Consider the following 115343-nt stretch of genomic DNA (forward strand, 5'->3'; position numbering starts at 1 on the left):
ATCTAAGTACAACAGTGTATCGGGATTTGGTTTGAGACTAATGGTTACCCAGCAACACTTTTGAGTTCTTCCATGCACATGTAACCAAGCTCTTAATTCTTCTCTTGATGTAACAGCCAAATAATTATTGATTTCCATAGTTTATTCTATCATCTAAGCTGTAGCAGGCTTCGTATACCAGAAGAGGCTGTAGTCATTCATAATAGAGGCATGACCTAACTGACGCAGCATTGTAGAAATATTCCCTCGGTGGTACGTTCCGTGATTAATCAGGTGAAAGATGATCTCCGTAAGGCTGGTATTTCGAATTCCCGCGAATGGATTATCCAGCAGAATCGTGTGTTCCAGATCGATGTGATCTTGAAACCACGCTGTAAATTGTTGTGATAATTCTGCAAATCGCTTGCTATAGTCCTCTATAGAATCGTATATCTCTTCATTGCGTGGCATGCACATTTGTAGAGCTTCGGGCATACTGACACCTGTTAGTACCAGATACCACATTTGATCAACAGCATACATATGACTTAGTGCATGAGCGAGGGTGGGGAATGAACTATTCACCTCCTGATGTAATACGCTGTTTGGTAATTCTTGAATTCTCCCTAGAATGGTGTGTGTAGCCCATGTGTGATACTTGTACATTTCTTGCGGATGGTTCATGCGATCATCTCCTTAGAATTAGCGGTAAGGTGCAACTAACTTACTGAGATGATTATAAAAAAAGAAGTATGACAACAGCGTGTCATACTTCTTCAATGTGTTTTTTTGTACGGCTTAAGTGCGTTCTGAAGCTCTTCCTTCAGGATATCTCGCAGTTCGGCGGGTTCAAGTACTTCAGCGCCACTACCTAAACTTAACAGGAACGAGCATAACCAACGGGCTTTCAATGGCTGATGAACTGCGATTCGCATCGTCATGCTTCCATCATCATGAAATTGTTTATCCGCTTGTTGAAAGTGATCCATGGCTTCCGCGAGGGCTTCCGGATTAACCTTGAACACCACTTCTGTGGTCTGGTTTTGCGGGGAGTCATCCCGCTTAATCGTTGGTTCAATACTGTCCGAATGCGGTTGGAAAGTGTCAGAGCTTAAGCTCACGTTCATCATCCGAGAGAGTCGGAACTCCCGATAATCTTGACGTGTCAGGCAGAATCCATATACGTACCAATTGCGATATTTGAAGTGCAGTTTTACGGGTTCCATTCGACGGGTTGTTCGTTCATTCTTGGTATTAATGTAATCGAATTGAATAATCCGATATTCGGTGATTCCTGCTCGGAGATATGGCAGGGCATCAGGTTCCGTTCGACGTGTCTCCAGATCGATGGATAAACTGGAGATCTGATGCTTCGGACCAATCGTTTGCAGTCGCTCAATCGTTCCTTGTACTCGTCCATCATCAAAGACAGTGGAGAGACTGCTGAGTACTGTAATAAGGGAATTTACATCGTATGAGCCGAGTAAGCTTTTGTCCATTTTATATCCATCAATAATGCCATACCCGCCTTTAAGTCCTTGATGAGAGACGACGGGGAAACCGGCTGCACAGATGACATCAATGTCTCGATAGATGGTTCTTGGAGAAACCTGAAACTCTTCCGCTAATGTCGAAGCCGACAACACTTCATGGTTCAAGAGCTTGAATATGATCGATATTAAACGTTCCAATTTCATCATGTATCCCCGCCCAGTATTCCATTTTGTTATTGCAGGCCATATTATATCACAGTGTTATGAACGAGAAGAGATCTGTCTTCTCATGACTTCAAGGTAAGTCACTAATTGCTGATGCGCATGCTTAACTTAGCTACAACGTGAGATGAAAATAACAAAAAAAGAGTGCAGATACGCACTCTTTATAAACCGCCAAATGTTTATGCTTAGCAGGATAAGCAGTGAAGCCAAGTCATGATGTTAAGTAGTAAATTCAGGCTGTAAAGCCCAGCACTGATATGAAGAAATTTTGGTGATCTTCTTACTCATTGTAAGGTAAGATTGTACTAATCTTCTTGTACATTGTAGAGCACACGGGCGAGTAGACCTTGGCCATAATTGCCGAAATGTTTGCCAAAAATCGTGAGTCCCCGTTTGTTGACAGGTTCTTCTGTTACCGCAATCCGGAAGAGGATATCGCTTTTGTAGTCCAGCCCAATATCATCTAACGTAACATCCGAAATGCGACAACCGTCGATATAGCTACCTTCCTGCGTGATACGGATCAGTTTCAGCATACCGTACTGATTGAGATGAGGCGGCCACCAGTCTGGATTGAACGTTCCACGTGTATTACCAAAATCACCTGGACTCGTCCAGCAGCCAATCTCGATACCGTTGATGTAAAAGTAAATATCCGAAGGGTAGTTATCGCAATAGCCAGGTGCCTCTGAACCGAGTTCCATGGAGAGCTGAATCTCACTGAATGACTGATTCGGCTTCAGATAATTAGGAACGCGATACTCCAAATAGCCTTCCGCAAGCCAGATCATCTCCGCATCAATTCGTAATGGATCTGCAAAATAACGCGGGTCATCGAATTCCCCAACGATACTGTCCCGAGTCGCAAGTCCACATGTAGGAGCAGCATGGTAGTCACTATAATGTCCCACTTGAATCTCTACTTCATAACGGTTGCTAATCTCTTGCGAGCGCAGATCTACCATGAGCTTTTCCTCATTGAGATAGCAAATTTTCTGTATTCCGTGCTTGCCGACAGCGGTGTTTATTTCGATAAGACCGCTCTCCTCCAGCTTTTTGATATGCATCGTAATTGCTCCATTGCTAAGTCCGAGCTTGGTCGCAAGATCATTGAGATTAAGGCTCTGGTTCTTCGCCAGTAGTTCAATGATCTGTATCCGAATCTCCGAACTGAGGGCCTTGAAGATGTTCACACCCGACATCAGATCCTTAATATAAATCATATGTGTTGGTCCTTTCCCCGTTCACTGTTAGATAGGTTATTCTCTCGGTACTGAAAACCATCCTTTTTGAACACGTACTGTTAGATAGGTTAGTGCACATTTCTATATTTTATTTTAGATAAGTATAAATGATTATAAGATAGATGGGAAGGGCAGAGACAGGAAGCCTTTCTTCTTTATTATCGTACGATTCATTATCAAAATGAAGGTGCGTTTCTCAATTTAGTGTTACATAAAACATTTGAATTGTTTCATTAATCTTTGAAATAAACCATTGAAAAGTATTGTAACCGCTTTTATAATCTTATTATATCTAAAATAGTTTAGAACTTCATGAATCAAATGAACCATTTGATTAACAAAACTTCGAAGATACCCTCTATCACCTCCCCGGTATCGAAATTTTAAATGATTATAATCATAGGTAAATCAACGGTTATGAACTCTAAATAATACTCCCAAACATATTTTATTTTATAAAAATGTAAAATGTTTTAATAAAGTATTGACTAAAGTGAATAGTATTTGATAAATTTAACAACAGAAATCTTATTTCACGCAATTGAATACGGTTACAAATTCAGATCAGGAGGGGTTCAGATGGTAAAGAAAAAGAGTTGGGTCACGTTTATGCTTCTTATGCTGGTTACTGCACTTGTCTTAGCAGGTTGCGGTGGAGATAGCGGTGGGGCGAGTGGTAACAAAGAACTGACATTTATGTTCCGAGGCGGTACAGATGAACAGAAGGCTTATCAAGCGGTCGTCAAAAAGTTTGAAGAAGAAAATCCTGGCATCAAAGTTAAGTTGATTGTAACGGCTGCGGATCAATATGCTACCAAGCTGAGAGCGGCGATCACGGGCAATAGCCTACCAGATATTTTTTATTTTAACCCTGGTGACGTGAAAGCGTATGTGAACAGCAACGTACTGATGAATCTGACTCCTTATGTTGAAAATAACCCGGATGTGGATCTGAATAATATTTGGAAATATGGTGTGGATTTATATCGTTACGATGGCCAAATGGCAGGACAAGGAGACCTTTACGGTATGCCGAAAGATCTTGGTCCATTCGCACTTGGTTATAACAAAACGCTGTTTGAAAAAGAAGGCATTCCACTTCCAGACAAAGACAAGCCATATACGTGGGATGAGTTCATTCAAGTGAATCAGCAAGCAACGAAAGATACGAACGGAGACGGCAAACCGGATGTATTTGGTACAGGCTTCAACGTAAACTGGGCGCTTCAATCCTTCGTATGGAGTAATGGTGCTGACTGGTTGGATGAGACCAAAACAAAAGTAACGATTGATGATCCGAAATTTGCGGAAGCGCTACAATTTTTCGCAGACATGCAGAATAAATACAAAATCACACCGTCTATTGAAGAAGCACAAACACTGGATACGTACCAACGTTGGATGAAAGGGGAAATGGCATTCTTCCCTGTAGGTCCGTGGGATATGAGTACGTTTGAAGGACTGCCATTCGAATATGATCTGTTGCCATTCCCAGCTGGTTCTAGTGGTAAGTCCGCAACGTGGATTGGTTCCCTGGGTATCGGTGTTTCCGCCAAAACGAAATACCCTGAAGAAGCAGCTAAACTGGTGAATTACCTTACAGCTTCTAAGGATGCAATGCAGCAGCTTGTCGATGCCAAAGTACAGATTCCAAACCTGCTCGACATGGCTGATGAATGGGCCAAAGATACATCAACGAAGCCAGCGAATAAACAGGAATTCCTTGATATCGTTGAGGACTATGGTCGCTCTCTTCCAGGGAACTACACGTATAACGCAGAGTGGTACGATCTGTTCTTCACAGACGTTCAGCCTGTGCTGGATGGCAAAATTACAGCCGCAGAGTATGTGAAGCAGCAACAGCCGAAAATGCAGAAGCTGTTGGACAAAGCGGTAGAGCAAGAGAAGAAATCACAGAAATAAGTTAATAAGATAAGCAACGAGAGTATGTCGGAAGCTCCGAACAAGAAGCGAGGAAGCGACTTGCACAAAGTGGATCAGAGTTAAGTTGGTAGTTTCGTGTTGCATAGAAAAGCGATGCCAGCAGCCTGCTATCACGCTGCTGGCATCATTTTTGGATTCCATACTTGATATTAGAAACAGGGGTGAGCGCAGTGAATACAAAGTCTAGCTTGTATCGCAAAGAGAGGCTGTACGGATATTTGTTTATTACACCTCCAATTCTCGGTCTGCTGATCTTTGTTCTGTTCCCTTTCTTATATTCGTTGTACGGTTCGTTCACGGATTGGGATGGCTTGGGACAGATGAACTTTATCGGTTTAGCCAATTTTAAGGATTTGCTCACAGATGATCTGTTTTACAAAGCGATGTTTAACACCTTTTATCTGATGCTGGGGATTCCGATTGGATTGTTACTTGCACTCTTGCTCGCAATGGGCTTGAATCGCAAAATTCCTGGTACAACGACGTTCCGCGTGATCTATTATATTCCCGTTATCTCTTCTCTTGCAGCCGTGTCCATCATGTGGAACTGGGCTTATAACGGAGATTATGGACTGGTTAACCAGTTCCTTGCGCTCTTCGGTATTGAAGGGCCTAACTGGCTGGCTAACAAAGATACAGTCAAACCAGCTCTCATTATTATGACGGTGTGGAAAGGTCTGGGGTACACGATGTTGCTGTATCTGGCTGCCCTACAAAGCGTATCACGTACATACTACGAGGCAGCTGAGCTGGACGGAGCGAACGGGTTCCAGATTTTCCGTAACATCACCTGGCCGATGGTGAAGCCAGTGACCTTTTTCCTCGTGGTTACCAATATTATTGGTGGCTCCCAGATCTTTACCGAGATGAACATTATGACCCCTACAGGCGGTCCTGAGTATTCATCGGCGTCGATCGTTTTCTACATCTGGCAAAAAGCGTTCAGCAACCTGCAAATGGGTTATGCCTCAGCAATGGCCATGATTCTTGGTGTTTTCATCTTTGTCATTACTTTGGTGCAATTCAAATTAAACGAAAGATCAGCCTATGATGGGGATTGATGGTCAAGGGAAAGGAGTGAACCGGAGATGTCTTACAGTCAAAGAAGGAAAGTAACGAACTCGATTATTTTTATCGTACTCGCGATTGGTGCTATAGCAATGGTTGCCCCATTGATCTGGATGCTGTCCACGTCGTTGAAGGAGAAACAGGATGTATTTGCACTTCCTCCTGTGTGGATTCCAGAAGTATTCCAATTTGAAAAGTATAAAGAAATCTGGGAAGCTGGCCCGTTACTCAGCGGGATCAAAAACAGCTTGATCATTGCATTGAGTGTTACTGTGGTGGGTACGTTTACGTCCAGTATCGCCGCTTTTGCTTTTGCCAAATTGAGATTTCCACATAAAAACAAACTGTTTCTAGCTCTACTTGCATCCATGATGATTCCTTATCCAACTGTCATGATTCCACAATTCATGATGTTCTCTAAGTTGGGCTGGGTAGATACATTACTGCCGCTGATTGTACCCGGATTGTTCGGTAACGTCATTATGATCTTCTTCCTGCGGCAATATCTGCTTAGTGTTCCAGATGCAATTATAGAAGCAGCCAAAATTGATGGAAGCTCTTATTTCCGGCTCTATTCCAGCATTACCTTCCCATTGATCAAACCTGCGATTGCAGCACAGTTAATTCTGTGGTTCATGGGAATCTGGAATGATTATCTGGCTCCAATTATCTACCTGAACTCACCGGAGAAGCAGACCTTACAGCTTGTTATCGCAAACTTTAATGCGACCTATGCGATACAGACGGATTATCCGCTCATTATGGCTGCGTCCATCGTTGCTTTGCTCCCAGTACTCATTGTCTTCTTAGTCTTCCAGAAGCAAATTATTGAATCTGTTGCGATCTCTGGAGTAAAAGGATGATCTCGTTGAGAAAGCGTGGCTGGAACATAAACAAGAGAGGAGTGTTTGCTTCAATGCTGTTGATTATGTTGATTGGTGCGACGGGTTGTTCTGGAGAGGGGGCGGGGGCAGAGGTGCCTCGCCCGACCTTCCCTGAGGAACCACAAGATACCTTGCTGTATGATACTTCCATATTGGATGATGAGTCTCGTTGGACAGTAAATAATGCCCACGACCCAGCGATTATCAAAACAGATCAGGGTTACTATGTATATTCCACGGACGTTCGTGTTGCCGGAGAACCTAAGCCTGGCGTGATGGTGCGAAAATCGCAGGATCTCATCAACTGGACGTGGGTAGGTCAAGCCCTGCCAGGCATTCCGCAGGAAGCATTGGACTGGACAGGAGCCGTGAATTTATGGGCACCGGATGTTACGAAGGTAGGGGATACGTACCGCATGTATTACTCGGCTTCTACTTTTGGCAGCACGCGGTCAGCCATTGGTTTGCAGACATCCACTTCTCCAGAAGGGCCTTGGAAAGACGAAGGACTTGTAGTGAGCACATTGGAGAACGAACAGGATAAACTAAATGCCATTGATGCGAATCCTGTGTTGGATGCCGACGGCAATCCGTGGATGGTGTACGGCTCATTCTTCGATGGTATTTATATTGCGCCACTCGATCCAGACACGGGCAAGTTTAAGGAAGAGGGTTATGGTACTCGCATTGCCGCACGTGATCGGGCAACCGAAGAGGGGGCAGTAGAAGGACCGTACATCGTATACCATCCTGAGTTCAAAAAATACTATCTATTTGTCTCGTATGATTCCTTGTTCGAGGATTACAACGTAAGGGTCGCGCGTGCTGATTCAATTACAGGCCCGTACACGGATATAAACGGCATGAACATGCTTGATACAGAGCATCTACCACAATACGAGATTGGAACCAAGGTGGTAGGTGGTTATCGCTTTACAGAGGGTGAGGGCTGGGTTGCTCCCGGTCATAATTCTGTATTGCAAGACGGTGACGATTATTACATCGTGCATCATGCCAGAGGGGAGACGGATAAAAACTGGCCGTACCTGCATGTGCGCAAGATGTTATGGACGAAGGATGGCTGGCCAGTCGTCTCCCCCGAACGTTATGCTGGCGAGACAGTACAGGATATTCCTAAGTCGATGATTGCTGGGGAATGGGAAGGTATGGAGCTTGATCCGTCTGTTGACGGACAGGTTCAAGCATCTCCGTTCACCTTGCAGCGTAACGGCAAAGTCACAAGCGAAAACGATTCAGGTACGTGGACATTCGATGGTAAACATACACTCACGATTGAGTGGAAGGAACGTAATTCAAACGGAGCATCCACAGAGGAGCTGCAAGTGATCCCGTCGTGGGACTGGGAACTGAGCAAGCCAGCTCTTGTGGTCACAGGTCTGAATAACCGTGGCATCGCCGTATGGGGGAAACAACTGAGCGAAGAGGTTCGATGAGAACCTTATAGAGCGCGTATGAATAAGCGCAAAGCTTCGCCTTGAAGGGGCATCAAGCAGTGAAGGGGAAGGAAGGAGCCGAAGGGGCGTGTTTGTCATCTGATTTCAACTGCTGAAGAGCAGATGGAAGGAAATCAGAGGACAAGAAAGCGACGCAGGCCCATCCTACCCCGGAACGTCCGCGCTGCCCCTCTCTTGCTCAGGTGCAGTCGACAGGAAGGTAGTCGACTGTCCACAACTTATCGAGCCACAACAATGGTTCGATGAGAACTTATAGAAGCGCGCATGAATAAGCGCAAAGCTTCGCCTTGAAGGGGCATCAAGCAGTGAAGGGGAAGGAAGGAGCTGAAGGAGCGTGTTTGTCCTCGGATTTCAACTGCTGAAGAGCAGATGGAAGGAAATCCGAGGACAAGAAAGCGACGCTGGCCCATCCTACCCCGGCACGTCCGCGCTGCCCCTCTCTTGCTCAGGTGCAGTCGACAGGAAGGTAGTCGAATGTCCACAACTTATCGAGCCACAACAATGGTTCGATGAGAACTTATAGAAGCGCGCATGAATAAGCGCAAAGCTTCGCCTTGAAGGGGCATCAAGCAGTGAAGGGGAAGGAAGGAGCCGAAGGAGCGTGTTTGTCCTCGGATTTCAACTGCTGAAGAGCAGATGGAAGGAAATCCGAGGACAAGAAAGCGACGCAGGCCCATCCTACCTCGGAACGTCCGCGATGCCCCTCACGCCCAGGTTTGCTCGTTTTCTCCAGCTTATATCGTTCTCTTCAAACCAATGCCAAATAGAAAGGAAGCAATCTTATGACACAATCCATTACATTTACCAATCCTATTCTGGAACAGCGTGCCGATCCGTGGGTGTATCGCCATACGGATGGTTACTATTATTTTTCCGCTTCTGTGCCTGCATTCGACCGGATCGAAATCCGTCGTGCGCGCACAATTGAGGAGCTCAAGGATGCGGAGCCGGTGACGGCATGGCACAAACGCGACACTGGGCCGATGAGCGCCAATATCTGGGCACCTGAGATTCATTTTATCGACGGAAAGTGGTATATCTATTTTGCCGCAGCACATACCAGTGAGACGAATGAAGGTTTGTTTGATCACCGGATGTACGTACTGGAAAATGAATCTGCGAACCCACTGGAGGGTGAGTGGGTGGAGAAAGGGCAGACGTTGACGCGCTGGGAGAGCTTTGCTTTGGACGCTACGACGTTTGAGCATCGGGGCATCCGCTATCTCGTCTGGGCACAGAAAGACCCGGATATTCCAGGTAACTCTAACCTGTATATTTCCGAGATGGAAAATCCGTGGACACTGCGCGGAGAACAGGTCATGATCTCCACACCTGAATATGATTGGGAGATCATCGGTTTCAAAGTCAATGAAGGTGCAGCTGTTTTGCACCGGAATGGACGCATTTTCATTGGTTATTCAGCCAGCGCGACAGATTATAACTATTGCATGGGATTACTCACAGCGGATGAGAATGCCAATCTGCTCGATCCAGCAAGCTGGGTGAAGTCACCTGAACCGGTATTCCAGACATGTGAAGCGAACGGCCAGTATGGCCCAGGCCACAACAGCTTTACCGTAACGCCAGATGGGCAGACGGATATCCTCATTTATCATGCTCGTAACTACAAAGAGATTGAGGGGGATCCGCTCTATGATCCTAATCGTCATGCTCGTGCTCAAGTAATCCGCTGGAGAGAGGACGGTACACCTGATTTTGGTGTTCCTGTTCCAGATGGTAAAGCTGTAGCTGGAGTGGAACAATAATTTGATAGTTGATAAAATGTAAACAATAGAAGTAGCCCTTGGTCAGTATAATATCTGATTAAGGGCTTCTTTTGTTATTGTAAAAAGGTTTGAACTAACATAAGGCATGAATTGAATCCGTTCTTGCACCTTTCACGTATACAACCTATAAATGAAGTTGATATATAGATAGACTACAGATTTTTAGTTCATGTATATCATGCTGGGAGGACAATATATGGAATCACGCGAGACGTTGGATCAGGAGTTAGAGCAGATATATAAATGGGAGAAAGAGCAGAAGGACTTGTTCATTTGGGACAAAATCGGTCGTCTGCCATTTGCTATGTTAGACAAAGTTATGCCTAAGGCATTGAAAGATAAGATTGGAAACTCGCTTAATGAAGTAGGACAGTATGTACAGCATGGTGGTAAATTTCTCGTTCAGAAGAAGAAGGTGGCGAAGCTGCTGCAGGAGGAAGCTCAGCGGTCAGGTCATTCGATGTTAGGTCATACGGATCGTCTTGAACGGGAAGCTGAGGAAGAGGACACAGCGAAAATTCACAGTGTGGAGAACCTGCCTCTTGAAGTGTTGGATCGCGTAGCGGATAACATTGCTGAGAGTCGTACCAAGTTTGCGGCAGCACAAGGAGCGGCAACAGGCATTGGTGGCATCGTGACGATTGCAGCGGATATTCCAATGGTGATGGGGCTTTCTTTGAAAGTATTGCAGGAGATGGCGTTATGTTATGGTTATGATCCAGATGAGCCACAGGAGCGTATTTTCATCGTGAAGTGTCTGCAATTTACATCGGCGGATATCGTAGGTAAGAAGGCAATCATCGATGAACTGACGGATTACGAGAATCCTGATAAACAGGTTGAGGTCATGTCGCAAATGCAAGGGTGGCGGGAGGTATTTGAATCCTATCGTGAATCCTTTGGATGGAAAAAGCTATTTCAACTCATTCCGATTGCCGGCATGATCTTTGGTTCGGTGAGCAATAAAAACACGATTCGAGATGTAGCCGAGACGGGCAAAATGCTCTACAAAAAACGGCTAATTCTTCAACGATTAAAATGAGATTTTAATAAGGTCTGCCTGAAAGAGAGGAACAAACATGTTAGACAAACAAGGTTTCTACCACTTATTAGATAGTAATAATATAGAATACGAAAGTATTGAACACCCAGCAGTATATACGATGGAGGAAATATTCTCTTATCAAATTCCACATACAGAGCATATCGTGAAAAATCTATTTCTACGTGATGACAAAAAACGAAACTATTATCTGGTGACTATAGCCGGAACGAAGTCCGTTGATTTGAGAAGTTTAAGCGAAACGATCCCTAGTCGCAAACTAAGCTTTGCTAGTGAGAAGGATTTGTTGGAACTCCTCAGACTGGAAAAAGGACATGTGAATCCGATGGGAGTTCTCAATAATGTTCAGCAAAACGTAACCGTAGTCTTTGACAAGGATCTAGTCGGTCAAAAAATCGGAATTCATCCCATGGAAAATACAGCGACTGTATTCCTTGAATTTGAAGATGTTAAGGCATTGATTACAGCTCATGGCAGTAGCATCGTCATGTGTGACATTGAATAAAACGTGTGAAGTATGAGGTATGAAGGAAGTTAAGTACACGGTATCCTGTCCCGCGAAAAGGGTGGTTAGGTGGTCAGGTTGCCACCAATCAACCAACCAACTCAAACAAAAAAATGTAAGAAAAGGGTTCCTACCGCTCTGTATGTACAGATTGGCAGGAACCCTTTGCTAATGGTATTACTAACTAACTAGTTACCTATCTATCTATGAATTCTAACGAATCCAATAGACGCTAATTGGCGATATTTTACTCAATAGTATTTCTAACGAATCTCAGAAGCTTCATTTTCCATATTTAGCCTCGTTATGAAGGATTATCTACTCGATATTTGGAAATAACGATGCTCAGGTTCGTTAGATCGGGAAATCAGCGGTAATTGTGAATATAAGAGTTGTCAGGTTCGTTAGAACACGGACAGACGGATTTAGAGACGATTAATGTGGTTGACCATTGTCGAACGTAATGTCGAACGTAATCTAGTAACGATCAAACCCGCTAAGTAAGGTCGAGCGCAGTTCAGAACCACAGCGAACCACAAAGAACCGCTCAGAGCCGTCCAGATCCGACAGATCCGTACAGAACCATAGAGATCCAAAGAGAACGTCCAGAGCCGTCCAGATCGAATGCTCTAGTACGGCTCAGGTACTGTTACCAAGTTCAAGTGAGTTCCAGAACGCTCAGACTCTTTCATTTGAGTTTAAGTAAGCACTGGTACGTCCAGGCATCGTCACACAGTCCAAGCACGTACCAGCCCGCGCTTGCTCATCTATCTTTCTTTACTCTTCGCTACCGTTCTCATCTGACCAACGCTTCAGCAATTGATCTGAAGGAAGCAGGAAGGTCAATATTCCGAGCAGTGGCAAGAAGCTACACACCTGCATAACTGGTGATACGCCGAATACATCAATCCAGTTGCCCAGTACGAGTGCACCTAGACCGCCCATACCGAAGGCTAGACCTGTGATCAGACCCGAGACGGTACCGATTTTGCCCGGGATCAGCATTTGTGCGTACACGACAGTAACCGAGAAACTCGATAACATGATGAACCCGATGATGGTTAGCAGTACGCCTGTCCAGAACAGATTAGCGTACGGCAGTAACAGCGTTAATGGAGCAGCACACGCCATAGATAGGAAAATAAGATTGCGTTTGCCGAATCGGTCGGCAAGTGGTCCTCCGAAGAAGGTACCCAGTGCTCCTGCTGCTAGGAATAGGAAAATGTAAATTTGTGCGTCAGGTGTAGAAAGGTTAAAACTTTCTATAAGATTAAAAGTATAGAAACTGCCAATCGCTGCGATATATAGGGAGCGGACAAAAACGAGCAAGATCAGAATCGTAATCGCTGCAGCGATTTTCTTACGTAATGCCCGGTTAGGAACTCGGCGTGCTGCTGCTTGTTTTCGCAAGTAACTGCCTGATTTCAGCATCCGTCCATACCAACGTGCAATGTAGATCTGTACGGCAATACCTGCTGCTGCAATACCTGTAAATCCAATAGCACCGAAGAGACCAAACGGAATGAAGATCCAACGCGTTAGCAGTGGAGCCAAAGATTGTCCTGCATTGCCTCCAACTTGAAAGATCGATTGTGCCAAACCACGACGTGCGCCAGCGGCCATATGAGATACTCTAGAGCCTTCGGGATGGAAGGCGGCGGAGCCGAGCCCGACAAAAATAACAGAAATGAGAACGGCCATATAGTTATCAGCAAAGGCCAACAGGAGCATCCCTGTAAACGTGAAGCCCATACCGATCGGTAGAATGGAAGGGGTTGGCTTCTTATCGGCAAACCATCCAACGACAGGCTGCATGATGGAGGCCGTGAAATTAATAGCGAAGGAAATCCAGCCAATCTGCGTGTAGGTGAGATGCATCGAATCCTTCAGAATCGGGAAGATTGCCGGAATAACCGACTGAATGGAATCGTTGAACAGATGCACCAGACTGATGGCAATTAATATCCGGTATACGGTGCGTTGAGCATCCAATCCGGAGGGTGCCTGAGATCGAGCTGTTGCGTCTTTGGGTAAAGAGGTTTGCATGGACATGTTCATGTTCTCCTTTGGTCGCGGTCACGAGGGATCAGCGCCTTTTGATGTGATTTAAGCATATTGTTACATAATAGGATAGATTTAATAGGTGGGCAAGGGGAACAGGGAAATCGTTTAGGCCGTTTCTATCTTTATTCTCGAAAAGGGTGAAGGATTGAAATATGGGGTTGGTAAGAAAAATTAATATCGAATTTTGCAATGCCTTGTGGTGGGGGCAAGATGCTTAACTGTTATTGATTACCTTACCTTCTATAGTGAACGGCTTCATATATAGTAGAAAAGTACCCTTTTGTCATATGTACCTTCCAAAAGCGGATGGCTTCATGTAACGTAAAGTAGTCGAGTGTAACGCGAATCCAACGGCACTATTCCAAAATGCTGGGAGGGATAAGTCGATATGAAGCAGCTGAGCCCCTATGTTCTTGCCAGGCGAAATGTAGTGATGACTATTATCTATATGGCCGTGGCCACTTTTTTTGCGATATATGTGGCACCTAAATCTTTGACTTTTGCGATCGTACTTTTTGTCACTTATCAAATGTTTAATATCTTTATGTTACGGCACTATATTCGGAAGATGAAACATTTGAAGGAAGAATGAGCGATCCGAATGGGGAGTAACTACTTGTGCACGTAGACGTGGCGACTGAACAAGATACTGGATAGACCGAGAAAAGGGGAAATCTTTATAATCAAAAAAACCAAACCATCCTCTACATGTCTCAAAAAGCCAAAAAAGCCGAGCTCCTCCATCATTGAAGGGCTCGGCTTCCGGTGCGTTATCGATTAACGATTATCAATCGTCTCTGGATACATATCATGGTTCATCATACGGTGGTCAGCCATTTGCTCATATTTTGTTCCCGGTTTACCGTAGTTGGTGTACGGGTCAATGGAAATGCCGCCGCGCGGTGTGAATTTACCCCACACTTCAATGTAACGTGGATCCATCAGCTTGATCAGATCGTTCATGATGATGTTCACACAATCTTCGTGGAAATCTCCATGATTGCGGAAGCTGAACAGATACAGCTTGAGGGATTTGCTCTCGACCATTTTGATATCAGGAATGTAGCTGATATAGATTGTCGCAAAATCCGGTTGACCCGTGATGGGACACAGGCTAGTGAACTCCGGGCAGTTGAATTTAACAAAATAATCGCGGTACGGATGCTTGTTATCGAAGTTTTCCAGAATTCCCGGATCGTATTCAAAGGTATATTTTACGTTCTGGTTACCCAGTAACGTGATATCTTGCATTTCATCAGGTTGTCTCATTGGTTTATAACGCTCCTTATTTCATTATATATCTCAGACGCCGCGCTTGTTCCCCCATACCAATGTATGAAGCTGAGGAAGCACACGGACGTTATTTAGATCGTCAGCTGCACTGACTTGGTCGATCAGCCACTCATAACGAGTGAGCAGAGAAGCCGCAAGATCAGGCGTATCCATTGATGTCACATTCGGATTACCTGTCTGCAAAAATAAATCGGTTCCCGGATAACGTGCATGCACACGCCGGGCATAGTTCAGGTCTGTCTCGTCGAAGATGACGATTTTCAGACTATGACTTCGCTCTGGTGAACCTGCGGCGAGCCTTGCGATCACATCATCCAGCACGTTCCAATCCGTATCCATGCCAGAGCTTGGCGGCTTAGGCGAGACGGTGACTTCGTCGATGTCTGCCAGCCATGGCTGCCAGCGAGAACCTTGTGTCTCTACAGCTGTACGGATGTGATGCTCACGCAATAGCTTAACTAAGCCATCCAGCGAAGCGAGCAGGGCAGGATTACCACCAGAGATGGTGACATGGGAGAAGCGTGATCCGCCAACGCGGCGCAATTCCTCCCATACCTGCTCAGGTGCCATCTTCTGAATCTGGTCTTTGCCGCTGCCGTCCCAGGTAAAAGCAGAGTCACACCAGGAGCAACGGTAATCGCAGCCGGCAGTGCGGACAAACATCGTTTTCTGCCCGATGACCATACCTTCCCCCTGAACGGTAGGGCCGAATATTTCCATTACAGGAATGCGCGTAGCTTGACTGGAGCTGCTACTCATCGATCATCCACTCCCGTCTCGCTTCGGCATAGCTGGTAGGTGTCTCATAAAGTCTTACGAACTCCGTACGTCCGCCTTCAGTGAGTGCCGCATATGGCTCCGTCTGAAGCGCGTGTTCCATCTGTTCGAACAGCCATACGACCATATTTTCCGCCGTTGTGTTCATTAGGGGCAGTGTTTCATTGAGGTACTGGTGATCCAGATAACCTTCGATTTGTGTTTTCCATATATCTTTAATATGTCCAAAATCAACCGTCAGCCCGGTTTCACCCGGATAACCGCTGATGCCGAAAATAACTTTATACGTATGACCGTGCAGGTTTTTGCACTTGCCTTCATAACAATGCAGATGATGTGCCGCGTCAAAAGTAAACTCCTTACTGACCAGTACACGTTTGCGATGATATCTTAGCTGTGTAGGCAGGATGTCCTCGTCAATCCGCTGCAACCGCTCAACAATACGGAATGTTCCGGGCTCTCTCATCGCACATCCGCTCCCGTGTGTCCTGTTGCTGTACGTTGCTGCAAGTACTGATCCAATCCAGCTTTGCGCAATTTACAAGCAGGGCATTCTCCGCAGCCATCTCCAATGACACCGTTATAACAAGTAAGTGTACGCTCGCGTACATATTCAAAGGCACCGAGATCATCTGCCATCTTCCAAGTTTGGGCTTTGTCCAGCCACATCAAGGGCGTATGAATCACGAACGGATAATCCATCGACAGGTTAAGAGTGACATTCATTGATTTAACAAATGAGTCTCGGCAATCTGGATATCCACTAAAGTCGGTTTCACATACACCTGTGACGAGATGACGTGCGCCTTTTTGTTTGGCAAGAATAGCAGCGAAGCTAAGGAACAGCAGGTTACGTCCATCCACAAAAGTACTAGGCAGCTCGCCTTCATTATGTGTAATTTCCACATCATCACGAGTTAACGCGTTAGGGGCAAGCTGATTGAGCAGGCTCATATCGAGCACGGTCTGTTGCACACCGAGATCTTTAGCAATAGCTGAGGCACATTCAATCTCGAGCTTATGGCGCTGTCCGTAATCAAACGTAACCACCTCAACCTCAGCAAATTGCTGTTTGGCCCAGAATAAACAAGTTGTACTGTCCTGACCGCCGCTGAAAACAACGACTGCTTTTTCTTCGTTCAACATAAAAAAACCTCTCCATCTTCTTAAGATCACGCCATGCACTTAGGCATAGGGTGTCGGAAGAACAGAGAAGTCCATGAACTAACATCCATCAAAAAACACACCTTCTTGCAAATCGCTTCAAAAAAGCGGATTTCCAATCCAGTGTCCTTAGTTTTTTACGTACATACTTGTTTGTGTCATCAACACAAAAGCATTGAACTGCTGTACAACAAGTGCATAACACGGTGTCCACATGTTCAATCATGTACGCAAGACTGTACTGACCCATTGGATCAAGTCTTGTAGAGGGAGTTCGCGAACCTCTCCCATGCCTAGTGGCATGGATTTTCTTCTTCAAATGTCTGATCTATTATAACACGAAACCGCTTGGTGGCTACCTCACTGCAATAAAGTGGTTACACTTTCCAATTCGATGACAGAATAAACGTCTGATCGCGGTTATCCCCAGATTTTTTCGTTGGTGAAATGCATTATTTAATTAGAACGTTCCCGAAAGGGATCACTTCTTTTAGGATTCGCTTGAACAGACCTTCATCGTTCACATCCCGTTCCAATCTACTATTCTCACGTCCTGCTTGAAATAGAACTGAGCCGTGTCCGGTCATCTTCCAATGATAGTTCATATGCTGGCTCGCCAGATGGTTCCCGTATACGGTCAGTTCCAAGTGTGCATTCTCGGGATAAGCGATAATACTGCCTGCGTCGACATAGAGCGGAGCGGTAGGATGCAGCTCTTGTTGGCATACTTGGCCTTGAGTTAACAATCCAATCTTGCCTTTTCCTGAGAACTTCATTTTGACCGCATCTTGGGTGATAAGCATATTTTTAATTTTCTGAATTTTGGTATGCATGGTGACGCCATCGGAGTAAAAAAAGAGATGTCGGAAGTCGTACAGCAGATCACTCTCTACATCCAGTTCGACCTCTTTCATCGTAAAACCGGGAGGGAGCGCAGCGACAAACTGGCAGGGACCAGAGATTTCCGATTTAATTAGCTTCTTCTTGCGGACAATGCCTGAAATGTTCATAAATTTATCATTACGGCTATGGCTGGAGCCGCGGAATGCAACGATTTGCTGTGGATGCAGAATATGAAGCCGGTCGTCCTGAACAAGCGAGAATGTAACGACTTGTCCAGCGCCACCAGCTTCAACGGTATTGAGGTGTATGTGCATGCGGCTGCTCCTGTTCTCGTTTTAGATTCGGCCTGAGCGACGACGCATTCCCAAACGCATGAGACGAATCAAGATAAAGTAACCCAGTATAAGAGCAACGATTGTAATAATCATCGTCTGTATTCGTTTGGCGGTAGCATTTTTGGCGTTTTGATCGTCCTGCAATTGGCTGACCATTTCGGTCAGTTTTTGGTTTTGCGCGATTAACTGATCATTCTGGGCCTTGAAGGCTTCGACGTTGGCCTGGGCTTGTCCCAACTGTGCTGATGTTTCATTAAGCTTGTTTAAGGTTTCTTGATAACTTTGCTGTAGGGCATTCACTTCCCCTGGAAGTTCGGCTACCCGTTCCCATCCGCTGTATATATCTGAAAATATATTGGCACTTGCTGCATGTACTGTAGAAGTTAACGAGGCAGTAAATAAAATGCATGTGGTGAGTAACACCCGAATTAGAGCATGATGAATCGATTTTGGCATTCATAACACCTTCTTTCGATGTTGTAGGTTCAATTGACGAATCATTGAAATTAAATGAAAACATGGCTATTACATTATACGACAAAAGTAACGCATTGGGTTCAGGGTATCATCATTTTTTGCAGAAAAATCAATTCGTTTCGTTTACAAAGTGTCAGGGTAATAGAACGATAAGGGAGCACACGGACAGTCTTACTTATCAATATTACCTCAGTTCCGGGTGCTTGCTCTTCACAAAGACGAAAAACTTAATGAAGATAATATATCCGATTTCGGAAGAAGATCGTAAACTAAAGGAGCAGAACAATATGCAATCTACAGAACGAGGAACACCAACCAAAACCATTATGATTACAGTCAATGGCGAGCCAATCGGACGCAAGCTAATTATTGATAGTGTCACGTATGCACCGATTGTAGAAACAGAATGGAATCAGTCGATACCTCAAATTTTAAATAATTCATCTGCAATGTGAGTTAGGTCTTGCCACAAATAATACTTCAAAAAGCATGGTCATTAGCCAGGCTTTTTTGTCGTTTAGTGTCGTAATTAGAGAGATATAGAAGGAATAAATCGTATCTAATTATTTTTGTGTAATTTTTATATGCGAACATACGTTCCGTGACAATATAGTGTCCATTCACCCTGATAACTTAGAAGATAATACATAAAAATCGGGGGGGAGACGACGTAGTGAACTCAGTCTTTGAAGTTTGTTATTCGTGGAACAAAGAAGCCATACCGACGGGAGGAGCTGACCCCGTGTATATGATGATTGAATGGCGCAACGGTTCCCCTGCCAAAAGACTCAGGAAGTTAGCACCTAAAATTGTGTCTAGAGACTTGGAATTATTGCTCAAACCGGAATATGGAATCGAGCTTAAGGGCATTTACGGATGCCGATCCAAAGAAACAGATATCGGTTGGGTGCTACGGCTTGGAGATGTCTATAAAGGCGAGAGTAAACAGATCTTACTCGAATTTGCGATGGGTTCCAGGTTATCAGGCAAAGCTTCTGTATGTTCAGCCTACTGGAGTACGCGCAAACTGAAACAGAGCCAGCGAGTTTTGCTCCGAAGAGAGCAGTTGTACATTCAATATACGAGTCATTTGGGTATGCTGAGGCAACCTGAGGATCCTAAGGTCGAGAAGACCATTAAGCTTAGTGAGACAGTGCCGTTGATTAAACAGGCTCTACGAGCTTATGAAAGAGGGCGTGTACAAGAAGGAAGTAATCTGCTGCGTCGACATGCGGATGCCCTGCTAATTGAAGCAGCCCGCAAACAGGATTTGGATTATTATGAAGAGGCCGAAATAGTGGAGAAACTGCGCTATCATTATGGAATTACGTATGCTAATCCTTACCAGGTTCGCGGAAAAACGATGTTAGGTGAGTAGGGATATAGAACCATTCATAACGTGATGCCAATAACTGTTTCTACATAGATTTTAAAGGTGAAGTCAAGAAATAAGTCGAATTAACTATGAACATGATAATGGATATTGCAAAAAAACAGAAATGGTAAATAAGTTCAAACATGCAATGTCCTTCATCATGAAAAATGGATGGAGTTGTAACAAATTTATTGAAACAACATCGTGGAGGATCCGGCAAAATGACAGACCGACTGATCCGATTAATGCGCATTATCACGCTTGTGCAGGCCAAACCTGGAATTCTGGCTCGTGAGTTAGCTGAGCGGTGTGAGACAACGGAAAGGACGATATACCGCGATATGGAGGCTCTCAGTGCAATGCATATTCCGATTGCGAATATGGGGCACGGCAGAGGGTATATGTTTATCAGCCAGTTTGCGATGTATCCCTTGAACTGGTCAGATGATGAAGCGGCAGCTTTTTTACATTTGGCTGAGGTTATGGAGCATATCCGCCCGTTGTTGAAGCCAGCTTTTGAGAGTGCATATGAGAAGGTCATCGCTTCAAGTCAAAAAAATAAGACGGAGCGGGTGGAATGGTCGGAGCACATTAGTGGGTTGTTTAAAGTTGGGCTACCCGTCTGGCAAAATGAAAATTCTGATATGATGAATAGTACGCTGGTTACCCTTCTTGAAGCTAGTATTTCTCAGAACACGATTGAAGCAGAGTACCTCACCGAGGGGAAAAAGATCGTCATGCAAATTGATCCTTATAGTCTAATTCCTCGAGAGTACAGATTTGATCTGCTCGCATATTGCCATCAATCGGCAAAGCTGAGGAGATTTCAAGTGGGTCGTTTACAGAACATACGGATTTTGCCTCGCACATTCCGCAAAGATGACTTCCTGTTACAGAACTATTTCCGAACCCCAAGGGATGGTAAAGCTACCGAGTGGATTGCGTTTAAAATTCGATTTTTTCCAAATGCCGTGGAGCATGTTATGCAGCAGCAATATATCGTACGTCCTCTGCTGACGAGCGAGCCTGGGGGCACGCTATTATTTGAAGTAATTCTGAGTGATGATCGGGAGTTACTAACATGGTTGACCCAGTATGGTCCCAATGCAGAGATTCTTGAACCCAAGGAATATCGAAACCGAATGAAGGAATGCCTAGAACGTTGGCAGCAAGTTTATAAACAAGCTCCTACCTAATAAGCATTCCTTGCGTTGGTCAGGCGAGTATAAACTATTCTTTGCTCTTAAAGAGATGAGCCAAGTTTCCAAAAGGTGATTCGTGATCATCATCCTCATTACTGGAATAGACCACCTTGGATGTGATGCCTTCATCATCTGCGGCGCAATTCGTCTCAAGATTAAAACTCTCAAATTGATGGATGAATACTTTGGCTGTATTGACTGCATCATCAAGTGCGCGGTGCTGTGTACCATCGAATTCAATTCCGCATAGTTCAAGCGCTTGAGCGAGTCCGAGCTGGCGGAACTTACCTTCTTTGCGCACAGTGCGTGACCATTGCTTCTGTATATCGTTGTGATTCATGATCCAAGCCACATCGAGCTGATGTGTCCGGCAATGGGAGATTAATTTACTGCGGTCATCTGGCCCCCATGAGCACATGTAGTATGGGTCGTTACCCATCCATGCAATGAATTGTCGTATCGCATCTGGAAAGAGTGGAGCCGCATCAATGTCTTTTTGGGTAATACCTGTGAACTGAATTGTATCGGTAGAGAGTACTGATTTGTTAGAAGGACGAACATAAGTATGGAATGTGTCGGAAACCAACAAGCCGTTCTCGCCTTCTATAACCTTTACTGCACCGATATCAATTATTTCGGAAGAGTAGCGAGCATTGCGACTTACGGTAAATTCCAGATCATAAATAATATATGGCATGGGATGAACTCCTTTGTGAAATGTACATGTATAATATAGCGTGACAACGAACTGATTGTTATCTCTCTATATTACAGGGAAGAATCCAACATGTCAGCCACCATGGCACATTTCATAGCAGGAAGAAGAAGGGGCTAGAGAGCACAATACGAAGCGCAATAGACGATTCATTTGAGGGCGCAAGACCCTTTACATTGAAAAATGTGAACTTTATAATGGGTAAAGTTAGGGGAAAGTTCCAAGTTTTTGTTATGAGCATGTTCGAATGGGTAGATCGTTTGAACACAAGAGATCAATGTATAATTTAACATTTCCTGACATGGCCAAGGTCATTGGGAAGTGTTTTTTTTATGACATTAGATTACATATGGGGGTTAGGTTAGGTGGGGAAACGTAAAAAAAGTAGAATAGCTCTAATCGCAGCGGTTGTATTTATCGTTGTATGTAGTGCTGCTTATGGGGCCTTCTATATCTGGAACAAAAACTATAAGTTCAACAATAATTATGTGTGGCAGCCGTTGGAGGCTGTACAATCGACGACCGAGCTAGCTGAATCCTATGATGTTATTGTTGCTGGAACCGACCCGGAAGGCATCACTGCGGCATTGTCGGCTGCTCGAAACGGAATGACTGTATTGCTCACAGAAGCGCGTGACCGTAATATGCTTGGGGGATTAATGACAGAGGGTGGGCTGAATACGCTGGATTTGAATTACTCTCCTGATCAGCCACAATGGTTAAGCAGCTTGCGGCAGGCTGACTTTTTGAACAAAGGTATTTTTCAAGAATGGTTTGATCAGATCGAGGGAAGTTCATTTGATACAAATACCGCTGCGAACGTTTTTTACCAAATGATTCGTTCTGAACCCAACATTGATCTGTTGATGCATGTGAAGCATATGGAACCTGTAACCGAATCTGCTTCGGGTGACCAGAAGACCATCACTGGAATGAACATTACGACGGAGGATGGGACGACTGTACGTATTGCAACGCGTTCGATCATCGATGCGACCCAAGATGCAGATATTGCCGCAGTAGCTGGGGCGCCTTATTCTATAGGCAGGCAGGACATTGGAGACGGCAAGTCTAAGATGGTATCCACCCTTGTCTTCAAGCTAAGTGGTGTTACAGATGAGGTGTGGCAGAAGTTCAGGGACAGAGAAGGAACAGGTGTGGATAAAATGAGTGCCTGGGGTTACGGAGATGCGCGAAACTATGAATCAACCGATCCAGAGCGTGTGAAAATTCGTAGCCTGAACATAGGCAGACAGAATGATGACACCATTTTGATTAACACGATGCAGATCTTTGGAGTCGATCCGTTAGATCCAGCCTCTGTGCAGGAGGGGTTACGGATAGGTAGGGAAGAGGCTCCGCGAATTGTAGACTATTTGCAAAAAAATTACCCTGAGTTCGCCAGTCTTCAGTATGAGGGGACTGCCGATGAACTTTATGTGAGAGAATCACGCCATATCTACGGCGAATATCGATTGACGCTCGCTGACCTCTTGGAAAACCGGGATCATTGGGATGCTATCGCCTATGGCTCTTACGATATTGATATCCAAAGCACAAGTGCCGGGCTTCCAGGTACGATTATGATGAGTCCAATTCAATATGGCGTGCCTTTTCGTGCCTTGGTGCCTTTGAACGTAGATGGTCTGTTGGTTGTTGGACGAGCAGCGAGTTATGACACCATTCCTCACGGAAGCGCAAGAGTTGTGCCGCTAGGAATGGCGACAGGAGAAGCTGCGGGAGCAGCGGTCAAGCTGGCATATCTCCACCAGGAAACGTTTCGCGAGCTATCTGCTTCACAAGAACGGGCAACCGAACTACGTACCATGCTGGAGAAGCAGGGAATGGATTTATCCATGCAACCGTTTGAGCAACCAGACTATATGAAGCATAAGGATTACCGAGGTTTAGTAGCTGCTGCAAGTATGTACATGACCTCTGGTAACTATAATAATGATGGATGGGACTTGGATGTTGCCATGAATCCAGAGCGCTTCCTCAGTAAATTGAAGAGGATGCAGGCAATGTTCCCGAGCAGTTACACTGGGCAAGCTACTGAAGCTATCGCAAACATAACTAATCCAGCTTCCATGCCGCTATCACTCGATCAGGCTGCATACATGATCTGGCTAATGATCGAGCCTGATGGAGCATCCATATCGCTTGAACAAGCTTTAGCTGAATTGCAGCGGGACAATCTGATCAGCGATGCTACGCTAGATGGGATTGCAGACAAAAACCAGCTCACGAATGGAGATGCATACATGCTGCTCCGTGATGTGGTCGAATATCATTCAGGTAAGGTGTTTGAATAAGCTATAAGACACATCTAGTTGACAATTATGGAGTAATGAACTAATGTGATCAAAAATGGTAACAGCGATCAACAAGGACATGATTACGACGGTTGGCTTCAACAGAGAGAGAACCATGGGTGTGAGGTTTTCGTTGCTGCTTCGTAATTCCCGCCTTGCTAGCTGCGGAGGAGAAGGTCAATGACTGCAACTTCCGCCGGATGAGCCCGTTATGCTCTAGAGGATTGCATGACTGCTACTTGCTCTTTAGTGCGAGCGGCGTTGGCTTATTCAGTGCGCTCAAGTTCAAGAGAACATTAGCGGATGATTAAGCTGAATCCATGCAGTTAAATAAGGGTGGTACCACGACACATTCGTCCCTTGACGGATGTGTCTTTTTGCTGTTTATCCAATGATTTTAGTGTACATCAGATGACAAAAAGAAGAGGTGTAGCCAAATGCGACAAAGTGAAATTCTAATCCCTACATTACGGGAAGCACCAGCAGAGGCAGATGCAGCAGGACATCGTTGGTTGCTGCGCTCCGGGATGATCCGTCAATTAGCATCAGGGATCTATAGCTATCTGCCTTTGGGGAGACGTGTTCTGTTAAATGTCGAACGTATCGTCCGCGAAGAGATGGATCGTGCGGGATGTCAGGAAGTATTGTTGCCGATTATGCAGCCTGCCGAGCTCTGGGAAGAGTCTGGAAGATACAACCAATATGGGCCGGAGCTTATGCGCTTGAAGGATCGTCATGCACGTGAGTTTGCGCTTGGGCCAACTCATGAAGAAGTGGTGACTGCACTGGTGCGCGATGAGGTCAACTCCTACCGGAAGCTGCCATTCACGTTATATCAGATCGGAACGAAATTCAGAGATGAACGCAGACCAAGGTTTGGTTTGTTGCGTGGTCGGGAGTTTGTGATGAAGGATGCATACTCCTTCGCTTCTAATTGGGAAGAGTTAGACCAGACGTACCAAGCAATGAACACGGCGTATTCACGCATTCTGGAACGCTGTGGCTTGAATTATATGCGCGTTGAAGCGGATGCAGGAACGATTGGCGGGCAAGGGGCGACGCATGAGTTTATGGCGCTTGCCGATGTGGGTGAGGATACCATTGTCTCCTGTGAGAAGTGTGGGTATGCAGCCAATCTGGAGAAGGCCGGGTACCAAGCTTCCAGTTCGAATTCTTCGAGTGAAAAAGGTACAGCGAGTCTTCCTGATTCCGAATGGAATCCGGATATTCAGCCTGATGCTAACTCAGATGCAACGTGGACTCGAATAGAAACACCGGGCATTCGTACGATAGATGAATTAAGCTCTTTCTTGAACGTTGGAGCGGAAGTTATCATCAAAACATTGGTGTATCAGGCGGATGGCAAATTAGTTGCGGTACTTGTTCGTGGAGATCATGAAGTTAACGATATTGCATTGAAGCAAGTATTAGGTGTGGAAGAGCTGAACTTGGCTGATGAAGCTGCGCTCGCAGGTCATTCTGAATTGACCGTAGGTTTCCTGGGCCCTATCGGATTGAGCATCCCCCTGATCGTGGATCGGGATGTAGCTGAGATGGTAGCAGCGATTACGGGAGGCAATGAGGCAGATATCCATCTTTCAGGAGTGCGTCCGGGTAGAGATTTCCCTGTAAGCCGTGTCGAATCTGTTCGTTTTGCAACAGAAGGTGATGGTTGTCCTTCATGCGGAGAGTCACTTTTGTTTACGAAGGGGATCGAAGTGGGGCATATTTTCAAATTAGGAACGAAGTACAGTGATGCCATGGGCGCGTCCTTCCTTGATCGTAATGGGCGTCAATGCGCACCTGTCATGGGATGTTACGGTATCGGTGTATCACGTTTAATGGCAGCGGTAGCTGAACGATATGCAGGTGAGGATGGTATACAGTGGCCTGCGTCTCTTGCTCCTTACGATGTACATCTCATCACGCTGAGCTGGAAAGATGAACAACAGCAGAAGTTGACGCTTGAGCTGGAGCAGCAGCTCATTGAGGCGGGATACAGCGTATTATTGGATGATCGAGATGAACGGCCTGGCGTCAAATTCAAGGATGCAGAGCTGATTGGATTGCCTGTGCAGATCGTCATTGGAAGAGGGGCGGCAGAGGGACAGGTTGAATTGGGATCACATGTGTTTACGATAGCTGGGGATTCTAAACGAACCAGTATGGCTGTGCAAGAGGCTATAAAACTTGTGAAGGAACATCTGTAATTTGGAGCCGATGTGCTGAGTAGATATAGGTCCAGTTATTATGCGATAAGGTTAAAATCAGTTATGATGACATCCATAAGCCGGAAAAAGAGGGCTAGAGTCATAGAAAATAATTTCAAATTTTGCATATCGTCATCCTTAACCACTATATTGTTGTATGTTGTATTCTGTATACAACAGGTTTACATTTAAGGGAGCGAATTGCGTAGCCTTTTCTAGGAATGATTGTGCAAATACGCAACATTCAAATGCTAAAATGGACGATTCAAAATACATTGAAGCCTATCATAATGGTAATTTTAGGGATATCGGCTATAGTTCGCTGCAGTAAATGAAGAAGGAGCTTTTTGTCCAGAGCAGTACGGAAGATGTGTTTTTCGCGCGGAGTCTGGAAAATGAAGCAGGTAGAACCGCAGCAAGGCTGTTAAAGTAAGAAGGTCAGCGTGGTAAGTTCTAGTGAAGCCTTTAAATGGCCGATACGCTTCGTATACTAATTCAGGAGTCTAGCAAAATAATAACGAAGAAAGGGTGTTCCATCAGCCGTTAGCGGCTCTGAGGAACACCCTTTCTTCGTTAAAACTATCGTTCAATTCACTAGTTTAGGCTGCACTCACATGCAACGCTAATCTTCCGCACACGCTCTTGCTTTGGAATGAAGCTTAAGAAGCCGTTGGCAGTTTCAGTGATTGACCTGGATAAATCCAGTGTGGATTTTTGATTTTGTTGAGCTTTTGCAATGCCTGCCATGTTGTACCGTATTGCTTGGAGATGGAGTACAGGGTATCTCCTGATTTAACAACATGCACTTTAGCTGGTGCTGGCTTGCTTGGTGTAGGTTTGGAAGGTGTTTCTGGTTTCGGTGTTTCTGGTTTTGGCGTTTCTGGCTTCGGTGTAACCGGAGCTGGTGTTTCTGTTACTGGAGCTTCTGGTTCAGCTGCAGGCAACGCAGCTTCTTTAATACGACCGTCTGTTTTGATATCTACAGCACCGAGTTGTTGCATGTATTCAATCAATGCTTCATCCAGTGCACCGTACATGCCAGTTGTTGGATATTTCGCGAACATCGTGTATTCGTCTCCACCAACAGCTGTGAAGTCATTCGTAGCCAGTGTATACGTAGCTTCTGGATCCAGCGCTTGATCTCCAACCTTCACGGAATGCACGCGGCTTCCTTTGTCTTGGGAAGGATCAATGCTGAATGTGATTCCGGATACTTGCGGGAAACCACCACTTGGTTCAGGGTAGGAGCCTACGCCATTTTCAAGAGCAGCTACAACATCGGAACCTTTCACATCAATTGTTACGACCTGGTTACCAAAAGGAAGAACGGTAATAACGTCACCTTTAGTTACTACTCCTGCTTCAATGGAAGCACGAATGCCGCCACCGTTCGTCAGCGCAATATCTGCACCACTTACGTTACGAATAGCGTCTGCAAGCAGGTCGCCAAGGTTTGTTTCTCCTGCACGAACCTGTTCGCGCTTACCGTCCAGCAGAACAGCTGTGTTAGCTACTCCTTCTTTCAGGATGGGTTCTTGTTCTTTCTGAATAGAGTTCACCAAAGTGGCTACTTTCTCATTGGGTTTAATATCTTTTGCTTCTGTTTCATCAATCAATGTAGCTTGTTTTTTCGTTACTTTACCAGCATCTACCCACAGGTCAATAACCCCTACGAAATTCGTGTATTCTCCAGCACTAGCGATCAGTGTTCCGTTATCGGAAACCAGACCATCTTGCAGCACAGTGTGGCTATGACCATCAATGAATACATCAATGCCAGGCACTTCTTTAACGACTTTGAAGCTAGTATCTGTACTGGATGCATCTTGTCCAAGGTGTCCCAATACAACAACAACATCTACTTTGCTGCGGATTTCATTCACAAGCAGTTTAGCTTCCGCAGTTGGATCTGTAATATCAAGGCCTTCTACGTTTTTCGGATTCGTTTTGTACATTGTTTCCGGTGTAGTCAGAGCGATGATACCGATTTTTACGCCATCTACTTCTTTGATCAGGTAAGGTTCAAAAAGACGAGTACCGTCTTTCTTCTTCACGTTAGCGCTAAGCATTGGGAAATTCATCATGTCCGCAAGCTCAACGAGGCGATCAGAGCCATAATTGAATTCGTGGTTACCAGGTACGATGGCTTGGTAGCCCATTTCGTTCATGACTTTGACGATGCTCTCACCGTTAACCAGTGTGGCAAACGTAGTGCCGTGTACAGCATCTCCAGCATCAAGCAGGAGAGTATTCGGGTTTTCGCTACGGTATTTGTCCGCAATTCCAGCTACTTTAGCAAAACCCATCGCAGGTGAGGATTCAACTGCGCGTGCATGTGTATCATTCGTATGTAGAATGGTAATGTGCTTGCCTGTGCCCGGTGTGGTATCCGCAGCCGCAGCCATGCCTACACTGCCAAACAGCAAACAGACCGTTAGCAGAAGTGAAACGTAATTCTTCCAGATTTTCATATGAATCCGAAACCTCCCAAAATAGTAATCTACTTGAGCGTGTATAGCTCATTTGCTATTTTAGCAGACTACGATTAGGAAATCTCGCGATTTACGTAAAAATAGGTAACCTACAAGTGACATCATATTGTATAGATACAAAAAAGAAAATAAATTTTAACAATAAAGGAACGTATGTTCTTAGTTGGAGTAAAAAAAATGCTGCACTTCACGAGGCAGTCCTGTACGTAAGCAATATTTTTCAAGTGATTCATCGGGCTCTGGAGTTACCCCTGAGGTTAAGAGCTGAATGGCAAAACGATTTGCCTGTCTTTCCAGCTTGCCAGGTGCAAAATAGGAGTGCTCCTCTAAAAAGAAACGGTTGATGCCTTTATGCAATCGGTCATGCCCCAGTTCGTGAGCACATACAAAACGCTGCCATTCTGGAGCCAGGTCATTGTGGATCACAATAAATCTGCGTCGCAGCTTACGAAAATACAAACCTTTGGTGGACTTTCCGAGATTGGTGAATCGGATGTGTATCCCAAGGGCTCTCGCAATGCTGAAAGGGCAGTTTGTCCGGTGCTTCCGAATCAGCTTTGTTACAATCTCATCCATATCATCTCACCCGCTGCTTCAATTTGGTTCTCCCTATAATGCTTCATTGATTCTCATCTGGATCGGTTGTTTTCTTGCGTTTGTTCATCTGTTTAGCTTCCCAGAATAGCCCTGTAAGAACGTCCTTAATACGCTTCTTGTCCTCGTCATCCAGCGGTATGCCATCAAACATGAGATCATCCTCATCCTCCAGCATTTTCTTAAAGTCTCGTCGATCCTTATAGGTTGCCCATTCAGGTGTGACCAGAGTATCTGTTGCTGTATTCATTTCTTCCATGTATCCAGCCTGCTTCATCATCTCTGCATAAGGAACGGAGAGGGCGTCTGCCAATTTGCGAATGGTTGCTGGTTTGGGAACACCGCGCACCCCATTCTCGATGCGTGAAATCTGTGAGTTACTAATTCCTGCGGAATCTGCTAGCTGATTGATACTATAGCCTTGCAACTCTCGCAGTTGTTTGAGGTAAGATCCAAAAGCATGCTCCACAATTCATGCCACTCCTTCAATTAGTATATCGTATTCAACATCAATATAAGTTCAACTAATGAATATTTACACTTGCCACTCCGATGACAGAATAACCTTCCGATCGCTGTTATCCCCAGATTTTTTTGATTCCCTTCTTTAAAGGGAAAATCCGGCGATAAAGGCGAGCGCTTCGCTTCTTCACGTTATTTCTGTCTTCTCCGTTCTCGTGTAAAAAGTTTAGTTGAACTTATAAAATTCGTAGAAGACGACTTGGATGGAACTCGTTCATTATCTGTACTATATCGTATATATACCATTAGGTAAAGATATTTGAAACAATTATGCCAAAAGGTAAAGAGAATGAGAGAGTGAGTTTTATTATTCGCACAAAATGACCCAAAATGAAGGTTTACTCCAATCTCCAGAAAGTGGTATCCTCGAATAGAAATACGAACACTATACGAACAAAACATTAAGTAGTGAGAGCTGATGGGGTTGAAATATATTATAGATTTTCGCGTTCATAGCTCTCGAAAGTGATTCCAAAAGGCAACAAGTAATTCGGAAATAATTGTAATGGACGGCTATTGTATCATCGGAATGCTAGACAGTAAAAGTTTTTTATTTGAACCTATACTATATATAACAAACATGAATATAAGGAGGAGAATGATGATGGAATTATTGTTACCCGAATTGGATCGCCGAAAAACACAGACTGCGGTTGAGGCAGCTCTGGAGAAGTACCGTATCTACAAAACCATTGCGTTTGAAGAACGAGAAGTGATGGTGACGGCGAGCTATGCCGAACGCTTCCATGGTGCAACGAACGTAACTGGAGATTCTACGGCTCGAACAGCGATCTATAATGTGGATATTCAGAGAGCACGCCAAGCCTATTGTGATACGATTGATTTTATTGTCTCTCGCTTAAGCGAGAAAGAGCGACTGCTTGTGTGTGAACGATATTTGAAAGATGAAGATGTGTTCGATTATAAAGTGTATAACCACGTATTCGACCCTCCTGTGAGCAAGGATACGTATACGAAGATTCGAACGCGTGCCTTCTATAAGCTGGCACTTGCTCTATCCGATCGGGGCTTGATCAATGTAGAGCCGTTATCTGCAACACGCAAGGAGCGTAAGAAGCTGGGGTAAGCGCCGCGAATCTTCATCCTTTAATATCCATGCTTGATTGGATACAATAATGAACAATACAAGGTTTAGTTAAAGTGTGTGTTCAAAAGGATCAGTCGGGCTTTTTGGACAACCTCTTAAAAGGAGAGAAACTGCATGTCTGAAGAAGTTAGGATGCAGGAAATGTACACCCTGAAGACGATTGCGGAGACGCTGAATACCTCGAATGATCTGAGCACGATGCTGGATACCGTTATAGGTAAGTTATTAAGTCTTACGGGACTGACAACAGGATGGTTATTTCTGATTGGTGAACGAGCAGAATATTCGTTTATTGCAGATTATAATTTGCCTCCTGCACTACAGCGTGAAGAGAAGCAACCAATGCGATGTGGCACGTGTTGGTGTCTGAATCGCTTCTGGGATGGACGACTAGACAATGCCGTGAATGTTCTTAACTGCAAACGACTTGAGCATGCGCGTGAATATCAATGGGGAGATACCTATGATATCACTCATCATGCAACGGTACCTCTGCGATCTGGTGAGAAGATGTTAGGACTGCTCAATGTAGCTGCCCCGAACAAGGAGCACTTTAGTGAAAGTGAACTGGCACTATTACAGGCGGTAGCTTATCAGATCGGCAGTGCGATTGAGCGGATGCGGTTATATCGTGCAGAGCAGAGGCGAGCAGATCTATTTGCGAAGCTAGGCGGATTCAGCAGTGCGTTAGGACTCGCGGTGAATGAATGTGAGCATGCGGATTCGCTGGCCGAGACAACGGTTAGTCTATTAGGGCAACATTATGATTGGCCATTTGCGGCAATATTGAAACTCAGAGAGGATCGTTTGGTTGTACAGGCTGCACATGTTGTGGGAGCCTTGCAGCAACGATCATTATATGAAGATTTTTCTTCGGATGGGCTGAACGGTCTGCATCGTGCTATTGAACTTCATCGCGTTACGAAATTATCCGCCTCAGAGGTTCAAGAGATAGCTACAAGCAGTGCACGGTCGTTAACTGTACCTGTTCTATCTTCAGGTCTCGCCGTCCCCATTCTGAATATTATTCCGGGAGAGGCAGGCGTATTGGTCGTTGGTTATGCTGAGTCTAGCATTCTCCCTCAGGCGGATCATGAAGTACTTGAGGCGATTGCTGAACATATCACGGCGTCGTGGGAAAGCTTGAAGCTTGCTGAACAACGGCGGGAGTTGGCTCGATTGGAAGAACGGAATCGCTTGGCTCGCGATCTGCATGATTCGGTCAACCAGATTCTATTTTCCTTGTCCCTGACGGCGAAGGGAGCTGAGAGCATGATGTTGGGCTCGGCACAGCTTGAGCCTGTTAGAGAGGCAATGAAGGACGTTCGTTCTCTCTCACAGGAAGCGCTGAAAGAAATGCGAGCGCTGATTATGCAGCTGCGACCGGCCGGCTTAGAAAAGGGGCTTATGAATGCATTACAGGAATATGGTGATGGACAAGGACTGCAGGTCGTTGTCCATCGTTCTGGTATGGGAAGTCTGCCCCGAAGTGTTGAAGACGGGCTATGGCGAATCGGACAAGAAGCCCTTAATAATGTACGTAAGCATGCGGGTGTGAACGCGGCCGAGATCATCCTACATTTGAGTGATCGTGAGGTAACATTAAGCGTAACCGATCGTGGGAAAGGTGGAGCCAAACGGCGCGGAGTTTTGTCTACTCGTTCTCTCGGATTATCGATTATGAAGGAGCGTGCTCAGGCGTTGGGAGGTCGATTGGATCTTGTGAGCTCTGCTCGCAAAGGAACAACGGTAACGGTGATCGTCCCGCTTCTGTCCGAAACGGTAGAGAATTAAGGAGGAGAAGAGATGCCGATTAGAATTTTGCTTGCGGATGACCATGCGATGGTCAGGCGTGGGCTTCATGTTTTTCTATCCACACAGTCCGATATGGTTGTCGTTGGCGAGGCATCTAATGGTAAGGAAGCGTTGCAACAAGCGGAAGAACTTGAGCCGGACGTGGTGTTAATGGATCTGCATATGCCTGTACTCGATGGAATAGAAACAGCCAGACAGCTTCGAGTGCTTACGCCCAGTATTCGGATCATTGTACTCACATCGTTCTCAGACCAGGATCATGTTGTGCCTGCCGTGCGTGCCGGGGTCAAAGGATATTTGTTAAAAGACATCGAACCAGAGGATCTGGCGGTGGCGATCCGCAATGTACATGCAGGTCAGGTGGAGCTTCATCCGGCGGCGGCCGGTCAACTCATGCATGTTATGGCTTCTGCTGAACTATCTATGAATGAACAGCAGTTATCGTTGAAGCGGACAGAGCAACAGCCTGTACAAGAGCAACGCCAGGATAAGGAAAAGGATAAGGAAGCCCAAGCATCCGCACCGGAACTTGATACGCTGACCCGTCGTGAACGGGAGGTGCTGGGGCTTATCGCTCAGGGGTTGAGTAATAAAGAAATTGCAGCCCAGCTAGTCATTACTGAGAAAACAGTAAAAACACATGTTAGTCATCTATTGGACAAATTAGGGCTATCTGATCGTACCCAAGCTGCGATCTATGCGGTTCGCAAAGGATGGGTGGTCTAAGAATTATGACCACGCCTCAGTCCAAAGTCGTAGAAACTCAGCCGAAAGGTTGAGTTTTTTGGTGCTGGAAGTTAAGCCTTTCTGCTGACGCATCTAAGGGTGAAGAAGGATATGCTAGTAATACATAATACGAGAACATGAAATGAAATAAAAGGAGCGTGACCCAATGAAGTTTATTGTTGTGGCAGGAAGTAACCGTAAAAATGCGACTAGTACACGTCTGGGAGAATATGTGATTCAAGCTATTCACGGTCAAGGACATGAAGCGAGCCTGTTCGATTTGTATCAAACACCGGTTCCTTTCTACGCCGCGGATGAGAAACTCGACGATGATCTACATTTGGCTGATCTGAAGTCCCGCGTGCTCGCGGCAGACGCTATTATTTTAGCTACGCCAGAGTATCATGGAAGTATAAGCGGTGTGCTCAAAAACGCACTGGATCACCTGGGTCAATCCTATTTCAGCGGGAAGCCGGTGTTGTCCATTAGTTCATCGGGAGGTGCTGTAGGTGTAAGTGCACTACTACAGTTGCAAGCGATTGTGCGTAATATGCATGGAATCAATGCATCGGAGTGGATTTCCATTGGCGGTGCGCAGCGTAGAAGGTTCGAAGCAACATACGATGGATACGAGGAATATAAGGGCAGTCAGGATATTGAAGAACGGATTCAACGTGTGCTTGGTTCGTTTTTGCATCTAGCAGAAGCCATCACGTCAGCGCGTAAATAATAAATAACACTTGATAGAGAGGGGGGTGCCATATGATTAAAGGCATATTTGAGACCCATCTGAATGTAACAGATCTGGAGAGATCTCATCATTTTTACGAACAGGTCTTAGGTCTGGAACATGCATATGGACAGCCAGAGCGTGGGAACTCCTTTTACTGGGTCGGTGGTAGAGGAAACGCAATGTTAGGCATTTGGCAAAAGGAACCTGATAAAGTTCAGCGGCAACATTTTGCTTTTCATGTGTCCTTAGAGGATATGAAACAAGCGGTTTCTTATCTAGAGGGGAAAGGCATTACGACGCATAATTTCTTGGATGATGATATTGGGGAATTGTATGTCTTCGGCTGGATGCCTGCCGTATCGGTGTATTTCACTGATCCAGACGGGCACTCGCTTGAGTTCATATCTATGCTGCCAGACGAAGCGAAGCCTGAGCTTGGCATGGTACCGTGGAGTACGTGGGAACGCATGCATGGACGTGGGTAATGGTAAAAAGATCGGGTCTGGTTCTTCTCAGAGCAAAAAGCACAGGCACATGCCCTTGAGGTCGTTGTCCAAGAGATAGGCAAGCTTCAAATGTAGTAAAACGCAAGCACGTGAAGTAAAAATGGAACCGTTCAACAAGGGTGTGCATATCTTCACGAATTGGCTCATTTAATAGAAGTATCCGCAATGTAAGCGGTATATAAAATGAAAACACTTATTCGATGAAGGAGGGATGAATTATGGATCGACGTTTGTTGGAAGAGGGTCTAATGATCATCGTTTCGAGTCGGGAGCACACAGGGGATCTGTGGCATGCCCATTATGGGGCAGCAGCGATTGCGGCTTACTTCTGGGTGAGGGAAAACCGTCTAACCTCCCTGGCTGCTGGAAGTGTTACCGCTGAAGCCAAGGCAATGCTCCGTAAACATGGCGTACACTCGGGAGAACCTTCTTTGCGAGGTGAAGTGTTGCCGGTGGAAGAAGCGGAAGCACTTATTACCCAGGCACTGGATCGTACCATTGGTGAACTTCACTGGGTTGGGCATCAAGCCATCTATGGGGCACTTAGCTTAAAGGCCATTCGTGAGCTGGAGGGATGGGGGACTGCCCGCGATATACAGCAGCTAGTGGAGCTGATTGATTCATTTGAGCGGACTGTGCCTGGAAGATCGTGGATCAATACGACGGTTAAAGAAATACGCACGCTGCGTGTAGATGAATCTGACGGGTTCCCGCATATTGAACGTCCGGAGGATCTGTCTCGTCTCATTCTGGATGAGCTTGGGGCATTTGATACCATCTATCAGGCAGAGGCCCATCATGATCTCATCGGACATATGTTAACGTATGGACATGCACTTAATATGTTGTATGAATTAGGTTATCCAAGCTTGTTCTACCAAGGGCTGACGCCGTTCTTAACGATGGTAAAAGCGTTGCGACTGAGCCGTAACGTGGATCATGAACTAGGCAGGCTGACATTACAGTCTCCTGTGGATCAACTACCGTTGGTACGTGCTGAACGTTCGATTGCACTTCCGCATGAACTTGAATACTGGCTGACAGATCGACGCTCACAAGATTGGAACAGCGGACATGTGTTTAAATTCCCATTCAGCTTCTATCATCACGCAAGAAACAGCAATTCGGTTCCAGAGAGCTGGGAGAACTTCCGGTATATTATTGCTTAACGAGGCTACGAAAGAAACATTCAGTCCATGCGTGGATTGAGTGATTAGATATATAGAATTAATGGACATATGTAAGGAACGAGGAAATAAAATGAGAAGAGCACAGCCTGTGAAGTATAGAGGCATGTGCTCTTTTTGGGTATGCGGAGGTAAGCTGATCCTTTGATCTAACGGACGCCTATGCAAATGATGAAAAGAATGAATGTGACTCGCGATAACAATAAAAAGAGGGGTTTCGTCGATGGATTACGTACGACCCAAACTCCCCAAGAACAGGTCAGGGCTGTGCTCATCCAAAAAACAAGTAAAGGCAAGCCCTCTGCTGTGAATGGAAACGTAATTGGAGGTAGAACGGAAAGGCCAGCGCCAAGGAACAACCAAGCTGTCATATAAACGGTAAGGAAGGATGCTAATACAAACATAAGCGTCTGAGACCAGAAACGATATAAACCGACTAGACGAAGAATAAGTATAGAAAGCAGATACAGCAGCATCACACTCGTTGAATACATCACCGCAGTCCATCCAATTAACGAGCCAGTTACTACGTCAGCCTCTCTATATAGAAGAAATAGGGTCATCAAATGCATAACGTAACCTGTCGTATACCCACTTATGACCACCCAGAGGTAGAACCAATCTGATCTTTGCATGTAACTCACTCCTTTTGATCCTATAAATCTTCCATTTGTAGTATAAACGTTAGCAAGATTAAGAAAGTTAAGTAATATCATCTAAACTAATTGCGCTCGCAAGAAACCGACCATGAGTCGACGTATTAGCTTCCACAATCGGTCTTAATTCAGGCGGTTAACCGTCAGCGTAGACGTTTAAAAGAGGTAAGATGGTATTATCAGATCAGAAGGAAAGCAACTATATGGATATCATCTATGAATCTACTGGCTAAAGGCCAGTTTTTTTAATAGAGGCTAATCGTTCTGATCAGATGCTGAAGAAAAATCTCATTCTCGGAGCAGGAGGTAGCATGATATGAAAAAAGTATTGTATGTCCCACTCGATGATCGTCCAGCCAATCTGGATGACGTCATTGTACAAGGTAAGGCAGCCGGTCTCCATATCGTTACACCGAACCAGAAGGACATCCGAAATCGCTTGGATTCGGAGAAAACGGTAGATGGCACCACATTACTTGGTACATCTACACCTCAGTATGGCAAGCCGTCCAATATTCACGATTTTATTCTGGAGCAAGCTGCTGAAGTTGAAGGTTTCATTATTTCAAGCGATATGCTTGCTTATGGTGGCCTGATTGGTAGCCGCGAGCTTCGTGAGAACGGAGGCGGTGACTATCCAAACTATGATCAGGAGACGACGCGGTTGCTGGATGTGATCCGCGTTATTAAAGAGAAATATCCATGTAAACCCGTTTACGTGATGGACACGATCATGCGACTTGCGACCACATCATTAGCAGATGGGCTTGCACTTGATGCCTATAATGAATCGCGAGCATTGATGCAACAACCTCGTCAGACGTTTACTGCTTTTGAAGATATTATTCAGGGGTACAACTTGTCTCCTGATTCTACAGAGTATGGTGAGACGACCTATTTTGACAAAGAACAGTATTACAATACGAGACAGCATAAATTCAAAACGAATCTGTATATCCTCGATCAACTGGCACGTAAGGGATACATTGATTTTCTCGCTGTTGGTGTGGATGATGCCAATACACAAGGCGTACAGATTAACGAGATCCGTTATGTGGAGAATCGAATTAACGAATGGCTTGGTGGGGTAGCTGGACAGAATCCAGACCGTGCGATTATTCTTCCCGATGCTGATGGTTTGGGACACTCGCTATTAGCTCGGATGGCGAATCAATTGCTTCGTGATGGCGCAAAAACACGTTATGCGGTTACCTATTTCGGTCCACATGGTAATACCATCGTGAACACCTATGAATATATGAATGTACATGAAAATGTAGCCCGCCATATTGATATCGTGGGTGGTGTGCTTGTTGCTGATTCTGCATATCCAGTTCCAGAGACGGACACTGATCTTGTCAAAGGCGAGAACGTTAGGCAGGATGGCGTTGCGCCTCAAGCTGCAACGTTTGATGTTGCCTCCGAACTCGATCGAATGACCAGCCATTCTCACAAAAACAAATCAGAGCCTAACTTAGAAATTGTGGCGATTACGGCATTGGAAGAGGTAGAGGCTGCTGTTGAGCGAATTAACGCCAATAGTGAACAAGGTGTGCCAACGGTTGTGATTGATTTTGTAGGTAAAGGTCCGGCGAATGTAGATGTAGCTGAGGCGCTATTGAGTAGCTCGCACACCGGTCGTGCTCTAGGTTATAGTGCGTGGAATACACCGGGAAATAAGATCGGGATTGCGGTTGGCATGGGACAATCTCGCTATGCCTTTATTACGAAGGAAACGAATGCTTCTGCTCTAAAGGAAGCGATGAATGCTCAAGGGTCACTATTATTTAAACGTTTCCTGAAGGATTATTACTACAAAGCGGTTGCGATTGCAGATGTTCGCACGTATTCCCGAGCTCATGCCCTGTATACCAACGTGGCTACGCTCGCGGATCAGAATATGCTTTTGTTCAATTCCAGTGAGGATTACGAACACCTCCAATCGTTGTTGCGAGATCTGATGCAGACCTACACAACGACACTTGCGGCTAAACCTGCATTTGCCCAAGGTAACGATGCGGTGGTTCAGTTGGAAGATGGGGAAAGCTCCTACGCTAAGTATCAAAATGCAAAGCTGGAGTATACCAATCCGGACTTTATCTGGGGGCGCGCGTTCGAAATTACGTTGAACCCCCGAGTTACATTGGTGTCTATTTAACTTATATAATATAACGTCGTCTTTTTTCCACCCAAGATACACTCTTAATCGCACCGAAGTCATGCCAATCACCATCCGCGTTAGCGATCAACAGGTGTAAGATTGTATTATCGGATCAATCGCACAGGGACACACCGAAAGCACATACGCTAATGTACAGCAGACCGGCCAATGAGCCGGTCATTTTTATGCGGTGATGTTGTCTAGTTTGGTTCGATCATAGATTGTGATGCAGACGGAATGTTAAAGGGGGAGTTTCATGACTGCTGCATTGCCGCTGCACAATGGGGGCAGATCATACATTTGCAGCCGAAGGGGGCGAAATAAATGTGTCTATAACAAATGAAGAAAATTCTACAGCCGGCATGGGCAGGATGAGCACGCTCATGAAACAGACATTAAAGCAGAAGCTTGCTGAATTTGTTCCAGCGTGGCAGGGTCAGGTACGAGGTGCTCTTGCACCGGGTGAGTTGGTAAATGAGCCTTGTGCTGTCGTTGCTTTTGCCGAAGAAGTACCTAAGTCTAGCTGGGCAGGATACCGCCGAATCATTCGTATTGCTCCATATGTGGGACTCACTGAGGGTGGAACAGAACAGTTGGAAGTCTTGTCTAGCAAGCTGATGGAGGGATTACATCAGGTTCGACTTCAGGATACGGAGGGAAATGCCTTCACCTGTATCTACCTCGGATCTTCTGATTGTGATCGAATAGACTCCAGTGCAAGCTTCATTACACGTAGTCTGCGATTCGGAGTATATGTACCTGAGTTCTTTGAACAAGATCTTGCCATCGAAACGCAGGACTATTCGCTGTGTGCACTTCAGAATTGGACACAAACAGAGCTTGGTTCAACCTGGTCTGTCTATTGTGATACGTGGCCTGGAGGGTACGAGTCCCCTTCTGTCTTGTGGCGACTGGCGAGTTACGATATCGCCGAGGCGGGTGCTTCTACACTGGAGATTCGCAAGCAGTTCGTGGGACATGTCATGACTAGAAATCCAGTGGCGACACGTAACACTGTAATTAGGCTTGTGGAACAGCTAGGGATACAAGCACGAATTGCAATTACTGATGCGGGGAGCGAAGAAACTAGCGAGAGCAGGCGATATGTCACGGTCGATGACGTCTCTGCTGATTTACAGGCTGACGCCTACCTGAATGGACAGATCCGTCTGACCGTACAGGAGCGTATTCGTCGCCCAGGAATAGATGTACCTTTCATTCGTCAGGTGCATCATAGCAGAGGAATAGAATAAGCCTGAATCACAATAAATTTATTAATAATGCGTGTTGAACTTATATCCAAATGAGGTGAGATGGCGTTGACAAGCTCAATCGAACATACCCAACAAGGCGACGCGAAGTACACGCGAGCCGAGCTAATCAATCATGCAGAAGCCCTCTTTGCCGTTAAGGCTGAGGTGCTGTATGGGGCGCTGAGTGAAGCAGCGGCGCAGACGTTTTCCATTGCGGAAGCACAAGAACGAATTAACCAATTTATGAAAGCGAAGGTGAAGGGCTAATGGCAGGCGGATCATGGGAGCAGACGAATCGTCCGGTACTTCCGGGCTTATATATGAATTTTCAGGCGGCGGCAGCATCGTCTATTCAGGCAGGAAATCGCGGAACTGTTGTAGTACCAGTGAAGGCAAACTGGGGGCCGGCGGGGACTTTTGTAGAAGTGGGCAGCGAATCAGCGATTGAACGGTCTTTCTCAGCGGGTGCACAGGACAATGGGACAGCATATACTTCTCTGAAGCTTGCGCTACTCGGTGGGCCGAAGAAGTTATTAGCCTATCGGATCGTGGGAGAAACGGCGAAGGCGGGAAGTCTTACGCTCAAGAATCGGAACGACGAAGATGTGCTGCAATTGGACGCCAAGTATGTAGGGGATCGGAGTAATGATTTCTACGTCACGATTCAACCTGGCATCATCGATAATACGAAGCATGAAGTGCGTCTCTTCGAAGGCAATCGCATGTTGTATGCGCTGGTGACAGCAGATATCACAGGTGCAGCTCTGGCAGAACAGATCAATGCGGATGAGAGCAACGTATGGGTAACAGCCGTAGCGATTGGAGATGGTACGGGCGAGGTGGCAACCGTTGCTGGTGCATCATTCAGAGGCGGTGTGAGTGGTAACGACAGTCTGACCAATGCGGATTACATTGCAGTACAAGAGGCACTCGAAGGTGAACAATTCGATGTATTGGCTCTGGATCAGGCTGCGGATGCACCTCTACTTGCAAGCTTTGGCGCATGGGTCAAGCGTGTACGTAATGAGGGTAAACCGGTTATCGCCGTATTTGGCGGCTCCGCAGCAGATGATACATCAGCGAGTGCTGCTCAGAAGGCATCGGCTCGTTCAGCGCAGTTGAACCATGAGGGTGTTGTTAACGTGGGTACGGGTGTGCGTTTGGGGGACACCTTCTATAGCTCGGCAGAGACCTCTGCGTATGTTGCAGGTCTGATCGCAGGTCAGCGGTTGAATGAATCTACCACGTATGCACCTACCCCGTTCGATGATGTGACACGTCGCTGGACACGAGCTGAACAGGAGCAGGCTGTGCAGAATGGTGTATTTATTTTCTTCCACGATGGTCGTCAGGTGAAAGCGCTGCGTGGTGTGAATACGCTGGTTGCACCCGTGGCCGGGCAGAATAATGCATGGAAAAAAATCCGTTCCATCCGTGTGATGGATGCTATTAACGTAGACCTACAGCGTTCTGCTGAGGACACGTACATCGGTAAAGTGAATAACACGGAGGAAGGTCGCCAGGCATTGATTGGGGCGATGAAAGCCTATCTGGCACTGCTCGCGCAGAGCAATGTGATTGAGGCGTCAGGATACGATGTCGTTCTCGATCCGGCGTATTATGGAACAGCTCCGATTCTGAAGCCGGAAGCAGATCAGGTGTACTTGCAATGGAATGTGAAATTGACGGATGTGATGGAGCAATTATTTGGTACTTTTTATGTGCAATAAGTTTTGTTAAGAGGGCGATTTCTAGTTCGTGTATAGAGTGTGCTGTTTCAAGATAAACGAGTTTAGCTGGCTGTGGAAGTAAGCGAATGAGGCAAAGTTTAATCATATCCATAAATAAAAATATGTGAACGAATGGTTTACGCGAATCGATACGTTCAATGATCCCAAGGAGGAATATTCATGTTAGATGCATCAAGAGTTATTCTCGGTACCCATGGTCAACTGCATATTGATGGTACGTGGCAGACCAATATTAACAAGCTGGAAGCAAGTGTAGAGATTGAGAAGCGTGAGCTGAATCTGGTCGGCAACGACTGGAAGGTGCACAAGAATGGAGCGAAAAAAGGAACAGGTACGATGACAGGGTACAAAGTTACCTCGGATATGATTACACGTGGCTTCACTAAATTCCAGATTATCTCCAAGCTGGATGATCCAGAGTCCTATGGACATGAGAGTGTGTTGTTGAAAGGCTGCATGGTGGACAAAATTCAACTAGCCAACTGGACAGCTGGCGAAGAAGTGCCGGAGGAAACGGGCTTTACCTTCGAAGGATTTGAGCTGCTCAATCCGATTGTAGTGAACTAAGATTCGTAGGTTAGCAAGACGAAGGACGGTAGAGGAATAGGTAAAGCAATCAAGGCAACAGCAAGGATAAGGCGAAATTACAGCAAAGAACAAGCAAAGGTAAGGCAGAGAAAAGAAACAAGCAGACTGAGGGGAACTCGGTCTGCTTCTTATGTTTGTGCGGATTCTTTGTAATGCGAGTACATTTTAGGAAGCCTAAAGGAGACATGCCTCGATGAGTATGAATGAAAAGCTGTCAGAAGAGCAAATTTTGGACCAGCTATTTGAAGCGGCAGAGCGATTGCCAGAGGAAAATGTGCGCATTCAGCGGTTGGATCTGCTGCTTACGTTGCGTGGACTGACATCCTCCAAAGTCGATCAGATTCGTGAACGTTGTACCGTTCGCAAAACGGTCAAGGGTCGCACCGAGGAAAAGGTGGATACCGAGACGTTTAATGCGTTGCTTATTTCCGAAGCGACCGTGAAGTTGCAAGTGCGCAGCCTGGAATTATCCGGCTGGGGCGACAACCGCATTACTGGGCGCATGAAGTTGTCGGGTGGGGAACAAGCGGTTCGTCGCATGCTGCTTGCTGGTGAGCTGGATGCGGTGGGTGACAAAGTGCTGGAGCTATCCGGGTTCGGCGTGGAGATTGAAGACCTAAAAAACTAATTCACTCCGGCGGGATGACAACGTTCCTCTATCACATGTGGGTGCGTCATCATCTAAGACCCGGAGAGTTCTGGTCTCTACCCCGAGGCGAACGCTCGTTGTTGCTTGCTTTCTCGGAAGAGGAAATGGATGCAATCACGAAGCAAAACAATCGGTAAGGTAGAGGAATCCATATTGAATGACAGGAGGTGAATTAGATGGCTGAAATGATTGTAGGTCTAAGTAAGTCCAATGCGGAGATGCGGACAACCCTTCGTTATCTGGATCAGATTCAGCGTTCAACCGAACGGCTGGGCAGGGTGCGATATCAAAGTCTAATCAAGACCAACAATGAGCTGCGAACAACCGGGCGCAGACTGGAGCATGTGTACAGTACCGCGATTCGATTGAGCAGATTGCGCATCATACCAACGATTGGACTGAACGATCAGCTAAGTCCTGCGTTGGATCGGATCTTGGCAAAGCTGAACCGAGTTCAGGGACAGATCGTTAAGGCATCGGGAACGGTATCTGTCGAGGTGCGCCAGAAGGTTGAAGTGGCGATGGGCAAGATGAATCCGGCGAGCGGATCTTCAATGTCAGTTACTATTGGAAGTCATAATACTACAGTCAATAATTTGGCTAAAGAAGATGAAAGCATGTTAGATAAAATAATTAATATGGTTGATTTCGCCAATAATTTGACCGATTTATTCGGAAAAGGTAAGGGAGCTTGGGATAAAAAGTTTAAAAAAGAAAAGAGCCCCAAAGGTAAAAGTCAAACTCGTACTACTTCAAGGACTGGAAACGCCAATCCGACAAGTGTACCTTCCCGAAAAGTGTCAGGAGGACGTCGCGGTAGAAGCTACCAAAACTCTACTCCAACCCCCGCTTCAACTAGTCCTAAAATTCATAAAGACGTATCACCGAAAGGGATTCGCGAAGCTCTGTCTACTAACAAGCTTTATAAAATGATGCGAGGTGGAGGGAAATCCGGTTTTAGCTCAGGCACCCTGTCAGGTTCACCTATGGGCATGTCCAATCTGTTTTCGGGTAACGGCATGTTTAGTAAATTAAGCGGTGGTTTAGCCAAGGGAGCAGGAAAATTGCTGGGACCGATCAGCATGTTGGCAGACGTAGCGAATGTGGCTTCTGCTCCAGCTGGGGAGCGTGGGCGAGCCGTAGGCTCCATGATTGGCGGAACTGCGGGTACCGCGATTGGTAGCGCCATTGGGAGTGTGATTTTACCTGGGATTGGCACGTATGTGGGTGGTGCAATTGGCGGCTGGGCAGGAAGTGCTGCGGGCGAATGGATTGGCGGCAAAGCGAAGGATATTGGCAATTTCATGTCGAGCGCAACCGAGAGCGTGGGCAATGCTGTATCTGGTGCGGTAGACTATGTCGCAGAAAAAACGAAAAACATCACGAGCGGCATCTCCAATTTCTTCGGGTTTGGCTCGAAGGAAGAAGAGAAGGTTCCTCCTGCACCTGTGCCTCCAGCCCCTTCAGTACAACCTGCATTAGCTCCGCCTTATATTCCTTCCGCGCTCTTGACCACAGGCCCGTGGGCGTATTCAACATCGATGGGGGTTCAACCCACTTCGGCAGCATTTCAAGGTTCGAGCATGATGCAGATGCAGGCAATGAATGCGGGCAATGGATCGCAGTCCACAGCAGGAACTAATGGCAAATCATCCCCGATGACCGTACAGATCTCGGAAGATCAGATGAGTAGTTTGTCGAGTTACCTCAAGGATTTCAAAACCGAGACAACAAACCAGATTGCTGTAAATGTTCCCGTAGGTGCGGTGCAAGTTACCGTTCGTGAGAATGCCATTGACTATGATGGGCTTGCCCGTCAGGTCGGACAGCGTGTGGTAAGTGAGGTACGACGAGCGATGGAGAACCGCAAAACGATCATGGCCTAGGATGAAAGGAGGTCAGGTATGAGTGTAATTGAAGATAAAGTGAAAGGGATTGAGATGGAGTTCACGTTAAAAGACGGAACAACATTATTTCAATTTCCCGTAAATCCGGAAGAACTGAATATTTCCCGTACCAAAGGGTATGAGACGATTCAGATGCTGGAGCATGGTGAGTTTGATTTTGCACAGGGAGAGAAGGTGAAGGAGATCACCTTCTCTTCTTTTTTTCCCAAAGAATACGATGCATCCTACTGCACGTATGCAGATATCCCCGATCCACGTGTAGCGATGAACATACTGAATACATTTCTAGTATCGAAGAAACCGCTGCGCTTCATTATTACGAACACAGGTGTGAATGTGCCTGTCTATCTTGTGTCCCACAATACGACCTTTCGGGGTGGGGAGAGTGGGGATATTTATTTTGACCTCACCATGCGTACTTGGCGGGACTCGAAGGTAGAGAAGACGAGTACGAAGACAGCAGGCCAGCCAGGCAAGACAAATACTCGCACAGATCTGAAAAAGACAAACAAGACGTACGTTGTTAAATCTGGGGATTCGCTGTCCAAAATAGCCAAGCTGGAGCTTGGGAGCAGTTCCAAATGGAACGAGATCTACAAGCTCAATACCAAGACCATCGGCAGTGATCCGAACCGAATCAAGCCAGGCCAGAAGCTGGTGATGCCGTGACCTATCAAGTCATCATTGATGATCAATACGACGTGACCAAACTGGTGGAGACGATTACGCTGAAGGATTCGCTCGAACAGATTGCCTATCAGGCCAACATCCGGCTGGCGGTGTCTGCATATTCGGGTCTACCTTCGATATCACCGGGGATGCCGGTGCGGATCAGCGGGGTTCCTTTTGGCGAAAAATCGAAGGTTCCTTTAGTGCATCCTGCTGTCATCTGGGAGGTCGAAAGCTCCAATAGTGGCACGAAGCGATTGTCTCTTACGGTGTACGATCGAATGATCTATCTGGAGAAGTCAGAGGATGAGTTCCTGTTACCGAAGGATCAGACCGCGACGCAGCGGCTCAAAACGTACGCTAAGGAATGGAAAATTCCCTGTGCCACGCTGCCAGATACGAAAACCAAGCTTGGTAAGGCGGTGTATCGGGCGCAGACGATTTTCTCGATGGTGTTTGCCGATCTGAAGGAAACCGCGAAGTCAGGTGGGGACATGTACCATCCTCGAATGACGTCTGGCGGGTTGCAGCTATATAAGGTGGGCAGTAACACGAAGGTGCACGAGCTGGATCGGCTCATTGATCTGACGCAGATGCGGACGCTCGAAGGTGCTGTTACAAAGGTAAAAGTCATGGCGGCTTCAGAGTCGGGGAGCGGGAAAGAGGTTCCCTCCAAAGTGCTCGCCATTGAGCAGGATGGTGTAGCTGAACTCGGTACATTGCAGAAGCTGATCGAGGACGACCAGGTGAAAACAGCCGCCGCCGCTAAGAAACTGGCGAAGAGTCGTCTGGCTGGGATTCAGGAGACGTTTACCGTAACTGCCCCAGATATCAACACCATTCGTGCCGGGGATGCCGTGTTATTGAAAGGACTAAAGCTGATCGTCATGTCGGTGAGCCGTGATCTGGCTGGAGCTGGAACGATGACGTTGGAACTAGCTACGGCGGAGATGGTGAGAAGGAGGGTTTACCTTGAATAACGATGATCCATATGGACAGTTTGCCGATGTGATGCGTGGTGCGATGAGCAATCATTCTCGCCAAGCCGTTAGTGGGATGGGTGCTGTGTTGGGCACGGTGACGTCGTCGGGTGTGAAGCTGGATGATTTCAAGCATGAGGTGCAGGATTACCTTGTTGCTGAGTTTCCCGGAACATTGACGCTGCCGGAGCGTGAGGTTGTTGGCGCAATCTCAGGGATCGGTGATGTGGCGAATGGCGGGACGACGAGCGTAGGACGGTTTCTTTTGCAGGAGAGTGAAGCAGAAGAAGCCAATTGGTCGCTGGGAAAAGGCTTGAAACCTGGGGATCGTGTACTTGCCATGCGCGTGAATAGTGGAAACGACATTGTAGTGTTGTGTAAGGTGGTGAGTGCGAATGCCTAGTCTGTTTCCTGAAAGAGGTGTGGTCTGGGGCGATGAGGAGGATCTGTCGGGTACGGCTTCGGAAGAGGTGACGTTTGGACGGAGCTGGCGATTCGACTATGATACGGGGGATTTTGTGCTGACTCCGAGTGGGAAGGTCGCTGTGGCAGATGCTCATGAGGCCTGGGTGCAGTGGTGCATCAAAGCGGTCAAAACACCTCGGTACCGGCATGTGATCTATTCTCGGAACTATGGCTCCGAGCTAGAGGATCTGATCGGGCAGGGGGATCGCCGGGGTGTGATGGAAAGTGAGATCGCTCGTATGGTGAGTGAGACGTTGCTGGCAGATCCGCGCACTGAATCGGTAGATCAGTTCACATTCAACTGGAACCTTGAGCAATGTATGTTTTCTTGTCGGGTGGCGAGTGTGCAGGAAGAGATGTTTATTTTGGAAAGTGAGGTGATCTGACGGGATGGCTGAGATGCCGCGTTATTTGGAGGATCAGACGGAGGAACAGATTATGCAGCGCATGCTGGATCGTCTGCCCGCGGATCTGGATAAGTCAGAGGGTTCTTTCTTGTGGGATGCAGAGGCACCGGTAGCGTTCATGTTATCTGAGGCAGCGCTCTGGGCACAGGAATTATTACGGCGTGGATTCGCAAGTACCGCTGCGAGCAGTGATCCAAATTTCCGTTCGGAGGAGCTGGATTTACGTACTGGGGAGCATGGCATTGTTCGGCGGGCTGCAGTGGTGGCACAAGGTGTAGTGAGATTCGTGGGTACGCCGGGGAAAGTGGTGCCAGCAGGCACCGTAGTGGCAACACTCGCAGATGAAGTATCGGGCGAAGCCTCGTTAGAATATGAAACGGTTGGCCGTGTGGAGCTAGATGAAGATGGTTCTGGCATGGTCGGTGTACGAGCACTCGTTGCGGGAAAAGAGAGCAATGTGCCAGCAGGCACGGTAACCGTGCTGTCTACACCAATGAGCGGTGTGACTTCCGTTACAAACGTGGATGTAATCAAGGGTGGTGCGGATATCGAAGCAGATACCGCTCTACTGGAGCGCTTCTATGCCAAAGTCCGCAATCAGGGAACCAGTGGAAACAAAGCTCAATATGTACAGTGGGCAAGCGAAGTTCCGGGAGTTGGAGCAACGCGAGTTATTCCGCTCTGGCAGGGGCCAGGCAGCGTGGGGCTGTATTTGCTGGATACAGAAAAACGAGCTGCGGGCAGTGATCTGGTGACAACCGTGCAGAAATACGTAGATCCAACACAGGATGGACAAGGGGAAGGTGTTGCACCCGCAGGGCCTGTGGTAACCGTCATGCCGGCAGAGGAAGTGCCGATGAACATTCAGGTGAAGCTGACACTGGCGAGTGATGCCACGCTAGCCGATGTGCAGGAGTTAATCGAACGCGGGGTGACCGCGTATCTGAAGCAGCTTGCTTTTGCCGATCCGCTCGTTCGCTACACACGTATTGCTGCCATCCTGCTCGACATTCCGCCGATCATCGACTATTCGGAGCTTACCGTGAATGGTGTAAGTGACCAGAATATTGAGATGACGGCAAGTCAGGTGGCGGTGTTAGGAACGGTGGATGTGCATGAATAAAGTTGTTCAGGTGGTGGGAGCAATCAGCGAATGCGGAGACCGAGGCAGTGAGGGATATGAAGGGCATTTAAAAGGTTCAGGCTCGGTTGGGAGTGGAGAACATGGTGAGCAAGAGGTGTGTTTGAGTGAAGCTGCCAAGGTTGGAGCGAAAGGAAGGGAGGATGCTGGACATGAGTGCTCCTTCTGCTGCACATGTTGGACCGACGAGTGATAAGGGGCGCGAGTTGTTCTCATATTTGCCGGGTTATTATGAGACTTCGCGGGTGATACGAGCGGATATGCAGGCCAAAGGTACTGAGATGGATCTGCTGTATCAGGCACTGGATGAGACGTTGGATCAATTTTTTGTTCGTACGGCAACATGGGGATTAGGCTACTGGGAGCAGGAGCTGGGTATCGAAACAGATCGTCTCAAACCTGTTGAACAACGGCGTGCTGTCGTGGAATCCAAGCTAAGAGGAGCTGGGAAGTTCTCGGGTAGGCTTGTTGCCAATGTGGCTGAGGCGTATGCCGGAGGTAAGGTGGATGTTTCTTTTCAGCCGGAAGCATGGAGCTTTACCGTGAGTTTTGTTGATACGATGGGCATTCCGCCCAATATTGATGATCTCAAACGGGCAATCGATGAGCTGAAGCCAGCACATATGGCTGTGGAGTACGAGTATCGCTATCTGATCTGGGACGATCTGGACAACAAACAGGTCACCTGGGATGAACTAGATGCCGCGTCCCTGACGTGGAACGAACTGGAGGTATGGGCATAATGCCAAAAGAAACCGATCGACTGAAGTTACCTTTGCCCCTTGGGAATGAGAGTGTAACCCGGGAGAGTATTAATGGGATTTTTGAAAAGATTGATGCGGGTGTGGCAACGCGCGAGGATTTGGATACGCTTCGTGAAGCAGTGAGTCAGATGGATATTCCTGATGCGTCTTTGACGCAGAAGGGGAAGGTGCAGTTGTCCAATAAAACGAATGGCACGTCTGAGGCGTTGGTAGCTACAGAAAAAGCTTTAGGTCTGGTCATGACTGAGGCTTTAGCGGCAAAGGAACTTGGAGTTGAGACTAAGGTCAATGTGGTTGCCGCTCTCAACTCCATAGGCGTTTCGGCATCCACAAACGATTCATGGGCACAACTCATTACTAAGATGGCTGGGGTAATCCGAGCCACGGGTAATGCAACGTCAGCACAGGTGTTGTCTGGGGCAACGTTTAGTAATGCATCAGCAAATGGACTTACAGGGACAATGCCAAACCGTGGAGCTGGTGGGGTGGTTACACCAGGAACAAGCACACGAACCTTGCTAGCTGGGTATTACAACACCGCAATCACGGTTCCTGGGGAGACTAACCTAGTGCCTGAAAACATTCGCATAGGCAAGTCCATGTACAACGTACCCGGATCGTTAGACCCTATGACATACACAAGGCTGACATCAACCATAGAGAGAGTAGGGCAAACACCAGGAACCGATGATCTGTTTACAGATCTGATAGAGCTACCCAAAGACAAGACCACCCTAATCTATGACTATGACGGTATGATTCTAGGGATGGCGACACCTTGGGCTGACCAAACCACAATGGCGGGTTTTATATTCCGTAACCCTGGTGTCACTAACTTTAACTTTATCCATCAGATTGTCGGGTACTATGTCGATTACTACTCACGCACCGCCGAGTATAAATACAGTTCTTGGGAAATTGACATGCTGAACAAACGATTCCGTTATGTTGAAAATGGTGTTCCAAGAGCTTGGACAACGATAACTAGAGTCGATTTTACAAAACCGATATACCTGAGTTCGCGCTTTAGAATCGGGTCAGGTACTGGTTCGAACGCGGGTCGTGCCTATGTAACATTCCAAAACTCAACCGTCATTTCATACTAAGGAGGTTCAACCATGATTTTAGTTAAGCACACAGGCGAAGGCTCTACACCTGTAGTCACCGCCCTGATCTACAACGCCGATCCTGACCAGGCGACCACACATGATATCTGGATTGACAAGCAAGTCCCTGTCTCAGAGGATATCCCTGGAATGACAGCACAGCTGCACATTCGCTTAGAGGACAATGCCTTGTTTTACAACTACAGCAAGCCCATGACCTGGCAGGACTACATTGCTGAGCTAAGAAAACAGCAGGAAGTCATCAAGGCAGCTATGGATGATCTGATTATGGGAGGTGGGTTGTAATGGCTATTTACATGGGTATGCGGATCATCGAAGGAGCTTTCACATATGAGTACGTATGTGAGAGGAGACCAGATTTAAGAGATGGAATCGATGCATATCTTGTGCAGCAAGGAAGAGAAGAACTGATTAATAAGGATAACGTCAAGTAATGCGTGCCCCAGTGGTGCGCTATTTGGTATTATCAGGTTAACCAATCTTTGTTGGTTGGCTTTTTTTATGCCTTTCGAACAACCGGAGGGCTTTTTCTAACCAATGAAACGAGGTGCAGTCATGCCTTTAATAAATAATTTCTTGATTAAAAACAGCTTGATTGATGGATTTTCACAGAATGCCGTTTTAATATTAACTGTTTCGGGAACTTCAGTAAGCCACAATGCTAATAAATACTCTCATGTATCGTTTAATTCCGAAGGAGAAGGATACGGATTGTGGGCTCCTTAACTATCAACGATAATTCTTATGCTTCAGCTTTTCGTAATAATTTACCTAAAGTAATAACTATTTATCGAAATTCAATGTTATTAGGGAGTTATGTAAGAGACATAAAGAATTACAATAATCATTTCGTTTTCTTTTTTAATAGAGCGTTCTTTGCAATTCTCGATTCAGCTGGAAGTTATGTCAATAATACTACATGCATGTTCCCTGTTCCTGAATTAAGTACGTCGTACGTTTGGAGAGTTTATGCATAATTAGTTTATGAAAAACATTAAGTTACATTTTCTGGAGCGGTCAGGGAGCATTTTATATTGAATGCAGGGGGAAGTGAGATGGAAACAGTAGGTAAATGGCTTGTGGCTGTTTGGAGCACGACAGCCTCATACTTCTTTGGTGGTTGGTCTGGTGTACTGGGTGTATTGCTGGTGTTTGTAGCATTGGATTATATGACAGGATTTGCAGCGGCAGCTATGACAGGCACGCTTAAGAGCAACACAGGATTGTTCGGCATTGCACGTAAGGTATTCATTTTCGCAATGGTATCGGTGGCTCATCTGGTGGACGGTGTTCTGGGAGACGGACATTTGTTCAGGGATGCGGTCGCCTTTTTTTATATCGCGAATGAGTTGTTGTCTATTATTGAAAATGGTGGCAAGCTGGGCGCGCCCATTCCGCCTGCGATTCGGCAGGCCATTGAAGTGCTCAAGGGTAAGGGAGGAGCCGGGGATCACCCCGGTAACCTCCCTTTTAAGTCTAATGAGTTTTTTACTCAAACGGATGATGATAGTGACGTACAAAAGAAAAAAGATAAAAAGTAATTGCAGCTTTACATTGTTCATCTACCGCACAAAAAACAAATCTACTAGCAATTCAAATAGTGTGTAGAAAGCAAACCTATAGCAAATCGAATAGGACTAGCCTCGAAGAATATTTTAGAATCATTTAGCTAATAAACTAGGAATAGAGTAGATCCAACAGTTTTACTTATCACTAAAATGATTAATCTTACCCACGAATTAGGAATCCAAAATTTATGGAAAACAACAATTGAAGAGATCTCTGTCATTTTAGTGATTGGTACCTAACCGATAACGAGTTTTGTTTTATAACACACCACCACACGAACCCTAACCAATCCAGCAACCACTAAACCTAATCCAACAACATTTCCTCCTAAACTCCTCAAAACTTCCAAAACATCAGGACATGCACACAGGCAAACTACCTTGTCCTGACATCTACTATATACAAACGGCAAACTTGCCGCGTAAAGGGTGTGAGAACCATGCAAACGAGAACGCCAGGCAACACACAGGGCATTGACGTCTCCCGTTACCAGGGCACGATTGATTGGGCCAAAGTCAAGGCAAGTGGCATGACATTTGTGTTCATCAAGGCAACGGAGGGACGAACGTATACCGATCCAAATTTTCAGCAAAATGTGGCTGGCGCACTTGCGGCTGGCATGCTGGTGGGAACGTATCATTTTTTCCGTGGAACCTCTACAGAGATCGCCAAAGCAGAAGCAGCGCATTATGCGAACACTTTACAGAAGGTCGGGGGTGCGAAGGCTTTACAATTACCTCCGGTCATGGACTACGAGAATAACCCCGGTAATTTGAGCAGAGCGCAGATGAACACTGTAGCCAAAGCCTTTTTAACCGAATTAGAACGTCTTACTGGCATAAAACCAATTATATATACGGGCAATTCATTTGCTGGAAACTTTGATGCCTCGCTCGGTACGTATGATCTATGGATCGCGCGTTACAGCAACACACGGGTACCGGATGATCAGCCTGCTTGGAAGCGTTGGACATTCTGGCAGTATACGGATTCAGGTAAGGTGAACGGCATTGCGGGCAACGTCGACATGAATGAGTTTGAAGGGACGGCAGCGCAGCTACGAGCCAGATATGCACCTGCAACGACACCTCCAAATCCACCTAAACCGACAGAACCAACGAATCCGCCGAACCCAACCGAACCACCGAAAGGGGGCGAACCGATGACAACCGAAGAGAAAGCAGCGTTTGATGCGTTGAAGGCACAGGTGGAGAGACTACAGGCACGCCAGCAAATGGAGGTTCCGATATGGGCCAAAGCAGCTGTAGAAGCTGCACTAGCCTATGATCCGAAGAACCCGTTGTTTAGCATTGATAACGGAGCGAGTTACGATTTTTATCGTTTTATCACGGTTATGTACCGTAGAGGTTTGTTTAAAAAGTAATACCAAAGACGCCAATCTCTAATGAGATGGCGTCTTTCATTGTTTAGAGCCAAAAATAAAACTTCGCTACACCAAAGGCAGCTGAACTATCTATATATATCTTTCTAATCGGAACCTTAGATGACCTTTACTCTGAGATTAACTTTTCGAATCAATTATCCTATTGGTTTAGCTTACTGATCAGTGTGTAGTAGTAGATCAGTTGACCGAGGTACTCATCTTCTTTCGTAAGACTAGCCCGGTATGCCGCTGAGGATGTTTCGAGATGTTTTCTTTTGGCTTGCAGTGTTGCTATCAGCCCTTTGATTTTTTTAATTTGTTTGTTGTAGTAAGCCATTTTTTCTTGATATGTACTTTCTTTCTTTTTGGTGGCAGCTTCAACGCTTGGCTGAATGATAACAGCTGAAGTCGCTGAAAGTAAGACGGTTAAGCTAAGTACGGCAGTTAATAGCTTTTTCAATGTTTTTCCCTCCTAAGAATGATTGCTATGATTAAATAATGGTCATCATGTCCTGGGTAGTCTAACATACGATGCCTGATTTTGCTACATATATTCAGAGTTATACGAGAGTAGGGAAAATGGGTGCAAACTGAAGTGAGGTGATCAACTTTATTTTCTAAATTCACAATAACTTGAAGGTAATGAAACCTAAAAAAACTAAGTCACATCGACCTTCAAGGCTTTTCTATCATCGGAATTGCATGCGCAACCAACCCTTAATTCTGTTTCTCCAACAAAGGCACAAAATACGAATCATAGTACCGCTGAAATGCTTCTTTGGTGCGATCATCTTCTAATGCCCTTTTGGATAGAATCATCGCTTGTAAATCAGAAACGTGTAGATAGTAGTGCTTCTCATCCTCCCGTACAACGACAAACTGATCCCATGCCAAGAAATTTTGATTGTTCTTCGTCGTTCGCGTGATGCCTTGCTCATCTAACAACATCGTATTAGGGCCAAGAACGCCATTTAAATTCTGTTTTTTCATCATCCGAACTATGGAGAAGAGTGTTAATTTTTTGTATAGGCTAGGGAAAACGATGATCCATAGTAGAATGGTTCCAATAATCACAAGTGAAACGGGTCGCTGAAAAATGAGATTTAAAAATAACAAAGAAATAGGAAACGCAGAGAGTAAAATATATTTTACCTTACGATGATGCTTGGATTTTGAGATCACATTTTTCTGTAGGTCGATTAGATCGTCAAAGGATAGGTTGAACTGCAGCTTCACAATGAATCGCCTCCATTCATATCTTCTAAATTTGTCGATCTATGTTCTATTTTTGTGCTTTATGTAACTTAAAATAACATAGATCATAAAGTTGATGATCGTTGTATGTAAATCTCTTGTCTAAATGATTAATGTGATGTAAAGTAAGTTACACAAAATGGTTTTTTGCCACAGTTTACGAGCATAATCCTCCCATCATGACAAGACTATAACACTCAAAGTTATTGTAATGTCTCCCTGTTGTATATTCCAACACCCTTGAATACCACTCCAATGTTAGTTTCTATCTGATCGATCCCTATGATAATGAGTATATGTGCATACCCAAAACAAGTGACCAAGCTTTTACTCTTTTCAATTGACCTTTGTTTAATTGTTTGATTTCTCTCTTTCTCTCTCTCTCTCAATTTGTCTTCTATTCCCAACGTGATTTGCTCAAATTTATTAAAGGTATCATGGGCATGTTAAGCCCTTAATAGATACAGATAGTATGTGATACACGCCTCAACGGTTTCTTGGATCAGCATTTTGCATGTTGTACGTAACAATCTTGAAAGCAAAATGACTGATCGTGTATCCACTATCCATCCATCGGAATCATTGTTTTGGCACGCCAGCATCACACACATTTTGAGACAGGGAAGGGTGTTGTACGTATGCGAATGAGAAAAAAATGGTTGTCCGGTTTGATGGTTATGGCAATGAGTACGGTTTTGGTTTTATCAGGTTGCTCTACCAAAGAGGGGACGAACACGCCTGCTCCAGCAGAAGGTAACGACCCACCAACGGAGGAAGCAGCAGCGCAGGATACGATGATTATGGGACGAGGTGGAGACTCCGTTGCCCTAGATCCGGCCATTGTAACTGATGGTGAATCCCTCAAGATTGGACATCAGGTATTTGATTCATTGCTTGATTATAAGGAAGGTGGAACAGAGGTAATCCCTGGACTTGCGGAGAGCTGGGAGATTTCGGCGGATGGACTTAAGTACGAGTTCAAGCTGAAGTCTGGTGTGAAATTCCATGACGGTACCGACTTCAACGCCGAGGCTGTTGTATTCAACTTCAATCGTTGGAGTGATCCTGCGAGTGAGTATAAATTCGAAGGTGATTCCTTCGATTATTACGATTCCATGTTTGGCCCAGAGGATGGACGCGTGATTAAGGAAGTGAAGGCGATTGACGAGACTACGGTGGAGTTCACATTGAACCAACCACAAGCGCCATTCCTGCAAAATATCGCGATGACGCCATTCGGCATTGCCAGCCCAACCGCCATTCAGGAGAAAAAGGAAAACTTCAAAACCGATCCTGTAGGCACCGGTCCTTTTGTATTCAAAGAGTGGAAGCGGAATGACTCCATTACACTTGAGAAAAATCCAACCTACTGGAAAGAAGGATTGCCGAAGCTGAACAAAGTTATTGTTCGCTCCATTCCAGATAATACAGCTCGTTTCAATGCCTTGCAGAATGGCGAAATTGACGTGATGGAGGATCTGAATCCGGATGATCTGTCGATCCTGGAGTCGAATGCTGACCTGCAGAAGATTGAACGTCCACCATTCAACGTGGCGTATATCGGCTTTAACTTTAAGAAGAAACCTTTCGATGATGTAAAAGTGAGACAGGCGCTGAACCATGCGGTGAACAAACAAGGCATTATTGATGCGTTCTTTGCTGGACAAGCTCAGCCTGCGGTCAACCCGATGCCACCAACATTATGGGGATACAACGACAGTATTGAGGATTATCCGTATGACTTGGAGAAAGCAAAAGCATTGCTTGCCGAAGCAGGCTTCCCTGACGGATTGCCAGATCCGGTAACCTTCTATGCGATGCCAGTATCCCGTCCGTACATGCCTGATGGTAGAAAAGTTGCCGAAGCGATCCAAGCGGATTTTGAGAAAATTGGAGTAAAGACAAACATTGAATCTCCCGAGTGGGCGACGTATCTAGATGATGCCAAAGCCGGGGAGAAGGACGATATCTATATGCTCGGTTGGACGGGTGATAACGGTGACCCTGATAACTTCTTGTACACGTTGCTGGATAAAGATGCAATTCCAGGTAACAACCGTAGCTTCTATGTTAACGAGGAGCTGCATGTGTTGCTGACGGATGCGCAGAAGGAGACCGATCAGGATAAACGGGCTGAGTTGTATGAGCAGGCACAGGTCATTATTAAGGAAGACGCACCATGGATTCCGCTTGTGCATACCACGCCAATTCTTGCGGGTAGTGCGAAGTTGAAAGGCTTTGTTCCTTCGCCGCTAGGTAGCGAATCCTATGCAGGTGCCTATTTTGAGGAATAGGTAGAGGTTGTAAACTGTGATCCATGTCTGAATTTTAAAGCGTTGGCGCACACGTAATGCTTAGCAGAACCATCATCCGGACGTAATCATCTCGCAGCATACGTGTCCGCTAGCGTTTTTTATTTTACCTATTCGGTTGTTTAAAAGGCGGGTGATTGAGGATTGAATAGTTACATCGTCAAACGAGTATTGGTACTGTTGCCTGTTCTGTTAGGCATGACGTTAATCGTCTTTTCCATCATCCATGCCATTCCCGGTGACCCGGCGGAAACCATTCTGGGACAGAAGGCAACTGAACAATCCAAACAGGCTCTCCGAGACCAACTTGGCTTGGATAAGCCTTGGTTTCAGCAGTACTTTGCATATCTCGGTGATCTGGTCAAAGGCGACCTAGGAACTTCTATCCGCACCAAGGTTCCGATTGCCCAGGAAATAGGACCGTATCTAACTGCAACGTTTGAATTAACGATGGCAAGTATGCTGTTCGCCATTATCGTTGGTGTCAATGCAGGGATTGTCAGTGCGTGGAAGCATAACTCCTGGTTTGATTACTGCTGCATGGTCATTGCGCTGGTTGGAGTTTCGATGCCAATCTTCTGGCTTGGCTTGATGGAGCAATGGCTGTTCGCTAACAAACTTCAGTGGCTGCCATCCATTGGCAGGATGAATCCGCGTGATCCAATTGAGGCAGTAACCGGTCTGTACGTACTGGATACGATGATTGCTGGACGCTGGGATCAGCTATGGACGGTGACGAAGCATTTGTTGCTGCCAAGTATTGCGCTGGGTACGATTCCGATGGCAGTCATTGCACGCATGACCCGTTCCAGTATGCTTGAGGTGATGAGTTCAGATTATATCCGTACTGCAAAAGCCAAGGGACTGGGTCCATTTTTTGTCGTGTATGGACATGCGCTGAAAAATGCATTCATTCCCGTGCTTACCGTGATCGGCATTCAGACCGGATCACTGCTCGGGGGAGCGGTGCTGACCGAAACCATCTTTGCATGGCCGGGCGTGGGACGCTATATATATGAAGCAATTAGTTCAAGAGATTATCCGGTGATTCAGAGCGGAATCCTGATTGTTGCTTTTTTCTTCGTGGTCATCAACCTGATTGTGGACTTACTTTACGCCGTATTTGATCCAAGAATCAGCTACAAATAGGAATCCATCATTTGGTTTGATGGATGATTCTTAGATATAAAATATACGAGTTATCTAAATTTCTACTTGCGAACGGAGAGGACAGGGAAAACCTGGAGAAGCTTAGCTGCAAGCTTTCTGCAAGAAAGCCACATCGGAAGCATAAACATCGCCTTTATAACCGGATTCCTTCCTTTAGAAAAAAGGATAAAGGGAATCAGGGGATAACAGCGATCGGAAGGTTGCTCTGTCAGCGGAGTGACATGTAGTAAATATTTTACGTTGAACTCGTATATTTTATATTTCATTCAAATCCAAGAAGGGGATGCCGCATGGCCAAATTATCGACGAATACGGGCGCTTCCGTGGATGTTGCAACCAAATCGACTTCAGGCCCATGGCGGGAGGCTTGGAGAACGTTTCGTAAAAATCGGCTAGCGCTTGCCGGGCTGGTCATCATTGTATTTTTCATCCTAATGGCTTTCATTGCACCTTATATTTCACCTTATGACTACAAAGAGCAGGTACTTACAGATCGACTGCAAGCTCCATCGGCAGAGCATTGGTTTGGCACGGATGATCTCGGACGGGATGTGTTCTCCCGCGTGTTGCATGGGGCAAGAATTTCGTTATGGGTCGGTTTTTTCTCCGTCATCGGTTCAATAATTGCTGGTGCATTGTTAGGGCTGGTTGCCGGATTTTATGGCAAATGGGTGGATATGTTTATCTCACGTCTGTTTGATATCTTGCTTGCCTTTCCAGGCATTCTCCTCGCGATTGCGATTGTCGCTATACTGGGGCCGTCTCTGCAAAATGCCTTGCTCGCCATTGCCATCGTCAACATTCCGACCTATGGCAGACTGGTGCGGTCGAGGGTACTTAGCTTGAGGCAGGAGGAGTTTGTCACGTCGGCACGCACGCTTGGGGCGGGTAATGCACGAATCTTGTTCAGGCATATCTTGCCGAATAGTCTTACACCTCTGATTGTACAGGGCACGCTTGGCATCGGTACGGCGATTATTGAAGCGGCTGCGCTCGGATTTTTAGGAATGGGTGCACAGCCACCTGATCCAGAGTGGGGCAAAATGCTGTCGGATTCCCGCCAGTTCATCCAAAAAGCTCCTTGGACGCTTATTTTCCCGGGGCTTTCCATTATGCTTACCGTGCTTGGCTTTAATCTGCTTGGGGATGGGTTGCGAGACACGCTTGATCCTAAAATGGCGAAAAAGTAGACTAATATGCGATGAGCGCACATGGTTAATAAGGTAATGATCTATTTATTCCTATTACATTCCTAAAAGTCGGTTCGAACCTTGGTTTGAGCCGGCTTTTGTGTTGTCTAATGAAATACGCTAAAATTGTTGGGGGATACGCTCAATTTCGAGCGATAATCAATCATTTTGTTAAAATATCCGCCATCATGTTGACACCCAATTTTCCCATATGTTATATAAAAGGTAGGGTTTAGCACTCTAACGACTTGAGTGCTAATACAGGATGCTGTTCAATACACGACTACATATGGAATGATTTTGTTTTTAATATTAAATTGTTGAATTTGAATAGAACACGAGTGTGGCTGAATAGAAAATATTCGGTACGTCGTAGCGTGTCTTCCTGAATGTTCTAATCTAGAAAAAGACTCATAATTTCATTAGGTTCTTGGCTAGTAGCCTCAGAAGTGGAGGGTGCGGAATCGATTCTGAAGAAGCGGTAGCGTTCGCCTTTGTCTCCTTATTTTCACCTATTTAATATAATTCACAAAAATTTGGAGACAACAGCGATCGAAAGAACGATCCGTAACCGGAACGGTCACTGGAGGAGAGCCTTCGACGATAGTGATCTTAATGAGTCTTGAATATGCATTAGATTAGTTCAGGGATTAGCGACAGAAGATTTTCGTCCATGTGATGCTCTATGTGGAGATTCTAATTTTACTATTAATATTTAACTCAATCATTCGATATCCAATTTGAGAGGAGACACCCATTCATGGCTAAGAAAGAATTCCAAGCAGAATCCAAGCGTTTGCTAGATATGATGATCAACTCCATTTACACGCAAAGAGAAATCTTTTTGAGAGAGCTGATCTCTAACTCCAGTGACGCGATTGACAAAATATATTACAAAGCCCTCACCGATGACTCACTCGTGTTCAACAAAGAGGACTACTACATTAAGCTGACGATCGACAAAGAAAATCGCACGCTCACCCTGACCGATACCGGTATTGGTATGACTCAGGAAGAGCTGGAGAACAACCTTGGTGTTATCGCTAAGAGTGGTTCCCTTGCGTTCAAGAAGGAAAATGAAGCCAAAGATGGACATAATATTATCGGACAATTCGGGGTTGGTTTCTACTCCGCATTTATGGTGGCAGACAAGCTGACCGTGACAAGTAAAACACTGGGCAGTGATGAAGCATGGAGATGGGAATCCGAAGGTGCGGATGGATATACGATTACACCAGCAGAGAAGGATTCTGTAGGAACCGAGATCGTTCTGACGATCAAGCAAAATACCGAAGAAGATTCATATGACGAGTTCCTGGAAGAGTACCGCCTGAGATCCATCATCAAGAAATACTCTGACTTCATTCGTTACCCAATCAAGATGGATGTGACGGGACAACGTCCGAAGGAAGGTACAGAGAACGAATTCGAGGAATACCAAGAAGAACAAACCGTCAACAGCATGGTGCCGATCTGGCGTAAAAATAAAAGCGAGCTGACCGAAGAAGATTACACGAACTTCTATATGGAGAAGCGCTACGGTTTTGACAAACCGCTGAAGCACCTGCACATTAGCGCGGATGGCGCAGTGGTATACAATGCAATCTTGTTTATCCCAGAGAACACGCCGTTTGATTATTACACGAAAGAGTATGAAAAAGGCCTTGAGCTATACTCCAACGGTGTATTGATTATGGACAAGTGCGGCGACTTGCTACCGGATTACTTCGGTTTTGTTAAAGGTATGGTGGATTCGGAGGATCTGTCTCTGAACATCTCTCGTGAGATGCTGCAACATGACCGTCAGCTCAGCCTGATTGCAAAAAATATCAAAAACAAAATTAAGAGCCAACTGCAAAGCTTGCTCAAGGACGAGCGTGAAAACTACGAGAAGTTCTACCAAGCATTTGGACGTCAGTTGAAATATGGCGTATATAGCGACTATGGTGTGAACAAAGATACTTTGCAGGATCTGCTGCTGTTCTCTTCTTCGAAAGAGAAGAAGCTGGTTAGCTTGGATGAGTATGTCTCCAGAATGCCAGAAGATCAGAAGTATATCTACTATGCATCTGGTGAATCAATCGAACGGATCGAGAAGCTGCCACAGATTGAGGGTGTACTCGACAAAGGCTATGAAGTGCTCTACTTCACGGACGATATCGATGAATTTGCGATCAAGATGATCACGAACTACAAAGAAAAAGAATTCAAATCCATCTCCAGCGGTGACCTTGGCATCGAGGACAGTGCGGACAAAGAAGAAACAGAAGCACAGGACAACGATAACAAAGAGTTGTTTGAAGCGATGCAAGCACAGCTCGTAGGCAAAGTAAAAGCGGTTAAAGCTTCGAAACGTCTGAGAAGCCACCCGGTATGTCTATCCACTGAGGGCGAGCTTACCATTGAGATGGAGAAAATCTTGAAAGCTATGCCTAACAGTGAAAATGTACAGGCAGATAAAGTGCTGGAAATCAACGTGAACCACGATGTCTTCAAATCGTTGAAAGATGCATTTGCACAAGATAAAGAAAAACTGAGCTTGTACACAAGCCTGTTATACCACCAAGCCCTGCTGATTGAAGGTTTGCCAATTCAAGATCCAGTTGAATTTACAAATGATATCTGCAAAGTGATGGTGTAAAACGACAATTTAACATGTTTAAAACGAGAGGCGGGACATCAATGTCCTGTCTTTTTTATGTGCCGACCGGTATACCTCATAGGATAAGCTTGCCAACCAAACGATGTCCAAAGAACTCCACGGATTAGTTAATCTAGACGATGGGTGTGTGGATAGAAAGTGAGCTATCGCCATATTAACATGAGTAGTTGGCGACTCCATTAATCAAGCAGTCTCATACCTAATTTTGATGTAAAGTGGAAAATTGCCTATTCCTTTTCAAAACATACTTGACAGGTAGGGATAAGGGGGTTATATTGGTTTCAATAATACTTCACTACTAATTAAATGAACAGTGAAATAATTTCTGAGCTCATTGGATCACCAAAGGCTCCAGTACATCATCCCCGTGGGGAAGGTGTGCCGGAGCCTTTTTTTATTGCCTCCACATGAGGAAAGAGGCCGAGTTCACAGAAGGGAAGGCTGCATAATGGATAAAGAGACATGGGAGCAACTAACGATTGTAGATGACTTATACCGCAAAATGGTACGCAGATTTGTGAAAGAACGGGATCGCGTTAGCGTTGAGGGAGTAACGTTGCCTGCCATGCTCATTCTACAAAAGATCATTCGTGATGGTGAGCAGCGACTTGGCGATCTGGCAGAACAGATGGATTTTACCTCAGGTGCAATCACTGCACTGAGTGACAAGCTAGAAAGCGCCGGGTATACAGTTCGCCGCCGTAAGGAGGATGATCGCCGCACGGTATTGTTGGATATTACCGCCAAAGGGCGGGAGATGGTAGCGCGCAACAACAACATCGGTGATCGATGTATTACGCTTCTGTTTCAAGGGTTCACGGTAGAGGAGCTGGAACAGCAGAGCCGTTTCTATGAACGGATATTTGCCAATCTGGAGGGATTCTCCGAAACATTGCTGGGGCTGGCAGAACAGAATGCGGAGGCTCCATCACCTGTGGATCAGGAACAGAAGCCGGCGCGAAACAGTGAGAAAAATTATTTGAGTTATTAATTAGAGAGTTTTCAGACACGACCTAGTTCTATATACCACTACGAAGGAGCGAATTACAATGGGACACTCAACTATTTATCCGACAGGGGCAACGGTATTTCAACCAGACAAAGCATGGAGTGGGTATACAATCTTTCAGGCAGGGGATGAAGGTGTTGTTTTGATCGACATGAACGGTAGAGAAGTGCGTCTGTGGAAAGGATTGATCGGTTTTCCGGCCAAATTATTCCCGGGTGGCTACGTGCTTGGAAGCACTGGACGCAGAGATCCGAAGTTTGGTATTCAGGATAACCTGGATCTGGTACAGGTGGATTGGGACGGTAACATCGTCTGGAGATACGACGGATATGAACACATTGAAGACCCTGGTTATGAGCCGCTCTGGTATGCAAGACAGCATCATGACTATCAGCGGGAAGGTAATCCGGTGGGTTATTATGCCCCAGGTTTGGTACCGAAGATCGGTAGTGGTACCACGCTGATTCTGTCTCACAAAAACGTGAATAATCCGAACATATCGGATAAGCCGTTGCTAGATGATACGATCCTCGAAGTGGATTGGCAGGGCAATATCATATGGGAATGGGCGGCAAACGAGCATTTCGAGGAACTGGGCTTCGACGAAGCGGCACGCAATGTGTTATTCCGTGATCCCAACTCTCGATCCTTCGGTCATCTGGGAGGGGGCGTGGGAGACTGGCTGCATATCAACTCCGCTTCGTATGTTGGGCCAAACCGCTTCTATGATGCCGGGGACGAACGTTTCCATCCGGACAACATTATCTGGGATGCACGCGAAGCCAATATTATTGCAATTACCGACAAACGCACAGGTAACATCGTCTGGCAGCTTGGGCCAGATTACTCCCGACCAGAGGTGAAGCATATCGGATGGATCATCGGTCAGCACCATGCCCATATTATCCCGAAAGGTCTTCCTGGTGAAGGTAACCTGCTTGTGTTCGACAACGGCGGTTGGGCTGGATATGGTCTGCCGAACCCGGCTTCTCCGATTGGATTGAAATCAGCGGTGCGTGATCATTCCCGGGTACTGGAGATTGATCCAGTCACGTTGGAGATCATCTGGCAGTATACCCCGGCAGAAGCAGGCTTCTCGGTGCCAACGGATTCATATAAATTTTATAGTCCATATATCAGCTCTGCTCAACGACTTGCGAACGGTAATACACTTATCACGGAAGGTTCGAATGGACGTCTGTTCGAGGTAACGCGTGAGCATGAACTAGTTTGGGAATATATCTCGCCGTATTGGAATGGTCGGAACACCAACATGGTGTATCGTTCTTACCGTGTTCCTTATAGCTGGGTTCCGCAGTTAGACAGACCAGAAGAAACAGCGATTGAGCAGATTGATATCGAGAATTATCGTGTCCCGGGAGCTGCGCCAAAAGGGGCTGAATCCGTCGTCAGTGTTATAGCGACACTGCCATTCGTCGAAGAAGCCGCTTGCGTGACGACCTCACATGATCTGATATCTGATAAAGACAACCATACGAATGACTAGGATAAACATTAATTATACGCAGGGGTGATTTCCGTGAAAAGATCATTGATCCATTCATCCATTATGCTTTTGGTTACGACTATGCTTATACTTTCCGGTTGTGCATCGGGAGGGGAGAGCGGGGCACAGACCGGAAATGCTAGTGCTGAAGGGAAGAAAGTAAAAATCAGGATTGCCGATACGGCAAGTAATCCGACGTTTCGTATTGCGATCGAGAAAGGATTTTTTGCGGAGCAGGGCATTGACGCTGAAAGTATGATTTTCGGAACGCCTGCTGAAGGGGTGAACGCCTTGTTCATCAACCAGATCGATGTTGCCTATGGTGCGGACTTCCCGGTCTTAAACGCTCTCTCCAAAGGTGACTATTCCGTCATCGCTTCGGCTGGGCAAGCAACGGATTATGCGGCGGAGTCATGGAAGTTGTATGTGAGTAACGACATTCAATCCGCTGCCGATCTAAAAGGGAAAAAGGTGAGCTTTCTGAGAGGTACCTTCATTCCATACCTATGGGATGAGTACCTGAAGGAGAACGGTGTGGCATTGCAGGATGTAACGCAAGTGGGACAGGGTTCTTTTGACGAGACATATATTGCACTCAAACAAGGTGATCTGGATGCTGCCTGGGTTGTAGGATCGGCGTTGACCGACAAATTCGATGCGCTGGACAACGTGCATCAGCTATCCGATATGTCGAAAACCTCAGTGCGACTAGGTATGGGACTTGTTGCGAGCGATGCATTCATTTCGGAGAATCCTGAAATAATTGGCAGGTTCCTGAAGGCACTCAATCAAGCTTCAGAGTATGTGCAGGCTCACCCAGAAGAAGTGGCTGACTTGCAGTACAAGTTAACGAAACAGCCAAAAGAAGCGACATTGAAGGATATCCCGATTAATCCTTGGGTTGTTGGATTCACTCAAGCGGCCTATGACAGCCTTGCCAAGCAAAAGCAGTATATGGTCGATAATGGAATCATTCAGCAGGATTTCGAGCTTACAAGTAAATTGAAGTTGGAGCCGTTAAGCAAGGTGCTGCCGGATCAGGTCACTTTTGGGAAGTAGATACATCAGTACAGAGGAGGGGCTTACATGTCAACATCTGCGACAGTATCGGCAATTGAGATCGAACAGCTTCGTAAAAGCTATAACGATGGTACAGCTGGCGATGTTCATTACATTATCAAAGACGTGAATCTGGTTATCAGGGGAGGCGAATTCTTTGTCCTGCTGGGACCGAGTGGTTGCGGCAAATCAACGTTGCTCAACATGGTAGCAGGTTTTATTTCCAAATCAAGCGGACAACTGAAAGTTAATGCGAGTGAAATCGTGAAGCCGGGTAAAGACCGAGCTATGGTGTTTCAACAGGCAGATTCTTCGCTGTTTCCATGGTTAACTGTGAGGCAGAATGTGGAGTTCGGGCTGCGTATGGCACATGTACCTAAGGTGGATCGGAAGGCGATCTCAGATCGGTTTATTGCGATGGTTGGTTTGAATGGTCACGAATCCAAATTCCCCAAGGAACTTTCAGGCGGCATGAAACAACGGGTTCAGCTCGCACGGGTGCTTGCTAACGATCCGGCGATTCTGTTGATGGATGAACCATTTGGAGCGCTCGACGCGATGACGCGCAGGACGATGCAGAAGGAATTGGTCAATATCTGGCGGGAGACGAACAAAACGGTTATTTTCGTGACCCATGACATTCAGGAAGCGTTGCTGCTCGGTGAGCGGATCGGCATCATGTCAGTGGGACCATCCTCCAACATTACGGACATCTATGACGTGAATTTGCCCTACCCGCGCAATATCGCCTCAGAGGAACTGGGAGTCCTATACGAGCGGATTGGCAGCCATTTTGAGAAATAGGAGGTGGACGTTATGACATGGTTGGAGCGTAAATGGATTACAGTTCCAATATTATGGTTGGTTGTTATTGGTATTTGGCAGATCGGTGCGTTGATCTACGGAGCAGACGTTGTTCCAGGGCCATGGGCGACATTACTTGGAGCCAAGGAGTTAATAGCCGATGGTACGTTAGTGCAGTATATTGGCATCAGCTTTCAGCGCGTGTTGATTGGATGGGTTCTCGGCAGCCTGATTGCTATTCCGATTGGTCTGCTGATCGGTCAGGTACATATCATCCGTGTGTTTGCAGAGCCATTCCTGAATTTTATCCGCTTCATTCCACCTATCGCGTTCATTACATTGTTTCTGGTCTGGTTCGGAATCGGAGAACAATCGAAGATTGCCCTGATTATGTATGCAACCTTTTTTATTGTAATTCTCAATACATTAACTGGTGTGCTTGCTGTAGAAGAAGATAAAATCCGTTCAGCCCGCAGCATGGGGGCGAGTGAATGGCAGATATTGCTGCACGTGGTTGTGCCGGCAACGACGCCGTACATTTTTACCGGAGTAAGGCTAGCTATGGGGACGTCCTACATGGCGATCATCGGAGCGGAAATGATTGCTTCCAATGAAGGTGTCGGTTACCTGATCTGGAATTCGCGTTTATTCTTTCGCACAGACTGGATCTTTGTCGGCTTAATATGCCTGGGGTTCATGGGATTTACTACCGACAGATTGTTCAACTTATTTGGGCGCAAGGTGTTAGGTAGGTACGGTATATCGAATGCACCAGCGTGGAAAAGGTAAACTGTGAAGATCGGTATGAATGAGCACATGAGCGATTCGCAAACGTAACATTTTGCGAGGTCGCTTTTTTCATTTATATGGACTCTATTTTGAGGAGAATGCGCCCATGTATAGGTTGAGAGGTTGCACGAACGATCATTGGTCAGGGTATAATGAGATATAAAGGACTGAGCATAACAAGTTGATGTGAGAAGATATAACAATGACAGATAGGTTTTGCTTTTCGAAACCGCTGATTATGTGTATAATCACTCAAAATAGAGACAGTCGGCTAGGAGTGATCAAGATGCAATGGAACGATCTGAGAGAACATAGACAATACCCTGAATTAACGAAGCTGGATGGGGCTCGTGCAGCCTATGAACGGGATTATTCGAGACTTATCCACTCACCGACCTTCCGTCGGTTGCAAGGCAAATCCCAGGTGTTTGGGGCAGGGACGGGCGACTATTATCGCACACGTTTGACTCATTCGCTAGAGGTAGCACAGATTGCACGAGAGGCAGCCAGAAGCCTGCTACGTCGTTTTCCCGAGGTGGATTGGAATCAGGCTGATAGCCCTGGGCTCATTATCGATTCGGAAGTGGTGGAATGTGCCGCGATTGCGCATGATTTTGGTCATCCACCGTTTGGACATAAAGGGGAAGAGGTGTTAGACGGTATTCTGGATGATCTCATCAACACCGAAGTGAAGAAGATCATGAAGAAGAGCCGCAGTGCGAAGACACCTAGACCGGAAGCGGAAGTTCGTGCTGAGCTGAAGCGTAAATATGAACATTTTGAAGGCAATGCACATAACTTCCGGCTCATCATGTATTTGGAGAAACGGGAGGATATCGATGGACTTAATCTGTCCGATGCGGTGCTGCTGGGGATTAATAAGTACCCTTATCCGGGTACAGAGAGCAAGAAGGGCATGTATCATCATGAGTGGCAGTATATTCGCGAGATTCGTGATCGTTGGAACATCCCGGCAGGCAAGAAGACACTTGAAGCGCAGTTAATGGATCTCTGTGACGACATCGCCTACTCCGCGCATGATCTGGAGGATGGCATCAAAGCAGGCAAAATTGAGGTGCATGAGCATTTCCTGCAAGACCCTCATATCAATCGACTTATCGTCGATAAAATTACGACGCTTGAGGATCTGTTCTGGAACGGTTGGACGCGGGAAGCTATTGGACAAAAGGTAGAAGAGGTACTTGCTTCATTCCTGCGTGTATGGAATGAGAAAATGCCGTTCTGCGAGCATGATTACTCACGGACTCGCCGTGAGGTCAAGGCGTACTGGGTTAGTCTGTTTGTAGGCAGTTTAGGCGTAATTGACGACGGGAACTGGAAGAAGGTTACGTTTGTTCGGGAAGGCAAGGAAGATCTCGATATGCTGCGCACGGTGAGTGTGCTGAAAAGCTTCGCTTGGGTGACCATGATTCGTGACCTGCGTGTGCAGCGCCTGCAAAAGCGTAGTGAATGGATGATTAAACGCCTATGGGATGCATTCCTAGATCCAGAGACATCCAAGTCGATTATCCCGTCGGACTGGCTGCAACGGTATGAGAAGGATCAGGCGAAGTCGAATCCGATCTGGACCTGGGAGCATATGGTGATTGATTACATTGCTGGTATGACGGATGCTTTTGCCGAGAAAATCTATAATGAACTATATGGCTTGAAGGTTGGCTCCATCTACGATCTCGATTAGTTATAAGTTGTTTTCTTGGTACTGAAAACCGAACTTTTTGAACATTCATTATAAGATTAAAAGTATACAAGGATAGGGAGATGAGACGCTTGGATATTCGCGCAAGTCATCCAACCCATCTGGGCGTGCTTGACTTAGTTCCAAGGTTAAACGGAGTTTCAGCAGAGCATGCATTGCAACAAGCGGTAACGCTCGCTCAACATGCTGAAGAATGGGGATATTTGCGTTACTGGACTTCGGAGCATCATGATATGGAAGAACTCGCTTCAGCATCACCAGAGGTGCTCCTTGCTCATGTTGGAGCAAGAACATCCTCAATTCGGCTGGGATCGGGTGCAGTGCTTCTGCCACATTATAGCGCACTCAAGGTAGCTGAGTCGTTCCGCTTGCTTGCATCACTTTATCCTGGACGGGTAGAGCTGGGCCTGGGAAGGGCGCCTGGTGGTGGGCCTCATGTTACGATGGCACTGAGTGGTAACTATCTGCAGCATGTATCCAAGCTGCCTGATAAGCTGGAAGCACTCACTGCACTCCTTGAGGATCGCTATACCTATGAGGAGCATGAGGTACAAGCGCGACCTGTTCCAGAGCATCCGTTATCGCTGTGGATGCTCGGCACGAATGTGAAGAGTGCTGAGTTTGCTGCCCGTTTTGGTATGGGATATGTATTTGGTCAATTCATGAGTGAGGCAGATGGAACAGAGGCTGTGCGGCGATACCGGGAAGGCTTTGTGCCGAGTGTCCATCGAACCGAGCCGGAAGTGATGGTGGCTGTGAGTGTTCTATGTGCGGAGGATGAGGAGCAAGCGCGAAGCTGGAGTCGTCAGATGGAAGAGCGACGCAGGGCTAGTAGAGCAGGTAATTCTTCACAGAGTAACGGTGATGAGAGCACTCCTAATCCAGATGCAGAATCATCAGAACGGCATATCGCCGGGACACCTGAGCAAGTGTGGGAGCAGATGCACCGAGTGAGCGAACGCTTGGGTGCGGATCAGTTGCTCATTGTTACGGCAGGGCCTGACTATGAACGGAGATTGGAATCCTACAAACTTCTCGCGGAATATCAGAAAAGGTTCAACCTATAAGATGTCAGGATTAGCTGCGGTTCACGAATGTTGGTGTACTGCAGCTTTTTATTATGATTTTATAGGTAGAAAGGTTGGGGAATTAGGATTATACTTCATGAAGATGAAAGTCTATCGCAAATCCTATGCAGCAATCACAAGATTTTACAAAACAAAGTATCTTAATAACAAAAGAATGTTATAATACTTTACGTCTGTTTTGCCACAGATATAATATAGAAAAGGATATTTTGCAAGATGCCAAAAGAAGGTTGATTAGCAGACAAAAGTCCTAAAAATCCATTTATGAACACGCACTATTAAGCCGATCAGGCACGAGGGGGAAATCGTATGTTCAGCAGATTCAAGATCAAGAGTATTGGTCTGCGTATCAGCATCGCGTTCTATCTGTTAATCCTCTGTTTAATTCTTCTGAGCGTGACCATCATCACCCGAATGAATTCGATGGAAGCCAACACTAACGAAATAACGGGTAACTGGATGCCCTCCATTCAGCAGATTAATCGAATCAATTATACGACAGAGCATGTTTTGTCACTGAGCTACCGTCATTTCGATGCACAGGCAGCGGACAAAACGGGACTAGCTGAAGAGCGTACTCAGTATATTCGTGAAACGGCTCAGGCTATCAAGATATATGATCAACAGCCGAAAGCTCCAGAGGAGAAGGAACATTGGGATGCCTTCAAATCCAAATGGGAAGCTTATCTCAAAATTAACACACAATCCATCAAGCTGAGCGATGAAGGGCAAGAGCAGCTAGCGAAGGAAGTATCGGAGAAGGGTGCCGATTCGTTTGATGCTATGCAGGTTGATCTGGATTACCTGGTGGAGTACAACCAAAATCAATCAGATTTATCCGCGGCTCAAACTATTCGTTCTGTGCAAGATGGTCGTATGATTATCATTATTGGAGTACTGATTATGATCGTAATTACCGTAATTACTATTCCGATTATCCGTTCCCAGGTTGTTAAACCTTTGCTTCGCGTCATTAGTGCAGTGAAATTGATCGCCGAAGGGCAATTGAACGTTCAAGACATACATACGAAACATCAGGATGAAGTCGGCGTTCTGGCTAAGGCAGTCAATGATATGAAAGGTAACCTGACTTCCATGGTGCTGAATGTAAGACGAGTTGCAGAAGCGGTGAACCGTCAGAGCAGTGAACTAGCGATTTCCTCGGAAGAGGTTAAGATCGGTAGTAGTCAAATTGCACTCACGATGGAAGAGTCTGCTAAGGCGGCTGAGAGTCAGGCGGAAACGGCCGTGCAGTCTGCACGTACGGTTGAGGAACTGAATGAGCATATTCAGCAGCATACAGAACAAGGGAAACAGCTACGAATCATGTCGGATCTTGTGTTAGAACAGGGCTTGAATGGACGCAAGGCGATGGAACTATCCGTACAGCAGATGAAGCAAATCGCAGGTTCTGTCTCCAGCTCTATGGATAAGATGGAGCAGTTGGATCGCAAAAATGAAGATATCTCGAAGCTGGTACAAGTAATCCATGATATTGCGCGTCAGACGAATCTGCTTGCGTTGAATGCTTCTATTGAGGCAGCACGTGCGGGAGAGAGTGGCAGAGGGTTTGCTGTCGTTGCAGCTGAGGTTCGCAAATTATCGGAGGCTGTACAGACTTCGGTAGAAGAGATTACAACGATTACCCAAGATATCCAGCAGGACTCCCAAGGCGTTGTGGCTGAGTTGAGAACTGGCGTTCAGGAGACGGAACGTGGTCAGGAGCAATTCCTGCAAACGGGAAGTGTGTTTAAGAACATCAATGAGTCGGTTGAGGGCATGGTTCAGGTGATTGGAACGATGACCGATGGGCTCGAAGGCATGCAGGAAGCTAGCGGGCGTATGAATGACTTCAGCCAACAGATCTCGGCTGTATCGGAACAATCTGCGGCGAGTGTCGAGGAGGTATCGGCATCGGCGGAAGAGCAAGTTAGTTCAATGGAAACGATTAGTGGTAGTATTCAGAATTTGAAGGAACTGTCCGATGACCTGCTCACCTCCATTGAGAAATTAAAAATATAAATGTTCTTCTGGGTACGAATAAGTGGGATTGTTGAACTCGCATTTATAATAGAAGAAACATGAAGGATGGCTACTGTTTTGGACGAATCGAATCGTGAATTTTCCGCAAAAGGAAGTTATCTGTACACCTTTGCCTCCCACGAGAATGAACGTGATTTATGTATGTTTGAACTGGAAGTTCTGCTGCGTCACACTTCAGAAATTCATTCCATCTCTGGGGCGTATGTCAGATCGGAAATCAACATTCCACCTGGAAGAAGCCCGTTTATCCGCGGCAAGTTAGAAGTGTATGCTGAGGCGGACTCAATCATTGAGCTACTGCCGTTCGCTTCAGAGATTAAGCTGCTGCCGGAGGAGACTTTTAAAGTCTTTTGTCTGAAAGAAGGAGACGAAACGCCAGACTATGAATCTGCTCGAAAATTAGAGAGACAAGTCGGGATGTGCATTCAGGGTAAAGCGCAGATGAAGGAACCGAAAGTGACTTTCGGCCTAATCCATGCTGGTGGAAAATGGATCTTGGGGCGGTGTACAGAAGCCGATCGTTCCTGGCAAAATCGCCGCAACAAACCGCAAAATTATTCAACCGGATTCGGTGTAGCTTTAGCTAGATCACTTGTAAATATTGCAATTCCAGACATTCAGGATCATCGGTTGCTTGATCCATGCTGCGGTATGGGAACGGTCGTTATCGAGGCACTGTCCATGGGGATTGAAGCCAGTGGCAATGACCTGAACCCTCTCGCTGTGCAAGGTGCACGTGTTAACCTTCCAGCTTACGGATATGACGCGGCATGTATAACTTTAGGTGACATGAATGATTTGCAAGGCACGTATGATGCAGCCATTTTGGACATGCCCTATAATCTATGTTCTGTTCTTCCAGGTGATGAGCAACGAGCGATGCTCACAAGTCTAAGACGATTGACTGGACGAGCAGTAGTCGTCTCTACAGAATGGGTGGAGAACCATCTATTATCTGCAGGCTGGAAGGTGGAACGCTACTGCAAGGTGAGTAAAGGTACGTTTATACGTCATATCTGGTTGTGCACTTAAGCTCGGTTGCAACTGGAAATAAATTCAGTTGTCGACATTAAATTTTTTTAAAGATAATGTTAAATAATGTAAAAATAAATGTAAATGAAAACCTCCATTTCTGGAAGAGTATGTATTCCGGAATGGAGGTTTTCTGTTATTTGTACAATTGTGCATAGAAATGATTGGATAATTTAATACTGATGATGATAATCTACTGGATTGCGGGGAAGTGATTTGCCTGCAATGTAAGCCTCTAAATTTTCTAGAAAAATATCAAGCGCGCGATCCTTATATGCTTCTGTGCTTCCGGCAATGTGCGGTGTAATTAATACGTTGTCCCTCCCCCACAGCGGGTGTTCTGAAGGGAGAGGTTCCTCCTCAAATACATCAAGTCCGGCAAAGGCTAGGTGTCCGCTGTCTAGCGCATTTAGAAGTGCATCGGTTTTCACACTTGGGCCTCGTCCTACATTGATGAAGCAAGCGCCTGGTTTGAACTGTGCGAAGGCAGCCTCATCATAGACATGCTTCGTCTCATCCGTTAGCGGCAGGATGTTAATGACATAGTCACCTTGACCGAGGGCTTCCTGTAAACCGGACATGTCATACATACGATCAACATTAGGCACATCCTTACCTGAGCGGCGCACGCCAATGACGTTCATACCTAGCGCTTTGAGGATTCGAGCTGTTTCACTGCCGATCTCTCCTACGCCAGCAATGACGGCTGTTTTTCCATGTAGTTCAGGCAGAGGCTGGGCAGGTGCTTTCCACTCACGTTGCTGTTGGTGCAGCATCGCTTGTCTTAACCAGCGGCTGTGAGCTAGCATCATGCCCAAAATAATTTCGGTAATTGGAATGGAGTGGACTCCATTTGCACTGGTTACTTGAATTTGCTGTTGTTCCAGATCAGAGAATGGCAGGTTATCCACACCGGCAGACCAGACCTGAACCCATTTCAAGGAGCCTTGCTTTTTGAGTACATGTTCTGTAATGAGAGGAGACCAGCCAAGAATGATTTCAGCTTCTTGTAGCTCTGTCGGGTCCATGTCATTGGCTTTGCCAACCTTCAACGTATAACCAGGCGCAGCATCCAAAATTTGTTGTTGCTGTTCCTCCGACAATGCTGGAAAACATACAATTTTACCCATGATATGTAGCCTCCTAAATTTTATTCATTTGTAATATCAAGTGTAGCAGATTTGAAGTTGATGTGCAGAAAGGGAAAGAGGGCAGGCGGCTACCTTTTAAGTGCGTGTTCAAAAAGGTCGGTTTTCAGTACCGAGAAGATGGGATGAAGATAGAAATGGAGTAGCGGAGCGTAGATTAAGCTACGTGAGCAACGGACATTTCGGCTGAATCCCATATTCGAAGCTAAGATGCCGTCAGGCATCCTTCGTAATCAAAAGCGGACTTTTTGAACAACCTCTTTAAGGCATTCTGGCATCAAAATCGTTAGCTTAATATCCTTTAGTTGGATATATATATTTATTTACCCAACTTGAAAGAATAGGTACGACTGTGAAATAATAAAACGAACTTTAGAGGGGTGTAACCGATGAACTATCGTAACCATATGGATTCACATGCGAATCTTCATTCGCAACAAGAAAGGCTGTTTACAGCCATTCGACTCCCTGACCCCATTCAGCAAACGCTGCAAATGGATGCAAGGCTTGCGCAGAGCAAACTCGATTTTCGCAAGTGGACTCACCACAAAGACTATCATATCACTTTGCAATTTCTGGGAGATACACTGGTGAGTAACATGGGTCATCTTCGGAAGGTGCTTCGTGAAGTCAGTGCAGAGGTTCAATCCTTTTCGTTGCAGATTACCGATTGGGGTACATTCGGACTAGAGCAGGCGCCGAAAGTGCTCTGGAAAGGTGTTAGCGGAGAAATGGATCGATTGAATCTGTTACAGAAGCGAATTGCGGAAGCGACATCAGAGCTGGGATATGAAGCTGAGCTTAGAGCATATCGGCCTCATATTACAATCGCTAGAAAGTTCCTGGGAGCTGTCCCTGGAAATGAAAATAAAGGAATAATTGAGGTGCTTCCAGAACATTCTACTGGAACACTTTCATGGAATGTGGAGGATTTTGTACTTTATGTGACCAGGCTTGGACGTAGCCCAATGTATGAGATTGTGGAGACGTTTTCTTTTTCCGGAAAATGATCTATATCCCATATAATCACATTGACATTACGTTGTTCCCTATGTAATATTAGCCATCGTTATTCAAATTCTTTTTTTTGGGTTACTTAGATTAGGGAATTGTTGCGACTAGGAGGAATCTTCGAATGGATATTATAAGCAAGAATCGTTGGGTAGCACCGATGTTATCTGTGCTGCTTGTGTGTATAGTGGGGGTTAATGTAGTCCAGGCGACTGGGAAGTGGAATGAGGATAGTGATAGCAAGCAGATGACTGAGCTCACAGCATCTGTGCAAAATAATGGGGCAGTTTCTTCAAACGAAGATAGGCGAATGCTACAAGACGGGACAAGTCTGTCTAGTGATGCGTCTGCTTCGAATGCAGACTGGATTAATACGCTTCCGGCCAAAAACTGGCTGGCCTCTGCTCAGGAAGAGCAAGAGCTACAAGAAGCTAGAGCTAAAAATAAGGCGAGAGCAGCGGCGGCGGCTCAAGCTAAGAAAGAAGCAGCAGTGAAACTGGCGAAGATCGAGAAAGCCAAAGCAGCAGCTGCGCTTACAACTCCCCCCAAAAAACTTTACTTTACGCGGACCAAACTTCTGAACCAGGCGGACTCGAAGCTCGCTACCTGGTCATACAGTGTGTCTGATAAAGATGTGCTTCTGCTGCAAAAAATCGTCATGGCAGAGGCGGAAGGTGAACCGTACGAAGGCAAAGTGGCAGTTGCCAATGTTGTCTTAAACCGGCTGCGGTCAGCCAATTTTCCCGACTCCATTTACAAAGTAATATATCAGAAATCTCAGTTTAGTCCTGTGGCTAACGGACGTTTGAAACGCGTTGTTCCGAATGAGGACAGCATTAAGGCCGTGAATGCAGCATTGAACGGGAAAAAGGAAGTAGCCGATGATACGTATTATTTCTTATCATTGACACTTGCGGATGATCTGACAGTTGCTCGTTCACAGAAAAAGGTGAAAACCATCGGTCATCATACATTTTACAAATAAAACATGCTAAACGTGTTGAAGACCCGAAGGTCGATTCAAAAAGGTGCTTATCGTGCCAAAAATTCTGCAAACAGGCAGGCTAGTTAACTATGTGGGGTTCACAGGTGACCGAAAATTAGTCTGATATGCAGGTTTATTTCGTTGTTTTAGAATGTTCTATACCTATAAATTACCCTTTTATATGGAAAATCATACGATTAATTTATTGTAATAAAAAAGGTTCCTTCCAACTTGTGGAGGGAACCTTTTTGCAATCGGTGATCTAACTGAAAACGGACGTGATAAGCTTGAATGATATCAAATAACTTGTCTTATCCTCGGTAATACCCTCGTAGAACGAATCTATAGGGGTATAGAGGGCTTAGAATGGGATTCTGGTACCTGACAGCGGTGTGGCAGTTATTCCGGCTGTGAAGCGCTCCTTAGGAGCGTTTGTAACTTCGGTAGTCGTCGGAAATAATAAATCATGGACAGCCTGCGCACAGCATGTAGGGTCGTAAGTTGATTTTGGCTTGATTGTCCTAGTCTTATGAGACTGTTTCTCGGCCGACCTCTGAGCAGAATTCTGATCACATAATTCGCTAAATCGCTTCGAGATGACATCAGCTGAATGAATGACCTGCCCATATCCGGCTTGTACGAAATACTCACAGTTTTCTTCCTCTTGCCCGGGAAGCGGAGGAACAAACAGCATAGGTAATCCCTTTGCGAGTGCCTCCGTACACGTCATGCCACCAGGCTTCGTAATCAGTACATCGGATACATCCATCAGCTTGCTGACTTCACGGGTATACCCGTGGATCCGAATGTTAGGGTGCTGGAAGCAAGGCATTTCTTTCATTTTGGCAATCATCTTCTCATTGCTTCCGAGACAGAAGATGAGCTGCACGCGATCTGCCCAGGAAGCTAATGCCTTCATATGTTCCTCGTCAAAAGAAAGACCCCAGCCTCCACCCATCAGCAGGGCTGTTGGCATATCCTTAAGTCCGGACTCCTGTCTTAACTTGGCTTTGTCTCCTGCTTCCCAGAAGTCGGGATGTACCGGAATACCCGTAATTTGAATGCGGGATGGCTCCACCCCTCTAATCTCTAGCAATGCTTTGACCTGCGGGGTAGAGACGAGATATTTGTTAACCTCTGGATTAATCCATGTTGCATGGACATCGTAATCGGTAACGACGGTATATAAAGGAACATTAAGCCCTTGGCGCTTGAGTCTGGAGATAACAGCATTCGGAAAAGGGTGTGTACAGATCACGGCATCTGGCTTCAATTGAGCTACGACCTGCGCCGTCTGCGTATAGAAAATGCGGTGTAAAGCTAGTTTCGTAAAACCGTTAAGGGATTTATTATATTGTGTTCGGTATAACAGACTGACAAGTTTGGGCTGCACAGACAATGTCTTGCGGTATGCAGAGAAAATTAACGGTGCTACCGTTGGATTCAAAAATTTGCCGAGTTCAATCACTCGACTGTGGACATGCGGGCTTACTTTTTTGATTCCGCTTGCCAGCGCATGGGCGGCTTGGGTGTGACCGGTGCCGAAACCTTCTGATAATAAGAGCACTCTTGGTTTTCGCATGAGTTCACCTTTATTCATAAATTTAAATTCAAAATTCAATCATTCTGAGTGGATTTTGCCGGAACGTTGCGATACTACAAGAATATACAACGAAGCGGAAAATCATGTTTATTTATTCGTTAGATAATTACACAAGTTTGAGAATTCTGAGACATATAACTTCCGTTTCATTCGCGTTGATGGAATCATCATACACTATAGACGACGCTCCACGTAGTTTCCACTGCATTTCGGTTAAAAAATATTAACACAAATTTTTATATTTAGGGTTGCAATCATTTTTCAAAGGTGGTATTGTAATTTTTGACCGAATGACCGAAATGTATTTTTGGTCAATTCCTAAAGGACGATCATGTGATAAAGGAGGAGATATCATGGCTCCGATTGACCGGAGACAGCAGGTGATACAAGCGGCAACGCAATCGTTCGCCATGTTTGGATACAAAGCCACCACAATGGATCAGGTAGCCAAAATTGCGAATGTTGGCAAAGGAACGATTTACACGTTTTTTACGAATAAGGAGCAGTTGTTTGATCAGATTTTGGTGGACGTGATCCAGGAAATGAAGAACATTGCTCATCGTGAAGTACATCAAGAAAGTGCATTTTTTGAAAATCTGTTTCGTGTCTTGGACTCATTGTTGGAATTCAGACGGGATCACGATCTGTTGGTGAAACTTGCTCAAGAGTTGAAGGATTTTGGTACACTTCAGGCCAAAGAAGGTCTGGATAAAGTGGAAAAGGTCATTTCAGACTTTCTGACACGTGAGTTAGAGAAAGCTAAGGAATCAGGCGAAATTCGCGACTGCGATCCGCAGGTTGTGTCATTTATGATGATTCGATTATACATTGCCCTGACGTCGGATTGGAATAAGCAACATGAGCCACTTAGCAAGGAACAGATCAAAAGCTACTTTCGCCTTTTCTTAATGGAAGGAATTGCTGTTGTTACTTAAATGGTACGGCAGTGAGGCTTGTCGGAAGACAGGTTGTTTTTTTGCCCTGAATTGACCGTTTGAGGAAAATGGTCATACGTTATTTCAGAAATTTACTTCATGCATCAAATGTTTACATTACAAGAAATTCCTGCAGATTAGCAGAGACAAGGGGAGAAATGACATGAAATCTTTATCCGTGTTTTTCAAGGATGTGGGATCGGCCGTGAGAAACCCGAAGGTATTGATCCCCGTTATTGCCATTATGTTTATTCCGATTCTGTATAGTGGTATCTACCTGGCAGCCTATTGGGACCCATACGGTCATGTGGATCAGATGCCTGTCGCAGTGGTGAACCTCGATAAAGGGGCTGAGCTGGAAGGGAAGTCCTTGCATGTTGGGGAAGATCTCGTGGATGAACTGAAGAAAAATGCAGATTTTAAATGGGAATTTGTAAATAGTGCTCAGGCACAACAAGGCATGAAGGACGACAAGTACTACATGCAAATTACGATTCCTGAAAATTTCTCATCACAGGCTACCACATTGCTGGATGATCAACCTAAACCGGCTGACCTCATCTATGAACCTAACGGTAACTATAGCTTCGTAGGTGCTCAGATTGGTAAGACGGCGATCAAGGATCTGAAGGCAAAAGTATCAGCTAAAGTGACAGAGGCTTATGCGGAGACGTTGCTTGATAAGTTCTCCGAGGTGTCTGACGGACTTGCCGAAGCCGGAGACGGTGCTGGCGAGCTGAACACGGGTGCAGGCAAGCTCGATGATGGGGCTGTGAAGCTCAAGGATAATCTGGCTAAGCTTGCATCAGGAACGATCGAACTGCAAGAAGGGCTCTCACCTTTAACGGATGGGGTCAATGCGCTTCATACCGGAGCTACGAAGCTGGAGACAGGTACTTCAAGCTTGGTTTCTGGCCTGCAGCAGCTTCAAACAGCAGCCGGAACACAGCTTCAGAGCGGAGCTGATCAGTTGAAAGAGGGTAGCGACAAGCTGGCAGCTGGTCTGCAAACGTCGCTGGATGGTACAAGTAAGCTGCAAACAGGACTGCAAGCCTCCGAACAAGGTAGTGCTAAATTGTCAGAGGGTCTGCAAAGTGCGGTTCAAGGTAGTGGAACTTTAGCTACAGGATTGCAGTCGGCTGTCGACGGAAGTGGCCAGGTTGCAGATGGAGCCAAAGGTGTTGCCGATGGATTGAAGCAGCTTGCTGCCGCAAATCCAGAGCTAGCAGAGAGTGCTGATGTGCAGAAGCTGCTTGCAGCAAGTCAGGCGGTTGCCGATGGCAGTGCGCAGCTGCATGAAAGTGAGCAGAAGCTCGCACAGGGTGCAGGTCAGTTGCATGAAGGTAACCAACAACTGGCTACCGGAGCAGAGCAACTGCATGAAGGTCAGCAGCAGCTGCTTGCGGGTGCAGGTCAGCTTGTGGGCGGACAAGAGCAATTGCTCGCAGGTGTGAGCCAACTTTCTGATGGGGGTTCTAAGCTCTCAGATGGTCTGAAGCAATTTACAGGTAAGCTCAGCGAGGCTGCAAACGGCGGTGCGCAATTAGCAAGTGGTGTTAAACAACTTGGAACAGGCACAAGCGCTTTGCAAACGGGCGTTGGCAAATTAAGCGGAGGCGTATCTTCCCTAACGGACGGTTCCAAACAACTGGGCGATGGTGCAGGCAAGCTTGCCGATGGATTGTCCGAGTTGAAGGACGGTTCGAATGAGCTGGCAACGAAATTGAATGATGCTGCTCAGAAAACGTCTGAAGTGAAGAAAACCGATGATGTTGTGAATATGTTCGCTGAACCAGTGAACTCATCGGAGAATGAAGCAGAGGTTGTGCCAAACTACGGTACAGGATTGACGCCTTTCTTCTTATCCATCGGCTTGTTTGTCGGATCTCTGATCTCAACGATTGTATTGAAAATGCGTGATACATCCGTACCGGGTGCTTCTGGATGGAGTCGTTTCGTCAGCCGTACACTTGTCTTTAGTTCGATGAGCATCTTCCAGTCCGTGATTGTAGCAAGCTTCATGTTGTATGGACTTGGATTAGAGACACATAGTGTACCTCTGTTCTACCTGTTCACGATCATTACGGGTCTAACCTTCATGATGATTGTGCAGGCACTCGTAACATGGCTTGATCTGCCAGGCCGATATGTAGTCATCTTGCTGTTGGTCTTCCAACTGGCGGCAAGCGCAGGAACGTTCCCGGTGGAGCTAATTCCATCATGGTTGCAAGCGTTCAGTCCTTGGCTGCCAATGACTCACAGCATTATGGGCTTCAAGGCCGTTGTATCTAGCGGAAACTTTGATGTGATGTGGCATCAAGCTGGAATACTGGCGATCTACGCTGGAGTCTCCATCCTGCTCACGCTGGCCTTCTTCCTCTGGAACGGCAGAAAGCCTAAAAAGGAAGCTGAATTGGTCGAATCGGGTCAAGTTGTGACTGCATAAGCATAGAAAAGTGCGAAATTTCAAAAAAATAAAGTTTGATGTTCAGTATCAAAATTATGCAACATAGTAGTCAAATAGTGCAAAGAGCCTGTAGCCCTAAAATGGGTGGCAGGCTCTTTCTGTATACAAATGCATGCTAGAGTGATGAAGGAGGCTTACTAAGATTTTACATTTGACTAAATACGGCTGAAACTCACGCCCCATATGGAATGATTTTCTTTTGTCAGCAGATAAATTCAGTTGTACTCTCTCATAAAATGTGTATAATTATTCGAAAAAGAGATGAATTTAAACGTCAGCACACTAAAGCTGTACTGCAAAACATTTCTTATCAGAGGTATTAAAAAGTTTAAATTGCGCTGATGTTAGGTCGGTGTTAAAATAATAGAACTATATCAAAAAAACGTCGCTTCATAATGAGTGGTCGTGCCAGCGGCTACGTGTTGTTATATTTGGCTGTTACCGAATCGTTCGGTCAGTCCACTATCTAATAGCGTCTGCCTCAGTCGCAATGCTTGTAACTATGACAGATGATGGCTGTCACCTCTATTCAGCAGGCTTCATTAGTTAGCCCGCTCCTCCCGTATCATTGTTGCTTGTTGCCTATGTTCTTGATCTTTCCGAAATACTTCATTATAGAAAGGTTGCGTTCCATGAGACAGATCGGATTACCTCCTAAACAAGGTCTTTATGACCCACAGTTCGAAAAAGATGCATGCGGAATGGGTTTTGTTGCCAACATTAAAGGAAGAGCTTCACACGATATCGTTAGTCAGGCACTGACCATGCTTAGTAATATGGAGCACCGCGGAGGACAGGGCAGCGAGCCGAATTCCGGCGACGGAGCCGGAATCTTGATTCAGATTCCACATCGCTATTTTGCACAGGAAGCTGAACGCCTCGGATTTGCATTGCCAGAACAAGGATTTTACGGTGTAGGGATGCTGTTCCTTTCCCAGGATGCTGAGATTCGCCACGCACATGAGGAGAGCCTCAAGAAGATTATCGAAGAAGAAGGACAGACTTTCCTAGGTTTCCGGGATGTGCCTACTTATGATGAGATGCTTGGTCGTTCTGCATTGGCTGCGAAGCCATATGTACGTCAGGTGTTCATTGGCAGATCTGCCGATGTGAAGGATGAGCTTGGATTCGAGCGCAAACTTTACGTTATTCGTAGACGCGCTGAGCTTGCTATTCGTTATTCTGCGGATGAGAAAGAGGGCGGATCATTCTATCTGCCAAGCTTGTCTTGTCGCAAAATTGTATATAAAGGCATGCTGACAACGGAACAAGTTGGACAGTTCTATCTGGATCTTCAAGAAGAGTCTGTGGAATCGGCGATTGCGCTTGTTCACTCTCGTTTTAGTACGAACACCTTCCCAAGCTGGGAACGTGCCCACCCGTATCGCTTCATGATCCACAACGGTGAGATCAACACGATGCGTGGTAACGTGAACTGGATGCATGCTCGTCAATCCTTGTTCGAGAGCGAAGTTTTCGGTAATGATATCTCCAAAGTGAAGCCAGTCATTAATCCGGACGGTTCCGATACAGCGATGTTTGATAACACGCTTGAATTCCTCTATTTAAGTGGACGCTCTTTGCCACACGTAGCGATGATGATGGTTCCTGAGCCATGGAGCACAGATGAGGGAATGGATCCTGCCAAAAAGGCATTCTACGAGTATCACAGCACGATGATGGAGCCGTGGGATGGACCTGCAGCAATGGCGTTCACGGACGGGTTGCAGATCGGTGCAACGCTCGACCGTAATGGTCTTCGTCCTGCACGTTATTATGTAACGAAGGATGACCGAATCATCCTATCTTCCGAAGTTGGTGTATTAGACATTGAGCCGGAAGAAATTCTGTACAAAGACCGTCTACGTCCAGGACGTATGCTGTTAGTAGATACAGAGCAAGGACGCATTATTTCCGACGAGGAAGTCAAAGCTCAAATTGCAGCCGAGAATCCGTACCAGGATTGGCTCGATGAGCACTTGATGGATCTGAATGAATTGCCAGAAGCACCTGAGCTACCAGATCCAAAACACGATAACGTGACTCAACTTCAGCTTGCTTATGGATATACGTTTGAAGAATTACGCAAAGTGCTTGAGCCGATGGCATCAACAGGTATGGAAGCAACAGGTTCCATGGGTTATGATGCACCACTCGCAGTATTCTCAGATCGTCCACAGCGTTTATATAATTACTTTAAACAGATGTTTGCTCAAGTAACCAATCCGCCAATCGATGCGATTCGTGAAGAGATTGTTACTTCAACGGCAACTACGATTGGACCTGAGCGTAACTTGCTGAATCCTGAACCGGAGAGCTGTCGTCAGATTCGTCTGGACACACCGGTATTGTCTAATGAAGACTTTGCCAAAATCCGTCATGTACGTCGCCCTGGCTTCCGTTCTATGACGATCCCAATCTTCTTCGCAGCGAAAGAAGGAGCAGAGGGACTTCGCAAAGCAATGGATCTGCTCTTTGAAGCAGCGGACCGTGTCATCGACAAAGGTCATAACATTCTGATTCTCTCTGACCGCGGCGTAGATGCGGAGAATGCAGCAATTCCTGCATTGCTTGCTGTAGCAGGACTGCATCACCACTTGATCCGTCAAGGTACAAGAACGAAAGTTAGTATTTTGCTTGAGTCGGCTGAGCCGCGTGAAGTTCATCACTATGCATTGCTGCTAGGTTATGGCGTAAGTGCCGTGAACCCGTATCTGGCATTCGAAACATTGGATGACATGATCCAGCAAGGCTTGCTGCGTGGTATTTCACATGAGAAAGCTGTGAAAAACTACATTAAAGCCGCGACTAAAGGCGTTATTAAAATCTTGTCCAAAATGGGAATCTCAACGATTCAATCGTATCGTGGAGCGCAGATTTTCGAAGCAGTGGGTCTGCAATCCGATTTCGTTGACCGGTACTTCACATGGACACCTTCCCGAATCGGGGGAATTGGACTTGAAGAGGTTGCGGCGGAAGCATTGACACATCATAACCGTGCCTTCACTGAGAAAGACGGTAACGATAAGGTGCTGGATTCCGGCGGTGATTACCAATGGCGTAATGATGGAGAAGAACACTTGTTCAATCCACAGACGATCCACACGCTACAGCATGCTGTACGTACTGGCGATTATAAATTGTACAAAAAGTATTCCAAACTGGTTCAAGGTGAGAATGATCAATTGCTGACCATTCGTTCGATGCTGAAACTGAAACCAGTTGGTAACGCAATTCCTTTGGAAGAAGTAGAGTCCGTCGAATCCATTATGCGCCGTTTCAAAACGGGAGCGATGTCCTTCGGATCAATCAGTAAAGAAGCACACGAAGATCTTGCCATCGCAATGAACCGTGTCGGTGGTAAATCGAACACAGGTGAAGGCGGAGAAGATCCGGCTCGCTTCATTAAAGATAGCAACGGCGATTCACGTCGAAGTGCAATTAAACAGGTGGCATCCGGACGTTTCGGTGTTACTTCCAACTATTTGGTTAACGCTGACGAGATTCAGATCAAAATGGCGCAAGGAGCAAAACCGGGTGAAGGTGGACAATTGCCAGGGCGTAAAGTATACCCTTGGGTTGCTGAAGTTCGTGGATCAACACCGGGCGTAGGTTTGATCTCGCCACCACCGCATCACGATATTTATTCCATCGAGGATCTGGCTGAGCTCATTTATGATCTGAAGAATGCTAATCCACGTGCCGAGATTAACGTGAAGCTAGTATCGGAAGTTGGTGTAGGTACAATTGCAGCTGGTGTAGCTAAAGGCCGTGCCGACATCATCCTGGTTAGTGGTTATGACGGTGGTACAGGTGCATCCCCACAAGGCTCAATCCGTCATGCGGGTATGCCGTGGGAGCTAGGTCTTGCCGAGACACATCAAACGCTGATCCTGAACAATCTGCGTGACCGTGTCGTATTGGAGACAGACGGCAAAATGCTGAATGGTCGTGACTTGGTCGTTGCGGCATTGCTGGGAGCAGAAGAGTATGGCTTCTCCACAGCACCACTCGTTGCTCTGGGTTGTATCATGATGCGTGTCTGTCAAATGGATACTTGTCCTGTTGGTGTGGCGACACAAAATCCGGAACTACGTAAAAACTATATGGGTGATCCAGAACACGTCGTTAACTTCATGCGTTTCGTTGCAGAAGACGTTCGTGAGATCATGGCTGACCTTGGTTTCCGTACCATTCAAGAAATGGTGGGTCGCACAGACTGCCTGGAGACTGTAGAAGCAGTGGATCACTGGAAGAAAAAAGGTGTAGACCTGTCCGTATTGCTGCATGTGCCTGAGATGCCAGAAGGCTCTGCACGTTACCGCACGCAGTACCAGAATCACGGATTGGAAGAGACGTTGGATATGCAGCAATTGCTTCCTCTCGCAGGGCCAGCTATTGAATCCGGTCAACCGGTAGAGGCTGTGCTTCCAATTACAAACGTGAACCGTGCCGTAGGTACAATTCTGGGCAGTGAAGTAACACGTAAATATGGTCTTGCTGGATTGCCAGAAGATACAATTCAATTCAAATTTGTTGGATCTGCTGGACAAAGCTTTGGAGCCTTTGTTCCGAAAGGGATTACCCTGACGGTAGAAGGGGACTCCAATGACTATGTAGGTAAAGGTCTATCCGGTGGTAAACTCGTTGTAATGCCTTCGCCAAAAGCGACATTTGACGCTGAGGACAATATCATCATCGGAAACACTGCTCTCTACGGAGCAACAAGTGGCGAAGCTTATATCCGCGGAATCGCGGGCGAGCGGTTTGCTGTTCGTAACTCTGGAGCTAAAGTTGTTGTTGAAGGTGTAGGCGACCATGGTTGCGAGTATATGACAGGTGGGCGTGTCGTCGTTCTGGGCGATACAGGTCGTAACTTTGCAGCAGGGATGTCCGGAGGTATTGCGTATATCTACGATCCAGAAGGAACGTTCTTGCAACGTTGCAACCTGGAAATGGTACTGTTGGAGCGTATCGAGGATACAGCAGAGAGCGCAGATCTGCGTGGAATGATTGAACGCCATGTTGCGAATACAGGTAGTGCTGCAGGTCAGCGCATCTTGGAGAACTGGCAGCAATCGGTAGATCAGTTCGTGCGTGTCATCCCGAAAGACTTCAAACGTATGACAGAGCAGATCGAACGTATTCAAGCGACTGGACTGACGGGCGAAGCAGCGTTGCTGGCGGCATTTGAAGCTAACATGCGTGAGCTTGCACGTACAGGCGGTTAATTGTTGAACAATTGAGCAACGGACCTTTTTCGGCTGAATTCCATATTCGACGCTGAACATGCCGTTAGGCATGCTTCGTAATCAAAATTGTCCTTTTTAAACAACATCTAATGGGAGCTTTATGTTTGCCTGTGTGGCATGCATAGAGCTCCTATTTTGTTTTCGACAAAATTAGAACCCCGACCAAAAACGCTATCGCCATGAGACGACAACATTGAGGAGGCTTCTCAAGTATAATTAGGCTAGTTTTGGAGCACAGGGAAAGTATTAAGATAGGAGAGGTTCGCGGAATGAATATGAAAAATCCAAACAAGGGCGATCGCAAGCCGAAAGGTGAACACGTTGAAACAACCGAGATGGACATCAAAAAAGTTTTACTGCAATGCGGAATCGACCCAGAGCGTTGGAACGATTACATATCCTCCGTCAACAACATACGTCCTTGACTAGAACTGGAAGATACTAATGAAATGGAGGGAATTGAAGACAAGAAAAAACCCAGAAACCGATAAATTGCTTTTCGGTGCTGGGTCTTCTTTTGCAAATCTAATCCTCTAATCCATGCTACGTTCCATACGGACAAAGGCAATAAAACGACGTGCCTCTTCTTCGGTCAAGGGTTTACCGTCGATCATCAGGCCGAAGCGTTCCAACACTTCCTTATCCGATAATTCAAGAGAATCAACAAATTCCCGAACGTCCTCATCCATTACCATATCACTCTGCTTCGTACGCCCAATGAGATAATCAATGGATACACCAAAGATATCTGCAAGCCTTGTTAACACTTCAAAATCCGGTTTGCGTCGGTTCTTCTCATAATGGGAGAGTGCAGCCCGGGTAATATGGATGGAGCTCGCAAGTTCTTCTTGAGTAAGTCCCCGCTGTTCCCTTAATTCAGCAATGCGATTCCCGTAGTTCATAAGCCATTTCCCCCTGAACGCCATGTCAAATATATATCGAAACAATCCTGAGCTATTTTTTGATCAGGGCAGCTTTCCTGCAAAAATGATACGACCGCACCAGATTAATACAACCATTGGCATGTAAAAAGACAGCGAAAATGATGCAATCTAGGTCTGTCTAAGGACATCTCATATTGTCGTAAATCAAAAGAACCATGTCCAAATACTGCTTGACATGATACAATTTGTATCGTAAATTGGACGTAAGGAGTTACAAAATGTATCATTTGGAATAATTTAAGTATCTCCTCGTTGCCAGATCTGTATACCTGTGAGAAGGGAGGTCAGGCAACGAATGCGTTACTAATCCATTCTAAAAGGAATGAAGCCATGAACTCATTGATTCAGGAATGGGCTGATCTAGAGTTAAATGTCCATATGTATATCCGGGAGTTTAAGGGTAAAGCCTTGAACCGCAAACGTCGTCCCGTTCTACTCCTTGGAATGGATACAAGTGCGATCAGTTTCCTGAGTGATTTGGTCTTACCAGTGTCATCCGAGATGTTGATAGGTTTAGATGTGGAAGATCACCATGTGTGTCTACGACTCCAGGCGGTACCCGAATGGAAACAACCTTTTGGAGAACTCACATTGTATCATTCCAAGTTGCATATTCAGCAAGAACAGAAACTATATATAACTGGACAGTTAAACACTATGCTTCGTGATGTTCAATTTCCGGCGGTATCTCGCGTTTTGTATGAGAAATTAATGACTCAACCAACGGTGCAGAAAACATATCATTACATTAATTTTACCATATAAAAAGGAAATATATTCGAAAAGATGCATGTACTTAACGCCATTTTACTATATTTCATAGCGTTATGCATTAGTTCTTTAACACCAAAAGCATTTGCGCAATGAATAAAGGGGCAAGGGGGATCATACTATTTCAGGAAGTTTGCATATGGTTGAAATGCACTGCCACATTTTATCTGGTCTTGATGATGGCCCTGTTCATATGGAACAGTCTATCGCCATGGCTGAGAAAGCGGCCGCTGCTGGCATAACCTCCATCATTGCAACTCCGCATCACCTGAACGGGCGCTACAACAACGAACCGATCGTAGTCAATCAGGCAGTGGATCTGCTCCATGCAGAGCTTCGCAAACGCAACATTCGATTGGATATTTATCCCGGACAGGAGATCAGAGTGCATGACACACTGATTGGAGATCTCTATGCAGGCAGATGCTGCACACTTGCCGGGAGTCGCTACATGTTGCTGGAATTGCCTTTTGGCTCTATTCCCTCGCAGTTCCCCAATATACTTCATGAATTACGGGTAGCTGGTATCACACCTATTATTGCTCATCCGGAACGTAATCTAATCTTGCTGAAAAAGCCGAAGCTGCTTGCAGATTATTTGAAGCAAGGCGTGCTGTGCCAACTCACGGCTCAATCTTTCACAGGACTTTTCGGGCGAAAAGTTCAGAAATGGTGTTTTCATTTTTGCAAAGAAAACGGGTTTCATTTCATTTCATCAGATGCTCATGATACACGTCAAAGAACATTTGCTGTTAATGAAGGAAACAAAATGATTGAGCATTACTTTGGAATGGATGCCGTCAGGCGGATAGCGGAAAATGCTTCCCACATTCTATATAACTCTGAACCGATCATTACTCGGTTTAATCCCCGAAAGCTCCGCATGCTTCTTTGGTAGCTCGAAGTGAGATTGAGCCATGAATCATGCAACATGCTTACATATATGACACTAACGTATAGGAGGAATGTGAAGGTGGAACTGAAAGGATATTTCCGCATTTTGCAAAAAAAATGGTGGTTAATTGTTGCCATTGCACTCATTGCTGGAGTAGGTGCTGGGGTTAAAAGTATTTTCTTTACACAACCGATCTATGAGGCAAGTTCCAAGCTCATTGTGAACCAAACATCCAATGTTGAAGGTCGAGCGATGATGGATTTCAGTATGATTCAGAGCAACATTAAGCTCATTAACTCCTATAAGGAGATCATTAAATCATCGGCAATTATGGAAAAAGTGGCAACAACGTATCCAGACCTAAAAGTAACAACCGCTGAACTCATCAGCAGAACCTCCGTAACAACCGCAAGCGAGTCCCAAGTCATGAACATCACAGTACAAGGGACTACCTACGAAAACGCCGCAAAAACGGTGAATGCAATCTCCAAAGTTTTTCAATCGCAAATTCCCCTAATTATGAAAATCGATAATGTAGCCATTCTCAGTGAAGCCAATATAAACGGCAACGCGGCGCCAATTAATATGAAAACCACACTCACCATCATCGTTAGCTTATTTGCAGGCTTAGTTCTTGCCATTGCACTTGTCTTCCTCATGGATTATCTGGACGATACGTTCAAATTAGAGTCCGAAATTGAAAAGGAACTGGGCATTCCGGTATTGACGGTCATTTCCAAAATGAAAAAAGACGATGTGAAGGGCAGTAAAAACGTTGTATCTCAGCAGAAAGTGGGGGATGGAAAATATGTCACGGTTAACCAATGAAAATAATAATCTGGTGACCTATTTTAATTCCAAGTCTCACATCTCAGAAGGCTACCGCAAATTACGTACCAATATTCAGTTCTCTTCTATTGATAGTCATATCAAAACGATCATGGTTGCCTCGGCTCAAGCTGGTGAAGGGAAAACCACCACCATTAGCAATCTAGCCGTGACTTATGCGCAAGAAGGCAAGAAAGTCCTGCTCATTGATGCCGATCTGCGGAATCCATCTCTTCATCAAGTATTTTCAGTACCCAACCATATCGGGCTCAGTAGTGTCTTGTCGAATCAATATGACGTTGATGAGGTTCTGCGTGAGAGCTATATCGAGAACCTGCAACTATTCACATCTGGCCCGATTCCGCCTAATCCATCTGAGATGATCGGCTCTAATCGAATGAAAAACCTAATGAATGATTTACAGGCAAAATACGATGTCATCATGTTCGATACGCCGCCGGTACTCGCTGTAACGGATGCACTGATTGTGAGCTCCTTCTGCGATGGTGTGCTGCTGGTCGTGAACTCAGGCAAGGTCAAGAAAGAGCTGGTGAAGAAAACGAAGGCTCATCTTGAACATGTCAATGCGCGAATTCTGGGTGCCATCCTGAACAATATCAAAACGACATCGAACTCGGTCAGCTATTACGGAGAGAAGTAGTCCGCTCTGATCGAACAGGTAATGTCTACTGTACCTTTATCACTGTAGGCACTCGGTCATGCTGTGGGTTCAGTGAACCTTAGACGTTAATCGTCAGAGGTATGACGTGAGGTTGGGTTCGATGCCCCTTTTTAACGATTCGAAAAACTTTAAAAAAAGAGGATAGGGTGGTATTTATGAAAAAAGTGAGAAAAGCGATCATTCCCGCAGCTGGACTGGGAACACGTTTCCTGCCTGCCACGAAAGCTATGCCTAAAGAAATGCTCCCTATTGTGGATAAACCAACTATACAGTATATCGTTGAGGAAGCCATTGCCTCTGGTATTGAAGATATCATCATCGTTACAGGTAAGGGGAAACGGGCAATCGAGGATCATTTTGACAATGCATTCGAATTGGAACACAACCTGCTCGAAAAAGGAAAATTAGGCCTGCTTGAGGAGGTCCGCAAATCATCCAATGTGGATATTCATTACATAAGGCAAAAAGAGGCCAAGGGACTGGGTCATGCGGTGTGGTGTGCAAGGAATTTTATCGGCGACGAACCTTTTGCCGTGTTGCTGGGAGATGATATTGTTGTCTCGGATGTTCCATGCACCAAACAGCTGATTGATCAATATGACCAGGTTCAGCAATCCGTGGTGGGTGTTCAAACGGTTCAGCCTGAACAAACCGAACGTTACGGTATTGTTGATCCATTGCGATCGGACGGACGTCTGACGGAGGTACTTCAATTCGTTGAGAAGCCAGCACAAGGGACGGCACCATCCAATCTAGCGATTATGGGAAGATATGTCCTGAATCCAGAGATTTTTGACTTTTTGGAAGAGCAAGAGATTGGGCAAGGGGGAGAAATTCAGTTAACTGATGCAATTCAACGATTAAATGAAAAACAAGGAGTGTATGCTTACGACTTCGAAGGAATCAGATACGATGTGGGCGAGAAATTAGGTTTCATTTTGACGACGATTGACTTCGCGCTCCAAAATCCGGAACTGAAATTACCGATGTTACATGCTCTACAGGACATATTGGAAAAACAGTCCGTTGAGCAAGTAATCGCTGGGAGGGAGTTTGAATGAGTCCATCTCCCCAAACGAAAGAAGCGGAGATTGTTATAGACAAAGGTCTGGGATACAGCGCAACGACGGCGACGCATGGACTTGAAGCAGATAAAGTGTATTTGCTTATGAAAAGAATGCTGGACTTTCTTGGCTCTTTCATAGGTTTGATCCTACTATGTCCGTTATTTGCAGTGATCGCTCTCCTTATCAAAATAGAGGCCCCTAAGGGGTCTGTTTTTTTTCGCCAAGTTCGGGTTGGGCTGAACGGTAAGGAATTTTATATGTACAAATTCAGATCAATGGTCGTGAATGCCGAGGATTTGCTGGAGAATCTTATGGATCAAAATGAAGTAGGCGGTAACATGTTCAAAATGAAAAATGATCCTAGAATAACTCGCATCGGCAAATTCATTCGCAAAACCAGTCTCGATGAGCTTCCACAGTTATGGAATGTGCTCAAAGGGGAGATGAGTCTGGTAGGTCCCAGACCTTCACTTCCAAGAGAAGTGGAAAATTACACGTCCTATGATCGACAACGTCTCAAAATGATTCCAGGCTGTACAGGGCTATGGCAAGTGAGTGGCCGAAATAGCGTTGGATTCAATGAAATGGTGGAGCTTGATCTGACCTATGCCCGTGAACGCAATATTTTCATGGACATCAAGATCATTCTGAGAACGTTCAGAGTGTTAATCGGCTCGAAGGATGCATTTTGAACGAACGAAATACGATTCTGGCTCTGAGGTGGCATAGCTAACATGCAAAAAGCAGCATTTTTTGCTTCTTCTAAACTAGGTGCGTTATATCTTGTTTTTGCCTCGCTGTTCATTATTAGCCTCGCTATTTACGTACCTATTGTTGCGGTAATGGCATTGATGGCGTTGATCTTGCTAGGGGTGTATATGAAGCATCCTAGCTGGGTCTATTTTGTGGTGATCGGCACGTTCTCGTTATCTGTGGACAAAATTTTTAGAATGCAAGTGATGGGTTTTGATTCTTCATCCTTCTATAAGTTACTTATTTTATTTTTTATCCTTCCTATTTTTCTAAGATACGGCTTCAGGAAGGAAATGATCTATCCTGCTCTAGCAGTTGGTTATCTCTTTGTGCAAAGTTATTTTTTATCGGATATGCCTGACAAGATGAGCCCAATTGATCCCTTTAAATCTTTTCTGGGATTAGTTGTGCCATTTCTATTATTGATGGTTAACTTCTCCAAGGAAATTAATATGAGGATCATAAGGGTTCTTGCTTGGCTCCCGGTGTTTAGCTTGATCGCTGGTTTCTTCCTGCAACAAATGGGGATGCTGTCGATCGTAAGTTTTGAAATCTCGGGCGTGAATCGTTTGCAAGGGGCCAATATAGCAGCGCATCTGGGGATGTTATGTTTTATCTCCATCTGTGTATGTCTTATCGAAATTCGAAATAAACACCAGGTTATTTTGAATTATGCTCTGACGCTAACTCATTTTATTATATTAATCCAGACGGGAACTCGTGGTCCTCTTATCGCACTGATTCCGATAGTGTGCATGTATTTATTCGACCATGTGCGGAAGTTTGCGAAGGGAAGAACAGGTGCATTAATTCCAGTTGTCCTTTTTTTGGCGGCGGTGACTGTGATGGTCTTTGCTCAGTGGGACAATTATCAGTTAAGGCAGGAGAGCAAGGGGTTGTCTGGCAGGGATTCTGCCTGGGCTTTCTTTACGAATAGGGCGAATGAACACCCTGTCTTTGGTCAAGGACTTGGCTCGGCGCTAGTTGCGAACGATGGAAGTATCTTTTCTGGCTTTGTTGTTCCGCATAATGAGTACATTCGCTTCTACTATGATGGTGGATTTGTAGGAGCGCTGCTGTTCTTTGGTGCTTTGTTTTTCGTGTATCTCAAAGTGTATCGTCGCATGAATTCCCTGGTGAAGCCTTACTTTCTCGGAATGATTCTTGGCTTCCTGGTGTATTCCTTCTTTGACAATACGTTGTCCACGATGCATTTAATTGCTCCCTTCTGTGTATATCTGAATTCGTTATACCTAACAAGCAACAAGCAAAACCCTGAACCTGAAGAACTACCGAAGTTAGCCCCTCGAAAGGAGATCTTGCAATGAAAGTCTGTCTGGTAAGTTCAACAGGAGGCCATCTGAATCAATTGTTGAATCTGGTTCCTGCTGTTGAGGATCATGATTACTTCTTGGTAACGGAGAAAAGCGAAGCGAGCAGCAAGCTGAATCTCTCCCAGCGAACCTATTTCTTATCGCAACAGGAACGCAAAAATATGCTGTTTATATTTATCGTTCTGCGGAACATCATAACTTCGCTGTTCATTTTGCTGAAGGAGCGACCAAAGGTTCTGATCACAACAGGAGCCGGCGCGGTATATCCGCTGTGTTTGCTCGGGAAATTGATGGGAGCGAAGCTGGTCTATGTCGAGAGTTATGCCAAAATATATTCGCCAACGCTAACGGGCAGATTGATCTATAAGTTTGCCGATGAATTTTATATTCAGTGGGAAACGTTGCAGGAGGCTTATCCGAAGGCGAAGTATAGGGGGGCTTTATTTTGATCTTTGTGGTGCTTGGAACACAGCGATTCCAATTTAACCGGCTTCTGAAGGCGATCGATAATCTGATTGAAGAAGGCAAGCTGCCTTCAGACGTTCTTGTGCAGTCAGGTTACAGTGAATATAAGCCTCGCCATTATCAGCATAAGCCTTTTTTTAATCAGGAAGAGATGAATGAGCATATTGCCAAAAGTAAATTTGTTCTGTCCCATGCAGGTGTCGGGGTGATCACTAGTGCACTACAGATGAACAAAAAGGTCATCGTCATGCCTAGGCGTAAGGATCAAGGGGAGCATGTGGATAATCATCAGCTTGAGATCGCCAAAGTATTTCAAGACAAAGGATACATTTGGGTTGCTCAGAACGAGGATGAACTGTCCGCATTAATATCAAATCTGGATCAGCTCGACTTCAAGCCTTATGTGAAGAGTAACTCGCAGTTGCTATCCTCCATCAAAGGCTACATCAATTCCCTATAAGATTCAGAGGATGTTCAAAAAAATCTGCTTTTGATTACGAAAGATGCCCGAGTGGCATCTCAGCGTCGAACATGGAATTTTTTGATGATTCAAAAGGAGTGGAAGAATGAAACCTAAGGTGCTGGTCATCGGTTCTTCAACGAAGGACATGGGCGGAATTGTGAGTGTCATCGTGAATATTGAGAATTCGCATATCGCTGAGCAATACAATCTACAACGGATTGAAACCTATATTACGGGTAGCGTTCTGGCAAGGTTGCTCATCTTCATGAAGGGTTTTCTTCAATTTCTCGGGAAGCTCGTTACCTTCAAACCCGATATGATCCATATTCATATGTCGTATAACGGAAGCTTCTATCGTAAAGCGTTGTTCATTCTTGTTGGGCGTAAACTATTCCGGGTGCCGGTAATTGTCCACATTCATGCTTCCAGTTTTGATGTGTTCTACAATCGACATCCACTGCAACAGAAGTTATGCAAGGTTGTGCTGAATCAGGTGGATAAATTAATCGTGCTGTCTTATACATGGCAGGAATTTTTCTCCAAGATTGTGCCCGAGTCCAAGATAGAGGTGCTCTATAATGGCGTATTCATTAAAGAACCTCCGCTTAGGGAAGAGCGTCCAGTTCCACGCTGCTTGTTCATGGGGCGGCTGGGTAAGAGAAAAGGGGTATATGATCTTCTGTTAGCGATCCAGCAACTGAAGCAACGAGGCGTAGAAGCGGTCTTTACCCTCGCGGGCGATGGAGAGGTTAATGAAGTTAGAGCGCTAGTGGAGCGGTATGACATCACCGATTATGTCGAGGTGCCTGGATGGATCAGGGGCGAAGAGAAGGAACGTTTATTACAACATGCGGATCTATTAGTTCTGCCTTCCTATCATGAGGGGCTTCCTATGGCGGTGCTGGAGGGGATGAATAGTGGACTCCCCATTGTCTCTACCCGAGTAGGCGGAATACCGGAAGTAATTACGGATGAATTAAACGGTTTCTTAGTGGAACCGGGGGATGTTGAGGCGCTGGCTCATGCGCTGGAAAGGATCATTCTGGATAAAGAGCTGCGGTTGCAAATGGGCTTGAATAACAAGCAACTCGTTACCTCCAAGTTCAATATGAACGATCTCATGCATAACTTATCGTCTATCTATGACAAGGTGCACGTGAACGTGTCCTAGGAGGATGTATATGAAAAATCAGCTCCTTTCGGAGTGACCAGATATGTCCTGTATAGATTGAACTATACAATTACACAAGAACGGAGAGGACAGAAATAACGTGAAGAAGCGAAGCGCTCGCCTTTATCCCCGGATTTTCCCCATTGAAAAAGGGAATCAGAAAAATCTGGGGATAACAGCGATCGGAGGGTTGTTCTGTCATCGGAGTGGTCAGTGTAAATATTTATAGTTAATCTGTATAGTTTCGAGGGAAAGGTGGTTCTATGAAAGCATTAGTGAGTTGTATTATAACTACGCATAATCGCGCTGAGTTATTGAAGAAGGCCATGGCAAGTGTGATGGCGCAGACCTATCCCCATCTGGAGATTATCATTGTCGATGATGGTTCTAAGGATCATACGGAAGAGGTATGTAGAGCATGGCTCAAGCAGGATCAACGAATCCATTATATACAGGTTCCCTATGCTCAAGGTGCGAATCATGCCCGGAATTTAGGGATACAGCGTGCCAATGGCAAATATATAGCATTCCTGGACGATGATGACCAGTGGTTGCCTGATAAGATTCAGGCTCAGACCCAGACGTTGGAGCAGAACAAAGGACTTTTTTGTTTTTGCAGCAAAGTGCTGGTCTATGTGGATCGGGAGGATAACGTTACGCGGAGAAAGGTATCTGTCGAATCCCGTGAGCTGGTGTTCTACGAGGACTTGCTGACGTACAACTGGATTGGCGAAACGTCCAAAATTATGGTGCAAACGCAGTTAGCACGCACGGTTATGTTTGATGAACAATTAACCTCCGCTCAGGATTATGATTTTTATCTGCGTATTCTGCAACGAGGGCATCATGCAATTAATGTGAAGGAACCGCTGGTGCACATTTATATTCATCCAGGGCCGCGCATCTCGACCTCTGCCAAGAAAAAGTTCCAAGGGCAACGGAGAGTGCTGATTAAGTATTACAAGGACATGAGCCAAGAACAGAAGAAGCGCCAGCTTCATCATTATCGCATGATGGAATGGTCGAAGAATCCTAACCGCAATACCCTTTTTCTCAAAAAGACCCTAACGCTATATCCATGGTGGCGAAACTTCACGCTGCTCAAGCGTAATGTAAGAACCATCTTGCTCGGATTTCGTCTGCGAAGACAGCTACGTAGTGAAACGTTGAACAAAGAGTATAAAGGAACAGCCTAAAACAGAGGTGTTATCATGCGAGAACCGATCGTCTACATGTTGCCCAAAATGATCAAGACGAACAAATTCAATGAACTATTGTCACAGTCCATCGAGGATGAGGGGTGGGATGTGAAACACTTTTCCAAAAAAGATCTCAGAAATATACGTAAAAACGATGTGTTACATTTTCACTGGCCGAGCTTTTATTACAAAGGAAACAACGCGTTCTCGACATTCATCAAGTCCATATTGTTCATTCTCATGATTGTTTACGTGCGACTAAAGGGTGCGAAGTTGTTCTGGACGGTGCATAATATATGGCCGCATAACAGCGGTAGAACTTGGCATGATTACTGGATGAGGACGTTTCTGGTGCGGAATTGTACCAAACTCATTGTCATGGGCAAACCGCTCATTCGTAGTGTGTGCGAGACGTTTCATGTGAAAGAGAGTCTCATCGAAGTGATTCCCCACGGACATTACCAAGGGGTGTATGGACGCACAGGGCAGAACATTAGAGAGATGTTCAACATCCCGGCGAATGACTATGTCTTTGCCTTCTTTGGTCAGGTATCCCCCTATAAAGGGGTGGATGATCTCATTAAGGCATTCAATCATCTAAACTGGCCGGATGCTCATCTGTTGATAGCTGGTAAGAAAGCAGCCGATTATGATCTAGAGGCATCGATAGGTCAATCAGATCGGATTCATACGTACTTCAACTTTATTCAGGACGGGGAGTATTCGGATTATTTTGAAGCGATTGATTCGATGGTTCTACCGTACAAAAATATTGCGACATCAGGCAGTGCCATACTGGCACTGTCTTTTGGCAAGCCTGTCGTGGCTCCGCGGATCGGACTTATGGAAGAGTATCTGCCCGAGAACTGTGCAGTCTTATATGATCCTGCAGATCAGAACGGGCTGGAAGAGGCGATGAAGCAGATCCGGGCGAAGGACGACGAGTTCAGGGAAGGTCAAGGGTTTCAAACGATGCTTGAAAAGCTAGAATGGTCGGGAATTGCGAAGCGCACCATTTCGCTCTATACCATCTAAATCAATAAAGGATGCGGGGACGATCGAATGAAAGCCACTGTAGCCATATGCACCTACAATAGAGCCTATGATCTAAGTGAGTCCGTTCATAGTGCCATTCAGCAGCATGCTGAATTTGAGTATGAAATTATCGTGATTGATAACAATTCAACCGATCATACCGCTAAGCTTGTCCAGGAGATTCGGGCTGGCGAAGGTGGAGATCGCGTCAAGTATGTGCTGGAGAAGACACCTGGCTTGTCGGCAGCAAGAAATCGAGCGATCCGTGAGGCACGCGGAGAATATATCCTTTTCTTAGATGATGACGCCATTGCATCTCCGCTGTGGATTCAGCACATTGTCGGTGTATTTGACAGTGATCGTGCGATCGGAGTGGTAGGGGGCAAGATCGAGCCTCTCTGGGAGAGCCGGAAGCCAGATTGGATACCCAGTGAGAATCTATCCCTATATACCATTTTGGATTATGCAAATCATGTGGTGGAGATGCCGAGTCCATCGATCCCGTTTGGTGCCAATGTCGCCTTTCGTACCCAGGTATTTCGAGATATTGCCCCTTTTCGTGAAGACCTCGGAAGAGTGGGGAAGAACCTGTTATCCAATGAAGAGAGCGAGCTAATCGCTAGAATTAGAGTACACCACAAAGTGTTTTATACACCCTTCGGATCGGTGCAACACAAGGTATCCAAAGAGCGAACGACCAAGAACTGGTTTTTGCGGCGTGTGTTCTGGCAAGGGGTTAGTGATGCAGTTCGTAAAAAAGACAAGGGTGCAGTTCGCACACTTAAACACGCGATTCGCTTGGGTCAAGGCGTAATTCGAGCGCTGCTGTGCATTTATAGCCCAAAGCGTTTTACCCGGCAACTCGCCCAGATCTGTTACCGGAATGGCCTGATTATCGGCATACTCAGATATAACAGTAAGGAATGAGGAATAGTTCATGTCACAACTCGCACTCCCTAAACTCTTAAAAGGCAATGGTTTGTTACAGACGATTGTTCATACCAGTGGAACCAACGTCATTATCATGGTCTTTACCACCATTACATCCATTATCACTTCGAGGATGTTCGGCGTGGAAGGTAAGGGCGCCTTCTCAGCAATCCTGTTCTGGCCGACATTTCTCATCGGTCTTGTCAGCTGGGGGCTGCCAACCTCCATTATCTATAACCTGAAACGTGAAGCTGCGGAGAAAAGCGCTGAGTATTTGCGGCTGAGCTTCATGGTTCAGATTCCGATCAGCTTCATTCTCGGAACGATTGCCTGGATATTCATGCCTACGTGGATGGCTGATTATCCCGCAGACGTGATCACGATTGCCCGCTGGTTTACGGTGACCAGTATTCCCGTGCTGATCCTGATCAATTTACTATCTGCACTATCACAGAGTCGTGACAGATTCCAGGTGTATAATGGGATTCGCTTATATAACCCTGTGTTGAAAGTGGTTGTCATGGTTTCATTATGGTTGCTTGGTGCAATGAGCATTGGCATCGCATCATTTGTATCCTTGGCAAGCTCTGTCGTTGTGGTTGCATGGGCAGCCTATACGCTCAGGGGCAGTTTGAAGTTTAAGTGGTTTCGACAGAGGATCGATCGGAAGGCAGCCAAAAACCTGTTTGGTTACGGAGGTCGCGTGTTCGGGGTAGAACTACTTGGCACGCTGTACACACAGTTTGACAAAATTATTATACTGGCTCTACTTACGCCGAGAGATTTTGGACTCTATTCGGTCGTTTTTGCGTTGTCTCGCATCTACAATGCGGTGCAAAACGCGATAAGCAGCGTTGTGTTCCCCAAGGTCACCGGATTACCACAGGATCAGGTGATTCGTACGGTTGGGCGAGCGTTCCGACTTTCCTTGATGATCATGACCATTGTTGTTCTGCCAACGATGTTCATTGGCAACTGGCTGATGGGCGTTTTGTTTGGGAAGGAGTTTTTGGAAGCGAGTCAGGCATTTTATATTTTGGCGTTTGAATGCATTATTGGCGGTGGTTCGTGGATCCTTGCTTCTGCATTCAATGCTTTGGGCAGACCGGGACTGGTGATGATTAGACAGCTGATTGCGTTGTCTGTCACGATCGGTTTATTTTTTGTATTCACACCTTTATGGGGGCTCAATGGTATTGCGTTCGCTCTCCTTATCGGTTCGATCGTACGGATGCTGGTTACCGTTGCAGCGATGAAGTTTGCATTTAAAGTGAAGTTCAGCAGCATGTTTTTTGACAAAAAAGATTTGGCTTTCTTATATGAACGGTTGAACAAAAAAAGAAGAGTCACCCAAGGAGGAGATGGAGATGCTGGCTAATCCCAACATTCACCCGATGGAAGAGTTGAAGCGACATTTAAGGCAGATTCTAGATGTCATCCCACCACAATCGGAAATATTTTATATCGACTATCCTGTGTACAACAATGGTGGGGATCTGCTCATTATGAAGGGCACGGAGGCCTTCTTCAAAGATAACGATATTCGTGTTCTCCAGAGGTACAGTGTATGGGATGTTCCTTTTCCGCTCAATATTCCCAAAGATGCCATCATTGTGATGCAGGGTGGTGGGAATTTTGGGGACTTATATCCTGTTCATCAGAAGATGAGAGAGAAGATTATTGCAGGCCATCCGAAGAATCGCATTGTCATATTGCCTCAGACGATTTTTTTCAAAAGCGACATTGAGCTGAAAAAGACAGCAAAAGTACTAAATTTTCATAAAGATCTACATTTCTATGTTAGAGATCAGACTACCTATGAGCTGGCTCAGAAGGAATTTAACCAGACGAGTGTATATCTCTGCCCGGATATGGCGCATCAACTCTGGCCGATTCAGCCCAAAGGTAAGGCCGTTCTGGATCGACTGTTCTTTTTCAGGGAGGATATTGAGAAGAACAAAGAACAGCTCAAATACGAATCAGCCGCTAAAGGGGATGGAGCATTTTTGGATTGGAACACATTGTACAACCGGGTGGATCGCAAAATTATCCGCATGGTGACATCCAGTCTGAAATCTCGCAATACCTTCTTGCCTGTTCAATGGTTCTGGTCGAAGTATTCCGACTATATGGTACATAAGGCTATCAGGAACTTCTCGAAATACAAAAATGTGACGACCTCCAGGTTGCATGGGCATATTCTGGCATGTTTGCTCGATCAACCGAACGTGTTGTTAGATAACTCGTATGGCAAAAACTCCAACTACTATTGGGCATGGACACGCAACAATCCCAAGGGCATATTGGAGTCGGGTCAGACGGACACGTATAGCAAATCGGTGGATAAAACCAAAGCTAATGGCTCTGTTGCGTTGTCCGATGGTACAGCGTTATGAGAAGCATTCTATTATCTGGTGGATCAGGCAAGCGACTCTGGCCATTGTCAAATGACTCCAGATCGAAGCAATTTTTGAAAGTTCTACGTAATCCCGAAGGCAGCCCCGAATCCATGGTACAGCGGGTTTGGCGGCAGCTCGGTCAATCTGGACTTGCGTCTGAAGCGCTTGTAGCCACAAGTTTACCCCAAGTTGAGATTCTGACTGCACAGCTTGGTGATGACGTGAAGCTGATCGTTGAGCCTGAGCGTAGAGATACGTTCCCAGCGATCGCGCTTGCGGCTTCATATCTGTATTCGGTGGAAAGTGTGAGTCTACATGAGACGATTGCCGTACTGCCCGTTGATCCATTTGTGGAAAAAGAGTTCTTCGATGTGCTGGCAACCTTGCCAGATCTGCTCGAAAAGTCGGGTGCGGATCTGGCGCTGATGGGTGTGGTGCCAACCTATCCTTCAGAGAAGTATGGCTATATTATTCCGGAGCATACGTCCTTTGAGGGTAATGAGCCTAACCGCAATAGCAAGTTCTACGATGATGAGCAAGATCGTTACGTTAACGTAGCCAAGTTCCAAGAGAAACCCTGCGAATCCGATGCAGCCGCCATGATTGAACAGGCTGCCTTATGGAATTGCGGGGTTTTTGCGTTCAAGTTAGGTTATCTCATCAACCTGCTCATTGATATGGAGCTACCTATTCAATACGACGAGATGCTGAAGCAGTACGAACGACTTCACAAGATCAGCTTCGATTACCAGGTTGTCGAGCAGGCAAGCCACATTATTGCTGTGCCCTACGATGGCTACTGGAAAGACCTTGGAACATGGAACACGCTCACAGAGGAGATGAATGCTCCAATTGTGGGCAAGGGATGGATTACTACAGATTCAACCAATACCCATCTCATTAATGAATTGAATATTCCGGTGGCCATCCTCGGTCTTTCCGACATTGTGGTCGCGGTCAGCCCGGATGGCATTTTAGTCAGTGACAAGGATGCAAGTCCGCGGATTAAGGAAATCGTGAAGCATGAGGATCAGCGCCCAATGTATGAGGAACGTAGATGGGGCTGTTATCGCGTGCTTGATTATACAAGGAATGAAGGCGGTGACGAGGTCTTAACCAAACGCATCTGCATCAGTCCTGAGCGCAATCTGAGTTATCAATATCACCGACTGCGCAATGAAGTATGGACAGTGGTATCTGGAACAGGTGAACTCATTCTGGACGGTGTGAGTCGAATGATCCGTCAGGGGGATACGGTCATTATTGATCGAGGAATGCTGCATTCCGTCAAAGCTTTCTCGGAGCTGGAGATTATCGAGGTTCAGATCGGTAGCCAATTGATCGAGGAAGACATTGTTCGGGTGGCTACACAGTGGCAGGACATCGTGAAAACGTATGTTAAGCATGCCTAACAACTATTTAGGAAGATGGGGGATATGGCGATGAATATTACAGTGATTGGTACGGGGTATGTGGGTTTGGTTTCGGGTGTGTGCTTCTCTGAAATTGGGAACAACGTCATCTGTGTAGATAATAATCCAGACAAAGTTGCGCTGCTTAGAGAAGGCAATGTGCCCATCTATGAGCCGGGACTGAAAGAACTAATGAATGCCAACATGAAAGCGGGCAGATTATCATTCACCGAAGAGATCGGTGAGGCGATCAACCGCTCAGACATCATTATTATCGCTGTAGGTACACCTTCCTTGCCTAATGGTGAAGCCAACTTAAGTTATGTTGAACTCGTTGCCAAACAAATTGGTTCTCATATTGATAGTTACAAAATAATTATGACTAAAAGCACGGTTCCTGTCGGAACAAACGACCGAATTCAGGAATGGATTAGCAGTTTGACTCAGCATCCTTTTGATATGGCATCGGTTCCTGAATTCTTGCGTGAGGGCACGGCCGTTAAGGATACGCTATACCCGGATCGCATTGTCATTGGAACAGCCAGTGAGCGCGCTGTGGCGACGCTTAAGGAGCTGCATCAGCCTTTGACGGATCAGATCATTACGACGGATATCCGCTCCGCGGAGATGATTAAGTATGCATCCAATGCCTTTCTGGCAACCAAAATATCCTTCATCAATGAAATTTCAAATATCTGTGAGAAGGTGGGGGCAGACGTTGGTCGAGTAGCTGAAGGTATGGGTTATGACAAGCGGATCGGCTCTTCCTTCCTGAAAGCAGGCATTGGCTATGGTGGCTCATGCTTCCCTAAAGATACACAAGCGCTGATTCAAATTGCGGGCAATGTCGATTACGACTTTAAATTGTTGAAATCGGTAGTCGAAGTGAATAAGGATCAGCGTTTTAACGTCATTCGTAAACTAGAAGAGGCATTGGATGTACTGGATGGCAAACAGATTGCGGTGTGGGGCCTCGCCTTCAAACCGGATACGGATGATGTACGGGATGCACCAGCGATTGAGATTATTCAGCGCCTGCTAGATCAGGGAGCAACGGTGAAAGCTTATGACCCTATCGCTACAGAGAATTTCCGGAAGGAGGTTGATTCACCAGCAATCACATGGGCTTCAAGTGCGATGGAGGCTGCTCGCGATGCACACGCACTCTGTGTCCTGACGGAATGGAAGGAATTCATGGAAGTTGATCTGACTGAACTAGCTGCACATATGGATCAACCGATTCTCATCGATGGACGAAATATCTATGAAGAAGACCAGATCAAGGGTACACCTTTTCAATATTACTCCGTTGGACGTCCTGGCTTAACCAATATCGATGGTAGAAAAACCGCAGTTCTGTGACCGGAGGCATGAACATGAAACTCAAACGGGGAATCCAGATTTCGTTAGCAATTGTGTTTCTCATGATAGCGATTGTGCTCGGTTATGCAGTCTATCTGTATCTTAACGTTAAATCGGCTGCAAACGACATCTATGAGCCCCGGGAACCGGTCAAAGAGGTATCTATCGTAGATAACAGGGGAGGCGGCAGATTTCCTATTGATCTGGAGAACGAGGAACCGTTTAACGCCCTTATTCTAGGTGTTGATACACGCGCCAATGATCGTGGACGCTCTGACACCATGATTGTGCTCAGTGTCAATCCAGCTGAAAAATCCGTACTCATGTTTAATATTCCCCGCGATACTCGCACGAGCATCGTGGGGCGTGGAACCGAGGACAAAATCAACCATGCCTATGCGTTTGGCGGGGTAAATATGTCTGTGCAGACCGTCGAGCAATTTCTCGGTGTACCGATGGACTATTACTTGAAGGTGGACATGGAAGGGTTTGCGCGAGTCATTGATTTGGTTGGTGGTGTAGATGTGGAGAATCCATTTGCTTTTGAATATGAGGGGTATCAATTCGACAAAGGTACGATTCACCTGGATGGTGCAAGTGCATTGGGGTTCTCGCGTATGCGTTATGATGATCCGAAGGGAGACCTGGGACGTAATGACCGGCAACGGGAAATTATCAAGCAGGTATTGAAAAGCACGGTGCAAGTCTCGACGGTGTTTCAGTTGGAATCACTTCTTGGAGAAGTGAGCGAGCATGTCAAAACAGACGTTTCATTTGATGAGATGAAGTCCATGCTCAGCAAATATCGTAACGTTCTGGAGCATGTCGAATCGGTTGAAATTAAGGGCACAGGTAAAAAAATAGACGGAGTATATTACTATATGGTGGAACAGTCTGAAAAGGATCGTATACATCAGCTGATCAAAGAACACTCCGGGTAAATGGAAATGGGGGTGAACCACATGCGAAGGTTCAGACTGCCTAAATTAGCACTGATCGTAGTATTAATGTACACACTTATGATTCCAACCACGACAAATGTAGTTCAGTCTGCTGAAAGTTATCAATGGAATTCGATCCCCGTTGGCGGTGGAGGTTACATTACAGGGATTGTTATTCACCCTACCGAGCCTGACTTAATCTATGCTCGTACAGACATTGGGGGCGTATATCGACTTGATCCGGCGAATAACAGATGGATTCCGTTATTGGATCATGTCGAATCGAATGAAAGCAATCTGTATGGCATAGATGGAATTGCATTGGATCATCAGAATCCGGATATCGTCTATGTTGCTGCCGGGAAGTATGCGAATGGAAGTCCTAGTGATGTGCTGAAATCGACAGACCGGGGTGCAACGTGGACACGAACGGGATTGAATTTGCGTAATGTCTCCAATGGGAATATTCATAGAGCCATGGGTGAGAATATTGCAGTTAATCCAACAAGCTCAAGCTTTCTGCACGTGGGTACAAGATACAATGGTTTATATGTATCCAACAACGGAGGAAGCACCTGGAGTCACGTACGAGAAGTACCTTATGGTATTGCAGGACAGGGAATTCGCAGCGTGGCCTATGGCGTTAATCCATTAGCGAAGCATGAGCAAATCGTGTATGCAGGAATAAGGGGCGTAGGCATTTTCTCCAAAATGAAACGAAGTAATGGGGAAGTGGCCTGGGAACTTATACGGAACAGTCCAGATAGCGTAGCGCGGATGACCGTTTCCAAAAGTGGGATTTTGTATGCAACTACAGATAACAGAGGTGTCTTTAAATACAACGGCAGACAGTGGACCAATATCACCCCGAGTTCAGCCTATTCATCCTATTATGGGATCAGTGTAGACCCTTCGAACGAAAATCATATCTTAGCTGCTGTTCGAACAGGTGGCAGTAATTTGCCGTTGTACCGTTCCACCAATGGGGGGCAGACCTGGGTTAATGTAAACAAAACGTTGAACGACAGACCGCCATGGTGGACATCGAACATGTTCTTTTCCGCAACAGCAAGTGTTGTATTTGATCCGCATCATCCTGGCAGAGTATACGTTTCCGATTGGTCAGGTGTATACAAGACAGATGATATTACGGCACAGAATACGCAATGGGATGCCATTACAGATGGGCATGAGGAGCTTGTGGCATTAGCTGGTTCAGCACCACCACAAGGAACCCCTTTCTTTAGTGGTGTCGCAGACCAGACTGGATTTGCCCATTCGGATGTGTATAGTCCCCCAATCAGAAAGCTGCAACTTGATGGCATGAAAGAAGTGGTCAGTATCGACTATCATGAAGCCGATCCGAACAAGATGATTTTCTTGGGCAGTAACGATTGGTATGGAACCATCACCAGACTGTATATTTCATCCGATAATGGTCAGACGGCTACTGCTGTGAATGTGCCGAATGGCTCCAAATTGGGGCGCGTCGCATACTCTGCCACCAATCCGAACCTCATCATTTATTTGCCGCAAACCGGCAAAGCCGTGAGGAGCACAAATAAGGGAGCAAGCTGGCAGAGCATGAGCGGGCTTCCGTCCAATGACAATGATGCAGATTCGATATTTACGTATAATGAGAGGCTCGCTGGGGATCGAATTAACGGAAATAAGTTTTATATGTATTCCGCGGGACATATTTACCGAACGACCAACGGTGGGGCGAATTGGTACAAAGCCAACGCCAAGCCATTGCCGAGTGGTGGGAAAATTACGGTGGAGGCTGCACCTGGGCTAGGGAATGTCGTGTGGGTTAGCCTGGGAGATGCAGGCTTGTATGCTTCTAGTAGCTCTGGAACGACATTTACCAAGTTACCTAATGTGCAATCGTCTGAATTATTTGCTTTTGGCAAAGGAAAACCAGGTACGCTTAATCCAGCAGTATTTGTCTATGGAACCGTCAATAATGTAAAAGGATTCTACCGTTCCGATAATATGGGACGGACCTGGCAGAACATTTCACCAGCTACCGGAATGGGTCTTGGAAATCAACCTCAGGTGCTGAAAGCGGATCGCCAGACGTATGGAAAGGTCTATGTAGGCACGAACGGTAGAGGTTTATTTACAGGCTCATTCGCTCCATAATCTGTACTGAGTTCAGTGAACATTAGAAAGAGAGATGAAAGCGGTGATTACAATATTAGAAGAGGAGGGTTCACGGCGGAGGCGACATCATCATAAGCGTAGAAAATGGGGATATTTGCTGACCACGCTTATAATCGTCTCATGGATTTTGTTCATCTGGTCAATGTCGGCACAGTCGTATCAGGAGCAGACGATTCAGCCGTGGCTGCGTCAATGGTCTGGGAACATTCAATGGCTGCTAACATTGCCTGATATCCAGTTCACCTATGGCGAGCATCATTATTCGCTCAATCAACGACCCTTAGACTTTGCCGAGTTTGTATTCCGCAAAAGTGCGCATGTATTCGTGTATGCCGTACTGGGTGTACTTGTTTACTGCGGGATGCGTTATCTAAGAAAAAGAACCATAACCAGTGTTGGGATTGCACTGGTTGTGGTTACCGTCATTGCCGCAGTGGATGAATACATTCAGCATTTCAATCCGAGCCGGACAGCTTCTATTCGAGATGTGGGCGTGGATCTGATTGGTGGTTTCTGCGGTGTGATGTTATGGATCGCAAGCGTAGCGCTCTATCGGAAATTAAGATCAAGGCGTATACGTAAGCGTTCTGAGCGGTAGGAACGCAATTTCCCAGGAAATCAGATGTTATTGTAGCAACTTCTACTTGTTTGTCCTCCATCATAGATATGGAAGGAGGACAGGGAGGGACAGGTATGCTGCGAAGAAGAAATCGGAACGAATTGTTCAAAAAAATTGGTTTTATCATCATTGTACTTCTGTTGTTATGGCTTATCATAAGAACAGTTCCGCATCTATTCCGTGCCAGTGATCCTGATACAGCGGCAGCGGTCGTAGCTGAATTTTATCGATTTGAGCAAACAGGGGATTTTGGAAGCTCATGGGAGCTGTTTCACCCGCTTATGAAGGAGCGGTTTCCTAAGAGCACATATGTACAATCTAAAGCCCATATTTTTATGCAGCATTTTGGTGTAGAAACCTTTGGGTTGGAGATCGAGAAGCCTGAGCGTGAGTTTGATGTCAACATCATTGATGGCATGGATGCATTCTCAGAGGCGTACAAAATGAATGTAACGATGAAGTATAAAAGTACATTTGGTGTAATCGATATGGTTCAAACCTGTTATGTCGTCCAAGATGGGAAGGAATGGGTATTGCTCTGGTATTATCCGGCGGGTGGTGAGCCTCAGCAGCAGGAGCACAGTGAATAGATGATGTTAAATGTTCAAATTAGTATATGCCCATAGTATGAACCGGATTGTATCGCTAGTCCTTAAATAAGCTCTATGAATGCGAGACTTTTGTCGCATTTGTAGAGCTTTTTTTGTGTTTTTTTCTTTTTATAGTCGATAAACTCTTGACAATAGTCCCGGTGTCAAGTAAATTACGAATTAGATACAAAATGTATCAATTCTCAGCATCTAACGACAAATAACAGGGATCTCAGTGCTCCTTGTGAGGGGAATGAATTCAGTGATCGAATCAAGTCGCTTTTTTTGTGTCAGTTGTGGGAGGATTGTGTCGGTTGCTAGTAACTCTGACCAAGCACAGGGAGAGAGTTGCGGTAGCAATCACGTATTTCGAACGGGTTTTTATCGAAGTGAGATGCCGCTAGGATGCTGTGCAACATGTCAGGTTCAGACCAAGCGACAGGAGAATGCCCAGTTTACAGGACAATATACTAAAGATTATGATACACTGAATTCATATGAGAAACGGGCATGAATGGTAAGCCCGTCGATGAGGGAGGGAATGGAATGCAGAATGAACCAGTCGTCCGTCTTCAGGGCGTCAGTAAAATTATCTCTTCCCGATCGTTGGTCAGCGACCTGACTCTGGATATTTCTCCGGGGCAGGTTTTTGGTTTTTTAGGACCAAACGGGGCAGGTAAAACAACGACGATCCGAATGATGGTTGGACTTATGTCGATTAGTAAGGGAGATATCTTGATCTCCGGGCATAGTGTGAAAACGGAGTTTGAGAAGGCTATCGCAGAGGTTGGTGCGATTGTAGAGAATCCTGAAATGTACAAATTCCTCACAGGGTATCAGAATCTTGTCCATTTTGCCCGCATGTCACCCGGTATTACGAAGGAGCGCATCGCGGAGACCATTGAGCGGGTTGGGCTCACCGCACGGATTCACGATAAGGTGAAGACTTACTCGCTTGGAATGCGTCAACGCTTAGGGGTCGCCCAAGCCATATTACATAAACCGAAGTTGCTCGTATTGGATGAACCTACGAACGGATTAGATCCACAAGGGATTCGGGAACTGAGAGATTATCTACGCCAGCTCACGCGAGAAGAAGGAATTACCGTGTTTGTATCCAGCCACTTATTATCAGAGATGGAGCTTATGTGTGATACGGTAGCCATTATTCAGAACGGTAAGCTGATCGATGTGCGAAATCTGAGACAAGAAGCGGGAGCGGATGCTCTGATTGAAGTGGCCTTCGAGGTCAATGATGCACAGCGTGCCGCTGAACTCGTTCCAGGAGCTACTATTCAGGGCAGTAACATCGTTGTTAGCGTATCTCGGGAACAGATTCCAGAGCTGAACGCCAGATTAGTAAATGAAGGGTTTCAGGTTTATGGTATCCGTAACGTTACCCATACCTTAGAAGATCAATTTTTGCAAATGACTGGGGGCGGAGGTATTGGCTAGTTTCGGCAATCTGTTATTGAATGAAAATATGAAAATATTCCGTCGTGCACGAACCTGGATTATGCTCTCCATTTTGGCTTTGAGTGCGCTATTGCTGCCATTGTTGTTAAGAGAAGGCTTGGGGGCAAGCGATATGCCTGCCTTGGAAGCGGCCTATACAACCGTTCAGATCGTATTTTTTCTAAATACCATCTTCTGTGTCGTCATAGCTGCTGAAGCGGTAGCAGGTGAGTTTACCTGGGGAACGATCAAGCTGTTGCTGATTCGTCCATGGTCGCGGAGCAAAATTTTATTGTCCAAATATTTGACGGTCATTGGATTCAGCATTTTGAGTACGCTCGTTGTGATTCTTCTGGCCTGGGGCATGTCTTCTGTGCTGTTCACAACGGATATTGAGACCAGAAACACCGGACAGACATTTACATTATGGGGCTATATGTACGTTGACTTGTTTATTACACTAGCAATTGCCTTCATGGTGTCCTCTGTCTTTCGTTCAGGAGCGCTGGCGATTGGATTATCGCTATTTATTATGTTTACACAAAATATCTTTACATTGATTTTCAATCCAACGCGTTATGAATGGGCGAAGTATGTTCTGTTCAATAACATGGATCTTAGTAGATACATGAACTCAGGATCTGTCTTTGATATGATCGGCGGAGGCGTTCCAGAGGGCATGACTCTTGGTTTTTCCATTGCAGTGCTGGCTGCATACTATGTCATATTCATGGTTATATCGTGGGTTGTATTCAGCAGAAGAGATGTAGCAGGCTAATCGCCTGCTTCTTTTTTTGTCTTTATTCAGCAGGGAGTTGGATTAGGACGTGTCTTAAAACTCGCTGAAGTGCATCTTTTACCGCCTTTTCGCTCCCTGCTGCGTCACTTTCCCTTGACGTGCCCCGGCACGCCTGCGGAAAACTTCCTTGCTTGGAACTAAAATTCGGCAAAATCTGCGTCCTTCGGAGTTTTCAGACACGCCCTAGAAACTCTTTGTTCTCTCTTAAACGAAGCTGGACTGTGGCAAAAGCTGTATTTCAGGGTACATATGTTACAACAGACATGGCTTGGAAGTTGAGAATTTGTCTATGCTGTAGTCAACAGGTTGTGATTTTTATTACATATTTCGCCGCAGTCGCATTTGGCAGAGCAGCGCATGGAGGGATTACGTTTCTTGGTAAACAACAAGTTTTATCGCATATGCACAGCCATTATTTTGCTGCTGCTCATCGTGTATTTGGGGGATAAAGTAAACTTTATTTTCCGTCCGCTAACCTCATTGATTCATATCATCATTATTCCATTACTGATTGCAGGATTTTTCTATTATCTGCTGCGTCCACTCGTCGATTATATGGAGCGGCACAAAATGAATCGAGCGCTGTCCGTCATCATTATCTATGTCGTGATTGCTCTGATTCTTGCAGGCTTCAGCGTCTTAGTCTGGCCGTCTCTGCGAGAGCAGCTGTGGAATTTCATTGAGAATACACCAGACTTGATTAGTTCACTCACCAATCAGCTCACGGAACTAGAGCAGAATGGTTTCCTTTCCAGGTATCTGCCCGAAGATTCCGATCTGGTCTCACGTTTGTCTGATTTCTTAAGTCAAGGGATAACTCAAGTCAGTGATTATGTCGCTGGATTATTCTCGGTTGTATCCAATCTCGTCATTATTCTCGCAACGTTTCCCATCATGCTGTATTACATGCTCAAAGAGGGCAGTAAGTTTGGCACGAATCTGACGTTGTTATTGCCAAGACATTACCGTAAGGACGGGGAAGAGACAGTTCATGAGATTGATGATGCATTAAGTAATTATATTGTGGGGCGTGTCATTGTGAACGTGGCACTTGGTATTCTGATGTATATCGGGTTCCTTATCTTAGGTTTGCCTTACGCACTGTTACTGACCATGGTATCCATCATTTTGAACTTTATCCCGTATGTTGGTGCAATTCTGGCAGCTATTCCGGTTGTCATCGTTGGTTTTATTGAATCACCATCCATGGCGATCTGGTCGCTGGTTATTATTGTTATTGCACAGCAAATACAGGATAATCTCGTCTCCCCGTATGTGTATGGGAAGAAGTTGGATATTCATCCGCTAACGACAGTTATACTGCTTCTTGTAGGTGCAGACTTGGGGAATATTCTCGGGATGATTATCGTTATTCCGTTATACATGATTCTTAAGATTATTGTTCGTAAAATTCATTATCGGATTGTGGAAGATAAGACAGAGCCTGTGGAGTGAGCGAAGAGTTCATCTGAGTAAGCCGCATATATGTTGTGAAGGGTCATGTAGCTGCCCTTTACGATGTATATGCGGCTTATTTGACGTGTCTCAGAATGAATAAAGCATGTTGTTTAATTTGAATTTTATTTCAATGCCCTTTACTCATTCTTGTTCTATCTGTTATACTTGGTATATAACAGATATTAAAAAGAAGGTGAACTCTTGATTATTCAACTTGATATGCAGTCTGAACTCCCCATTTATACACAACTGGTTAATCAGATTATCGAAGGGATTGCTAGTGGGGAGTTGCAGCTAGGTGAGGCTCTACCTTCAGTTCGGAATTTGGCAGCAGATATCGGTGTTAATCTTCATACCGTCAATAAGGCGTATACGTTACTCAAGCAAGACGGGTACATTCAAGTACATAGACAAAAGGGAGTTGTAGTAAACCCTAATGGAATGCCTGATTTAACGGATGAATTTCTGAATAAGCAACATAGTGAATTAAGACCGATTATTGCCGAAGCCATCTGCCGAAGTATGAGTAAGGAACAGCTATTAGAGGTGCTAGCCAAAATCTATGATGATGTAAAAGAGGGTCGCAACGAAGAATAAATGACTTAGAGGAGTGTTGGGTATGCAACTATTTATCTTATTACCGATGATTTTGATCTTTGCTCCATTAGCCGTCGTTCTCTCCTTTACACCATATTTGACAAGAGAGACCGTTAGCTTCGGGGTTACGGTAAGTGAGTATAACTATTACACGCCAATCTTGCGCAAGCTACGGCGTACTTTTGCTACATTAAGTTTGATTGGATATGGAGTTATTATGCTGGTCTGTCTGTATCTACTACCATCTGCAAATGAAGAGTCTACTGCGATGATCACTGGTGTTGGTACAATCATGTTCATTGTGTACGGGGCAGCACTAAGTTTGTCATTTCATTTCAGGATGAAAAAGATAAAGGCAACGCTGCCAACTGGAACGTCACCTCAAAAAGTAAGAATTGATACCACCTTCCGCCAAAATAAGCTTACCTATTCCAACTATTGGTTTACCATTCACATTGCTATTGTTGCAGCTATTGCTATCATTTCGTTGCTGAATTACGAGGCATTACCTGGCATGATACCAATGAAATACGATTTTCAAGGCAATGTCACTTCAAGTGTTCCCAAAACCTACTTATCCGTACTGGCTATTAATCTCATACAGTTTGGGATGATTGCGCTCATGATGTTTGTGAACTGGAGTATTAAAACAAGCAAGCAACAGCTTGCTTCGTCCGATCCTGCACAGTTTGCTGCTAAAAATATTCAATTCCGCCGTAAATGGTCTCTATTTTCGATCATAACAGGGTTACTTCTTACCATTTTATTTGCCTTCATCCAGATCAACATGTTTGTCCCTAATCAGAACTTGTTGTTAGCGGTTACCCTCATCATCCCTGTGGTGATTATTTTAGGCGCTGTATTGCTGTCTCTAACAGGCAGACAAGGCGGTGGGAACATTCGTAATCATCAAGAGGATAACAAACGATCCAAGGAGCAGCCTGTGAATGACGACCAATATTGGAAGCTTGGCTTCCTATATTTTAACCCCAATGATCCTTCTTTTACTGTAGAGAAAAGATATGGAATAGGATGGACGATTAACTTCGCTCGTCCAACAGCTTGGGTTCTGTTCTTATTCATCATTGCTATTGTTGTTGTAAGCATAGTTATGAGCCAATAGATGCTCATCTATGTACTTATAAATAAATTATGAGGAGGAGTTCTTATCGTGAACCATTGGAAAAAACAACTTATTTCCCTTATTTCCGCATGTCTCATCCTACCAGTAGCATCAATCTCGGCAGCTACACAAGAGTCTAATGAAGTCGAATCGCTGGTTCCAATCCGTGAAATGGCCGAAAAGAATGGTGCAGAGGTATCCTGGCAACAAAAAACAGGGGATATCACGATCACCAAAAATGAAATTACAATTGTCGTTAAAGTAGGAGAGCAGCAGGCAATGGTGAATGGGCAGGCAGTGTCTTTAGATCATCCTGTTCAATTAATTAAAGGGGTTAGCTTAATCGATGTAGCTTTTCTTACAGAAGCATTGAAGGAAGCACCTGAGGATATTTTTATGGCACTTGTGAGTGAGGGGAAGGGTGAGGAGGCAGCTAAGTATGTTCATACCTCTATGAGTGGAGTGTTATCACCCGCGTTATTGAGTCAGCTATGGGCATCATTAGAAGGGCAGAATGGCAAAATTACAAGTAAGCCCCTAGCTAAACGCGTAGAAAACAATACAGTGCATCGTAATGTAACATATACGTTTAAGACTGAGCTTACTAGTTTAAGCATTACAGTTAGAATGAATCCTAACGGACTTGTAGATGACTTACACATTGCGGCTGCTACGCCAGATGTTTACCAAACACCAAGCTATGATGAGCCCTCTGCCTATACAGAACAAGCGATTACGGTTGGTCACGGTGAATTAGCCCTACCGGGGACACTTACCTTACCTAAGGGTGAGGGTGCTTTCCCTGTTGTCATTCTTGTACATGGTTCTGGGCCTAGCAATCAAGACGCTGCCATCGGTGGTGCGAAGCCATTCCGCGATCTTGCCGTAGGGTTAGCTTCACAAGGAATTGCCGTATTAAGATATGACAAGGTTACTTATGAACATACCTATAAGGTTGCATCGCAGCCGAAGTTCACATTAAAGCAGGAAAGTGTAGATCAAGTAGCAGATGCAATCCAACTTCTCCAAAAGAATCCACAGATTGATTCTACAGCGATTTATGTGGCCGGGCATAGCCAAGGCGGGTTCGTAATGCCGCTCATCATTGAAGAGGATAAACAAGATGACATTGCAGGCGCAATCCTGCTTGCCGCGCCAAGTAGTAGCTTTGTAGATGCGCTCACCGAGCAGCAGGACGAATTGGTAGATCGGGTGAAGCAACTTGGTTTAGACACGCAGAATATCAAGCTCCAA

At 45.7% G+C, this 115343-nt stretch carries 104 protein-coding genes (2 of these 104 only partly in view); 83 read left to right on the forward strand and 21 right to left on the reverse strand.

Annotated features, from left to right (window positions below; translation table 11 throughout):
- The 4 genes from M3636_RS19500 to M3636_RS19515 all read right to left on the reverse strand — a co-directional run.
- Positions 1–138, reverse strand: partial view of a YdeI/OmpD-associated family protein gene (locus M3636_RS19500; protein WP_251383689.1) — the start only. It extends 465 nt beyond the left edge of the window; the window shows 138 of its 603 coding nt (coding positions 1–138); the start codon lies at positions 136–138; its stop codon lies beyond the left edge, outside the window.
- 15 nt (positions 139–153) lie between these two features.
- Positions 154–663: a DinB family protein gene (locus M3636_RS19505; protein ID WP_251383690.1), complete on the reverse strand. Its 510-nt coding sequence runs from the start codon at positions 661–663 to the stop codon at positions 154–156.
- Between the two features lie 92 nt (positions 664–755).
- Positions 756–1676, reverse strand: a complete 921-nt coding sequence (locus M3636_RS19510) for a helix-turn-helix transcriptional regulator (RefSeq protein WP_251383765.1) — start codon at positions 1674–1676, stop codon at positions 756–758.
- A 326-nt stretch (positions 1677–2002) separates the two neighbouring features.
- On the reverse strand, positions 2003–2920 hold the full coding sequence (locus tag M3636_RS19515) for an ArsR/SmtB family transcription factor (protein WP_251383691.1): 918 nt from the start codon (positions 2918–2920) through the stop codon (positions 2003–2005).
- Between the two features lie 600 nt (positions 2921–3520).
- Here M3636_RS19515 and M3636_RS19520 point away from each other — a divergent pair.
- From M3636_RS19520 to M3636_RS19550, 7 genes are all read left to right on the forward strand, one after another.
- Positions 3521–4864 (forward strand): ABC transporter substrate-binding protein, encoded by a 1344-nt coding sequence (locus M3636_RS19520; RefSeq protein WP_128100632.1) that lies wholly within the window; start codon positions 3521–3523, stop codon positions 4862–4864.
- 191 nt (positions 4865–5055) lie between these two features.
- Complete coding sequence (locus M3636_RS19525) at positions 5056–5946, forward strand: carbohydrate ABC transporter permease (RefSeq protein WP_128100633.1); 891 nt, start codon at positions 5056–5058, stop codon at positions 5944–5946.
- A 27-nt stretch (positions 5947–5973) separates the two neighbouring features.
- Complete coding sequence (locus M3636_RS19530) at positions 5974–6816, forward strand: carbohydrate ABC transporter permease (protein WP_128100634.1); 843 nt, start codon at positions 5974–5976, stop codon at positions 6814–6816.
- Between the two features lie 53 nt (positions 6817–6869).
- A complete protein-coding gene (locus M3636_RS19535; protein WP_251383692.1) occupies positions 6870–8291 on the forward strand; it encodes an arabinan endo-1,5-alpha-L-arabinosidase in 1422 nt (473 codons plus the stop codon).
- A gap of 803 nt (positions 8292–9094) precedes the next feature.
- Positions 9095–10078, forward strand: a complete 984-nt coding sequence (locus M3636_RS19540) for a glycoside hydrolase family 43 protein (RefSeq protein ID WP_128100635.1) — start codon at positions 9095–9097, stop codon at positions 10076–10078.
- Positions 10079–10295: 217 nt separating this feature from the next.
- Entirely contained in the window at positions 10296–11141 is an 846-nt protein-coding gene (locus M3636_RS19545) for an EcsC family protein (protein WP_145407330.1), read from the forward strand.
- A gap of 37 nt (positions 11142–11178) precedes the next feature.
- Complete coding sequence (locus M3636_RS19550) at positions 11179–11667, forward strand: prolyl-tRNA synthetase associated domain-containing protein (protein WP_251383693.1); 489 nt, start codon at positions 11179–11181, stop codon at positions 11665–11667.
- A 777-nt stretch (positions 11668–12444) separates the two neighbouring features.
- Here M3636_RS19550 and M3636_RS19555 read toward each other — a convergent pair.
- The 7 genes from M3636_RS19555 to M3636_RS19585 all read right to left on the reverse strand — a co-directional run bounded on the left by M3636_RS19555 (position 12445) and on the right by M3636_RS19585 (position 18599).
- Positions 12445–13713: an MFS transporter gene (locus M3636_RS19555; RefSeq protein WP_483311532.1), complete on the reverse strand. Its 1269-nt coding sequence runs from the start codon at positions 13711–13713 to the stop codon at positions 12445–12447.
- 795 nt (positions 13714–14508) lie between these two features.
- On the reverse strand, positions 14509–15000 hold the full coding sequence (queF, locus tag M3636_RS19560; protein WP_128100638.1) for a preQ(1) synthase: 492 nt from the start codon (positions 14998–15000) through the stop codon (positions 14509–14511).
- Positions 15001–15033: 33 nt separating this feature from the next.
- A complete protein-coding gene (gene queE, locus M3636_RS19565; RefSeq protein WP_251383695.1) occupies positions 15034–15783 on the reverse strand; it encodes a 7-carboxy-7-deazaguanine synthase QueE in 750 nt (249 codons plus the stop codon).
- Entirely contained in the window at positions 15776–16267 is a 492-nt protein-coding gene (gene queD / locus M3636_RS19570) for a 6-carboxytetrahydropterin synthase QueD (protein WP_128100640.1), read from the reverse strand. Before queD ends, queE begins: the two co-directional genes overlap by 8 nt.
- Complete coding sequence (gene queC / locus M3636_RS19575) at positions 16264–16944, reverse strand: 7-cyano-7-deazaguanine synthase QueC (RefSeq protein ID WP_251383766.1); 681 nt, start codon at positions 16942–16944, stop codon at positions 16264–16266. Before queC ends, queD begins: the two co-directional genes overlap by 4 nt.
- 473 nt (positions 16945–17417) lie before the next feature.
- On the reverse strand, positions 17418–18122 hold the full coding sequence (locus M3636_RS19580) for an AIM24 family protein (protein ID WP_128100641.1): 705 nt from the start codon (positions 18120–18122) through the stop codon (positions 17418–17420).
- Positions 18123–18143: 21 nt separating this feature from the next.
- Positions 18144–18599 (reverse strand): hypothetical protein, encoded by a 456-nt coding sequence (locus tag M3636_RS19585; RefSeq protein WP_128100642.1) that lies wholly within the window; start codon positions 18597–18599, stop codon positions 18144–18146.
- A 308-nt stretch (positions 18600–18907) separates the two neighbouring features.
- Between M3636_RS19585 and M3636_RS19590 the strand changes: the two genes are divergently transcribed.
- The 3 genes from M3636_RS19590 to M3636_RS19600 all read left to right on the forward strand — a co-directional run bounded on the left by M3636_RS19590 (position 18908) and on the right by M3636_RS19600 (position 21191).
- Positions 18908–19075: a hypothetical protein gene (locus M3636_RS19590; protein ID WP_251383696.1), complete on the forward strand. Its 168-nt coding sequence runs from the start codon at positions 18908–18910 to the stop codon at positions 19073–19075.
- A gap of 218 nt (positions 19076–19293) precedes the next feature.
- Positions 19294–19998: a hypothetical protein gene (locus tag M3636_RS19595; RefSeq protein ID WP_128100643.1), complete on the forward strand. Its 705-nt coding sequence runs from the start codon at positions 19294–19296 to the stop codon at positions 19996–19998.
- A 218-nt stretch (positions 19999–20216) separates the two neighbouring features.
- On the forward strand, positions 20217–21191 hold the full coding sequence (locus tag M3636_RS19600) for a helix-turn-helix transcriptional regulator (protein ID WP_128100644.1): 975 nt from the start codon (positions 20217–20219) through the stop codon (positions 21189–21191).
- 34 nt (positions 21192–21225) lie between these two features.
- Here the strand turns inward: M3636_RS19600 and M3636_RS19605 are convergent, their stop codons facing one another.
- Positions 21226–21894 carry a 3'-5' exonuclease gene (locus tag M3636_RS19605; RefSeq protein WP_251383697.1) on the reverse strand — a complete coding sequence of 223 codons (669 nt, stop codon included), beginning with the start codon at positions 21892–21894 and terminating at the stop codon, positions 21226–21228.
- A 383-nt stretch (positions 21895–22277) separates the two neighbouring features.
- On the opposite strand from M3636_RS19605, the gene M3636_RS19610 reads away from it, so the two are divergent.
- Both M3636_RS19610 and M3636_RS19615 read left to right on the forward strand, forming a co-directional pair.
- Positions 22278–24227 carry an FAD-dependent oxidoreductase gene (locus tag M3636_RS19610; RefSeq protein ID WP_251383698.1) on the forward strand — a complete coding sequence of 650 codons (1950 nt, stop codon included), beginning with the start codon at positions 22278–22280 and terminating at the stop codon, positions 24225–24227.
- Between the two features lie 437 nt (positions 24228–24664).
- A complete protein-coding gene (locus tag M3636_RS19615; protein ID WP_251383699.1) occupies positions 24665–26437 on the forward strand; it encodes a proline--tRNA ligase in 1773 nt (590 codons plus the stop codon).
- A gap of 659 nt (positions 26438–27096) precedes the next feature.
- On the opposite strand, the gene M3636_RS19620 is transcribed toward M3636_RS19615, so the two are convergent.
- The 3 genes from M3636_RS19620 to M3636_RS19630 all read right to left on the reverse strand — a co-directional run bounded on the left by M3636_RS19620 (position 27097) and on the right by M3636_RS19630 (position 29995).
- The gene (locus tag M3636_RS19620; protein ID WP_251383700.1) at positions 27097–28908 is read right to left on the reverse strand and encodes a 5'-nucleotidase C-terminal domain-containing protein; all 1812 of its coding nucleotides are present in this window, start codon (positions 28906–28908) and stop codon (positions 27097–27099) included.
- 180 nt (positions 28909–29088) lie between these two features.
- Positions 29089–29505: an ImmA/IrrE family metallo-endopeptidase gene (locus M3636_RS19625; RefSeq protein WP_145407339.1), complete on the reverse strand. Its 417-nt coding sequence runs from the start codon at positions 29503–29505 to the stop codon at positions 29089–29091.
- A 43-nt stretch (positions 29506–29548) separates the two neighbouring features.
- Entirely contained in the window at positions 29549–29995 is a 447-nt protein-coding gene (locus M3636_RS19630) for a helix-turn-helix domain-containing protein (protein WP_145407340.1), read from the reverse strand.
- 654 nt (positions 29996–30649) lie between these two features.
- Here M3636_RS19630 and M3636_RS19635 point away from each other — a divergent pair.
- From M3636_RS19635 to M3636_RS19660, 6 genes are all read left to right on the forward strand, one after another.
- A complete protein-coding gene (locus M3636_RS19635) occupies positions 30650–31132 on the forward strand; it encodes an ArpU family phage packaging/lysis transcriptional regulator (RefSeq protein ID WP_128104339.1) in 483 nt (160 codons plus the stop codon).
- 135 nt (positions 31133–31267) lie between these two features.
- The gene (locus M3636_RS19640) at positions 31268–32947 is read left to right on the forward strand and encodes a GAF domain-containing sensor histidine kinase (RefSeq protein WP_251383701.1); all 1680 of its coding nucleotides are present in this window, start codon (positions 31268–31270) and stop codon (positions 32945–32947) included.
- A 12-nt stretch (positions 32948–32959) separates the two neighbouring features.
- A complete protein-coding gene (locus M3636_RS19645) occupies positions 32960–33694 on the forward strand; it encodes a response regulator (RefSeq protein WP_285859061.1) in 735 nt (244 codons plus the stop codon).
- Positions 33695–33860: 166 nt separating this feature from the next.
- A complete protein-coding gene (locus M3636_RS19650) occupies positions 33861–34424 on the forward strand; it encodes an NADPH-dependent FMN reductase (protein WP_251383702.1) in 564 nt (187 codons plus the stop codon).
- 32 nt (positions 34425–34456) lie between these two features.
- A complete protein-coding gene (locus M3636_RS19655; protein WP_251383703.1) occupies positions 34457–34912 on the forward strand; it encodes a VOC family protein in 456 nt (151 codons plus the stop codon).
- A gap of 239 nt (positions 34913–35151) precedes the next feature.
- The gene (locus tag M3636_RS19660) at positions 35152–36102 is read left to right on the forward strand and encodes a hypothetical protein (protein WP_251383704.1); all 951 of its coding nucleotides are present in this window, start codon (positions 35152–35154) and stop codon (positions 36100–36102) included.
- 167 nt (positions 36103–36269) lie between these two features.
- On the opposite strand, the gene M3636_RS19665 is transcribed toward M3636_RS19660, so the two are convergent.
- A complete protein-coding gene (locus M3636_RS19665) occupies positions 36270–36755 on the reverse strand; it encodes a hypothetical protein (RefSeq protein WP_251383705.1) in 486 nt (161 codons plus the stop codon).
- A gap of 337 nt (positions 36756–37092) precedes the next feature.
- Between M3636_RS19665 and M3636_RS19670 the strand changes: the two genes are divergently transcribed.
- The 19 genes from M3636_RS19670 to M3636_RS19760 all read left to right on the forward strand — a co-directional run bounded on the left by M3636_RS19670 (position 37093) and on the right by M3636_RS19760 (position 53591).
- Entirely contained in the window at positions 37093–38934 is a 1842-nt protein-coding gene (locus M3636_RS19670) for a DUF4127 family protein (RefSeq protein WP_251383706.1), read from the forward strand.
- 329 nt (positions 38935–39263) lie between these two features.
- Positions 39264–40190, forward strand: a complete 927-nt coding sequence (locus tag M3636_RS19675) for a hypothetical protein (RefSeq protein ID WP_251383707.1) — start codon at positions 39264–39266, stop codon at positions 40188–40190.
- 66 nt (positions 40191–40256) lie between these two features.
- Complete coding sequence (locus M3636_RS19680; protein ID WP_430701090.1) at positions 40257–40457, forward strand: YqzN/YkzM domain-containing protein; 201 nt, start codon at positions 40257–40259, stop codon at positions 40455–40457.
- Positions 40457–41920: a phage tail sheath family protein gene (locus M3636_RS19685; protein WP_251383708.1), complete on the forward strand. Its 1464-nt coding sequence runs from the start codon at positions 40457–40459 to the stop codon at positions 41918–41920. Before M3636_RS19680 ends, M3636_RS19685 begins: the two co-directional genes overlap by 1 nt.
- A gap of 180 nt (positions 41921–42100) precedes the next feature.
- On the forward strand, positions 42101–42508 hold the full coding sequence (locus M3636_RS19690; RefSeq protein WP_128100656.1) for a phage tail tube protein: 408 nt from the start codon (positions 42101–42103) through the stop codon (positions 42506–42508).
- Positions 42509–42722: 214 nt separating this feature from the next.
- Positions 42723–43157, forward strand: coding sequence for a phage tail assembly chaperone (locus M3636_RS19695; RefSeq protein WP_128100657.1), 435 nt, complete (start codon positions 42723–42725; stop codon positions 43155–43157).
- Between the two features lie 197 nt (positions 43158–43354).
- A complete protein-coding gene (locus M3636_RS19700) occupies positions 43355–45064 on the forward strand; it encodes a tape measure protein (RefSeq protein WP_251383709.1) in 1710 nt (569 codons plus the stop codon).
- A gap of 54 nt (positions 45065–45118) precedes the next feature.
- Complete coding sequence (locus tag M3636_RS19705; protein WP_251383768.1) at positions 45119–45754, forward strand: LysM peptidoglycan-binding domain-containing protein; 636 nt, start codon at positions 45119–45121, stop codon at positions 45752–45754.
- Positions 45751–46734, forward strand: coding sequence for an XkdQ/YqbQ family protein (locus M3636_RS19710; RefSeq protein WP_251383710.1), 984 nt, complete (start codon positions 45751–45753; stop codon positions 46732–46734). Before M3636_RS19705 ends, M3636_RS19710 begins: the two co-directional genes overlap by 4 nt.
- A gap of 31 nt (positions 46735–46765) precedes the next feature.
- A complete protein-coding gene (locus M3636_RS19715) occupies positions 46766–47137 on the forward strand; it encodes a DUF2577 domain-containing protein (RefSeq protein WP_251383769.1) in 372 nt (123 codons plus the stop codon).
- On the forward strand, positions 47130–47585 hold the full coding sequence (locus M3636_RS19720; protein ID WP_251383711.1) for a DUF2634 domain-containing protein: 456 nt from the start codon (positions 47130–47132) through the stop codon (positions 47583–47585). Before M3636_RS19715 ends, M3636_RS19720 begins: the two co-directional genes overlap by 8 nt.
- Before the next feature lie 4 nt (positions 47586–47589).
- Positions 47590–48729: a baseplate J/gp47 family protein gene (locus M3636_RS19725; protein ID WP_251383712.1), complete on the forward strand. Its 1140-nt coding sequence runs from the start codon at positions 47590–47592 to the stop codon at positions 48727–48729.
- Positions 48722–48940 carry a hypothetical protein gene (locus tag M3636_RS19730; protein ID WP_251383713.1) on the forward strand — a complete coding sequence of 73 codons (219 nt, stop codon included), beginning with the start codon at positions 48722–48724 and terminating at the stop codon, positions 48938–48940. Before M3636_RS19725 ends, M3636_RS19730 begins: the two co-directional genes overlap by 8 nt.
- A complete protein-coding gene (locus M3636_RS19735) occupies positions 48900–49490 on the forward strand; it encodes a YmfQ family protein (protein WP_251383714.1) in 591 nt (196 codons plus the stop codon). Before M3636_RS19730 ends, M3636_RS19735 begins: the two co-directional genes overlap by 41 nt.
- Entirely contained in the window at positions 49490–50617 is a 1128-nt protein-coding gene (locus tag M3636_RS19740; RefSeq protein WP_251383715.1) for a phage tail protein, read from the forward strand. The genes M3636_RS19735 and M3636_RS19740 overlap by 1 nt, the downstream gene beginning before the upstream one ends.
- A gap of 12 nt (positions 50618–50629) precedes the next feature.
- Positions 50630–50923 carry a hypothetical protein gene (locus M3636_RS19745; RefSeq protein WP_251383716.1) on the forward strand — a complete coding sequence of 98 codons (294 nt, stop codon included), beginning with the start codon at positions 50630–50632 and terminating at the stop codon, positions 50921–50923.
- Entirely contained in the window at positions 50923–51072 is a 150-nt protein-coding gene (locus M3636_RS19750) for a hypothetical protein (protein WP_251383717.1), read from the forward strand. The genes M3636_RS19745 and M3636_RS19750 overlap by 1 nt, the downstream gene beginning before the upstream one ends.
- A gap of 621 nt (positions 51073–51693) precedes the next feature.
- Positions 51694–52179, forward strand: a complete 486-nt coding sequence (locus tag M3636_RS19755) for a phage holin family protein (protein ID WP_251383718.1) — start codon at positions 51694–51696, stop codon at positions 52177–52179.
- A 467-nt stretch (positions 52180–52646) separates the two neighbouring features.
- Positions 52647–53591 carry a glycoside hydrolase family 25 protein gene (locus tag M3636_RS19760; RefSeq protein WP_251383719.1) on the forward strand — a complete coding sequence of 315 codons (945 nt, stop codon included), beginning with the start codon at positions 52647–52649 and terminating at the stop codon, positions 53589–53591.
- A gap of 160 nt (positions 53592–53751) precedes the next feature.
- On the opposite strand, the gene M3636_RS19765 is transcribed toward M3636_RS19760, so the two are convergent.
- Both M3636_RS19765 and M3636_RS19770 read right to left on the reverse strand, forming a co-directional pair.
- Complete coding sequence (locus M3636_RS19765; RefSeq protein ID WP_128100668.1) at positions 53752–54051, reverse strand: hypothetical protein; 300 nt, start codon at positions 54049–54051, stop codon at positions 53752–53754.
- 257 nt (positions 54052–54308) lie between these two features.
- The gene (locus M3636_RS19770; RefSeq protein WP_251383720.1) at positions 54309–54827 is read right to left on the reverse strand and encodes a YcxB family protein; all 519 of its coding nucleotides are present in this window, start codon (positions 54825–54827) and stop codon (positions 54309–54311) included.
- Between the two features lie 662 nt (positions 54828–55489).
- Here M3636_RS19770 and M3636_RS19775 point away from each other — a divergent pair.
- The 13 genes from M3636_RS19775 to M3636_RS19835 all read left to right on the forward strand — a co-directional run bounded on the left by M3636_RS19775 (position 55490) and on the right by M3636_RS19835 (position 73230).
- On the forward strand, positions 55490–57139 hold the full coding sequence (locus M3636_RS19775) for an ABC transporter substrate-binding protein (protein WP_251383770.1): 1650 nt from the start codon (positions 55490–55492) through the stop codon (positions 57137–57139).
- 162 nt (positions 57140–57301) lie between these two features.
- Positions 57302–58306 carry an ABC transporter permease gene (locus M3636_RS19780; RefSeq protein ID WP_145051028.1) on the forward strand — a complete coding sequence of 335 codons (1005 nt, stop codon included), beginning with the start codon at positions 57302–57304 and terminating at the stop codon, positions 58304–58306.
- Positions 58307–58617: 311 nt separating this feature from the next.
- Positions 58618–59517, forward strand: coding sequence for a nickel transporter permease (nikC, locus tag M3636_RS19785; RefSeq protein WP_251383721.1), 900 nt, complete (start codon positions 58618–58620; stop codon positions 59515–59517).
- A gap of 760 nt (positions 59518–60277) precedes the next feature.
- Entirely contained in the window at positions 60278–62158 is a 1881-nt protein-coding gene (gene htpG / locus M3636_RS19790; protein ID WP_251383722.1) for a molecular chaperone HtpG, read from the forward strand.
- 469 nt (positions 62159–62627) lie between these two features.
- A complete protein-coding gene (locus M3636_RS19795) occupies positions 62628–63170 on the forward strand; it encodes a MarR family winged helix-turn-helix transcriptional regulator (protein WP_239290238.1) in 543 nt (180 codons plus the stop codon).
- A gap of 58 nt (positions 63171–63228) precedes the next feature.
- Positions 63229–64695, forward strand: coding sequence for an aryl-sulfate sulfotransferase (locus M3636_RS19800; protein WP_251383723.1), 1467 nt, complete (start codon positions 63229–63231; stop codon positions 64693–64695).
- A gap of 33 nt (positions 64696–64728) precedes the next feature.
- Positions 64729–65754 carry an ABC transporter substrate-binding protein gene (locus tag M3636_RS19805; RefSeq protein ID WP_251383724.1) on the forward strand — a complete coding sequence of 342 codons (1026 nt, stop codon included), beginning with the start codon at positions 64729–64731 and terminating at the stop codon, positions 65752–65754.
- Positions 65755–65781: 27 nt separating this feature from the next.
- Positions 65782–66558 (forward strand): ABC transporter ATP-binding protein, encoded by a 777-nt coding sequence (locus M3636_RS19810; protein ID WP_251383725.1) that lies wholly within the window; start codon positions 65782–65784, stop codon positions 66556–66558.
- A gap of 12 nt (positions 66559–66570) precedes the next feature.
- A complete protein-coding gene (locus M3636_RS19815; protein ID WP_251383726.1) occupies positions 66571–67347 on the forward strand; it encodes an ABC transporter permease in 777 nt (258 codons plus the stop codon).
- Between the two features lie 286 nt (positions 67348–67633).
- Positions 67634–69049, forward strand: coding sequence for a deoxyguanosinetriphosphate triphosphohydrolase family protein (locus tag M3636_RS19820; RefSeq protein WP_145407366.1), 1416 nt, complete (start codon positions 67634–67636; stop codon positions 69047–69049).
- Between the two features lie 80 nt (positions 69050–69129).
- Entirely contained in the window at positions 69130–70134 is a 1005-nt protein-coding gene (locus M3636_RS19825; protein WP_483311530.1) for an MsnO8 family LLM class oxidoreductase, read from the forward strand.
- A gap of 330 nt (positions 70135–70464) precedes the next feature.
- A complete protein-coding gene (locus M3636_RS19830; RefSeq protein ID WP_128100677.1) occupies positions 70465–72177 on the forward strand; it encodes a methyl-accepting chemotaxis protein in 1713 nt (570 codons plus the stop codon).
- A 66-nt stretch (positions 72178–72243) separates the two neighbouring features.
- Positions 72244–73230, forward strand: coding sequence for a TRM11 family SAM-dependent methyltransferase (locus M3636_RS19835; protein WP_251383728.1), 987 nt, complete (start codon positions 72244–72246; stop codon positions 73228–73230).
- Positions 73231–73403: 173 nt separating this feature from the next.
- Here the strand turns inward: M3636_RS19835 and M3636_RS19840 are convergent, their stop codons facing one another.
- Positions 73404–74360: a D-2-hydroxyacid dehydrogenase gene (locus M3636_RS19840; protein ID WP_128100679.1), complete on the reverse strand. Its 957-nt coding sequence runs from the start codon at positions 74358–74360 to the stop codon at positions 73404–73406.
- A gap of 407 nt (positions 74361–74767) precedes the next feature.
- Between M3636_RS19840 and thpR the strand changes: the two genes are divergently transcribed.
- Both thpR and M3636_RS19850 read left to right on the forward strand, forming a co-directional pair.
- Positions 74768–75388 carry an RNA 2',3'-cyclic phosphodiesterase gene (thpR, locus tag M3636_RS19845; protein WP_128100680.1) on the forward strand — a complete coding sequence of 207 codons (621 nt, stop codon included), beginning with the start codon at positions 74768–74770 and terminating at the stop codon, positions 75386–75388.
- Positions 75389–75513: 125 nt separating this feature from the next.
- Entirely contained in the window at positions 75514–76374 is an 861-nt protein-coding gene (locus tag M3636_RS19850; protein ID WP_128100681.1) for a cell wall hydrolase, read from the forward strand.
- 361 nt (positions 76375–76735) lie between these two features.
- Here M3636_RS19850 and M3636_RS19855 read toward each other — a convergent pair whose 3' ends face one another.
- Positions 76736–77956 carry an MGDG synthase family glycosyltransferase gene (locus M3636_RS19855; RefSeq protein WP_128100682.1) on the reverse strand — a complete coding sequence of 407 codons (1221 nt, stop codon included), beginning with the start codon at positions 77954–77956 and terminating at the stop codon, positions 76736–76738.
- 374 nt (positions 77957–78330) lie between these two features.
- Here M3636_RS19855 and M3636_RS19860 point away from each other — a divergent pair, with 374 nt between their 5' ends.
- From M3636_RS19860 to M3636_RS19875, 4 genes are all read left to right on the forward strand, one after another.
- Positions 78331–78912, forward strand: coding sequence for a TetR/AcrR family transcriptional regulator (locus tag M3636_RS19860; protein ID WP_128100683.1), 582 nt, complete (start codon positions 78331–78333; stop codon positions 78910–78912).
- A 163-nt stretch (positions 78913–79075) separates the two neighbouring features.
- Positions 79076–81358 (forward strand): YhgE/Pip family protein, encoded by a 2283-nt coding sequence (locus M3636_RS19865; RefSeq protein ID WP_251383729.1) that lies wholly within the window; start codon positions 79076–79078, stop codon positions 81356–81358.
- Positions 81359–82011: 653 nt separating this feature from the next.
- Positions 82012–86610: a glutamate synthase large subunit gene (gene gltB / locus M3636_RS19870; protein ID WP_251383730.1), complete on the forward strand. Its 4599-nt coding sequence runs from the start codon at positions 82012–82014 to the stop codon at positions 86608–86610.
- Between the two features lie 290 nt (positions 86611–86900).
- Positions 86901–87056 carry a hypothetical protein gene (locus tag M3636_RS19875; protein ID WP_156395379.1) on the forward strand — a complete coding sequence of 52 codons (156 nt, stop codon included), beginning with the start codon at positions 86901–86903 and terminating at the stop codon, positions 87054–87056.
- Between the two features lie 108 nt (positions 87057–87164).
- On the opposite strand, the gene M3636_RS19880 is transcribed toward M3636_RS19875, so the two are convergent.
- Positions 87165–87533: a helix-turn-helix domain-containing protein gene (locus M3636_RS19880; protein WP_056694267.1), complete on the reverse strand. Its 369-nt coding sequence runs from the start codon at positions 87531–87533 to the stop codon at positions 87165–87167.
- 372 nt (positions 87534–87905) lie between these two features.
- Here M3636_RS19880 and M3636_RS19885 point away from each other — a divergent pair, with 372 nt between their 5' ends.
- From M3636_RS19885 to M3636_RS20015, 27 genes are all read left to right on the forward strand, one after another.
- On the forward strand, positions 87906–88340 hold the full coding sequence (locus M3636_RS19885) for a hypothetical protein (RefSeq protein ID WP_128100685.1): 435 nt from the start codon (positions 87906–87908) through the stop codon (positions 88338–88340).
- Positions 88341–88485: 145 nt separating this feature from the next.
- On the forward strand, positions 88486–89244 hold the full coding sequence (locus M3636_RS19890; RefSeq protein ID WP_128100686.1) for a tyrosine-protein phosphatase: 759 nt from the start codon (positions 88486–88488) through the stop codon (positions 89242–89244).
- 75 nt (positions 89245–89319) lie between these two features.
- On the forward strand, positions 89320–90069 hold the full coding sequence (locus M3636_RS19895; protein WP_128100687.1) for a YveK family protein: 750 nt from the start codon (positions 89320–89322) through the stop codon (positions 90067–90069).
- Positions 90050–90730, forward strand: coding sequence for a CpsD/CapB family tyrosine-protein kinase (locus tag M3636_RS19900; protein WP_128100688.1), 681 nt, complete (start codon positions 90050–90052; stop codon positions 90728–90730). Before M3636_RS19895 ends, M3636_RS19900 begins: the two co-directional genes overlap by 20 nt.
- Positions 90731–90906: 176 nt before the next feature.
- The gene (galU, locus tag M3636_RS19905; RefSeq protein WP_145407374.1) at positions 90907–91812 is read left to right on the forward strand and encodes a UTP--glucose-1-phosphate uridylyltransferase GalU; all 906 of its coding nucleotides are present in this window, start codon (positions 90907–90909) and stop codon (positions 91810–91812) included.
- Positions 91809–92510 carry a sugar transferase gene (locus M3636_RS19910; protein ID WP_128100689.1) on the forward strand — a complete coding sequence of 234 codons (702 nt, stop codon included), beginning with the start codon at positions 91809–91811 and terminating at the stop codon, positions 92508–92510. Before galU ends, M3636_RS19910 begins: the two co-directional genes overlap by 4 nt.
- A gap of 42 nt (positions 92511–92552) precedes the next feature.
- Entirely contained in the window at positions 92553–93899 is a 1347-nt protein-coding gene (locus M3636_RS19915) for an O-antigen ligase family protein (protein WP_251383731.1), read from the forward strand.
- Positions 93896–94354: a PssD/Cps14F family polysaccharide biosynthesis glycosyltransferase gene (gene pssD, locus M3636_RS19920; protein WP_056694282.1), complete on the forward strand. Its 459-nt coding sequence runs from the start codon at positions 93896–93898 to the stop codon at positions 94352–94354. The genes M3636_RS19915 and pssD overlap by 4 nt, the downstream gene beginning before the upstream one ends.
- A gap of 5 nt (positions 94355–94359) precedes the next feature.
- Positions 94360–94830 (forward strand): PssE/Cps14G family polysaccharide biosynthesis glycosyltransferase, encoded by a 471-nt coding sequence (gene pssE / locus M3636_RS19925; protein ID WP_251383771.1) that lies wholly within the window; start codon positions 94360–94362, stop codon positions 94828–94830.
- Positions 94831–94936: 106 nt separating this feature from the next.
- A complete protein-coding gene (locus M3636_RS19930) occupies positions 94937–96004 on the forward strand; it encodes a glycosyltransferase family 4 protein (protein ID WP_251383732.1) in 1068 nt (355 codons plus the stop codon).
- Between the two features lie 263 nt (positions 96005–96267).
- Positions 96268–97200 (forward strand): glycosyltransferase family 2 protein, encoded by a 933-nt coding sequence (locus M3636_RS19935; RefSeq protein WP_251383733.1) that lies wholly within the window; start codon positions 96268–96270, stop codon positions 97198–97200.
- Between the two features lie 15 nt (positions 97201–97215).
- Entirely contained in the window at positions 97216–98238 is a 1023-nt protein-coding gene (locus tag M3636_RS19940) for a glycosyltransferase (RefSeq protein WP_251383734.1), read from the forward strand.
- A 27-nt stretch (positions 98239–98265) separates the two neighbouring features.
- A complete protein-coding gene (locus M3636_RS19945) occupies positions 98266–99165 on the forward strand; it encodes a glycosyltransferase (RefSeq protein ID WP_251383735.1) in 900 nt (299 codons plus the stop codon).
- Between the two features lie 10 nt (positions 99166–99175).
- A complete protein-coding gene (locus M3636_RS19950) occupies positions 99176–100546 on the forward strand; it encodes a lipopolysaccharide biosynthesis protein (RefSeq protein ID WP_251383736.1) in 1371 nt (456 codons plus the stop codon).
- Positions 100536–101564, forward strand: coding sequence for a polysaccharide pyruvyl transferase family protein (locus M3636_RS19955; RefSeq protein WP_251383737.1), 1029 nt, complete (start codon positions 100536–100538; stop codon positions 101562–101564). Before M3636_RS19950 ends, M3636_RS19955 begins: the two co-directional genes overlap by 11 nt.
- On the forward strand, positions 101561–102979 hold the full coding sequence (locus M3636_RS19960) for a sugar phosphate nucleotidyltransferase (protein WP_251383738.1): 1419 nt from the start codon (positions 101561–101563) through the stop codon (positions 102977–102979). Before M3636_RS19955 ends, M3636_RS19960 begins: the two co-directional genes overlap by 4 nt.
- A gap of 30 nt (positions 102980–103009) precedes the next feature.
- Positions 103010–104341: a UDP-glucose dehydrogenase family protein gene (locus tag M3636_RS19965; RefSeq protein WP_251383739.1), complete on the forward strand. Its 1332-nt coding sequence runs from the start codon at positions 103010–103012 to the stop codon at positions 104339–104341.
- A 14-nt stretch (positions 104342–104355) separates the two neighbouring features.
- The gene (locus tag M3636_RS19970; RefSeq protein WP_251383740.1) at positions 104356–105282 is read left to right on the forward strand and encodes an LCP family glycopolymer transferase; all 927 of its coding nucleotides are present in this window, start codon (positions 104356–104358) and stop codon (positions 105280–105282) included.
- Between the two features lie 21 nt (positions 105283–105303).
- Positions 105304–107427, forward strand: a complete 2124-nt coding sequence (locus tag M3636_RS19975) for a hypothetical protein (RefSeq protein WP_251383741.1) — start codon at positions 105304–105306, stop codon at positions 107425–107427.
- A 43-nt stretch (positions 107428–107470) separates the two neighbouring features.
- The gene (locus tag M3636_RS19980) at positions 107471–108046 is read left to right on the forward strand and encodes a VanZ family protein (RefSeq protein ID WP_251383742.1); all 576 of its coding nucleotides are present in this window, start codon (positions 107471–107473) and stop codon (positions 108044–108046) included.
- Between the two features lie 95 nt (positions 108047–108141).
- On the forward strand, positions 108142–108657 hold the full coding sequence (locus M3636_RS19985) for a hypothetical protein (RefSeq protein WP_251383743.1): 516 nt from the start codon (positions 108142–108144) through the stop codon (positions 108655–108657).
- A 546-nt stretch (positions 108658–109203) separates the two neighbouring features.
- A complete protein-coding gene (locus M3636_RS19990) occupies positions 109204–110112 on the forward strand; it encodes an ABC transporter ATP-binding protein (RefSeq protein ID WP_251383744.1) in 909 nt (302 codons plus the stop codon).
- Positions 110105–110890, forward strand: coding sequence for an ABC transporter permease (locus M3636_RS19995; RefSeq protein WP_251383745.1), 786 nt, complete (start codon positions 110105–110107; stop codon positions 110888–110890). The genes M3636_RS19990 and M3636_RS19995 overlap by 8 nt, the downstream gene beginning before the upstream one ends.
- A 396-nt stretch (positions 110891–111286) precedes the next feature.
- A complete protein-coding gene (locus M3636_RS20000; RefSeq protein ID WP_145407475.1) occupies positions 111287–112366 on the forward strand; it encodes an AI-2E family transporter in 1080 nt (359 codons plus the stop codon).
- Between the two features lie 204 nt (positions 112367–112570).
- On the forward strand, positions 112571–112966 hold the full coding sequence (locus M3636_RS20005) for a GntR family transcriptional regulator (protein ID WP_145407393.1): 396 nt from the start codon (positions 112571–112573) through the stop codon (positions 112964–112966).
- Positions 112967–112988: 22 nt separating this feature from the next.
- Entirely contained in the window at positions 112989–114089 is a 1101-nt protein-coding gene (locus M3636_RS20010) for a DUF1648 domain-containing protein (RefSeq protein WP_128100707.1), read from the forward strand.
- A 48-nt stretch (positions 114090–114137) separates the two neighbouring features.
- A protein-coding gene (locus M3636_RS20015) for an alpha/beta hydrolase family protein (RefSeq protein ID WP_251383746.1) crosses the window boundary here: on the forward strand, positions 114138–115343 show its 5' portion. 384 nt of this gene lie beyond the right edge of the window; 1206 of the gene's 1590 nt are visible here — the first part of the coding sequence; its start codon is at positions 114138–114140; the stop codon falls past the right edge of the window.

The organism is Paenibacillus sp. MER 99-2, assembly GCF_023714095.1.
GTDB lineage: Bacteria > Bacillota > Bacilli > Paenibacillales > Paenibacillaceae > Paenibacillus.

Bases quoted from the DNA above. Each gene is read 5' to 3' on its own strand.
- M3636_RS19505 (WP_251383690.1), bottom strand. From the start codon at position 663: ATGAACCATCCGCAAGAAATGTACAAGTATCACACATGGGCTACACAC.
- M3636_RS19510 (WP_251383765.1), bottom strand. From the start codon at position 1,676: ATGAAATTGGAACGTTTAATATCGATCATATTCAAGCTCTTGAACCAT.
- M3636_RS19515 (WP_251383691.1), bottom strand. From the start codon at position 2,920: ATGATTTATATTAAGGATCTGATGTCGGGTGTGAACATCTTCAAGGCC.
- M3636_RS19520 (WP_128100632.1), top strand. From the start codon at position 3,521: ATGGTAAAGAAAAAGAGTTGGGTCACGTTTATGCTTCTTATGCTGGTT.
- M3636_RS19530 (WP_128100634.1), top strand. From the start codon at position 5,974: ATGTCTTACAGTCAAAGAAGGAAAGTAACGAACTCGATTATTTTTATC.
- M3636_RS19535 (WP_251383692.1), top strand. From the start codon at position 6,870: ATGCTGTTGATTATGTTGATTGGTGCGACGGGTTGTTCTGGAGAGGGG.
- M3636_RS19540 (WP_128100635.1), top strand. From the start codon at position 9,095: ATGACACAATCCATTACATTTACCAATCCTATTCTGGAACAGCGTGCC.
- M3636_RS19545 (WP_145407330.1), top strand. From the start codon at position 10,296: ATGGAATCACGCGAGACGTTGGATCAGGAGTTAGAGCAGATATATAAA.
- M3636_RS19550 (WP_251383693.1), top strand. From the start codon at position 11,179: ATGTTAGACAAACAAGGTTTCTACCACTTATTAGATAGTAATAATATA.
- M3636_RS19555 (WP_483311532.1), bottom strand. From the start codon at position 13,713: ATGCAAACCTCTTTACCCAAAGACGCAACAGCTCGATCTCAGGCACCC.
- queF (WP_128100638.1), bottom strand. From the start codon at position 15,000: ATGAGACAACCTGATGAAATGCAAGATATCACGTTACTGGGTAACCAG.
- queE (WP_251383695.1), bottom strand. From the start codon at position 15,783: ATGAGTAGCAGCTCCAGTCAAGCTACGCGCATTCCTGTAATGGAAATA.
- queD (WP_128100640.1), bottom strand. From the start codon at position 16,267: ATGAGAGAGCCCGGAACATTCCGTATTGTTGAGCGGTTGCAGCGGATT.
- M3636_RS19580 (WP_128100641.1), bottom strand. From the start codon at position 18,122: ATGCACATACACCTCAATACCGTTGAAGCTGGTGGCGCTGGACAAGTC.
- M3636_RS19585 (WP_128100642.1), bottom strand. From the start codon at position 18,599: ATGCCAAAATCGATTCATCATGCTCTAATTCGGGTGTTACTCACCACA.
- M3636_RS19590 (WP_251383696.1), top strand. From the start codon at position 18,908: ATGCAATCTACAGAACGAGGAACACCAACCAAAACCATTATGATTACA.
- M3636_RS19600 (WP_128100644.1), top strand. From the start codon at position 20,217: ATGACAGACCGACTGATCCGATTAATGCGCATTATCACGCTTGTGCAG.
- M3636_RS19605 (WP_251383697.1), bottom strand. From the start codon at position 21,894: ATGCCATATATTATTTATGATCTGGAATTTACCGTAAGTCGCAATGCT.
- M3636_RS19615 (WP_251383699.1), top strand. From the start codon at position 24,665: ATGCGACAAAGTGAAATTCTAATCCCTACATTACGGGAAGCACCAGCA.
- M3636_RS19620 (WP_251383700.1), bottom strand. From the start codon at position 28,908: ATGAAAATCTGGAAGAATTACGTTTCACTTCTGCTAACGGTCTGTTTG.
- M3636_RS19625 (WP_145407339.1), bottom strand. From the start codon at position 29,505: ATGGATGAGATTGTAACAAAGCTGATTCGGAAGCACCGGACAAACTGC.
- M3636_RS19635 (WP_128104339.1), top strand. From the start codon at position 30,650: ATGGAATTATTGTTACCCGAATTGGATCGCCGAAAAACACAGACTGCG.
- M3636_RS19640 (WP_251383701.1), top strand. From the start codon at position 31,268: ATGTCTGAAGAAGTTAGGATGCAGGAAATGTACACCCTGAAGACGATT.
- M3636_RS19645 (WP_285859061.1), top strand. From the start codon at position 32,960: ATGCCGATTAGAATTTTGCTTGCGGATGACCATGCGATGGTCAGGCGT.
- M3636_RS19650 (WP_251383702.1), top strand. From the start codon at position 33,861: ATGAAGTTTATTGTTGTGGCAGGAAGTAACCGTAAAAATGCGACTAGT.
- M3636_RS19655 (WP_251383703.1), top strand. From the start codon at position 34,457: ATGATTAAAGGCATATTTGAGACCCATCTGAATGTAACAGATCTGGAG.
- M3636_RS19660 (WP_251383704.1), top strand. From the start codon at position 35,152: ATGGATCGACGTTTGTTGGAAGAGGGTCTAATGATCATCGTTTCGAGT.
- M3636_RS19665 (WP_251383705.1), bottom strand. From the start codon at position 36,755: ATGCAAAGATCAGATTGGTTCTACCTCTGGGTGGTCATAAGTGGGTAT.
- M3636_RS19670 (WP_251383706.1), top strand. From the start codon at position 37,093: ATGAAAAAAGTATTGTATGTCCCACTCGATGATCGTCCAGCCAATCTG.
- M3636_RS19685 (WP_251383708.1), top strand. From the start codon at position 40,457: ATGGCAGGCGGATCATGGGAGCAGACGAATCGTCCGGTACTTCCGGGC.
- M3636_RS19690 (WP_128100656.1), top strand. From the start codon at position 42,101: ATGTTAGATGCATCAAGAGTTATTCTCGGTACCCATGGTCAACTGCAT.
- M3636_RS19695 (WP_128100657.1), top strand. From the start codon at position 42,723: ATGAGTATGAATGAAAAGCTGTCAGAAGAGCAAATTTTGGACCAGCTA.
- M3636_RS19700 (WP_251383709.1), top strand. From the start codon at position 43,355: ATGGCTGAAATGATTGTAGGTCTAAGTAAGTCCAATGCGGAGATGCGG.
- M3636_RS19705 (WP_251383768.1), top strand. From the start codon at position 45,119: ATGGAGTTCACGTTAAAAGACGGAACAACATTATTTCAATTTCCCGTA.
- M3636_RS19715 (WP_251383769.1), top strand. From the start codon at position 46,766: ATGCGTGGTGCGATGAGCAATCATTCTCGCCAAGCCGTTAGTGGGATG.
- M3636_RS19720 (WP_251383711.1), top strand. From the start codon at position 47,130: ATGCCTAGTCTGTTTCCTGAAAGAGGTGTGGTCTGGGGCGATGAGGAG.
- M3636_RS19725 (WP_251383712.1), top strand. From the start codon at position 47,590: ATGGCTGAGATGCCGCGTTATTTGGAGGATCAGACGGAGGAACAGATT.
- M3636_RS19730 (WP_251383713.1), top strand. From the start codon at position 48,722: ATGAATAAAGTTGTTCAGGTGGTGGGAGCAATCAGCGAATGCGGAGAC.
- M3636_RS19735 (WP_251383714.1), top strand. From the start codon at position 48,900: ATGAGTGCTCCTTCTGCTGCACATGTTGGACCGACGAGTGATAAGGGG.
- M3636_RS19740 (WP_251383715.1), top strand. From the start codon at position 49,490: ATGCCAAAAGAAACCGATCGACTGAAGTTACCTTTGCCCCTTGGGAAT.
- M3636_RS19745 (WP_251383716.1), top strand. From the start codon at position 50,630: ATGATTTTAGTTAAGCACACAGGCGAAGGCTCTACACCTGTAGTCACC.
- M3636_RS19750 (WP_251383717.1), top strand. From the start codon at position 50,923: ATGGCTATTTACATGGGTATGCGGATCATCGAAGGAGCTTTCACATAT.
- M3636_RS19755 (WP_251383718.1), top strand. From the start codon at position 51,694: ATGGAAACAGTAGGTAAATGGCTTGTGGCTGTTTGGAGCACGACAGCC.
- M3636_RS19760 (WP_251383719.1), top strand. From the start codon at position 52,647: ATGCAAACGAGAACGCCAGGCAACACACAGGGCATTGACGTCTCCCGT.
- M3636_RS19775 (WP_251383770.1), top strand. From the start codon at position 55,490: ATGAGAAAAAAATGGTTGTCCGGTTTGATGGTTATGGCAATGAGTACG.
- nikC (WP_251383721.1), top strand. From the start codon at position 58,618: ATGGCCAAATTATCGACGAATACGGGCGCTTCCGTGGATGTTGCAACC.
- htpG (WP_251383722.1), top strand. From the start codon at position 60,278: ATGGCTAAGAAAGAATTCCAAGCAGAATCCAAGCGTTTGCTAGATATG.
- M3636_RS19795 (WP_239290238.1), top strand. From the start codon at position 62,628: ATGGATAAAGAGACATGGGAGCAACTAACGATTGTAGATGACTTATAC.
- M3636_RS19800 (WP_251383723.1), top strand. From the start codon at position 63,229: ATGGGACACTCAACTATTTATCCGACAGGGGCAACGGTATTTCAACCA.
- M3636_RS19810 (WP_251383725.1), top strand. From the start codon at position 65,782: ATGTCAACATCTGCGACAGTATCGGCAATTGAGATCGAACAGCTTCGT.
- M3636_RS19815 (WP_251383726.1), top strand. From the start codon at position 66,571: ATGACATGGTTGGAGCGTAAATGGATTACAGTTCCAATATTATGGTTG.
- M3636_RS19820 (WP_145407366.1), top strand. From the start codon at position 67,634: ATGCAATGGAACGATCTGAGAGAACATAGACAATACCCTGAATTAACG.
- M3636_RS19825 (WP_483311530.1), top strand. From the start codon at position 69,130: ATGAGACGCTTGGATATTCGCGCAAGTCATCCAACCCATCTGGGCGTG.
- M3636_RS19830 (WP_128100677.1), top strand. From the start codon at position 70,465: ATGTTCAGCAGATTCAAGATCAAGAGTATTGGTCTGCGTATCAGCATC.
- M3636_RS19835 (WP_251383728.1), top strand. From the start codon at position 72,244: ATGGCTACTGTTTTGGACGAATCGAATCGTGAATTTTCCGCAAAAGGA.
- M3636_RS19840 (WP_128100679.1), bottom strand. From the start codon at position 74,360: ATGGGTAAAATTGTATGTTTTCCAGCATTGTCGGAGGAACAGCAACAA.
- thpR (WP_128100680.1), top strand. From the start codon at position 74,768: ATGAACTATCGTAACCATATGGATTCACATGCGAATCTTCATTCGCAA.
- M3636_RS19850 (WP_128100681.1), top strand. From the start codon at position 75,514: ATGGATATTATAAGCAAGAATCGTTGGGTAGCACCGATGTTATCTGTG.
- M3636_RS19855 (WP_128100682.1), bottom strand. From the start codon at position 77,956: ATGCGAAAACCAAGAGTGCTCTTATTATCAGAAGGTTTCGGCACCGGT.
- M3636_RS19860 (WP_128100683.1), top strand. From the start codon at position 78,331: ATGGCTCCGATTGACCGGAGACAGCAGGTGATACAAGCGGCAACGCAA.
- M3636_RS19865 (WP_251383729.1), top strand. From the start codon at position 79,076: ATGAAATCTTTATCCGTGTTTTTCAAGGATGTGGGATCGGCCGTGAGA.
- gltB (WP_251383730.1), top strand. From the start codon at position 82,012: ATGAGACAGATCGGATTACCTCCTAAACAAGGTCTTTATGACCCACAG.
- M3636_RS19875 (WP_156395379.1), top strand. From the start codon at position 86,901: ATGAATATGAAAAATCCAAACAAGGGCGATCGCAAGCCGAAAGGTGAA.
- M3636_RS19880 (WP_056694267.1), bottom strand. From the start codon at position 87,533: ATGAACTACGGGAATCGCATTGCTGAATTAAGGGAACAGCGGGGACTT.
- M3636_RS19885 (WP_128100685.1), top strand. From the start codon at position 87,906: ATGAACTCATTGATTCAGGAATGGGCTGATCTAGAGTTAAATGTCCAT.
- M3636_RS19890 (WP_128100686.1), top strand. From the start codon at position 88,486: ATGGTTGAAATGCACTGCCACATTTTATCTGGTCTTGATGATGGCCCT.
- M3636_RS19900 (WP_128100688.1), top strand. From the start codon at position 90,050: ATGTCACGGTTAACCAATGAAAATAATAATCTGGTGACCTATTTTAAT.
- galU (WP_145407374.1), top strand. From the start codon at position 90,907: ATGAAAAAAGTGAGAAAAGCGATCATTCCCGCAGCTGGACTGGGAACA.
- M3636_RS19910 (WP_128100689.1), top strand. From the start codon at position 91,809: ATGAGTCCATCTCCCCAAACGAAAGAAGCGGAGATTGTTATAGACAAA.
- M3636_RS19915 (WP_251383731.1), top strand. From the start codon at position 92,553: ATGCAAAAAGCAGCATTTTTTGCTTCTTCTAAACTAGGTGCGTTATAT.
- pssD (WP_056694282.1), top strand. From the start codon at position 93,896: ATGAAAGTCTGTCTGGTAAGTTCAACAGGAGGCCATCTGAATCAATTG.
- M3636_RS19930 (WP_251383732.1), top strand. From the start codon at position 94,937: ATGAAACCTAAGGTGCTGGTCATCGGTTCTTCAACGAAGGACATGGGC.
- M3636_RS19935 (WP_251383733.1), top strand. From the start codon at position 96,268: ATGAAAGCATTAGTGAGTTGTATTATAACTACGCATAATCGCGCTGAG.
- M3636_RS19940 (WP_251383734.1), top strand. From the start codon at position 97,216: ATGCGAGAACCGATCGTCTACATGTTGCCCAAAATGATCAAGACGAAC.
- M3636_RS19945 (WP_251383735.1), top strand. From the start codon at position 98,266: ATGAAAGCCACTGTAGCCATATGCACCTACAATAGAGCCTATGATCTA.
- M3636_RS19950 (WP_251383736.1), top strand. From the start codon at position 99,176: ATGTCACAACTCGCACTCCCTAAACTCTTAAAAGGCAATGGTTTGTTA.
- M3636_RS19955 (WP_251383737.1), top strand. From the start codon at position 100,536: ATGCTGGCTAATCCCAACATTCACCCGATGGAAGAGTTGAAGCGACAT.
- M3636_RS19960 (WP_251383738.1), top strand. From the start codon at position 101,561: ATGAGAAGCATTCTATTATCTGGTGGATCAGGCAAGCGACTCTGGCCA.
- M3636_RS19965 (WP_251383739.1), top strand. From the start codon at position 103,010: ATGAATATTACAGTGATTGGTACGGGGTATGTGGGTTTGGTTTCGGGT.
- M3636_RS19970 (WP_251383740.1), top strand. From the start codon at position 104,356: ATGAAACTCAAACGGGGAATCCAGATTTCGTTAGCAATTGTGTTTCTC.
- M3636_RS19975 (WP_251383741.1), top strand. From the start codon at position 105,304: ATGCGAAGGTTCAGACTGCCTAAATTAGCACTGATCGTAGTATTAATG.
- M3636_RS19985 (WP_251383743.1), top strand. From the start codon at position 108,142: ATGCTGCGAAGAAGAAATCGGAACGAATTGTTCAAAAAAATTGGTTTT.
- M3636_RS19990 (WP_251383744.1), top strand. From the start codon at position 109,204: ATGCAGAATGAACCAGTCGTCCGTCTTCAGGGCGTCAGTAAAATTATC.
- M3636_RS20010 (WP_128100707.1), top strand. From the start codon at position 112,989: ATGCAACTATTTATCTTATTACCGATGATTTTGATCTTTGCTCCATTA.